The organism is uncultured Roseibium sp. (assembly GCF_947494555.1).
Classification (GTDB): domain Bacteria; phylum Pseudomonadota; class Alphaproteobacteria; order Rhizobiales; family Stappiaceae; genus Roseibium.
Window position 1 is genome coordinate 57,672 of record NZ_CANLVF010000006.1, and the last position, 115,343, is coordinate 173,014.

The window sequence follows — 115,343 nt, forward strand, 5'->3', positions numbered from 1 at the left end:
TTCCGTCGACCTGTCCTTCCTTGACCAGGTCGACGGAGTGGACGAAGCGCTCACCGAACAGCTGAGCGACTTCGGCGGGTTGAAAATCGATGTTCCTGATTTGCCCGATTTGCAGGACGTTGCGTCTCTGAAACTTAGCTCTGACGCGCTTCTCCCCTCCAAAGACGCAGATGCAAAGGCTACGGATGCAATCGGTGAAAGGATCGACGGCTCAAAGGACCGCCTGCGCGAGATTGCGGGCCACATCGTTTCTGACGCTAGCACCGACCCGATCGCTGATATCATCGCGTTTGGGGAAGAGAAGCTCGTACCACCCCTCGATGACGACATTTCAGGCCTTTCGCCCAAGGAGAAAGCCAACCATCAACTCGACAAGGGCCGGCAAGCGCTGGACGCTGCCGAACAGAGGCTGGAAGAGGAGCTCCCGGAAGCGAGACGACTGTCGCCCGAGCCGATATTTCCAATTGAGGATCTTGCGCCCGGCGTTCCGGAAAGACTTGGCGCCTTTGTTGTCGAACAAATTCAAAAAGGCCATGACTTCAAGGGAGCCGACCTTGCAGGTGCGGTTCTGAAGAAAGTCGACTTCGCAGGGCAGGATCTTTCCGGAACGCTCTTTGAAAAGGCTGATCTCACGGGCGCGAATTTCAGCGGCTGCAACCTGACCAATGCTGTTTTCTCAGGCGCGATATTGGACGATGCTGATCTTTCCGGAGCCGACCTGACTTCCGCAAACCTAAGTCACGCATCGCTTGCGCGTACAAAGCTGACCGGCGCGACTCTCGCCGAACTCGATATTCTTGAATCAAGCCTGGAAAACGCCGATGCGTCTGGTGCTTCCCTGCAGAATGTTCAATTCATTACCTGTCAGCTTGACGGCATGAACCTCGGTTCCGCCAATCTTAAAAACGTCACCATCCTGCAGTCATCCGGACCTCGACTTTGCCTGAATGATGCAAAGATCAACGGGTTTATTTCCATTCAAACAAGTCTGACTGCTCTTCAGGCCACACATGCCGATCTGGATCGTTTGATCCTCGCCGATTCTGATTTGTCGGGAGCCAATTTCAATCAGTCCCAGCTGGATAACTCGGCGGTCGTAGGCGCTTCGTCCCTCAAAGGCAGCACGTTTATCAAACTCAGGGCTTTCAATACGTTTTTCAATGGCCTGACGCTTGCCGAGAGTTGCTTTGTCGGATCCGCGTGCACGTCATGTTACTTCCATCAGTGCGACCTGACCTCCTGCGATTTCCGGGTGTCGCTACTGAACACGACACTCTTTGGCGGATCGGACCTCAAGTATTCGGATTTCTTCGGCGCCAGCCTTTACGCGGCTTCGCTGGACAAATGCGATCTCAGGCGCTGCAGCTTCCGCGCTTCAAACCTTTATGCCGCCAACCTGAGGGATGCGCTGATCGCAAGTGCCGATCTGACCGATGCGAATCTGGGCCTGACGCTAATGGGGCAAGCACGCCATGGATGATCTGCTGACCCAGATTCCGATCACCGTTGAGGAAATCCTTGACTACCAGCGGCACGAGCAGCCGATTTTGTCCAGATCTATCGATGCGGCATCCTTTGAAGGACTGGATCTTTCCGGTCTGATGGCAGTCGACTGTCATTTCACCAATTGCGATTTCACCAGAGCTGATCTCAGCGGTACGCAGTTTGCTCAATGCGACTTGCGCAATAGCCGGTTTACCGACGCAAAGCTTGATGGCCTAGTTCTCGCGGCAACCGACCTGAGCAACGCCAACTTCGAAGGCACGACTGTTGTCGGACTGCAGGCAGCGGATAGCAATGTCCGCGATGCAGTCTTCAGGAATGCGGGCCTTGCCGATACGGTCTTTGCCAAGTGCGATCTGACAACCGTTGATTTTTCACGGTGTGTCGCAAGCAGGTTGGGCAGCCTTGAATCTGATATCGGCCATGCATCTTTTAGCGATGCCGAGCTTGAAAACTTCTTTGTGACAAAAGCGGATTTACGCACCGTCGATTTGACCGGCGCGCATGTAAACATAGCGATGTTTTCGGATGCGGATCTGTCGGGCAAGATCCTGTCCGGGCAGACCTGGCAACACTGCACCTTCAACAAGGCCAAGTTCGAAGGTACCGATCTCAGCGAAGCGAAGATAGACGGGTCGGTCTTCAACGACTGTTCATTCCAGGGAGCCAATCTGAAGGCCGTTTCGGCAGAAACCACGTGCTTCACCAAATCGAAGCTCGACGGCGTTGACCTTTCCGGCAGCAATCTCAACATGGCAAACTTTGCCAACGCGTCTTTGGCAGGCGCTAACCTCAGTGGGTCGCAGCTCTTTTCAGCAGTCTTTCTGGAGGCGGATTGCCGCGCGGTTCTTTTTGAGCGCTGCGACATGAAACAGGCTGAAATGTCTCACGCAAACCTCAACGGAGCGAACCTTTCGGCAGCGAGTTTCTTCAACACCAAGATGCACGGCATCAAAAACAAGAAGAGCCTGATGCTGGGAACAACCGGAAATACAATCGACACAGATGGTCAGCGTCTGGTGGCCGAACTTTACCGGCCGAAGATGGAGATGCTCAGTGACTAACAAAGCAACACGCTTCGCGGAGCAGATAGAAGAATGACATAAGGAACCGAACGATGTGTTTTCTGAATTCTCAAGGTCCTTTGCCGGGCATGGATTTCGCCGCGCCGGATGTCTATCTACAGACAACTCCCGTCGGGCCTGTTCCCGTTCCGCTGGTAAGCATAGGCATGCGCGCAAGCGAAATTCCAACAGCTTTCAAGTTTCTCGTTATGTGCATGCCGTCGCACAACATGACCAACAACGCCCCTGTCACCATCAGCGGCCCTGGCCCGGGTGTCGCCTCCGGAATGGTCTGTTCCAGCAGCCGTAACATGAAGGGCTCGACAAAACTGATGGTCGGCCCAATGCCCGCAACACGTTCTCTGCTCGATCCCACGATGCAAAACGGAATGACGCCGAATTCCGTGGGCACAACTCTTGTGCCGTCGCAAATCAAAGTGATCAGCCTGGCCTGAGGGGCCGCTAAGACAGGAAAAAGGATTATGGCTTCAACAGTCGGACGTGTCGGTGCAACCCAGCAGTACCTTTATCTCTATGTTCCCAAAGCCTCGACCGGAAACGCTGCGGAAGACGTGGGAACGGTCTTTCGCCTTGGATCCTATTCCAATTTCGAAGAAACGCTGACAACAGATACCGATCAGGCAGCCGTCTATCCGTCCCAATACATAACCGATTCCGGTGGTGGCACAGCAGCGATCGAGGGCGCAGCGGGAGACAACGGCGAACACGGCATCCTGCTGGCCTGCGACGGCCGCGTTCTGCTGAGATCCAGCGAAAAAACCTACATCAACAGCGAAGGCAATATCCATATCGAGAGCAATTCCGGACAGATCGACATCATTTCCGGAACGAACCAGGATATCGTCCTGAATGCTGGCGCGAGCACCGGTGACATCCACATAACAGCCACAAACGAGTTCAAGGAAGTTACCGAGCAGGCCACCAAGAAACACGGCGGGCGGACTTACGATTACTACACATCGCCCAAGGAAGAGTTCTACGAAACCAACCTGTTCAAGATCGTCTGGGGCCGCGTTGAAAGTCATCATATGGGTGGCAAGCTGACCACATTTTTCGGCGGTGCCATGACGATACAGCTGGCGGTCAAGTTCAGTCTCGACCTCGCTCTGCACCTGGCGATTTCTGTCCTGTCGAAGTTTTACCTCTATGGTCTCAAGTGCGAGCTTGGCCTCATCAAACTCGATCTTGTTGAGTTCAAATTCGAAATCAAAAAAGGCAAGTTCGAGTCCGCCTGGAACAAGATCGAAACAGTTCCCGTCAAGGCAATGATAACCGGCGCCAAAGCCGTCAAGGAAGAAGTTTGCCTTGCGATGCACACCGCAGACATAAAGAAAAAAGGCGTCGAAGTCGGCGATTCATCCGTGGTCGCCAAGAAGCAGGATGTCATGGCGCAACTTGTTTCAACCGTTGAGGTCAAAACCTGAATTCAAATGCCTGGCCCCGTCGCCCGTGACCTCCGAGATTGGAAACAGACATCATGACAATGCAGCAAAACAAACCGTCCAGCGCTCGGGTTTCAGACGAGACGGGCGGTGTGGCGGCCGAGAACGCACTGGCTACCGGTGTTGTAAAGGCCCTGGTGACGGACAGCATCATGCTCGTTGGCACCGAAGATATAGAGCAAATCGAGGCAATCCGCGCCGCCGGGTGCCTTCTTTCGCCTGCGATCGGCGACACCGTGGCGCTCTTCATTGCCGGCGGCAATGCGCATATCCTTTCCGTCCTGGAGCGCTCGGCGGAATACCCTGCCCAGATTTCGGTTCCCGGTGCAGACGATGTCGAAGTCACCGCCGCAAATCTGAAGCTTCACGGCAAGGCGCAGGTCGTTGTGCAGTCGCCCGTCATTGCCATTTCCGCACGCCGGCTGAATACCATCGTTGAGACCGCATCGCAGACAGCGCAGAAGTTCATCTTGAACGCTGCAAGGATGATCGAAAGCGTCAGCGACAAGATGACATCCGCCGGAACGATGACCACGACGGTCCAGACCCGTACAACCAAGGTCAAAGGCGTCGACACCCATGATGCAGGTTCGCTGATCCAAAAGGTAGAGGACGTTGCCTCGCACCGGAGCGACGTCACTTTGATGACTGCAAAGAACGACGTCAGGATTGAAGCAGAAAGGGTCAGCGTCAGCTGACATCACCGCATTCACCCTCTGGATCGAAGTATTTGCCGGATCTAAGTCAATGTTGACAATTGAAGAACGCCTCGAGGCTGCCAGGGGGCACCTTGAGGAACGCCGGCATGAGAACGCGGCGCTGATTTTCGAGGGCATTCTGGACGCGGCACCACACAATCTTGCCGCGACGACCGGCCTCGCGGCGCTCAAAATGGCGGAGGGCGACCTCGATACGGCAGAGCGGTTGCTCACGTCGGCGCTCTCGCGTGGCCAGGTCGAAGCCGATCTTCTGGCTCTTGCGGCAAAGGTGGCCCTGCTGCGAGGCAGCAAGGAAAAGGCTCTCGAATTTGCCAATCAGGCCTTGAGCCTCGACGAACTGCACATCGATGCCAGCCTTTTGCGCATTAACATGCTGCTTCAGGACGGAAAGTTACGCGAGGCAGAACCCGCACTCCACACACTGTGCAGGGCGCATCCGGAAAATCCAAGCGCAGCCGCGATGTCGGTTATGCTCCTCACGGAATTGGGCGACTTCCGGCATGCCCTTGATCTTGCCCAAGACAGTTTGGCGAAAACGTCCAAAAGCGAGGAAATCGAGGCTGCGATGGGCCACTGTCTGTCTAGGCTTGGCGACCATGAAAAGGCGCTTGGCTACCTTGAAAGCGCGCACTTTAAGGATCCGACAAATCCGCTTTATGCGCTGTCTCTTGCGAAATCTTTGCTCGAAACCGGACAGGCCACCGAAGCGCTCAGGGTGGCCAAGCGCGCGACCGTCCGATTTCCGGAGCTTTTGCCCGCCTGGCTGATCTACGTTGAAATCATGATCAGGCGGGGCGAGACAATGACTGGTTTGCGCGAATTCACACCGGTTATCCAGCGTGCCCAGGATCGCCTGGATGCAAGTCTGCACCTGGCGCAGGCCTACAGGATGGCAGGTTACCCTGAAAAATCTCTCGAGGTGCTCAAGCCGATCCTCGCCCAGCTCGCAAAACTTCCGCCGGACAAGGCCCCGAAATTGGCGGCAATCGCGCGGGAGTGTTTCCTTGCGAGCGGACATCCGGAACGTGTCAGCGAAACTTTCGGGCTGGAAGATGAACCTTCTTCCGAAAAAACCGAAGACATCGATCTTGCGTCGGGAGATCTGGTTATCGTCATTCCGCCCGGTCAATCAAATCTTGAGCTGGTTCCTCTCATGCGGTTTCTGCCGCAGGCAGGCATGCGAAGTGAACCGTTGAAGATTGTCGGCCCGTCAACGTCACGGCAGCTGGCGGATGTTTTCGGCTCATTCAATTATCTTTCGGGCGACCTTGCAGCGGAGAACGCGGACACCGATCTGCCGGAAGAAGCGCGTTTCCTGCCCTTGCCGCTTGTTCTGGGACTGCCGGGTGTGGTTGATGCGCAAAACCTGTTTCCCGAGCCCTACGCAAAGGTTCTTCCGGATCGAAAAGTCACCTGGCAGCGTTCGCTCGCCGAAATCGGCGGTCCGCGTGTGGCCATGTGCTGGCACTCGTCGCGGCCAGGCATGCTGCTTCAGGACTTCCGGCACCTGTTTCAGTTTACCGGCTGCAGCCTCGTAAGCTCTGCCTGGGGTTCGGCGCGTGAGCAACTGAAGGACGAAGAGCAGATCATAGACGCGGGCGCCCACTTTAGAGATCTGCACGACCTTACAGCGCTTCTCGATGCGTGTGATCTTGTCATCGGCCCTGACAGCATCCCGATTCATATCGCCGGCAGTCTCGGGAAACCGGGCATTGTCCTGCTAGACCCGGCACACCCCTGGTACTGGCACAACGTTGACGGTCGGTCGACGTGGTATCCGAGCATAAGGGTTCTCAAGACCAAGCGCTTCGGTCACTGGGTCGAAACGCTTCCCGAAGTCGCCGCCGACATCAACCAGGTCATTCAGGAAACTCTGGAGACACAGGGTTCCTGAGCGATTGCATCACTGACGATATGGCTGCTGTCCGGGCGGCGGTCTCCCCGGCGCGGGTCGCCACCGGGGAGGTCCGGATCTCGCCCTAACGCGCCGGGATGATGTTGTGCTCAGGTCCAAACGGGAAGCCGGTGATGTTTTCCGCACCATCCTCGGTCACGATCAGGATGTCATGTTCACGGTAACCGCCCGCGCCCGGAACGCCATCGGGCAGCATGATCATGGGCTCCATGGAAACGACCATGCCAGGCTGCAGCACCGTTTCAACATCCTCACGCAGTTCCACAGACGCTTCGCGGCCATAGTAGTGGCTGAGAACGCCGAAGGAGTGGCCGTAACCGAAACTGCGGTATTTCAGAAGATCATGACTGCGGTAAATGTCATTGAGCTCAATCGCAATGTCGCAACAGCGGGCACCCGGCTTGATCAGTTTCAACCCTTCCCGATGGACATGGCAGTTGATTTCCCAAAGGCGCAGGTGCTCGTCCGAAACGTGTTCGCAGAAGAGCGTGCGTTCAAGCGCCGTGTAGTAGCCGAAGATCATCGGGAAGCAGTTGAGGCTGAGAATATCGCCCGGCTCGACCACCTTGTTGGTGACCGGATTGTGCGCACCATCTGTATTGATGCCCGACTGGAACCATGTCCAGGTGTCCATCAGTTCGACAAACGGAAAGGACTTTGCGATTTCCCGGATCATGGCATTCGTCGACGCGATGGCCACTTCGTGTTCCGTGACACCGGCCGCGACCGCGTCGGCGACAGCCGCACCACCGACATCGCAGATGCGCGCGCCCTCGCGGATCAGAACGTGTTCTTCAGCGCTCTTGATCGTCCGCTGGGTCATGGCATCGGCAGCCACATCAACGAACTCCACACCCGGGAATGCGGCTTCAAGCAACTTCAGCAGATCCAGCGAGACATGGTCGAATTCGATACCGATGCGCTTGACCGAAGGATTGGGCCAGCCGAGCAGCGTCTGGATGGCGTGGAAATAATTGTCCCTGCGCCAGTCCGTATAGATCACCGTATCACCATGTGTCCGGCGCCAGGGCTGTCCACCGTCGATACCGGCAGCAACGGTCGTCGCCTTGTCCTGTGTGACCACCAGTCCGTACTTCCGGCCGAAATAGCAGTACAGAAAGCCGGAGTAATAACAGATATTATGGTAGGAGGTCATAAGACACGCGTCGATGTCACGCGCTGCCATCAATTCGCGCAAGCGGTTCTGCCTCCGGTCCATTTCTTCAGGTGAGAAAGGCGAAAAAGACTTTTCGCCATTGTTCATCTCGTAGATGCGGATCATGTCGTCGCTCATGGGTGCTCTCCTTTCCCGGTGCGATCCTGTTTCCAATCGATTGCCAACTGCGAGCCCTAAACGCAAAACGGGCCGGTTTCCTTTGAAAGAAACCGGCCCGCCAGGCCCAAAACCTCAATTGTCTTGCTACCGGGAGGCTTCAGCCTCCGCCCGGCGACTGGCGTTCCGCCACCGGCACACTCCGTGAGCAGCTGGGCTGAAATCAGCCCGGTGTCAAACCTCTAAGCCTTTCAGAGCGCCGCCGCAAGAATTCAAGAACCGTGAGCAGTGCGATCGAAATGGCGACCATCAGCGACGCCACAGCGAGAATGGTCGGCGAGATCTGTTCGCGCAAGCCGGTAAACATCTGCCAGGGCAACGTTTTCTGCCCTGCGGACCCGAGGAACAGCACGACGACCACTTCGTCGAACGAAGTGATGAAGGCAAACAGAGCGCCGGAGACTACACCCGGGATGATCAGCGGCATCTGAACCTTGAAGAATGTGGTGACCGGGTTGGCTCCGAGACTTGCGGATGCACGAACCAGTGAGCGGTCAAAACCGACCAGCGTTGCGGTCACCGTGATGATCACGAAAGGCGTGCCGAGCGCCGAATGCGCCAGAACCACACCCCAATAGGTGCCCTGCAGACCGATGCGTGAGTAGAAGAAATACATGCCCGCCGCTGAAATGATCAACGGAACGATCATCGGCGAGATCAGGATCGCCATAATCGCAGGTTTATAAGGCACGTGGGATTGGGAAAGGCCGACGGCAGCAATCGTTCCGAAAGTCGTTGCCAGAAGCGTTGCGACCGGTGCGATAAGCACAGAGTTGACGAGCGCCTGCTGCCAGTCCGGGTTGGTGAAGAAGTCGTCGTAATGCTTGAAGGAATAGCCCGCAGGGTCGAGCGACAGCATTTCTTTCGTGAAGGTGAAGAAGTCCTGAGCGTTGAAGCTCAGCGGCAGGATCACCAGGATCGGGAAAATCAGGAAGAAGAAGATCAGTCCGCAGATCACCCGGAACGTGTAGAACCACGTTCTTTGAAGGGGGGACGCATAGGGTGGTAGTGCGCTCATGTCGTCCTCCTATCCGAGCTTCACGTTGTCGATGCCGACGATCTTGTCGTAGACGACGAAGAGAACGAGTACAGCGACCAGAAGCAGGGTTCCCAGCGATGCCGCCAGACCCCAGTTGAGCGACGACGAGATGTGGTAGGCAATCCGGTTGGAAATGAAGATACCGGACGTGCCGCCGACCAGCTCCGGCGTGATGTAGTAACCGATCGACAGGATGAAGACGAGGACGGCACCGGCCCCGATCCCCGGAACCGATTGCGGGAAATAGACTCGCCAGAAAGCGGTCCAGTCATTCGCGCCAAGGCTCTTGGCCGCGCGGACGTAGCTGGGTGATATGGTTTTCATCACCGAATAGAGCGGCAGGATCATGAAGGGCAGGAGAATGTGCGTCATGGCGATGATCGTGCCTGTCTGGTTGTTGATCATCACGAGACGACCCGCATCGTCGATCAGTCTGGTCCAGACCAGGAAGTCGTTGATCACGCCCTGTTGTTGCAAGAGCACCTTCCAGGCGGATGTGCGGACCAACAATGATGTCCAAAACGGCAAAAGGACAAGGATCATCAGAAGGTTCGACGTTCGCAGCGGCAAAGCGGCAAGCAGAAAAGCAATCGGATATCCCAGCAGCAGACACGAGAGCGTAATCACGATTGACAGAAACAGCGTCCGCCCGAACAGGAACATGTAGATCTGCTGGTCATCGGGCTTCATTTCGATGCCGTCCGGACCACGTTTGGCATCAAAGGCGTTCAGGAAATAGCCGTCGGTGTACCGCGGCGAAAACTGTTGCAGAACCTGCCAGGTCGCAACATCGCCCCATTTCTTGTCTGCACCAATGAACTGATCCTTGAACGGCCCGTCCTCGTCCATACGCTTGATGCGGCGGCCGGTCTTGCGGAACAGGCTGGAAATCCCGCTCTGCTCGTAGTTCAGACGGGAACCCAGACGGGTGTGCGTCTTTTGGTCAACGGCAACGACCATGTCGTTATAGAGCGCGGCGAAGACCACTTCGTCCGGCACTTCGCCGGAAGCAGGGTCCCATTTGCTGAGTTCGATAACCGTGTTTGGAAGCGTGTCGGCGACGATGCCATTTTCGACTGAGCGAAACAGCATATCGACAATCGGGGCGACAAAGGTGACCAGCACGAAAATCAACAAAGGCGCGATCAGCAGGAAGGCGCGAAGCTTTTCGCGGCGCAAGGCGCGCCTGAGCGCGGCTTTCAGCGGTTTTCCGTCCTGTGTCGTCAGAACCTGACCGTCGGTGGTATCGCTCATGAAACAGTCTTCCGGGTATCAACAAGGGTGATCCGGGCGGAGAGTTCCGCCCGGACCGAAGCCATGCGGCTTACTGTGCGAGCCAGGCCTGGAACTTGGCGTCGATGTCGTCGCGATAGTCCGCCCACCACTCGTAGTTATAGAGGAAGGTGTTTTTCGCGTTGTTCGGATCGGTCGGCATGTGCGGCGCCATGTCGATACCCAGCGATGCGTGTTGACCGACGAGCGGCGCGGAAGACTTGCGAGCCGGGCCATAGGAGATGTATTTCGCCTGATCGGCCAGACGCTGTGTGTCTGTCGCGTATTTGACGAGTTTCTTTACCTCCGCCAGGCGGTCTTCCGGCAGACCGGTCGGGATGATCCAACCGTCAAGGTCGAAGACCTGCGCGTCCCAGAGCATCTTCACCGGCTGTTTCTGCTCTTCGATCAGAGCAAAGAGACGGCCGTTGTAGGTGGAGCCGATCACGACTTCCTTGTCGGCAAGAAGCTGCGGTGTTTCGGCACCGGCGGACCACCAGACTACGTTGTCCTTGATGGTGTCCAGTTTCTTGAACGCCTGGTCCTGACCTTCTTCGGTCTCCAGCACGTTGTAGACTTCCTCTTTCGGCACACCGTCACACAGGAGAGCCCACTCCATGTTGTTGATCGGGCGCTTTTCCAGGGACCGCTTGCCCGGGAACGTTTCCAGATCGAACACGTCGCAGATCTCGGTCGGCTCCTTGCCGCCCCACTCGTCAATGTCTGAACGATAGCCGAAGGTGGTAGAATATACGATCTGCGGAATGAAGCACTCGGACACCAGTAGATCGCCGAAATCTTCGGAGGCCGGAGTTCCGTCTGGTGCTGCTGCGAGATCAACGTCGGCGTCGATCTCCATTGCAAGACCTTCGTCACAGAGGCGGATTGCGTCGGACGCAACCACATCCACGAGATCCCAGGTCACGTTGCCTGCTTCGTTCATGGCACGCAGCTTGGCAACGGCTTCAGCGGAAGATTCGTCCCAGATCACGGTAATGCCGGGATTTTCGGCCGTGTAAGGATCGGTGTAAGCGTTCTTCTGGGACGACTGATAGGCGCCGCCCCAGGAGACGAGCGTGAGATCAGTGGCAAGTGCCGAGCTACCGGTAAACGCCAGAGCTGTTCCCGCCAGAATTAATGTTTTGAGCTTCATTTGAGCTAGCTCCCTCTTTTAGGATTGAACGGATTTTTTCCGTCGTTGTCACGGGCGGACTGCGGCATCCGCCTCGCGAATTTAGGCAACTGCGTCGAGCGCCTTGCAGTCGTTAAATGCCCATCCGACCTGGACGGTTTCACCGACATGCAGCTTACGCCGCTCTCCCCGGTTGCGAACTTTGACGATAAACTCGTCATTGCCAGCCACGTTCATTCGAACGCGGATATGGTCTCCTAAATAGATCAGTTCCTCGATCCTGCCATTGACCAGATTGTCCATGGAGTCGTTCGTGTCGAACTCGACGCGTTCCGGGCGAAGCGACAAAGTCGTCCTGTCACCCACTGCGGAAACATTGACCTTGTCGGCTTTCAGCTGCGTGCCGTCGTCAAGTTCGACCAGGCATTCCTCGCCGTCGATGCCAACGACCTTGCCGCTCAACTTGTTGTTCTCGCCGATAAACTGCGCCACGAAAGAATTCTGAGGATCTTCGTAGAGATCATCCGGTGTCGAGAGCTGCTGAATGACGCCGTCGTTGAACACGGCAACGCGGTCGGACATTGTGAGCGCTTCGGTCTGGTCGTGGGTCACGTAGACGACCGTCACGCCCAGGTTTTCGTGGATGTGCTTGATTTCATACTGCATCTGCTCGCGCAATTGCTTGTCGAGAGCGCCGAGCGGCTCGTCCATCAGGACGAGTTCCGGGTCGAACACCAGTGCCCGCGCCACGGCAACACGCTGTTGCTGACCGCCGGAGAGCTGAGCAGGGCGGCGATTGCCGAATGCGCCCAGTTCGACCATGTCCAGGGCGCGCTGTACTTTCTCCGCCTGCTCGGCCTTGCTGACATTGCGGACCTGCAAAGGGAATGCGAGATTTTCGGCAACCGACATGTGCGGGAACAGGGCGTAGTTCTGAAACACCATGCCAATCCCGCGCTTGTGCGGCGGAACATTGTTGATCGGGCGATCGTTGAGATAGATCTCGCCGTGCGTTGCAGGCTCGAACCCTGCAAGCATCATCAGGCAGGTTGTCTTGCCGGACCCGGAAGGTCCCAGCATTGTCAGAAATTCACCGGGCGGAATATCGAGGTTGAGGTTCTTTACGACAAGGCTTTCCCCGTCATAGCTCTTTTGAACGCTGTCATACTTAACAGCAGCGCCCCTTATATTCGCCATATTGTCCCCAAATCCGGTTCTATTGTTATTATGGACAGCACAAGCAAATTCCCAGACGGCACGCGCCTCCTGCCGGGTAATTGCCGACACCATCGCGCGTAGCAAAACAAAAAAGATGCATCAATGAAAGGGGCTTGTGAAAAAAAATGGATATTTTTTATTCACGGCCCGACTTAATATTTTGCATTGCAGAAGACTTGAGAAAAATCCACTCAAACAAGTCGATTAAGCGGAAGGAATATCTTCATTCCGGGTCGTGGCCCACGAAAACACAATTCATGATTTTTAGCTTATAGTAAGAAAGTATTACGTGGATGCATTGTCATCCGGTCATCCGCATTTGCGGCATATCTTGACGGATCTTCGGAAGATGCGCCACATGGGATCACACGCTTTGGCAGAACCGACATTTGTGGCGACACTCCAGCCGCGCGTTCCGCGTCTTCAACAATGGGACACACGTTGCCAGAACATGAGAAAAATGACCCTCTTTTCCTGACAACAAAGGAAGTTGCGGATCTCTTGCGCGTCAAGGAACGCAAGGTATATGACCTTGCCGCTGCGGACGAAATTCCACACCGGCGCATCACCGGAAAACTGCTTTTTCCTGCACAGGCGATCCGGTCCTGGATCGACGGCACGGACGCACCGGTCGCGGCGGACAGGCCCAATGTCTTCAGCGGATCCCACGATCCCCTTCTTGACTGGGCAATTCGCGCGTCCGGTTGCGGACTGGCGACGCTTTGCAACGGCAGCCGGGACGGACTGACACAATTTCAGGCAGGGGCCGCGCTGGCGGCGGGCCTGCATCTGCCGGAAGAAAAGGGCTGGAACGTTGCAACAGTCAGTGATGCCGGTCTGACGAATTGCGTATTGATCAACTGGGCGGTTCGCAAACGCGGCCTTTTGCTTTCGGCCGATGCCGCAGCCGCGGTGACAACTGTTTCGGATTTGAAAGGGCGCCGCGTTGCACTTCGCCAGCCGGGCGCGGGCGCCGCATTGCTGTTTGCTAGATTGCTCGATGAGGCTGGGCTTGCAGAAGGCGACCTGGATGCAAGCAAAGAGCACGCGCACACCGAAAGCGATGCCGCTGCAGCCGTTGCCGCGGGAGAAGCGGACGTATCGCTTGGGATTAAGGCCATGGCAAAGCAGTTCAACCTCGCTTTCCTGCCGCTCGTGAGTGAAAGCTATGACATCCTGATCGATCGCAAATCCTATTTCACCGATCCGTTTCAAAGGCTGCTCGACTTTGCTGGAACAACAAGCTTTCGGGAAAAAGCAGACAGTCTTGGTGGCTACGATCTGTCGGCAATCGGATCGGTTCGCTGGGTATCTGCCTGAGCCAAAACAGGACGAAAGACGTGAGTGACATTCGACCACATGAAGTCATGGTCCCGGTGAGCAAACCGGACGATGCGCACCTTTATTTCATCGGCCGCATTCATACGCCCTGGACTGACAGGAAAGACTGTCCGCGCCAGGGAAAACAGGACGGGCCGGAATGCCGGATCGAGGTATTCGAGCCATGGGTTCCCGCCTTGAGTGGCATTGAGAAGTACGACCAGATCGAAGTTCTCTACTGGCTCGACCGCTCCCGCCGGGATCTTGTCGTGCAGAATCCGGGTCACAGCGACAAGACATTTGGAACATTCGCTCTGCGTTCGCCCGTCCGGCCGAACCCGATTGGAACCGTTGGGGCCAAACTTCTCAGGGTGGAAGGATCCAATCTGATTGTCCGCGGGTTGGACTGCCTTGACGGCACACCCCTCCTAGATCTCAAGCCGGACCGCTGCGCGTTCACGCCCAAGGCCGCCCCCAAGGATTGAACCAGAGGACCTTTTTGGCAGCTCCTGCCTTTGCCCTTTCGTCAGCTTGACAAGCCCGCGGCGGAAATGAACATTCCGTCGCAACAACGCTCCTTCCGAGCGGCTTCTGGAGGAAATCATGCAGTCAGGATCACAGACCGGCACGACCGGTATCAACGACGTCGTGTCGATTGAACGGCAGGGTCCCATGGCGCTCGTCATCTTGAACAATCCGCCCGTGAATGCCGCTTCGCACGCTGTACGCTCCGGAATATGGCAGGCCGTTGAAACGCTCGCAAACGATGCGGACGTGCGGGTTATCGTGCTTTATGGCGAGGGACGCACGTTCATAGCCGGGGCAGATATCCGGGAGTTCGGCAAACCGCCGCAGGACCCCTGGCTGCCGGACCTGTGCAATTTCATCGAGGATTGCAAAACGCCGATCGTCTGTGTCCTGCACGGCACGACGCTCGGTGGCGGTTTGGAAGTTGCGCTTGCCAGCCATGTGCGCGTTGCCCTTCCCGGTACCAGGATCGGCCTGCCGGAGGTTACCCTTGGCATCCTGCCGGGTGCCGGTGGCACGCAGCGCGCCCCCCGTCTTGCCGGCATGCGCGCTTCGCTTGACCTCATCACAAGCGGCAAGCCGATATCCGCTGACCAGGCAATCGAAAGAGGGCTTGTCGACCGGATCGAGGAGGGCTCCCCCCGGGACGTTGCGCTGAGGGTTGGCCAGGACGTTCTCAGCGGCCAGCAAGCAACCCGGCGGACATACGATCTCGACGTTGACACCGATCCGACCGCGTTGACGGCAATGCGGGAAAAGCTTGCAAAGACCCAGCCTCTCCTGTTCTCGCCGCACAAGTGTGTCGACGCTGTTGAAGCCAGCCCCCTTGCGCGCGACGAAGGCTTGAAGGAAGAACGCCGTCTTTTCAACGAATGCATGGAGAGCCCGCAGCGCGCGGGTCTTGTTCACGCGTTCTTCGCCGAGCGGGCGGTCGCAAAGATCCCCGAAGCGAGCGCACCACCGCGTGCAATTGCGAAAATCGGCGTCATCGGCGGCGGCACGATGGGTTCGGGCATCGCGACCGCATGCCTGCTCTCCGGTTTTGCCGTAACGATGACGGAGCGGGACCAGGCCGGTCTTGATCGCGGTAAATCGACAATCGGTTCGAATCTCGAGGGAGCCGTCAAGCGTGGCAAACTGAGCGCCGACGCCAGAGACAATATCCAATCCGAAATGCTGTCGACGGCAATGGATCTCGGTGCGCTTTCAGATGCCGACATCATCATCGAAGCCGTGTTCGAAGACATGGGTGTGAAACGGGAAATTTTCGAGACGCTGGACAAGGTCGCAAAACCCGGAGCGGTCCTTGCGTCCAACACGTCCTATCTTGATATCGACCAGATCGCGGCCGTGACTAGCAGGCCGGAAGACGTCGTCGGACTTCATTTCTTTTCGCCTGCTCATATCATGCGGCTCATGGAAATCGTCGTTGCCGGAAAAACAAGGCCCGATGCGGTCGCAACCGGATTTGCCCTCGCGAAAAAGCTCAAGAAGATCGCGGTACGTTCCGGTGTCTGCGACGGCTTTATCGGCAACCGCATCATGACCTTTTACAAGAAGGCTGCCGACTACATGATGATGGACGGTGCCTCACCGGAGGAGATCGACAAGGCTATCACCGGATTCGGCTTTGCCATGGGGCCATATCAGGTTGCCGATCTCGCCGGACTCGACATCAGCTGGGCAGCGAACAAGCGCCGCGCGGCAACGCGTCCGGCAGAAGAGCGCTACATTCCGATTGCCGACGAGATCTGCGAAAAGGGCTGGTTCGGCCGCAAGACCGGGCAAGGGTTTTACATCTACGATGCGGACGGTACGCGCGCGAACCCGGCAGCACTTGCGATCATCGACGCGGAACGCACGAAGGCGGGTGTTTCTCCGCGCGCGTTTTCACCGGACGAAATCGTGAGCAGGTTCGTGACGGCGATGATCCTCGAAGCCACCCGCGTTCTGGAAGAAGGCATCGCACTGCGGCCCGTCGATATCGACGCGGTGTTCCTGTTCGGCTATGGCTTCCCGCGTTTCCGCGGAGGGCCCATGCACACGGCCGACCAGATCGGCGCGGCGGAGCTGGTGCGGCGGATCGAAACCTATGCGCAGGAAGACAGTACCTACTGGCAGGTTCCGGCCTTGCTGCGAAGGCTTGCCGAAAGCGGTGGTGCGTTTGCGGAGATGAATGAAAGCTGAGCTGCCAAGCCCGGTTCTTCTTAGAGCCGGGCTTTGCTTACGTAGCGTTTTGCAGGCATGATGGCCCTCTTCATACATTTTCGAGGTGCATCATGGCCAATTTCCTGCGTTTTCGCAGCGGTGTCGCGCCGCTTATTTTGATCGTTTCCCTCGCTCTGCCGTTTAGCGCGGCAGCGCAAAGCACTTATCTCAACAACAAGAGTACTTACGACCTCGCTTGGCAAATGCTGAGTGCCCAGATAGGCGACAGCGACCTTTTGTGGCTGAGGGTCGAGCCTGACAGTTTCTCGGTCATTGCCGCAACCGGGCAGAACGGGGAAGAGTTCAATCTTTGGTCTGTGCGGCGCAACAGCCGCGATCCGGGTTCCGTAGACGAACTCAGCGGTCCGATGCATATGGCTGATGGCCCGAAATTCATCATTCCACCAAAGCGCTTCAGTCAGGCAGAGCTGCAATTCTCCAAGTTGTGGTCCATTTTGAGCGCCGCACCCGACAACCTGCCGACCAAAAAGCCAGGCACGGTGACAGCGGCGGTAGCGTCACGTGGTCCGGTGCTGGGCCGGGCGGATTGGCCGGTGAAGTGGAACATATCGGTCAGAAGCGAGCGTGAGCACGGTCAGGTCTATGCCTTGGCCGATGGCCAGTTCGACGGCGCCGACATAAGCCACACGGAACGTGGCAGAAAGATGAACCTGCGCACACAGTCAGACTGGCCTTTTGATTTTGCGGAGAGCCGCTTTGCAGGCGTTATCGGTACGGGTGAACATGTTTTTGAGATAAAGGTCCTCACCCACGGCGTCGAAATCGATGCCATATCGCTGACTGACCCGGCAACGGTTCAGGATTATCGCTGGAACGGCGGGAGCTTTCGGCGCGGGATCGGCAGCAAACCGGCATCGATATACACCTTGACAGGCCGCAGCCAGCCTTTTTCCATTACGAAGAGCGGGCTGGCCCGCCTGCCGCAGATCCTCGATGCCGCGCGCGCCGAGGCACCTGCAGGTTGGAACCAAATAGATGGCGTCGAAGCAACCAGACCTCCGCCAGCAGGCAAGGAGTCCGGCGTCCTTTGGGAAATCAAGTTCCAGAACGCGTCCGGTGGACGCGAAAAGGTCGTGGTGCGCGTGCGTCCCGATGCCAGCATCTACTCAGTCTCGCTGCCTGAGAGTCTCCGGGCATTCGACAGCTATCTGTCAATCAAGGGCATGTCGGATGCATTCGTGCAGTTCCAGGCAACGCTTGGTACGGACGCCAAGTTCTTCGAGATGATCTTTCGCGAAGACCGGGCCAGCATCGTATTGCCCGACCCCCAGTCACCCGGCAATGTGGTGGAATATACACTCGGAAGCAGCGGCGTCTCGCGAGGCTTTTCGCGGCCACGGATCATGGAAAACGACGCGGATCTGATCACCTTCACGCAGGCAGCCGGGTTTCATCATCAGCTTGTTACCGATGTTCCGGAAATGCTGATCAAGGCATTCAAGGTGGAGAACGCAGAGGTGTTCCTGATCAAGCTCTGGAACGGCGCGCCGTTTTACAAAGATCCAAACGGCGCCCTGTTCCTGCAGATGCGCGTCGGCGTCCCGCCGCAACACAGTAACAGCGGTCACGCAGTGTTCAGGTTCGACGGCGAATATGTCGACGGGGGCCGCTAGGGCGTTGGTATGTCTGAGGCAGTCTGAACGGCTCTAGCGCGGTCGACACTCTCAGCATGTTTGGGAAGATTGCGCGGCGAATTAGACGTTGCGCTAAAAGCCAGCCAATTGAGGTACCAAGAACGGCCATGTCGGACAACGTGTCGTGACGCCTCATCAAACGACCCGTCCCTTGAGTCACCAGTTTCCCTGGTTGTCATCCCGGTTTGGCGTTTATCGCCAAGACCGGGATCCAGGAAGCCGAAGTCTTTCGGTCCGCCGACGAACATTTGTGGTTGCTGGTTCCCGGGTCTTCGCTGCGCTTCGCCCGGGATGACAATACCGTATGAAAGCGGCGTCCCGGACCTGGTTAGGATTGAATTGTGACCAAATCCTCAAATCCCGGATCCTAGCAGCGCCACGTCCGGGACGTGGCTGGAAACATCTTAGACTTTGTAAGCCGCCTCTAGACCACCTGCCGCGTACTCAGGAACACTCGCGCCAAGCCTCAACCCCAATTCGGGATTGGACGCGTTGCCGTCCAGAGCGCGTTTCTTGACACCCTGAAGGATCGCGCCCATGCGGAAGAAGGCGAAGGCGAGGTAGAAGCCAAACGCCGGAATTCCGGTGAGCCCCATCCGCGCACAATAGGCATCGATGAAGGCCTGGTCTTCCGGAATGCCGAGTGGAGCCCGATCAACTCCAGCAAGCCCGCGTCCTTCTTCACCAGTAGGCCGTTGCCACTGCATGACAAGAGCAGCAAGATCCGCGAAGGGATGACCGATTGTGGAGAGTTCCCAGTCCAGAACGGCCACACAGTCGGGACCGTTTTCCGCGAAAAGCAGATTGTCGATCCGGTAGTCGCCATGCACCAGCGTCCGGCGGCCATCATCTTCGGGCACGTTCCTGTCGAGCCAGTCAATCAGTTCGTCCATGGCCGGGATCTTTTCCGTTTCGCTTGCCCGGTACTGTTTTGTCCACCGGTCGATCTGACGCCTGAAGTAGTTGCCCTGCGGCCCGAAGTCGGAAAGGCCACGTGCTTCAAGATCAATCCTATGGATCGCAGTAAGAACCCGGTTCATGTCGGCGTAGATGCCCGCGCGAAGAGATGTGTCCAGACCCGGAAGTCTCGGATCGTCGAAGTTTCGGCCACGCACCAGCTCCATGACATAGAATGCCGATCCGATGACGTCTTCGTCCTCACACAAAACGTGCATTCGCGCGACAGGTACATCCGAGCCCGCCAGCGCTTTCTGAACCCGGAATTCGCGGTCGACCGCATGCGCGGATTTCAACAGGACCCCTGGAGGTTTTCGACGCAGGACGTAGTCGCCCGAGGCCGAATTCAAGCGGAAGGTCGGGTTGGACTGACCCCGGCTGAACTTTTTCGCCAGGACCGGACCCGCGAAACCTGCAAGCTTCCCCTCCAGCCAGCTGCCGAGACGCTCAAGATCGAGATCAGGAGTACTAACGGTCATGGCCGAGACGACCTCATGTTGGCCAAGGGCCGTAAGAGCCCAGCGCGAAAGGTGTAGTCGAAAACACCAACCTCATCCTGAGGAGCTTGCCGAAGGCGAGCGTCTCGAAGGATGGGTAGCAAACGCAGGAGCAAGCGGTACATCCTTCGAGACAGCGCTTTGCGCTTCCTCAGGATGAGGTTGGTGTGGACGTAGCTAAGGTGTTCCTTCCAACTTTGAAACCCGGGCAAAACGGCCATCATCAGACCTTGTCGTTTGTGTATTTCCTCAGCTCCGTGCGGGCGACCTGGCGCCGGTGCACGGCGTCGGGCCCGTCTGCAAAACGAAGGGTTCTCAAGTGGGTCCACATGGCCGCGAGCGGGAAGTCCTGGCTGATGCCGGCAGCGCCGTGAACCTGCATGGCCTCGTCAACAACCTTCAATGCCGTTAGGGGTGCCACGACCTTGATCTTGCTGATCCAGGACTGCGCGGCGCGCGTTCCCTGCGTGTCCATCATCCAGGCTGCCTTGAGACAGAGCAGGCGCGCCATCTCGATTTCCATGCGCGCGTCGGCGATGATGTCGTAGTTGGCGCCGAGATCCGTCAGCTTCTTGCCGAACGCCTCGCGTTGCATGGCGCGCCTGCACAAGAGTTCCAGAGCCATCTCGGCCTGTCCGATCGCGCGCATGCAATGATGAATGCGGCCAGGACCAAGGCGTCCCTGCGCCACTTCAAAGCCACGCCCTTCACCCAGCACGAGATCTTCCGGCGGGACGCGGACATTGGTGAAACGAATGTGCATATGACCATGCGGGGCATCGTCCGCGCCAAAAACCTGCATGGGGCGCAGGACCTCAATGCCGTCCGCATCGCTTGGGACCAGAAACATTGAGTGACGGCTGTGTTTGTGTGCCGAAGGATCTGTCGCGGCCATGACGATGTAGAGCCTGCAGCGCGGATCACCGGCGCCAGTCGCCCACCATTTCTCGCCGTTGAGGACCCACTCGTCGCCTTCCCGGATCGCTTCAAGGGAGATGTTGGTCGCATCGGAGGAAGCAACTTCCGGCTCACTCATCAGATAGGCGGAGCGGATGGTTCCCTCCAGCAGAGGCTTCAGCCAGCGCTCCTTGTGTTTCCCGGTGCCATAGCGCTCCAGGACTTCCATGTTGCCGGTGTCGGGCGCATTGCAATTGAACACTTCGGCGGCAATCCCGACCTTGCCCATTTCCTCGGCAAGATAGGCGTATTCGACCGTTGTCAGACCGAAGCCACGCTCACTGTCGGTCAGCCAGAAGTTCCAAAGGCCGCGTTCCTTTGCCTTCGCCTTGAGCTCCTCCAGAATGTCCAGCTGGCGCTTAGTATGTTGAAACCGGTCACCCGACGGATGACGTCCAACTTGGTGGTGAAACTCAGCGTCCAAAGGTGCAATCTCGGTTTCGACCATCTGGCGAACCTGCTCGATGAGCGGCTTCACCCGGTCGGTTATGCCCAGATCCATGATGCCTCCTTACAGATTTTCTTTCAGACGCAGACACGCATCCAGGTATTCGCGCTCAAGGCGATCCACCACGGCGGCGGCGGAACCGACCGACTTGATGGCGCCGATGCCCTGACCCGCGCCCCAGATTTCCCGCCACGCTTTCGGCAGCGGGCTGTCGTCCGGCATGACGCTCACTTCCCAGGTCCCGGGCAGATTGTCCGGATCGAGACCGACTCTGGACAGTGAGCCTTTCAGATAGTTGGCGGGATGTCCGGTAAAGAGTGACAACGTCAGAACATCTTCTGCTCCACCCGAAACCATGAGGTCCTTGTAGGCAGGATCGGCATTGGCCTCGTCAGTTGCCACGAACGGAGAGCCGACATAGCCAAGATCGGCACCAAGCACACGCGCCGCAAGCAGCGCCTCACCCGTCGAAATTGCCCCGGCAAGAAGCAGGGGACCGTCGAACCATTCGCGGATCTCACGGACAAGGGCGAAGGGGGATTGCGGCCCGCCATGCCCGCCCGCGCCCGCTGCAACGGCAATCAGCCCGTCTGCGCCCTTCCCAACGGCTTTTTTCGCGTAGGTGTTGTTGATGACGTCGTGGAGCGCGATGCCGCCGCAGGAATGAGCCGCCTCATTAACCTCCACGCGCGCACCCATCGACGTTATCCAGACCGGCACTTTCCAACGGGCGCAGATGTCAACGTCCCGCTCCAACCGCTCGTTGGAGCGATGGACGATCTGGTTGACGGCAAACGGAGCAGCCGGTCGATCTGGGTTGGCCTGATTGTACCGATCGAGTTCCTCCGTGATCGTCTGAAGCCACTTCTCAAGCATCACCGGACCATTCGGCTCGTCGCGCGCGTTAAGTGCCGGAAAACTTCCGATCACTCCGGACTTGCACTGAGCGATCACAAGTTCCGGACAGGACACAATGAAAAGCGGTGCGGCAACTGCCGGCAACCGCAATCCCTGCAGGGCAGATGGAAGCCTTCGCGTTTTCAGCATGCTGTCTGTTTCTCCCCGTCTTTTGAGAGGTAGAACCGGTTGAGCCAGTCTGCCTTCAGGGCCGGGCGCGTTTCGTTCTCAATTTCGACTGTCGCCTTCCAGAGTATGTCCACGTCGCTCGTGGAAACCTCTCTGACATTTGCCAGAACAAATCGTCCCCGCACCCTGCTGCCGACCCGGACCGGAGACAAAAACCTGATCCGATCGAAACCATAGTTGATCCCCATCGTCGAACCTTCGATTTTCGGCTGCGCTTCCAGTCCCATCGCAGAAAGCAGAGAAAGCGTCAGAAAACCATGCGCTATCGTCCCGCCAAAGGGCGTTTTCGCCGCACGGAGCGGATCGACATGAATGAACTGGCGGTCCTGCGTCACATCCGCAAACGCATCTATCCTCGCCTGATCGATCAGAAACCAGGACGAGCAGCCGACTTCCTGGCCGGACATTTGCTTGAGCACATCGATCGAAAGGACACGAGGCGCCTGTGTCACCGTCACGTATACGCCTCCTGGAAGAGGTCAGGACCCGTTTCCACGTTTATCCCGCCGCTGATGGGCAAGATCGCGCCAGTCACGTAGGAACCACCACGGCCACACAGAAACTGAAGCGCTGCCGAGATATCTTCCGGCCGCCCGACCCTGCCAAGCGGAACCTGCGCCCCGACACGGCCCCTGACATCTTCATCGGCGGTCGCAAAAGCGGTCATCTTGCTGATGAACGGACCTGGCGCCAGTGCGTTGACCGTGACTCGCTTTTCAGCCAACTCCTTCGCAAGTATCCGGGTGAGATGGTGCACGGCCGCCTTGGAAGCAGCGTAGCTGTAGGCCCGGTCTCCATGAGGGGTCTCACCCATCACCGAGCCGACATTGACGACCCTTGCCGGATCATCGTCGCTTGCCGCGGCCTCCAACAGAGGCAACAGGGACTGGGTGAGGTGGAACAGTCCCGTCACATTGAGCTGCATGACCCGTTCCCAGGCAAAATAGGGGAAGTCGCCGAGCGTCATGCCCCAGCTTGTCCCTGCGTTGTTCATCAGAATATCAAGCTGCCCGGTGCGAGCGCTGACATCCGCAACCAGCGCATCGATCCCTTCCTCAGACGCAACATCGCCGCCGAAACCTTCTGCACTGCCGGAATATCCGGCCGCATTCAGTTCAGACGCTGCGGACCGGCACGCCTCTTCCTTCCGGCTTGCGATGAACACTCTTGCACCGGCCGCAACGAGGCCTTCGGCCGCCATGCGGCCGATCCCGGTCGCGCCACCTGTCACAAGAGCTGTCTTACCCGAAAGACCGAAGAGCGTGTCCGGTGTCATAGGTCTCCCTCAGCGCGCTGCTTTCTCAGGGTCAGTTTTGACACTTTGCCCGTCGCGGTGAGCGGGAGCTGATCCACGAAGACAATCTCATCCGGCACTTGCCACTTGGCCAGTTTTTCTGCCAACAGAGCGAGCAGATCCTCTTTTTGAGGCTGGGCATCCTCCCTCGGCACGACGATCAGCAAAGGCCTTTCGTCCCATTTGGGATCCGGCACGGCGATCACCGCACAATTGGCAACGCCCGGGTGGGACATGACGATGTTTTCCAGATCAAGCGAACTGATCCATTCGCCACCGGACTTGATCAGATCCTTCGACCGGTCCGTGATCCGCAAAAATCCGTTCGGATCGATGGTGGCAATGTCGCCGGTGCAAAACCAGCCGTCCTCGTCGAACACGGGCGCAGAGGCTTCCGGGTCGTTGAAATAGCCTGACGTGATCGTATTTCCGCGCACATAGAGATGGCCTGCGGACCGGCCATCATGCGGTTGCCGCTCTCCCGCATCGTCGACGATCTTCATGTCGACGCCAAACACGCCGCGGCCCTGCGACTGCTTGCGGTCGATGCGCTGTTCGAGCGGCAAGTCCGACATATCAGGCGGAAGGTTGCACTGCGTGCCGAGCGGGCTCATTTCGGTCATGCCCCAAGCGTGACAGACATTGACGCCCCTGGTCTCGAAAGCTTCGATAAGCGCCCGTGGCGCCGCCGACCCGCCGATCACCACATCGCCGAAACCATCCGGCAAGGCTCCCCTCTGGCTGATCTCGTTCATCAGGCCAAGCCAGACAGTGGGAACGCCCCAGGCAGAGTAGACTTTCTCACGATCCAAAAGTTCGAACAGGCTTTTGCCGTCGAGTGCCGCGCCCGGGAAAATGAGGCTCGCCCCGGAGAGGGGTGCAGCATAGGGCAGACCCCACGCATTTACATGGAAGAGCGGCACCACCGGCAGTATCCGGCCACCTTCCTGCAAGACCTTCGGGATGGTGACGCACAGCGTGAACGCATGAAGAACCGTGGAACGGTGCGAAAAGAGCGTGCCCTTGGGGTTTCCCGTTGTGCCGGATGTGTAACAGAGCCCGGCTGCATCGTTTTCATCGACATCGGGCCAGTCGATTTCGGACGGTTGGCCTTCAAGGATGTCCTCGTAACACAGGACACCCTCCAGAGATGTCTGCGGCATATGCGTCCTGTCGGTCATCACAACGACACGCAAATCTTCGGGCAAATGCGAACGCAGTTTCTCGATGATCGGCACGAAGGTGGTGTCACAGAAAATGATCCGGTCCTGCGCGTGGTTGACGATATAGATCATCTGATCGGCGGATAGTCGCGGATTGATCGTATGACAGACCGCGCCGATGCCGGAAATTGCATAGTAGAGTTCGAAATGCCGGTAACCGTTCCAGGCAAGCGTCGCGATCCTGTCGCCCGGACTGACACCGAGCTTCTTAAGCCCGTGAGCCAGCTGCGCCGTTCGGCGCGCGGTTTCGCGATAGGTCGCCCTGTGGATGTCGCCTTCCGTTCGCACGGAGACGAGCTCGCCTTGCGGATAATTGGCCGCTGCGAAGGTGATGATGTCCGCAATCTTCAGCGGACGGTGCATCATCTGTCCCTTCATCTGTGTCCTCCCAAACACCGTTGCTTATGTGCAATCGCTCAAAGGGTTATGACTCAAACCGTAGCGCGGGTGTGGCATCGTGGGAAGACAGGCATTGCGGAAATCCTTTGACAGCAAGCTTCAGTTGCGCCAAACCCCTGCGCGAGCCGGGCTCCGAACCACAGCAAGCGCAATCAAAGCAAAGTCAAGGACCGATCTCTCTCCATGACCCAGAAACTGGTCATTGCCGTGTGCACGGCGCAGCGTCCGAACATGCTCAAGGCGTGCCTTTATAGCCTCAACAAGCTGATCCGTCCGGTCGGCACCGAGATCCTGGCTGTTGTTGTTGAAAATGATCCTCAGCCGCACTTCCAGGGTGCGGCCGCTGGCGAGTTGACTTCGCAGCTTTCGCTTCCGGTCCATTTTTATCACGAAAAGCGCAAGGGAATTCCCTTCGCGCGCAATTGCGCGCTGGAAGCGGCCCTGGAGCATGACCCGGATTGGGTCGCGCTGATCGACGACGACGAGCGCGCAGAGCCGGACTGGATCGAAAAGCTGCTGAGCGCATGCGCAGAGCACAATGCCGAAGTTGCCAACGGGCCGGTCCGCCGGATTTACGAGAAGCCGGCACCGCACTGGTGGAAGTCACAGCTTCTCAAACCCAGGCCAACCGGCACGGTCATTACGGAAGCGCCGACAAACAACGTGCTTCTCAGCGCGCGTATCATCCGGAACGACGGGCTCGCCCTGCGGTTTGACGAAAGGCTGACATTCGGCAGCGAGGATATCGACTTCTTCCGCCGGACGCATGTGGCGGGCGCGAAGATGATCTGGGTGGACGATGCCTTTGTCGAAGAGGACATTCCGGCATCCCGCGTGACGACCAAGCGCCTGCTCAGCAGGATGCACATGGCGGCCACGTCCGGCGCTTTCAACATTGTTCTGCGCGAGGGCAGAGGCAAGGCGGCGCTTCACTTCATTCCCAAAAGCACGCGGCGTATGCTGTTTGGCCTGCTCGCGACTTTGGTTGGCTTCGTTGTTAAACCGTTCGCCAAAAAACGCGGCGAGAAACTTTTTTACTACGGGCTGATCCGCCTGATGAAAGGTTCCGGAAATCTGCGTGGACTGTTTGGCCGTGCGCACAACTATTATGACGTGATCGATGGCAACTGAGCTCCCTGCATCCGGCAAAAAGATTGCCCATATCCATCTCGGGGTCGATGGCGGTGCGGAAAAATTCTTCCTGCGCCTGTCACGCGCACTCGCCAAACGCGGCGTCGAGCAGATCGCGTTCATCCGCAAAAACCGGCCATGGCGGGACGAACTCGCACAGCATTGCAAGGTCCGGGAGCTGAAATTCAGCCGTTCACACGTCAAGCGGCACTTCGTGCGCTGGGGGATTTCGCGGGAAATAAGAAGCTTTGGTGCGAAGGTCACGTTGGGCTGGATGAGCCCCGCGAGCAAGTGGATGCCGAAACCCGGTCCTGACATGCGTACGTTTTTGCGCCTGGGTGATTTTCCGGACGGCTTTCACACCTATGGCAATGTCCAGAACCTGATCGGCAACACACCGGAGATCATCCGGCAGGCCGTCGAAATGGGATGGCCGGGCGACAAGGCACATATGATCAGCAATTTCGTCGATCCGCTTCCCGACGATCTTATGCCGGTCAACCGTGCGGACTACAGCACGCCTGAAAACGCCACCGTTCTGATTTCCCTCGGCCGGTTTGTCGAGCGCAAGCGTTTCGACCTTCTGATCAAGGCGCTCGCGAAATTGCCAGAAACCGTTCACGCCTGGCTGATTGGAGACGGTGAACTGATGGACGACATGAAACGCCTTGCGGACGAGTTGGGTGTTCAGGACCGCACGCACTTTTTCGGCTGGCAACGCGACCCGTCGGCATTCCTGAAAGCCGCCGACATTCTGGTCTGTCCGGCAGACGATGAGCCGCTCGGAAATGTCGTTCTGGAAGGTTGGAACGCCGGTCTACCGGTTGTTGCGACCGACTCGCCGGGCCCCGGCTGGCTCATCGAGCACGGCAAGACCGGACTTCTGTCACCTTGCGGGGATGCGGACGGACTAGCAGCGTCGGTCGATGCCGTTGGCGTTTCCATGACGGCGCCGTCCGACCTTGCGCAGGAGGGGCACAAGTTCCTGTTGGCGCAGTTCTCGGAAGCCAGCATTCTTGGAAGGTACGAGCAATTGCTTTTTACGGACCGGCAGGAGGACAGCGGCCCGTGAACCGCGCAAAGCCCGGCAGCGGGCCCGGATCAAACTGGTAAAGATGAAAAAAATCTGCATCTTCACATACGCCTATATGCATCCTCACCAGACGATGGTGAATTTTCATATCGAAAACCTGTTTTCGGGATCGGCGGTCGTGTGCGCCGGCAAGGAAACAACGTTCCAGCCTGTCAAGCGAACGGTTTTCGACCGCAGCAGTGTCTCACGGACCCTTTGGGACAAGGTCCTGGAACCCGTCACCGGACTTTCGAACAAACTGAAGGGCCTCCCCCAAAAGAGCCTCATCGGGTCGGAACGTGCGCAGATCGTTGATTTTCTGCGCCGGGAAAGCGTCGATGCCGTGTTGTGTGAATTTGGCTGCATCGGCGCTGAAGTCGTGAGCAGCATCGGGGACATCGGCATTCCCATGTTTACTTATTACCGCGGTTATGACGGCACGATGAGAATCCGCTCTTCGCGGCAGCAGCGCCTGACTGCACGCGCTTTCGAGAAAACAGCGGGTTTGTTTTTCGTATCGAAATTTTTGCAGGACAACCTAGCCAGCTATGGTCTGGTACACCCAAACAGCCATGTCATTCCCAGCGGCGTAAACACCGACAAATTCCAACCCCTGGAAAAGAAAAAACGCAAATTCGTAGCCATCGGCAGGCTGGTCGACAAGAAACGGCCCGACATTACTGTGCGTTCCTTCTGCGAGGAGGCAAAATCCTATCCGGATGCGACTCTTTCCTTGCTTGGCGGCGGACCCTGGCAGGAGCGATGCCAAGAAATTATCCGCGACATGGGCATGGAAGACCGGGTAGAAATTCTGGGTGAACAATCGCACGAAAATGTCCTGAAGCACCTCCAGGAAGCCGAGTTCTTCCTGCAACATTCGGTAACAAGCCCAGAAGGCGATGCAGAAGGTGCACCGACCTCCATACAGGAAGCCCTGGCCTGTGGGTGTGTGGTCCTGTCGACGCGCCACGCCGGCATTCCCGAACTGGTCAGCGAAGGGGAGACGGGTTTTCTGGTCGACGAGCTGGACGAGACGGGGTTCCGCGCTCTCATTCGCGATGCGCTTAGTGGCAAAATCGATGCGGAAAAAATCGGGTGCGCCAGCCGCGAGTTTGCCGTGCGCAATCTCGACAACAGGCTGTTGATCAAGCGGCTGGAAAGTGTTCTAAGCGAAGCCTGACGCAGACGCCGCCTTTCCGAGGCAAGTTCCGCTGTGAGTGGTACCGTCCGTCCACCTCTTGCGATGTCTTAGCTCCGGTGGGCATCAACACAGATGGGATGTCGCAACAAGGCCGGCGATGTTATTGAACAGGACAATTGCCCTCCCCTGAAAAGATACTGAAACAACAACATGTCAGTCCGGTAGAATGTGCAGCTTTCTTTTTTCAACTCTCCAGCCTGAGACAAACGACTTCAACACGATGATGTCGCTCAGGGGGCCGGACAGCACCGTAACGCGTTCATTGAACGGACATTTCTTTTGCCACAATCTGTTGTCGATGCGCGGAGACTTCGTCGCGCAGCCCTATGTGTCCGACGACGAAAAAATCGTCATTATGTTCAATGGAGAAATCTATTCCTGTCCTGACAGCTACGAGAGCGAAGTCAGGTTTCTTCACGACCTTTACACAGAACACGGCGCCGGCTGTTTCTCCCGGCTGGACGGCGAATACGCGATCATTCTCGCAGACTACGAAAAAAACACCATTTTCGTGGCGCGCGACTGCTTTGGCACCAAACCGCTCTATTTCGGTTCCCAGGGAAATGATTTCGGCTTTGCAAGCTACCGGGGAGCTCTCGCCGCGTTCGGATTTTCAAACATCAGGTCCTTGAAGCCAAACCACGTTGTCGAATACGCATTCGACAATAAGCGCATCGTGGAGCGCGAGACATACACGTTCAATATCGCGCAATACAAAACAGACCTTTCGGACTGGTTCGAAGCTTTCGACAAATCTGTTGCAAAGCGCGTGAACCATCTGCGCGGAAAACCCTTTGTCGGTCTTTCAAGCGGGTATGACAGCGGTGCGATCGCCGCGTCCCTGATCCACCAGAACAAGACATTCATCAGCGTGACAATCGAAGGGCGCGAGGACCCTGATGTCGTGCAACAGCGTTTTGCCGCGGTTGAAGCGTCCGGCAATCAGGCGCTCCTGTTGCCGGAAACCGAGCTTGACCTGACTGGCCTGCGATCCTGGCTTCAGGACCGCGTCGAAGATCAACCCTATTTCATTATCAATGACGATGGTGAGCGGACGGAAACGGGCAAGAGCGTGCACACCGACAAGGCGGCGCTGATGCTCGCAGGCGTTTGCACAAAGGCCAAGGCCGCTGGAGCCCTCGTTTATCTGTCCGGCAGCGGCGCTGACGAAATCGTCTCCGACTATGGGTTCGGCGGAAAGAAGTTTTTCGCCCACAGCAATTTCGGCGGCCAGTTCCCACCGAATTTCCTGGGTCAGTTTCCCTGGTCCTCATTCTTCGGCAGCACGCAAGCCGCCTATCTGTCGAAAGAAGAAATGGTTGCGGGATCCTTCGGGATGGAGGCGAGATATCCGTTCCTGGACCGCACGGTGGTACAGGAATTCCTCAACCTTACGTCCGACGTGAAAAACAAGCAGTACAAGTCGGCTATCAGCGAATATCTGAAGCTGAGGGCGTTTTCCGTCAAGGAAGACGTGAAAATCGGGTTCGGCTTCAAAGACAAACCGAAGAAAAAGAAGAAGACCGTGTTCTCGAGAATCCGGAAAAAAATCTTGAACTAACAAAACGATAGTGTTCTGACATCGCTTGATCTGTGAGGCGGCAGAGTGAGCAGGGCGAACATACTTGTGTGTCTACTGCATTAAATGTGATAACGCCGCAAGTTCATGCACGCCTCAAAACACTAGAGCTCAAAACCAATAAGCGATTCACTATGGGCATTCGATCATCTTTGCGGAAGAAGCTTATCAAGCGAAAAATCAAGATTCCGTACTTCTTGATGAACAAACAAGAGAAGTATTTTCATCGGGTTTTTGCAAAAATAAGCTCCCATGATGTCATCATTGATCTTGGCGCGCATCTTGGAAAATTTACCGCCGAGTTTGCCAAGCGGGCTCGCACTGTTTACGCGTTTGAACCCCATCCTGACATATTCGCATCCTTGCAGAAGAACACATGTCGCTTTTCGAATGTGGTCGCCTATCAAAAGGCTATTTCTGACGAGGATGGCGAAGCTACCCTCTATTCGGACCCTTCTCAAACCAGCAGACCGACTGAAGGATCAACACTTTCCAATCAAAAACGCGATGTTTCCTATGAGAACGGATTTTCGGTCGAAACCGTTCAATTGTCGAAATTCATTCAGGATCTACATCTCCAAGTAAAGTTGATCAAAATCGACATTGAGGGAATGGAATACAATGTCATCAATGATTTGCTGAATTCTGGCGCGATCGATCTTGTGGACCTGGTCTACGTAGAGGACCACTGTCAATACGTGGACGGTCTCGAATTGCAAAGAGAGCAAACGTTAGAAGAAATTCGAAAACGAAAGCTTGAACACAAGTTTGACTTCAACTGGCCCTGATAGGCTGAAATATTGCCCACAAAGGACGTTGGAATACGCGAAAACGTTCACGACACCACTCATCACCATTATTGGTATCGATTGCTGCAGCATTTTTCGTTAGGGCTTTGAGCAGTTTACGCCAGCTCCAATTGATTCCCGCGCATTAATTTGTTTATTCAGGTGAACTCAGAATTTGTCGGGCACGTCTTTTTGCTTTCGAAATCGACGCTGAGTTTCCAAGATAAAATTCAGCCTTGGTTTACCAATTCTCAGTCAGTTTCATGCCATTAAGTTGCAGGACGACTCGCGTGCGCGTCCCTTTGCGCGCATTTGCCAGGCGGTAACGGTCCCAGTCAACGTTCAGGAAGAAACCGACATGCAAATTGTGATCCCCATGTCCGGATTTGGAGAGCGGTTTCGCAGGGCCGGCTACAAATTGCCGAAGCCTCTGATCGAGGTCGAAGGCAAACCGATCATCGAACATGTCGTCGACATGTTTCCGGGCGAAGAAGACTTCGTTTTCATCTGCAACAACGAGCATTTGACCAATGCCGACTTCGGCATGGAAGCTCTTCTTCAGCGGATTTGCCCGACAGGACGCGTTGTCGGCATCCCGGCGCACAAACGTGGACCGGTTCATGCCGTTCAACAGGCAATGCACCTGCTCGATCCGTCAGCACCCGTCGTTGTAAACTACTGTGACTTCAGCTGTTTTTGGGATTGGAACCATTTCCGGAAATTCGTCCGTGCAGCAAGTTGCGACGGCGCGATCCCCGCCTACAAGGGTTTTCATCCACATTCGCTCGGCACAACAAACTATGCCTATATGCGCGAGGATGGCGGTTGGGTCAGCGATATTCGCGAGAAACAGCCGTTTACCGACAATCGAATGGATGAATTCGCCTCAAGCGGGACCTACTACTTTGCGTCGGCTGAACTGATGCGCTCGGCGTTTGAGGCAACCGTGTCTCAGGACCTGAACATCAACGGCGAATACTATGTCAGCCTGGCATACCGGCAGCTGTTTGAGGACAATCGTCAGGTTGCCGTTTATCCCCTTCAGCATTTCATGCAATGGGGCACTCCTGAGGACGTTGCAGAATACAACACCTGGTCCAGCGCTTTTCGGGACATGGCCGTTCCTCAGCAAGAAAAGCCGATATCAGCCGGAAGTGTTGTCATTCCGATGGCAGGGCTCGGCTCCAGGTTCGCGCGTGAAGGTTACACGGAGCCGAAGCCGATTATTCCGGTCTCGGCAACACCGATGGTCATTCAGGCGATAAACGACCTGCCCGCGGCAGACCGTACCTGCTTCGTGCTGCGGTCAGATATGCCCGAATTCCACGAGCTTGAATCCGAACTGAACAGAACCTTTCCGTCCGCAACGCTCGCACAGGTTGCCGGTCTGACCGCGGGACAGGCCTGTACAGCCAAGATCGGGCTTGATGCGCTGGAACACGCACATGATTCGCACTCCGGTCCGATTACTTTCGGGGCGTGCGACAACGGTGCGCTGTTCGATGCGGCTGCGCTTCAGGCCTGCCTGGACGAACCGGAGGCCGATCTTCTTGTCTGGGGCGTTCGCGGTTATCCCAACGCGGTTCGGCATCCTGAAATGTACGGCTGGATCGACGTTGAAGGGGAGACAGTCCGCGGCGTTTCGGTGAAGAAGCCGCTGGACAACCCCAAGACCGATCCGATCGTCCTTGGCACATTCACGTTCCGGAACGCGGAGATCTTCAACAACGCTTACGCCCGTCTCCTGAGCCGCGATGGCCGCGTCAACAATGAATTCTATCTCGATTCCATGATCGAAGACGCGCTTGCACTCGGGTATCGCTGCCGCCTGTTCGAGGTCGACAGTTATCTGTGCTGGGGCACGCCCAACGATCTCAAGACGTTCGAATACTGGCAGTCCTGTTTCCACAAATGGTCTTCTCACCCCTACAGGCTTGACCTGGACGGACGAATACCCCGTGACAAGCTCGCAGCGCTCGCAACGCGCTACGCCGCTGACATACCGGCAATGCCGGAAGTCGCGAAGCAGTGCACGCAATCGCTTTCTGTGGATGTCGCACGACCATCAGTGTGTTCAACCGCCCTGCGGCGCCAATGAGGGACGCATGAAGAAGCTGTTTCTGAACGGGCCCAATCTGTTCGCACACGCTGAAAACCGGATGGCTGACGAGGGCAATCTCGAAGAGGCGCGCAGCAACTTTCAGCTGCGCCGCTTCCGAAATCTGGATCGGCTGCTTCGTCACAGATATGACTGGATGAACGCTTATCTGGGGCCGGACAAAAAGGCGATCGAAATCGGGGCCGGGGCCGGGTTCTCAAAATTCTATCTCAAGCACGAGTATCTGGTCACGGATGTTGCCGAAAACGACTGGATCGACGACCTCATCGATGCAACCGATATGCCGCTGGAAGACGGCTCTGTCGATGTCATCATAGCCTCGCACAACATCCATCACTTTGCCTATCCGACCAAGTTTTTCCGCGAATGCGAGCGTGTCTTGAAGCGCGGAGGCGTGGTGCTGATCCAGGAAATCAACACGTCACTGGTGATGCGCCTTCTGCTTCGGGTGATGCGGCACGAGGGCTGGTCCTATGACGTCGACGTTTTCGACGACACCGTTGTAGCAAACGACCCTTCGGATCCCTGGTCAGCCAATTGCGCGATCCCGGAACTTCTTTTCGAGAAGGAAGACAAATTCCATTCAGAGTTCCCGGGACTGAAAATCAGCGTCAACGAGAAGAACGAATGTCTTTTGTTCCCGCTGTCCGGCGGCGTGATCGCCAAGACCCGGGTCCCGGAACTCCCCTCGGGTGTTCTGGAAGCCGTTTCGGCGCTGGACAGCGTTTTGACCAAGCTCGCACCCGATGTGTTCGCACTCGGAAGATCTGTGGTGATCGAAAAGATATGAGAAAGACCCGGACAGAAAAGAGCCTGACGCACATGCGGCCCGCAGCGCACCGCAAGAACCCGAGACGGATTGACGGTGAGATCTCGGCTATGGGCAGTGTGAACGCATGAAGCTTTCGGTTGTCATTCCCTGCTACAATGAGGCCGATAACCTGAGCCTCCTCATTCCAAGATGCAGAACCCTTGCTCAGGAAACCGGAGCCGAGGTCATCCTGGTCGACAATGGCTCCAGTGACCGAACCCCGGACGTGCTTTTGCGCACGCTTGCAAATGATGCGCAGGTCCGCAGTGTGCGCGTAGAGGTTAATCAAGGCTATGGGCACGGCATACTGGCAGGCCTCGCTGCAGCCAGGGGCGACGTCCTGTCCTGGACGCATGCGGACATGCAGACGGATCCGTTGGATATTGCACGGGGCTTGCAACTGTTTCAGGGCGCTGAGGATCACGAGGCCCTGTTCGTCAAGGGCAAACGCTACGGGCGGCCGCTGTCGGACACGTTTTTTACAATTGGCATGTCGGTTTTCGAGACGCTGCTTCTGCGCACGCCCCTGTCGGACATCAACGCGCAACCGACCATGTTTTCCCGCAGGTTTTACGAAAGCTGGCAGCAAGCACCGCACGATTTTTCACTCGACCTTTATGCATACTACCAGGCCAGGCAAGCCGGACTTAGCGTCGAGCGCTTTCCGGTCAGGTTCGGAGAAAGAGCTTTCGGTGTTTCGCACTGGAATATCGACTGGAGCTCCAAACGCAAGTTCATACAAAGAACCGTCGATTACAGCCGCCAGCTCAAGCGCCGAATTTCAGAAGCATCCTGAGGTTGCCTGATGCAGATTATCCAACACAGACGCAACACCATCGAGGGCCTGGCAGAGACCCCTTGCGAATACGGTATTGAGGTCGATATCCGCAGCCAGGGCGCGCGCCTTGTCATCCACCACGATCCGTTCGAAGCCGGCCTGGACTTTGAAACATGGCTCGATCACTACAGCCACAAGACGTTGATTTTGAACGTCAAGGAAGAGGGATTGGAAGAACGCCTGATCGCTTCCATGGCATCACGCGGTATCGACGACTTCTTCTTTCTCGATCAATCGTTCCCCTTCCTGATCAAATGGTCAAAGCTGGGAGAGCATCGCTGTGCGGTTCGTGTTTCGGAATTTGAAAGTATCGAAACCGCGCTCAGCCTGGCCGGACAGGTCGACTGGATCTGGGTGGACTGTTTCTCGCGCTTTCCATTAACGGAAGACCAGGCAGCTCAACTCGGCTCTGCCGGTTTCAGGCTCTGCATTGTATCCCCGGAGCTTCAGGGACGGGATGCCTTGCAGGAAATTCCGGAGATGAAGTCGCTGCTTGCTCAAAGAAACATCGAGGCGGACGCCGTCTGCACAAAGCGGCCGGATCTCTGGCTGTCCCGGACCGATCATCAATGAACGGTCTGTGGCGCCATCCACTTTTCGGCCTCGGCCTTCTGATCAGGCTGGTGCTGATTTTTGGCGTCGCTCCGATTGCTGTTTCGGAATGGTACGGGCCGTTTCTTGAGGCCAGCGTCTCCCGACCCATCCTTGACCCCTGGTCGCTCTGGGTGAGTCTGGACGGGAGCCTCCTTGCGTTTCCTTACGGCTATGCGATGTGGCTGACTTTCCTGCCATTGACCACCTTGTTCAGCCTGTTGAACCTGCCGGTTCAATATGCCTATGAACTCACGCTGCTGTCGGTCGATTTTTTGCTGCTGCTTGTCCTGCAAAGGCTGCTTCCCGGCCAAAAGCACATTCTGCTTGTCGGATACTGGCTTTCGCCAATTGTTATCCTTGCGAGCTACGGCCTCGGGCTGAACGATATCGTGCCGGTTCTCTTCCTGACAATTGCGGTCTACTTCCTAAGGCAGACACGGCTTCCCCTGTCAGGTTTTTTCTGCGTCTGTGCTGTCTCCGCGAAACTGAGCATGTTGATCGCCATGCCTTTCTTCGCAGTTTATCTGATCAACAACAAATCGCTGCGCACGCGATTGCCCGGCTTTTCCGCCGGCCTTCTGACCGGTCTTCTCATATTCGGATTTCCCTTCGCCTTTTCCCAAAGCGCGTTGCTCATGCTGTTCGGCAATCCGGAGATGGGGAAAGTTCTCCAGCTCTCGATCAGCTTCGCGCAGGCCAATACCGTTTATGTGGTGCCGCTTCTTTACCTGTTGATGCTGTATCTTGCGTGGAATGTCCGCCGTCAGAACTTCGATCTCTTTCTGGCGACCACAGGCATATCGTTTCTGATGATCGTGTTGTTGACACCTGCCTCGCCGGGCTGGTTCGTCTGGTGCCTGCCGTTTCTCATTCTGCTCCAAAGCGGTCTGGCGTCCGCGGTTCTGGGACTGGCCTTTTCCTGGCTGTATGCGTTCACGACGCTTCTGGTGACCCCCTTTCACTTTTCCGCATCAAATACCTTCGAACTCGCTGATTTCCTGCCGCTGAGTCAGGTCGAAATCTCTCAGGTAACGTCTCTTCTCCTGACAGCAATGCTCGCCGTCGGTCTGGTGCTTTCGTTGCGCACCTGGAGATATTCCGTCCGGCAGAATGACTTTTTCCGTCGAAGCAGAACGCCGTTCGTCATCGGTCTTGCTGGTGATTCCGGTGCCGGAAAAGACACATTCGCCGACAGTCTGACCGGCCTCTTCGGAGATCATTCCGTCGTGAAACTATCCGGTGACGACTACCACCTCTGGGACCGGCACAAACCCATGTGGCAAGTCATGACCCACCTCAATCCGATGGCCAATGACCTGGAAGCCTACAGCAACAATCTGCTCGCGCTTATCGACGGAAAATCAATTCAGTCGCGGCACTACAACCATGGTACCGGCAAGATGAGCCGCCCGCTCAAAGTGAAGAGCAACGACTTCATCATTGCGAGCGGGTTGCATTCCCTTTCCCTGCCGATCATCCGGGACAACTGCAATCTCAGGATCTATCTCGATATCGATGAAAGCCTCAGACGGCATTTCAAACTCAAAAGAGACGTCAAGGACCGGGGGCACAGCATCGAGACCGTCCTCGCTTCACTTGAGAAGAGAGAGCATGACGCGGAACAGTTCATCCGCAAACAGGCCGACCACGCCGACCTGATTCTGTCTCTTCAGCCTGTCCATGCGTTGACACTGGAGGATCTGGATCGCGAGGGACCCGTCAAACTGAAACTTGTCGCCACGACCAAACAAGGGTTCAACGAACTCTCCATACACCGGGTTCTTGTGGGCGTGTGCGGATTGCATGTCGATATCAACATCGCTAAAGATCAGGCGGAAGCCGAAATCACTATCGAAGGCGAACCCGGCTCGGAAGATATCGAGATGGCAGCGAAGATCCTCTGTCCGAATGTCATCGAATTTCTCGACATCGAACCCGACTGGCAGGAGGGTGTCACCGGCGTCATGCAACTGGTCGCGCTTTCGCACATCAACCAAGTCCTAGTGAAGAGAACTGTCTAGTGAAAGTCGTCAATCCAGACAGGTTTAAGCGTTTGCCGAACGCGATTCTTTTTGACACAGACAACACTCTTTATGCCTATGACCCGGCACATGAGGCCGCTCTTTCGACGGTGCGCGAGAAAGTCACGAAGACGTTTTCGATCGAGTCTTCAGATTTCGATCGCGCCTACAGCAACGCAAGAGAGCAGGTCAAGGCTCGATTGAAAGGTACGGCGTCCTCACACAGCAGGCTGCTCTACATGCAGCGCATGCTTGAGATCATGGGCCTCGGATCACAGATCCTGCGCGCGCTCGATTTCGAACAAACATATTGGAGGACGTTTTTAGGGAACGCCGTCCTCTTTGACGGCGTGAAGGAGCTGTTGGACGAGCTCAGGCTCATGAGCATTCCGACGGCAATCGTCACGGACCTGACAGCTCAGATCCAATTCAGGAAAATCGTTTATTTCGGCCTGGAAAACGTGTTCGACTACATCGTCACAAGCGAAGAGGCGGGCTTTGACAAGCCAAATGCGGCACCCTTCACGCTTGCGCTGGAAAAGATGAGACCTGACGGCGACTGTATCTGGATGATCGGCGACAATCCCGTAAACGACATTCGCGGTGCACGCGAAAAAATCAATGCCGTCACATTGCAGAAACTCCATTCAGGCGTTGAAAAAGGCCAGGGCGAGACCGCGCCCGATGCCTATTTCGACACCTTTTCGGATTTGAGAAAACTGATCCTGGGGCTTGCCGACACGTGACACCGGACCGCGACGAGGCACTCGCAAGGGATATCAGGTCTTATTGCGCTGAAATCGGACAGGACCAGTTGCTGGTACAGGGTCCGGGAGGCAATGTCTCCTGGAAAGAAGGCAGTACGCTTTGGGTCAAGGCGTCCGGCACCTGGCTGGCGCATGCGGACGACACTGAGATCTTCATTCCGGTCGACCTGCAGGACCTGCAGCAGAGCATCGAAAGACAGGATTTTTCGGCAAAGGCCTCGATTCTTGCTCAAACCGAACAAAGACCTTCAATCGAAACGATGCTGCACGCACTCATGCCGCATCGGATCGTAGTTCATCTGCATGCCATTGATGTCCTGGTGCAACTTGTCCTGAGAGACGCCAATGACCGTTTGGCGCGGCAATTGGAAGAACGTAAAGACTGGGTTTTTGTCGACTACAACAAGCCCGGGGCTGAACTTGCCGCTGCCGTCGACGAGGCGCTGCGCGCAAATCCTGGTGCAAACATCGTCTTTTTGAAGAATCACGGCATCGTTCTGGGTGGTGAGAACATCGATGGCATCCGTGGTCTGCTTGCCCGGACCCTCGACGAGTTGCAGACTTTCGCACCATGCAATACCGAGGCTGCTCCATCTGCTGTGCCCGAGCATGATCTTGCGAAACTTGGCTATGCACCCAGCAGAGACCCTTGCATCCACGCCCTCTCCTGCGATCCTGTGCAGATCGCAAGACTAAACGAAAATTGGGCGCTTTATCCGGACCATGTCGTTTTTCTCGGCGCAGAGCCGTCTATCTGGTCGCCCGAGCTAAAGCTGAGCCTGCAAGATCAACCGGGGAGCGAACGATCACCCTACATTTTTGTTCCTGGCATCGGAACTTACGAGTTCGAGCACGCAACCCCTGCACAAAAGGAGCAGATGCGCTGCTACAGCGATGTCGTCAACCGACTTCCAACTCACCTTCAGACAGACACCCTCTCAATTTCCGATATCGCTGACCTTCTGGATTGGGATGCCGAAAAATTCAGGCAGGGCAATAATTGAAAAACTCCCGGTAAATCAGCGAACTGAAACCAATCAAACTCGCCGCCCCGCATGAGGTAGCCGGATCGGTTTTCTAAAGGCGAGGCCCGTGTTCGATTGCCTTGGCAAAGTATTCCAGGAACTCGGCATCGCTTCGGGTCGCGAACAGACTGTCGACAACGTCGGGCCGAGGCCGCTGGTTAAACTGCATTTCGTCCGCCGATCGCACCAGGTCAGCTGCATCCGCAGTCACTAGTTTGCTCATCAGGCCCTCATAACCCGTTTCTACAATCTGAGGCCGGCGCCCGAAGGCGACGCTTTCATAGAGTGCTGTCGAGAAGCCACCGATGATGGTACCCGCCGAGGCAATCGTTTCGTAAAGGTCCGTGCTTGGCGGCAGTATGCGCACTCCGGCCTGCTCAAGTGCCCGGGCCGTCTCGTCCTGCATCCCTTCCTCGACGGGATGGTTTTTCCAGAGCAATTCGAACGCTCCGTCAGTCCTCTGCGCGGTGGCCAGTGTCAGTCCCGCGAGCGCAGCCCGGCAATTTGGCTGAGAAATCGTCATAATCCGGCGCTCAGCATCCGGTGCTTCCGGATAGAGGGAAACACGGTCACGAAGGTACTGAAATCCTACTGTTGGCATGCGTTCAGATGGTAAAGGCAGCCGGCTGCCCTCCGTCCAGAACTTTCCGAAACAAAAGAAGAAATCCGGAAAGGTTTCAAAACTTTGGTCAGCGGGAAAATCATAGTTCAGCTTTCCGACAGTCGGAGACCCGTGCTGAAGTTCAATGCTCGGAATTCCAATTTGCCGCGCCGCCGAAACAAGGGCCTTGAGATGCGGACTGTTGACGAGAACGACAGCACGGGGTGCAAGCTGCTGAAGGAGTTCGGTATACGTAGGCAACCAGCGGAACCAGCGATCGATCTCCGTACGCACAATGGTCGTGAGGTCGACTTCAAAACCCGCCTCGTGCAAACCATCGCCCAATGCTTTCAACTTTGCGTTTCCTGCGGTGCTGAACTCATCGAATCCCTCAAAGCGCCGGGCTTTGCGGCGAAGCCCGTCAATATAGCGCAAGTCACTTGAGACTTCCGGTTTCTGGTGAGGGACCCAGTCCATTTCAATGAACCGGACATCGTAGTCCTTGCGGAGGATAGTGGCGACAGGATCCGCATAGAGATCGATCCAACGTCCGTTTTCAAGTTTGCGCCTCGGATGACCGAACAGGACAACGTCGCAACGACCGCCCCGCAGCGGATTTCGCTTCGTCGCCAGTGTCAGCCGTTTTCGAAACCGCTCGACACGGCGCTTTATCGATGAATGATTGTCCTGCTGCGTTTGCGTAGAGGAGATCGTCTCACTTGAGACGGCTTGTCTCCTTGCCGCCTGTTCTGGTGGATTGCCGTCTGCCGGCAGTGTTCGTTTCGCCGCCAAAGCCACGGAATAGCGGGCCAACTCCCAAACCGGAGCGCCGCTTTCGCGCCATTCGAACAGGTCCAGGTCCTTTTCCAGACGCTTTACGTGATCAGCAATATTCATTCAGCGTAATGTCTCTGCCGGGCAGCCTCTCATTGTCCCGTTACTTTGTTTGGCATGTGCAAGTGAACGCGGTTATGACCGTAATTATCACGGCAAGTGAACGACCGCCATGCCGCCTGCGCAGGCACACTCCTAGGACTTTGGGGTGACGTTTCTACTTGAAAACCAACCGCGAAATTTCCCCGGCACATCAAGCTCCTCCATGCCGTATGCCGGTCCGCCGAGCGAAGCGAAAATAACGTTCACGTCCAGCGATGCGGAGGCGACTGAGGATTCAAGGGTTTTTGCGCGATGATCAGATGAGGTGCTGGTTTTTTCGTGTCGACAGAGGTGTCAGTAGCTGGAAACAACCATTGAAACTTACGCTTCTTCTTCGGCTTTTCGTATTTGGTCCAGTCTATCTTTTCAAACGTTTGTATCGAAAATCCCGAATGATGCAACGCAGTCAGGTATTCGCAACGTCTATAGAAACAATCGGAGCGCTCATCGTTTCGGATTTCGCCATAGCCCGGAATTTCTTCAGTAGCGCTGTATTTCTTCTGAAATACGGAATTGTCTACTAAATCGTCCGAAACCGGCTCCTGGCTGATCAGCACGCCGCCCGGTTTCAGGTTTTCAAAAATTCCATCAAGAGCGGCGCGAAGATTTAAGGCATGATGCAGCGATCCCATGCAAAATGCGTAATCGAAAGGGGCCGTTTCGAATTGTTTGGAGAAGTCGCCCAAAGACGGCCGGACTTTGTCTGCATCGACCCCAGACATCTCAATCATGTTCGGGATCAGTTTCTCAACGGCATTTTGCGTGATCTCGACGGCAACAGCAAAATCGATCTGACGATTCTGTGCGAGCCACACGGACAGATAACCACTCCCGCAACCGTAATCGACGACACGCCCGGAAATCTGGCGTCCGATAATTTTTTCGGAGTCGGGAAGAAGGTTCAGGCGAACGTTAGCAAGCTGCTGCTTCATGTATTTGGTATCTTCAGAGCGGCTTTGATGCAGCATCTCGTGAACACCAATTTCACCAGCCTTTATCACGTATCTTCCTTCCATATGAGCGCGCGAGCATGGAACATCGCAGCTCGTCGTCACCCAATATTCCAGCCGTTGCAGAATGACCCGCCGCAGAAGGCGTGCCTATCAGGTTCCGAACCTTTTGCGAAGTTTGCTGAAGAAGCCCTTTTTTTTGGGAACACGCCGCTCGCTCTGGGCCCGGCTGCGCTCTCCCTCCGTGTCAATCCGCAACAGCTTCCGCACGCGACCGGGTTCCAGATTACCAGCCCTGTGCGGTGCGTCGGTATCGAAGATCGCCAGCGACCCCGCAGGACCGGTCAAAGCGACCTCCTCACCAAAATCGGAAAGAACATTCTCGCCGGGTGTAATTTCGCTCGAATTCAGCATTTCCAGGCGTTTTTCGCGAAATTCTTGCGTACGACCAGGCACGATCCAGGTCGGACCGTCTTCTTCGGTCACGTCGGTCAGCAGGATCGCGTATTTCAAAAACTGATGACGATCGAAATGCATGACATATGGCAGCGCGGTGACAACCTCATCCGGCCGACCGATCGAACGCACGAAAAACAGCTTGGAAGGGTAGTCCACCACATCGTCGTAGTAACGCGTCGAGATGTCCTTGAAGCCGCGATTGGCGACCACGTCGCGTATCACCGGAAATTTGCCCTCATCGACATCCGAAAAGAGCGCCCTTTTGGCAATGCTGTAGCCGGCATCCGCATGCACATCGACATTCTCTACGGTGTTTTCCATCAGGTAGTCGAATTCATCACGCATGGCTTCAGTGGTCGCCTTGTCCAAAAAATTCGGAACAATACAGCCACCTGCAGCTTTCACCACGTCAAGTATCTCATCGGGTGAAGCCGTCGACGATAGTCTCACTTCCTGTGCGCCCATGGTCGCATCCTTCCAATGTGTCACAAAGGATCAGTAACCAGACCGGATTAATCGCAGGACCGGACGAAGGCAAGCAGTTAAACCTGAAGGGCTGCTTTTCTTGATCCAGTGCAGGCTCAGTCGTTTTCTGCTCTGAGGATGCCTTCCGCGACAAAGAAATCGCTGCGATTGTCTATGTCCACTGAGTTCTCGGCTGACATGACAAATGGCGTTGCATAATCGTAGAGCGTGGTCAGTGATCCCGACCTAAGGTCCTCGATGGCACGGATATAGATCGCGCCGTTCGGATGATAGGCGGGTTTTTGGTCCTGACTTCTGGTATTGCCTGTTTTCATGGGTGAGCCTTCGAAGACAGGCTCCCATCCGGCTTCATCGCTCACGGTAAACGCAAACGATATTGGAAATCCGTAGGCCATGGCGGAAAACACTGGTTTTTGCGTCGCCTGTCTTTCAGCGAAAGCCTGGTCGATGTGGGCCGAAGTGCGCAGCGGCACAGTTGGCAGGGCAAGCAGAAAATCCCCGTCGCGTGCACCAAAAATTTTGTCTACTGACTGGTGAAGGTAGTCAAAGATTTTGACCTGATCCCCAGCCTCGTCGTTGCTGCGGAGATCGAACGACAGCGGTGTCTCAATACCGAGAGCGTCAAAGTGTTTCGATGCGATGTCCCGATATTCCTGGCTGTCGGTCGAAAAGATCACTTCTGTTACGCATTCCGCCAACGCACAGGCTTCCAGGGTCCACAGAACCAGAGGCTTTCCCATCAACGGGTGTATGTTCTTTCCGGGAAACCTCTTGGATCCGGAGCGCGCCGGGACAAAAGCTGTCACGCCGGTCATCACGTTTCTCCCGTCATCCACGGAGCCCGCGCAAGCGCCGCTTCAATCCGCTTATATACGGCAGAGACCTCTGCAAACCTCTCGTCCAGCAGATGTTTCAAGGGCATCCGGTCCCTCCGTGACATGAAGCCGGCGGCTTCGAGCAATGCCTTGTTGCAACGGTGCCACCCGTATTTTGCACAAAGTTCATCAAAAAACGGGCTTTCAAGCTCTTCAAGGATAAAGCGAACCGTCCGCTCATCGCCACCTTCAAGCGCCGCCCAGAAATTCTCGCCAATGCGCGCATCGATGATTGAAATACCATTCAGATATGCGCGCGCGCCCAGAGGGTGGTAGGGCAAGAAACTGGACTTTCGACCCGCAAGCACCACACGAATTCTTGGCTCCAACTCTAAAGTCGCCTTAACAACATCGGGTTCTTTGGCATCCTCTTTCAAAGCCACCACTTCAGGGATGCGCGCCAAGGACTGCAGCAATGATATCGGCCAGTTCATCTGCTTCCCGTCTTGCCCGGACAGGAAAGGCATTTCGTGAACCAGAACACCCAGCCCCGATTCCCGTCCGACCGTCGCAAAGTGCTCCAGAACCTGATCGTCCTCGAAGTACTTTTCGCGGCAAATCACGGATATCAAATCGGCGCCGGCTTCTCGCGCCGCCCGGGCGCATTCAACACTGTGTTTCGTGGAACAGTGGATGGGATCACCGACTATGACGGTGGACTCGGGGTCCATCTTTTTCACGGTTTGTGCGCAAAAGCGGTTGAGTTCGAAAATCTCATCCATTGTCATTTGCGAGTAGCGCGAGTTGTACGCCATCGCATAGAATCTTCGGGCACCTTGAGCGTGTAGCGTGCGCAAATAGGCTTCGATACTGTCATAATCGACGTTTTCGTTCGCGTCGAAAGGCGTAAAAATAGTGTAGACGCAGCCCACAAGTTGGTCGCGCGCACGTTCAGCAACGTCTTTGTCAAACATTGTGCTCTCCCCTAATCCAGCGTTTCTTGTCTTCTTCGATCATCCTAGAGGCAAGCATTTCCACACTTGTCGTCGGGCGCCATCCAACGGCCTCTTCCAGCCGCGAACAATCACCTCGCAGCGCCGGCGTCGGATTGCTTCGAAAATATTTTGGCGAAACCACCGCCAGTTCCAATCCGGACTCGGTATCCACGCAGCGTTCCGCCAGGCCTTCACCCTCAAAGTGCGGATCAAAGCCGGCAGCCCGTGCCGCGCACTCGACAAACGTGCGCACGCTTGTGAGCTTGCCTGTGGACACGATAAAGTCTTCCGGCGGGTCATGGCGAATGATTGCGCGCATCGCCCCGACAAACTCTTCGGCGTCACCCCAGTCCCGCTCCGCAGACAGGTCTCCAAGAGCCATGGGCGGGCCACCTTCGATGGCAAGGCGCGCAAGATTTACAGTTATTTTGCGGGTAACAAACGAGCGGTCTTTCCATGGGCTTTCATGGTTAAACAGAATGCCGCTGGCAACGTGTAGTCCCTGGGTTTCACGATAAATTCGACCGAGGTGCAACACACTCAACTTTGCAAGACCATAAGGATTGCGAGGAGCGGGCAGACTTGTTTCTGACACCGGAGCCCCGGCGACTGACTGGCCGATCGCTTCTGAACTGGAAGCAAGGAAAACCCGGGCTTCCGGCGCGGCGACTCCAACGGCAACCAAAACGTTCAGCGTCCCGATGGTGTTCGCTTCCATCGTGACATTCGGATGGCGCAAGCTGTCTGCAACGTAGCTGTGACCGGCAAGATGGTAAACCTCGTGAGGCCTTGAGATCTTCATCGCTTCAATAAGCGAGTGCATGTCGTTGAGGTCCAACTCAACCAACTGGATGGAATCCTCCAGCGACATTTCCTTCAAGCGCCACAAACGCGCCGCACCACCTCGCCGGAAACCGCCGAATACCTCAACGCCTTCCTTGACAAGCTCGCGTACCATGAGGGCGCCGTCCTGCCCGGTTGCGCCAATGACAAGCGCTCGCGTTGCCACGGTTCAAAGTTCCGTCAAGCGACGAATCGCTTCGCGAAAGCCGGCACCTCTGTCGAGATGACCTTGCCAAACCTCAATCACCTTAAGTCCCGGCAGTGCGAGTGCATCGCGGATAATGTCGTTGTTTCCGGGGTCTCCGTCGCCGAATTGCATGCCCTCACCATCCGTTCCAAGTGCGTCCGCCAGATGTACATGTCTCACTTGCGGGAGGAGCATATCGACAATTTCCGCCAAGTCGAAGCCGAACATGTTGCGACCAAGTAGCAAATGGCAAACATCAAGACAGACGGGCATGTCACGCTTCACAAGATGTTTGGCATCAACAACGTTATTCATCGCCTTCAGCGCAACCGAGCCGCCAAAGTACCACGCAATCGGAGGCAACCACTGCGGAGCAATCAATGCCCCGCGTTCAGAATAAGATCGGACAAGTTCGGCGTGACTGTCGTAGAATTTTTCAAGGCCGCCTTCGCTGTCCACTGGTACGGCTGAAAAACTTCCGACGATCGGCGTCTCAACGCCGGTCCTGTCACTCAGTGCGAGTGCAAAATCGACTGTCTTATCGAGAACTGACTTGCTCGCTTCACGCTGGCAGATATCCTTTGCAAAAGGATCCATGAGTTGCATGGAGTTTACGTAATCGGGAAGATGAACGCTGTAACTGCAATTGGGATCGGCGTTTCCCGCATCGGGAGTTGAAAGCACTTCCTTATAGGAAAGATGAAACTCGTAAGCTCCTATTGGAAACTGCCGGGCCATCAATCCCAGATCGTGCAGACGCACCGGAAGTGCAAGTTTCAGATCTTTTGCCCGGTCCAGATGCCAGTCTTCCAGTGGCGCCGCCGCGTCGAAATCACTGGGGCAAAGCGCATCGCCTTCTACAACGTCCACCCGTAGTGGACGCCCCAGATACGCGGCGATCTGGTTCCTGTCGAAACCGGTGTTTGGAGCTCGGTAAACCAAATCACGCGTGTCGAGCGTTTCTCCAGCACTGAGTGGCTTTGCGGCGTAGAAACAGCGCCCCAGATTCTGCCTGTTCATGAGCTCGCCCTGATTGGCAGCCCGCGGCCCGTCACCAGCAACAATCAGCGGCAATGCATCGGCGAAAGACCTGATTTTCTGAAATTCATCCGGTGTTGAACTGCTGGAGTGATCAAGGCCCGGCCCGCTGCGGTCGAACGTCAGGTGCCGTTCAATCGTTGTCGCACCCTGTTGCAGTGCCAGAAGGCAGACTTCCCAGTGATCGTCATGGCTGGAATAGCCGACCGGACGCCCCCACCGCTGACGGAGATGGGCAATCTGACCAAGCCGGGCGTTTTCCAGCGACGTCGGATAGTTTGAAATGCAATGCAAAGGTGTCCAGTCAAATTCCGACAGTGCGGAAAACGCCGCCTCGATGTCAGGTTCCGCATGTGCACCTGTTGAGAGATAGAGCGGTTTGCTGAGGCCACCTAAGAACGCCACGAGCGCAGCATTGGTAAGTTCCGCGCTCGGAACCTTGAAAAAATCAAACTGTTCGAGCGAAGCGCCAAAATCGTCCGCATCGGCGTGGTCAAAAAAACTGATCCCTGCGTCCAGCCCCAGAGCCTGCGCTTGCGACGATAATTCCAAAAGACTTTCCGGCGGAAGGAAAGTTTTCCTGATCTCATCGATGAGTATTTCATCACCAATCTCGGTGGGCTCACCGTAATATGCCCGATCGAGGTTCCTGTATTGGAACTTTACCGCCGAGGCGCCGGATCGCGCAGCGGCACTGATCATTTCTTTTGCTTTGGCAAGGTCGCCATCATGATTGATGCCGATTTCCGCAATGAGATACATTTACTTCCAACAATCCTTGAGCCGACCGGGAAAAATTCAAGACTATCTACTCAAACAGACGCCGGTCTGCAAACCAGGCAAATTGCAGCCTAAGCCTTTCTGCCGGCGCGCAACGCATTCCGCTTTATGGATGTCATCGATAAGCGCTTCTTGTCTTGCCCGATGAGGCTCAACCCCCTTGCGCAGCCTGCGCTTTAAACCAGTTCCCTTTTGAAAGCGCAACCCAAAAACTGCCTGTATCCCCGCGGACCAAACCCGAATCCGGAAAGGTTTTTTGGTGCAATCGGACAAGTTGCCGGGAAGCCGAATTTGGCGATTGACCAGACTGTCAGGCGGCCTTTTCCTTTTTGTTCTGGAACTGCAACTCGCAGAGCCTGCGGTAGATGCCATCGTGATCGAACAGCTCATCATGCGTGCCGCTTTCCACGACCTGGCCGTCGTCCATGACGTGAATCATGTCGGCGTGCCTAACGGTGCTCAAACGGTGAGCGATCACCAGTGTGGTTTTGCCCTTGGTGAGCCGCTCAACGGCGCTTTGGATTTTGGCCTCAGATTCCGAATCCAGCGCAGATGTCGCTTCGTCGAGCAGCAGGATCGGGGCGTTGCGGAGCATGGCGCGCGCGATGGCAATCCGCTGGCGCTGCCCGCCCGAAAGCTTGTTCCCGCCCTGCCCGGTGCTCGAGTCGTAACCCTTGGGCATACGCATGATAAAGTCATGGGCATTGGCGGCCTTTGCCGCGGCTTCGATTTCTTCCTGCGTCGCTCCCGGCTTGCCGATAGCGATGTTGTCGCGGACACTGAGTTCAAAGAGAAACGGGTCTTGTCCCACATAGGCAATCGATTGCCGCACTGAATCGAGATTGCGTGACGGCAACGTCTGGTCATCTATCAGAACGTCTCCACTGTCGGGGTCGTAAAACCTTTCGATCAAAGCAAATACGGTCGATTTGCCAGCGCCGGATGCGCCCACAAGTGCAGTCATCTTGCCGGACCCTGCAGCAAAGCTGGTACCCTTCAGCGCCGGCGCTCCCTCGTAGGAAAAGACTACGTCCCGAAATTCGATCTTCCCGCCCGTGACACTCAGATCAGGGGCGTTCTCAATCTCTTTCATGCCCGGCACGCGATCGACCAGCTCATACATCATGCGAAGACCGACCATGTTTTTACCGAGGTTCACGTTCAAACGCGCCAGACGCTTGGCCGGGTCGTATGCCAGAAGCAGGGCCGTGATGAACGAAAACAGTGCGCCCGGGTCCTGGCCGAGCTCAATAACCGAGAACCCTCCGTAGAACATGACGCCTGCAATCGCGAAGCCCCCTAATGTATCCATCAAAGGAGCCGTTCTGGCGGACAGGGAAGCAATCTTGTTCGACTGCCCCTGAACTTCGAGAATGCCCACTTCCATCCTTTGCATCATGAAAGATTCTAGGCTGAACGCCTTCACAGTGCGTATCCCGAGGACTGTGTCCTTTTGGGCGGCTCCGATTTTGACGCTCGAGACAACCTTCCGCTTGACGTATTGCTTCGTTCGTTTCACCAGAAAAGTCACGCCAAGGACCGCTGGCGGCATAATAAGCAGGGCAAAAATGCTCAGAAACGGGTTTTGAAGCAACATGACGAAAACCAGCCCGATAAGCGTCAGCAAATCGCGGCCAAGCGAAACAATGATCAGGTCAAGTGTCGTTTTCGCCGCCCCGACACCCTGTCCGATCCTAACTCCGATTTCCGAGATCGTGTTCTGGTCGAAGAAGGTCTGATCCTGGCGGACCATGTGAGCGAACATGCGCCTTCTCAGATCCGAAACGATTTCGTTGCCGACCCTGGACAGAACAACAAGTTGGCCGTAGGTCGACGCACCCTTCAGGACGAAAATAATCAGCACGGCGGTCGCAATGACATACACCATCGCCGCGTCCTTGTTGACGAATACCTCATTGACCACGTCGCGCATGATCCAGGCACTGGCCGCCGTTGTCGCCGCGATAATACCCATGAAAACGAATGCCAGTGCGTATTTAGGCAGGTATTTCCTGAAATTCTCGCTTAACAGCCGCTTGACCAGCTGAACTGTTCCATCAGGGTCTTTAAATGTTTTCGAAGCGAATGGATTTCGCACGAAGCGGTTCCTTTCTAAGGCCATCGGCCAACGGCAAGCTCGTTGAGGCCTGCATTGCAGACTTCTCCTCCATCGGCAGACAAATACTCAATTTTGCTGCGTTTCTGCAAGTGGCCACTATTGTACCCCGGACAGGACCAGCTACACATGCGTTTCTTGCGATGACACAGGCGTCGAAAGCAAAGATCAAACAATAGCAAACGGCGCATATTTCGATTTGAGCCCCGCGAACGGAATGTCCTGTGCCGACCGACCTGGTTGTTTGCCAGCTACAGCATGCCAAAATCAATCAGGGCAAACTTCCTACTACACCTATGGTGCTGAGTCACATATACCGATCTGCAGTGAAACGCACAGCGCGGCTTTGCCGCGACCGAGGCCATTTTGGAAAAGAAGAGCTATTTCAGCTACGACCGTCACGAAAGCGAGTGGCAAAAGGTCATAGACGACCCTGCGAGAAACGCAGTGGGCGAGACATGGCAATCCAACGATACTCTGGATGCCTGGCGGCACGATCGCATGCGTGAGCCCATGAAAACGATCGTTGCGGCCGATCCCGGCGCAAGTTGGTTGACGGTCGGAGATGGAAGATACGGATCAGACGCACGATTTCTGGCTGCCTGTGGCGCGACGAACGTGCATGCCAGCGACATTTCGGACAAATTGTTGAAAATCGCCGCAGAAAAGAAACTGATTGAGGCTTATTCAGAGCAAAATGCAGAACGGCTGACCTTCGAAGACGACAGTTTCGACTACGTCTATTGCAAGGAATCTTTTCATCATTTTCCCCGCCCCTACATCGCTCTGGATCAGATGTTCCGTGTTGCACGAAAAGGCGTCATCCTGACCGAGCCAAGGGACCTTAGTATCGATCAACCCGCCTATGAGAAACGCAAGTGGAAGATTTCTCGCTTGTTCCGAAAGAAGAAGAAACCCGTCTACAAATCAAAAAATCATACGTTTGAACCCGTTGGGAACTATGTCTACAGCTTGTCTGAGCGCGAGGTCGAAAAGTTCGCGCTCGGCATACATAGAAACTTGGTCGCGTTCATCGGATGCAATGACGCTTACAGGGAAGGGATCGAGTTCGTTAAGCTGAACAGCAACGACGAGAAAGACCTTGCTGCCATTAACGAGGTCAAAAGTGCAATAAAAGCCATGGATGAAGCCTGTGAGGCCGGCAAAAAACGGACAAAGTTGCTCACAGCAATGATTTTCAAGGATGCTCCCTCTTCCGCCCTGACCGACGCCATGAAGCGCGCAGGCTGGGACGTCCGCGAACTTCCGCTGAACCCCTATCTCTAGTGCAAGAAATTCCTGCAGACCTGAAATCTCAGTTCAATTTCCCGAACAGCCTACCGAGTATTTTTTTCTTTATTTTTTCTATCTTGCCCGGGCCTCGCTTCTTGAGCCTGTAAAACCCTTGCAAGGCTTCGAATGCTTCCGGGTCTTCCGCCAGAACATCCGGATACTCAATATTCAATTCCTGATTCAGTTTTCTCGCCTTGTTGCGAATTTCATCGACGTTGCAATGCTCGCCGCTTCCGTCAAAACCAATATTTTGCACGTAAGAAACGTTTGGGTTCAGACACAATCCGTCCTGTTTGAAGATCGTCGCATACCAGAAAATTGCCCAAGTGTTCATTCTGCCATCGGCATTGGCCAGAACCTGGAACCAGAATTTTTCACCGATTTCCAGATCAAATCGGTTGATCATGTCCGGCGTGAATTCACTCAGGAGCTTTTCAGGGTCCTTTTCGAAATGCTGCCATCTGTCGCGCCAGGTCGCCCACCCCCAGCAATTCATCAATCGTGAAAAATGGGTTTTCGTGAAGGCCTTGCTTCGCGTTGGTTCATTGTAGCCGCAGACATGCCAGACCTTTTTCTCGTCTTGGAAGTGCGAAAGACTGCCGTTCATGTAGTTCAGAAAGGCCGGGCTGGTGACGATGTCGTCTTCAAGGACAACTATCCTGTCGTGCTCCTCAAGAACCTTGGTTATTCCTTGGACAATACTCCCTGCCAAACCGATATTGGCCTCCTGCCGGACAATGGTGACCGACTTGAAGCCCTCTACCGCATCGGCGGTTGCGCAAATTTCCTGGATTGACGCGATATCTTTATCGGTTCGGGGACCGTCCACAAACACGAACAGATCCGTATCGCCCACAAGATGGTTTTTCGCGATTGCGTCGAGTGTCTTGCGAGTATGATCCGGCCGATTGAAAGCAAAAAGCGCGACGGGTGCCAGTTCCTTATTCTTCATCTGATGGCCTTCCTGCGCGTCTGTCACTGATGCTAAACCCGACACTCATGAAACATCTCGAATAAACCAGTCTTCAAACTGTACTTCTCATCTGTTCATTTATGTTCTGGATATAGGTGCTGTTTCTTTTCGTAAACGAGGCCAGCCATTCTCGTTTCTGGTCACTGTCCACCGATCGCTCTGATGACAGGTACTCCGCCAATTGCATGGCAGCTTTTTCAGGATAAGCATCCAAATGCAGAACGACGCCTTCCGGTATTTCATCCGAGAAGCTTGTGGAGTTCACGGCAACCGCTGTCGTGGAAGCAAAGCGAATGTTCTTGATAAGCGCCCCTTCGATCGACGCCGACCAGAAGGACGGCGAAAGGACGACTTTGCAGGACGAGACTGCGTCTCTAAGCCCGCTCGTCCAACTCATCTGAACAAAGGAACAGTTTTCAGGTGCATCATCGACATCCGCAGGACACTTGAACGGAAACAAGAATGAAAGCTGCGGCGCATGGCGTGCAACCGAAAGCGCCCAGCGGCTTCCTTTTGCAAGAACGTCGTTCCCGTGAAAGACGATATCCCACTGGGTATCGCCCGGCTTCGGCTCTTCGATGCCCTTTGTGCCTGCAATCAGGGACTCTTCAATGTCCGCTGTCCAAAGACCCACGACAGGCACAGGCATTCCAAATTGCTGTTCGGCGAGCTTCGCCTGCCGTTCATTTTGCGCCAGAAATTGAACCTTCCCGGCGCGCGCGAGTGAATACAGCTTGCGAACAAACACAGTGGCGCTTGATGTCTGCCGGGGAAATGGCGAACACCCGTACATCTTGGCGGCATGCTGGTCGGGGTCGCCCAGGCATCTCAGACATGCCGCGTGTTCCATTGGCTGGTGGTTGTAGCTGCGGACGCAGAAGAAGCTCGACTCCAACAGGTAGATCCAGCAGTTCCCGCGCAGGAATTTAATGATCTTCAACGTCGCGGAAAACCCAAGGTCCTGCGGGTGCAGCAAGAGCACCGGCGTCTTTGACCTTCTCAGAAACCAGAGGCGGACAAAAAACAGGAGCCAACGCGGTGCGCCTTTCAGCCACAAGAACAGTTCGCGAAAGACAGATCGGTCATCCCTCTTATCCAGCCTGGGACCCGGCTCGATGTACGGCAGTCCTTGCGCCACCAGGTAAGCCACCAGCTGACCGGTTCCGGACTTTCCCGCCGGGATCCCGCTGACGACTGCAAAATCACCTGAGACATTCGGCGCGGCACCGCTCAACGGATATCCCTCCAGACCTTCCAGGGGGCATCACCGCTTTGCCATAGGTTTTCCAGATACTGCTTTTCGCGCAAGGTATCCATCGGTTGCCAGAACCCCTCGTGAACGAAGGCCGACATCTGGCCATCGTGCGAAATGCCCTTCATCGGAGCCTGTTCCCAAGGAGTGTCCTCGATATCAGGAGCCTGAAGATATGCTTCGATCTTCGGTGAAAGCACAAAAAAACCACCGTTGATCCAGCCGCTTTCCCCTCTGGGTTTCTCCACGAAGCCACTCACTTTTGTGTCTTCTATTTCAACCGCGCCGAAACGGCCGGGCAGCCTCACTGCAGTAACCGTTGCGAGGCGGCCTTCCTTGCGATGAAAAGCGATGCTCTCGGTGATGTCGATATCGGACAGACCATCGCCATAGGTCATGCAGAAATCGCTGTCACCCACATAAGGCAGTATCTTCTTGATCCGGCCGGCCGTCTGTGTGTTCAGCCCCGTCTCGATAAGCGTGATTTTCCAGGGTTCGGACCTGTTTTCGAGCAGCTCCACACCGCCGTTTTTCAGGTCTATCGTGACGTTTGATACATGCATCAAGTAGTTGGCAAAAAACTCCTTGATCATGTAACCCTTGTATCCGAGGCATATGATGAACTCGTTGATCCCGTGCGCGGAATACATCTTCATGATGTGCCAGAGGATCGGTTTGCCACCGATTTCGACCATTGGCTTTGGCCGGGTGACCGTTTCTTCGGCCAGCCTTGTTCCGAGCCCCCCCGCCAGAATTACCGCTTTCATTTAATCGGTTCCATTTGTTCCATTGAGCTTAGAGCGGTCTCATATTCATTGATCTGGGCCAGCGTCAATGCTGTCAGGTCTTCGCCATCATTGAAGCCCCTATACCATTCAACCGTTCTTTGCAGTGCGGTCCGGGTGTCCCACACCGGACGCCATCCCAACCCGAAAAGCGCCTTCGAATTATCCAGTGCAAGTATCCTGGCTTCTTTCTTCTCTGTGTCAGCGTGCCCCGTAGTGCCCCAATCGGCACTCCCACCCCAACACGCTTTCAAGACATTCGCGATTTTCCTGACTTCCCAGATGCCCTCGACATTCGGACCAAAATTCCAGCCTTCGCCGAATTGTTTCGGGTCTTCGGCGAGCCGTTCGGCAAGGAGCATATACCCGCTCAGCGGCTCCAGAACGTGTTGCCAAGGCCTGATCGCATGCGGGTTCCTTATGATCGCGGTCTCGTTTTTCATGAAAGAGCCGACAATATCCGGAACCAGTCTGTCGATTGCCCAGTCGCCGCCGCCGATCACGTTGCCGGCTCTGGCAGTTGCCAATCCCGTCCGGTTTTGCGCAAAGAAGGAATGCCGGTAGGACGCGGTAAGAATTTCCGCCGCCCCCTTGCTGGCTGAATACGGGTCCTTGCCGCCGATAGCCTCGTTCTCACGATAGCCCCAGACCCATTCCTTGTTGTCGTAACACTTGTCGCTGGTTATGACGACAATCGCTTCAAGCCCAGTGACCGTCCGGAGCGCATCGAGCAAGTATGCGGTTCCCATGACGTTTGTTTCGAACGTTTCGAGCGGGCTGTCATAGGACAATCGCACCAGCGGCTGTGCGGCGAGATGGAAGACGATTTGAGGGCTGCAACACTCAATCGCGTCCCGGACCAGCGCCGGATCCCGCAAATCCACCCTGAAGTCGTTTTCCAGACCGTTGCCCGCGTCAGTGCAGACATAAAGATGCCGTTCGCTTTCCGGGTCGAGTGCAACGCCGCTTACATTCGCGCCAAGCCGTTTCAGCCAGTGGAGCAGCCAACTGCCCTTGAACCCCGTGTGACCGGTGACCAGAACGCGCTTGCCCTGCCAAAATTCTTTTTTGAGCATAATATCTTTCTGACGCTAGATGTCCCCGGTTATCCGGCTGTGTCATCCCATTCCCGCAGCAATTCTTCAACACCTTCCGCGATTTTTATCTTTGGCTCCCACCCACTGAGTTTTGGTCCGACAAACGGCACCATAAGCTGATTGCTGCGATAGGGGCGCGCTCCCCAATTGACGTTCATCGCCCGACCAGAAACCGTTTCGACAACGCGTGCCAGCTCTCTCACCGTTATGACTTCATCGCCGCAAACATACTGATTGGGGTTGGATGACCCGGTACCATCGCTCAAGTTCTCGAGCGCCAAAATAACCGCGGCAACCGCATCCCGAACATGGAGTGGCACCATCTTCTGCAGGCCCGGGGTCGCATCCATCGAGTTGCCGGTTCTGGCAGCCGAAATCAGCTCCGGAAGAAGCTTCGGCCTGGTGTCGCCAGGGCCATACAAGTCGTACAAAACAAGAGTTATCGCATTCAAATCATGCCAGTCAGCATAATAGCTCAGCATCTCGGAAAACGCTTGCTTGGTAGCCGCGTAGAGCGAATTGGGCTTCACATCACCGTTTTCACCAAACTGCGAAAAGGTGCCCATGTTGACAAAACCGGTCACGCCCGCCAGCCGTGAAGCCTCAAGGATCTTGCCGCCGAAAAGCAAATTGGCGTTCAGAATGTCCATTGCGTTTCCGGCAGTTTCATCAGCCGGATAAATTGTCGCCACATGGATGACGCGCGATATCTTCTGGCGTTTGAAATCATCTGCGAGCTTCTGGACGTCACCGTCATCCCGAAGGATCTGAAAGTTCGCATATGCCTCCGGCGGTCGTCCCGCCCGAACCAGGGCGAAGGCGGGAATGTCTCGCTTCTGGAGTTCACGCATTATGTGCCTTCCCAAGAACCCGCTCGCCCCTGTTACCAGAACAGCACTCATTCATAATCCCCTTCAGCGGTACATTGGTGCAAAGACATCTAATTCGAAGGACTGACAGTCAACAAAACAAGACCCGTTGCCATCCCTAGATCTATGCTCAGACCATTTTGAACTATCCCAGTTGCAAACCAACCTTGACAGCACAATCGATAGAAAGTGGTTTTCTGGCCGATACGCATCGCAACGATATCTCACCTTGTGCGGCAAATAATCAAAACGCACTGCTTCACCTTCATCTGAAAGGTATTTTCGTAAAAAATAGCCTATTGCTTTCTGTAGAAGAGAAAGTTTGCACGTCCGTCGGACCAAACGACTTTGTAGCCTCGTTTCTTTAGAAGAGTGCTTACCTCAGTGGCCCTGCCATAAGCCACTTTTGAGGGGAAATTCAATTCATCAATTTCCAGAAGTATCTGTTTTGGATAGAAGTCCTTGGACAGCATGTGCCTGATGACTTCAATCTCCGCCCCTTCGATATCCAGCTTGACAAGCTTAACCTGAGACAGATCGACACCCATTTCGTCGAGCATCGAAATCATATCGATTGCCGGCACATCAATGTAGTCCGTCTCTTTGCTGTACTCATTTTGAAAATTACTGATTGAATGCGAGACGTTTTTCTTGTCCTTCGGCTCATAAAACCGAACGGATGTGACTGCGTTCCAAAGAGCCTTTTTCACAAGTATCAGTTTGGACGTGTCGATTTCCGACAGTTCATACGCAGCAGGGTCTTGCTGCCCTGTACTGTTGAAAGACTGGCTGCTTGGCAAACCAAATCTGTCGCTAATCTGTTCGAAGTGAACGACGGCTCGAGGTGTCGGATCAACGATGATTACCTTCGCGCCGTAGCGATTTGCAAAAGCAACATCAAAAGAAGCGTCTTCGCCCAGTCCCGCAGATATGATCACGGAGCCTTTGAGGTCGTCGTCGTCAACGAAGGTCCAACCGCCATACTCGGTACCTAACGCGATGAGCGGATGATCACTCGATGAAAAGCGAAATTGCAAAGAATGTTTCTTGCCGCGAAGCACCTTGATTTGATGTTTAGCTCTTTTGACCAGATCAGAGATCGGTCTTTTTTTGTTTTTTGACTTCGCAGGTTTCAACATTCACCCCATTTCTCGCAAATCTTCACGCGCAATCTTGGCATCGCGCTGCCAACCTGTCTTCGTTTGACATTCAAATTACAAGGTGGTGTTCACCGTACCAGGCCCTGGAATGCGCACCGTGACATGATGCAAACAGTTTTCCAATATTCCTGTATAGTTGGATCGTCCACGACCCTTGTTGTTTTTGAGATAACAACGAGCTTATCGGACCACCTCGGGTTGGCGACGATTGGAGCTCGCAGCGTTATACTTGCGCATCTGCTCCGATCAGAAAGTTGTTCCCTAGACTGGCCAGATATTTCTCCCGCGCCGCACGGCGATTGTGGTGACTTTCCCCTCGCGACATGGCTGCTTCACAGATTGCCTCCGCAAAACCGCTGTCCGAAGAGGCTGCAAGCGCGTTGCCACTGTTCAAAAGGTTCTGCATCGAGATCCCCTCCGAATGAATGACAAACTTTTCTGCTGCGACCGCGTCCTGGATGATCCCCGATCCCTGCAGGCCATAGACAGCAGTGTCGTATGGAAGCAAGATCGCATCGGTTGAAAGAAAACGGTCCGTAAACTCACTCGGGTCCAGGCGGTCAGAGAGTTTTAGAATACGAAGTATGCCCTCGTCGGCTTTGTATTTGTCTGCAAAGGCGTAGACACCACCATCAACGTAGTTTTCTTCAGCGCCTTGAAGCAGTATCTCGATTGGCCTTTCCTGTGGCGCTGTTTTCAACCGGTCTTCGATGCAGGACACAATGGCGCCGATCCGTTCGTAACCTTTTCCGGGCCGTGGAGCGCCAAAAAGCCCAATTCTGAAAGCGTCGGATATTGGCCTTTCCGGCTGTATCGGTGGGTCCGCGGGGTCGAAACTGCACGGGAGATAAAAGCCGCCCTTAACGTCCAGCCCATATTGCGCATTCAGATATGCGGCCATCTCCTCGGTTTCGCAGGAAAGCACCAGATTGTTCGCAGCTGCCAAGGTCTTTGACAGAACCTTCAAACGTTCTTTCCGGCGGAAACCCTTGTGCTCACCCAGTTCGGGATCGAGGAAGCGAAGAAGAAGGCGCGGCGTTTGGCCTTGCTTGTTTTCAACAAACCAGCATGTGGATTCGAGCGACTCCAGATCTGCCGAGGGGACAATAACCAGATCGTCCGAGCTCATCTGCAACGCATCGCAGGTCTTGGCCAGGACATGCCCGTAAGATGATCCGGGCAGAGACAGGATCTGTCCCGCTACCAGCGCCCGCAAGGCTGCATCTATTTTCTGCCTGGCGGATCCGTGCCTGGTCCGCCAGTACAGTTTCGACAAGTCCCTGGAGCGTTTTGACGTTCTCGCGGTCGCTTCGCCCAGGAATCCGTTGTAATCCTCCCCGGTGATCAAATGAAGATCAAATCCGGGTAGCATATTGCGCAACGCACCGATCTGGGTGTGCTGGTGCCCGCGATTGCGGACGAGTTTCTGCTCGACGATAACCAGCTTTCGTTGAGGGCTATCCTGAAAAGACATGCCGCTTCAGCGTCCGGAACCAAAGGCCTGAGAATAGGTATCCGAGATGCCCTCGCGCAGCGCGCGCGCGGCGTTCCAACCGAGTGAATTCAACAAAGATGTATCAGCCAGTTTACGAGGTGTCCCGTCCGGTTTGCTTGCGTCAAATTTCAACGTTCCGTCAAAGCCGACAATCTCGCAAACGAGTTCCGCGAGAACCCTGATGCTGATTTCCTCGCCCGATCCGATGTTGACCGGTTTCGCCCCCGAATAGGTCCTGGCCAGATGCACGACCGCATCGGCGAGGTCATCGACATGCAAAAACTCTCTCAACGGAGTGCCACTGCCCCAAACTTCCAGCGTGTCGTGACCTGCCACCTTGGCTTCATGCGCTTTTCGCAAAAGAGCCGGCAGCACGTGGCTGGACTCAAGGTCATAGTTGTCCCCCGGACCGTAGAGGTTCGTGGGTTGGACTGAAATGAAATTGCTTCCATATTGCGCGCGATAGGCCTGACACAGCTTCACACCTGCGATTTTTGCGATCGCATACCACTCGTTTGTCGGCTCGAGCGGTCCTGTCAGGAGACTGTCCTCGCTTATCGGCTGAGGCGCCATCTTGGGATAGATACAGGTCGATCCCAAAAAGACGAGTTTTTTGACTAAAGTCTGATGAGCCGCATGAATGACATTCGCTTCAATCATGAGATTGTCATAAAGAAACTCTGCCGGATGGGAACTGTTGGCCTGTATGCCGCCGACCTTCGCAGCGGCCAAGAACACGACGTCAGGCCGACTGGCGTTCATCCAGGCTTCAACTTCACCCTGTTGCTTCAAGTCAACCGCCTGCCTGTCGACCGTAAGGATGTTGCATGCTTCGCTCTGCAAACGGCGGCAGAGCGCGCTTCCAACCATTCCATTGTGACCGGCAACGAAAACCCGTTTTGCCGTCAGGTCGAATCCGGACCGGCCTGTGAGGTCGCTTGAAGGTGTTCCTTGCATGAAAGCCTCAGTTCAAGCGTCCGTCCGAGAGGAATTCTTGGCATTGTCCAGCTCGGCCGGAACAGTTTCCAAATCGGATCGCACCATTTGTGCCACCATGTCCTTGAAGGACGTTTCAGGCACCCAGCCCAAGGTGTCGCGAGCTTTGCGGGCGTCACCGATCAGGAGATCAACTTCAGTCGGCCGGAAGTAACGCGGATCGACCGAGACGATCACGTTACCCGTCTCTTTATCAATCCCCTGTTCGTTCACACCTTCACCTTCCCAACGAAGGGCAATTCCGACCTCGCCAAAGGCCAATTCAACAAACTCACGAACCGAGTGCTTTTCGCCGGTTGCCAGCACAAAATCATCCGCGACATCGTTTTGAACGATGCGCCACATCCCCTCGACATAATCCTTTGCATGGCCCCAGTCGCGCTCTGCGTCGAGGTTTCCGAGGTAAAGCCGGTCCTGCAAACCAAGCTTGATCGCAGCAACCGCGCGAGTAATTTTTCGGGTGACGAAGGTCTCTCCGCGGATAGGGCTTTCGTGATTGAACAAGATGCCGTTGCTGGCGTGAATTCCGTAGGCTTCTCGGTAGTTTACGACAATCCAGTAGGCATATAGCTTGGCTGCCGCATAAGGACTGCGCGGGTAAAACGGCGTCTTTTCCGATTGCGGCACTTCCTGCACCTTGCCGTAAAGCTCGGAGGTGGACGCCTGGTAAAATCGCGTTTTGTCCGTGAGGTTCAGGAGACGGATCGCCTCAAGCAGGCGCAGCGTTCCCAGGGCATCCGCGTTGCCCGTATACTCGGGCGTTTCGAAGGACACCTGCACGTGGCTTTGGGCGGCCAGATTGTAGACTTCGTCAGGCTGAACTTCCTGCATAATGCGGATCAGGTTGGTTGAATCCGTCATATCCCCGTAGTGCAGGTGCAGCTTTACATTCTTCTCGTGCGGGTCCTGGTAGAAATGATCGATCCGCGCGGTGTTGAACGATGAGGATCTGCGTTTGATCCCATGAACCGTGTATCCCTTGCCAAGCAGAAGTTCCGCGAGATAGGCGCCGTCCTGCCCTGTGATACCGGTGATAAGTGCTGTTTTTGTCATCTGTCCCGTATGTATTGTGCGCGGATACCCGTTGATTGCTGACTGCCAATCTTTGAGGAATATCTGTGCCGTCGGCGCTGAACCAATTCTCACATTGAATTCAACGCGTAACCGGCTTGACGACGTGTCGGTGGATCGGAGCGTTATAGTCGCTCCAACTTCAAAAAAAAAGCGGAAAACGCCAGTTTTCGCTGGCATCGCGGCCGTATCGCACAAATCGGGATTGCCAGTACTCCGGATGTGTTCGTGAACGCTTGTTTGCCGAACAATCACTGGATTTCTGGTATCCCCGTTGGCATAAGGCTTTAGTTGCGTTCGCCAGGTGGAGAGGCACAAGCCGGTTCTTTGCCGGCCCGAACAAAAATGAACAAGATCCCGATTGACGTCACGCTTGTGTCCGGCGCGCGAACCGGTCTTCTGCAAAAAACGCTTGAGAGTTTCTCCGAGCGGCTATTCCGGCATTTCACGCTGGAAACACTTTTCGTGAATATCGATCCATTTGAAGGCGGACGTGCAGAGGTCGAAGAATGCGAGCGCATCTGCAAAAATTTCTTTCCTGAGGTTGTGGCCCACAAACCGGAAACGCCGCACTTCACCAAGGCCGTGAAATGGTTGTGGCAACAGCCCTACGCCGAGTGGAGTTTTCATCTCGAAGACGACTGGGTTTTGGCGCGGGATGTCACCTATGAGGACTTCGCAAATGCGCTAAAGCGGCGTGTGACTCAGATCTCTCTCATGACCAAAGAGAAAAACTGGGGGTACCGCTCCCCGTATCACTATGAACCGAGCCGCTTCAAAGTTCTCGGGCACGACCTCGGAAAAGGTCTCAACAAGAAGAGACCGATTTTCACGACCAGTCCAAGCTTCGTAAAGCGGGAATTTGCGCACGAATGTGCGTCTCTGATGCGCGACGAGCTCGACCCTGAAAAGCAGCTGAACGTACTGAATCCGCCACTCAATCAATACACCGCACGCTATCGCAACCACTTCATCGGAAAGCGCCGAGAATATGTGGCAGCAGACATCGGCAGAGAGCACAGGGAAGAAGTGGGCTTGAAAAAGACGGTCGTCGAAGGAAACAGCGTCTGGACAGAGAAAGGCGAGTGAGCCGCGACTCTACGCCGCGGTTGTGAAAATCGTGCCTTTTTGCGCCGCCGTATCGAAGTCGAAGCCGAACAGTTCAAGGTCGGACGCGTACCAATCGGCGACCGCCTGTATGGCGCTTTTTGAATAGAAATCCTTGTAAGATGCACTCGCATTGCGAGACACATTCTTGGATTCGAGCCTGTCGGCAACGTCGAAATAGCGCGAGACCTCCTCGCTCAGGTTTTCCTGACGCAAGATCTCGACCGCAACCCGGCCCGTTTCGTCAACGACGTAATCCGACTGCGGATACCAGCCGAGCGATGCCCTGTGCCAAAAATAGTCCTGTTTGCCGACATCGTGACGTGTTTCCAGGAACGCTTCAAAACCGCTCGTGGAAAGCTCGGTTTTCGGCAGTTTCCCACCACCGGTTTGAAGGTAGAACTTGTACCGTGAAAACGTGCGGGCCCAGGGATTGCGGATCACTGCAAATGCGATGGTCCCGCCGCGCACGGACTTGTCGATATCGCGCAAGCGTGCGTGCTCGTATCCTGGATGAAGTTTCCTGGATGTCATGAAGTTCTGAAGCTCGTCCGCATACTTCTTGCTGACCAGGCGCCTGCGATGCGCGATGATGATCCGGTCCTTCAAGGCAGGCGCTTCGCGAAGCGCCATCCCGCCGTTTTTGGGGATGTGCACAAGAAGGTGTTTTTTAGCGGCAAGACCAAGACGTGCGGGCGCAAATTTCAGGAAGTTCTTGAGCTGGTACTCGTCCATGATTTCTTCTGGATCGTTGCGTCCACTGCGGGACGAGCGGCGTTCTACCGCCGCATGTCAATTTGGTGGTGCCTTATCCCAATCTTCCAGTCCTGTCCATTCATCGGCTCGCCATCCAGGTTGAACTGGACAGGTTTTGCGGTCTGAATGACGATCTCGCGCGCTTTTCTCTGGACAAGGCCGTTCTTCATGCCGTCGACGCCACTGTCCAGGAGTGTCGAAAGCAGGTCCGTAACTTTCCCGGACTTCGGAAACGGCACAATGGTCAGGTCGAGAAATCCATCATCGAGCTTGGCACGGGGGCAAAGACGGATCCCGCCTCCGGCGCGCCGTCCATTGCCGACGGCAAGTGCAAGAAAGGCACCTTCCCAGCAAAATCCTTCCGATTCGATCCTGCCTTCGCATGCAGCCAGTTCCGAAAACCGGTGCAGACCGGTGAACAAATAGGCCGCCCCGCCAAGGACACGCTTCAGGTTCGGGTCCGTTTGAGAGGTCACCTGGGTTCCAAATCCACCCGTTGCCATATTGACGAAACAGCAACCGTTGACCTCACCGACATCCATCGGTTTGGCACTGGCACGCGCTATAAAACGCAGGCAGCCCGGAATGTCGGCAGGATCCAGACGTATGTGACGGGCAAAGTCATTCGCGGTTCCCAGCGGCAGCACCGCAAATGAAAAGGGTGGCTTCTCCCCGTCGCCCAGTTCTTGCAGCACCGAATCCACAACTTCATGGATCGTTCCGTCACCGCCGGCGCTCACCAGTGTGTCGATCTCGTCTGCCGCCTGATCCCTCAATGCTTCCTTTGCAAGCCGCTCCGTATCTCCGGCCTCATAGGTTACACGAACCGAAACCGTATGGCCCATCGCCCTGACCGCGCTCACCGCCGTGCGCACGTCGTTCCGTGCAGCCGACTTTCCGTTCAAGATCAAGCGCAGGTGTTGCTTGTCATTCCGTCTCATGTATTCGTCGCATTCAATTGTTCTGGCAGTCTGTCCCGGCAGTTACTCCGGCAGCATGGTTTCCCTGTCGACCCGCGCGGTTCTTGCCTCTTCCATGAGCCACTGCCGAAACGCGGCAACGACCGGACGCATCGTCCGCCCCTCCGGATAGACAAAGTAATAGGCGGTCTGCTGGTCAAGTGACAGATCAAACAGACGGACAAGACGACCTGACGCCAATTCGGCCTCAATAAAGAAACGCGGAATAAGCGCTGCTCCCGCGTGGTGGATAGCAGCCTCCGATATCATCACAAATTGTTCGAAACGTGCTCCCTGAAAGGCGCTATCCGTTTCCACGCTGGCAAGATCGAACCACTGCCGCCATGCCAGTGGTCTCGTTGCCAGTTGGAGCCGGGGCACACGTATTAGATCCTGCGGTGTTCGAATTTCATGCCTGTCCCGGAAGACACGCGATGCGACAGGGATTACTTCCTCGGCAAAGAGCCTTTCTGTGATCGCACCTGCCCAGACCGGATCACCGTGGTGAATTGCTCCGTCAAACGGTTGTTCATCAAAATCGAAGGGCTGAAGGCGCACACTCAAATTCAGCCCGGCCTGCGGATACCGGCGCCCGAAATCCGCCAGCCGCGGGGCAAGCCAGCGTGTTCCAAATGTCGGTAACACAGCCAGGTTCAGAACATCGGCGCTGCCGGCATACGACATCACCTGGCGGGTTGCCGCGGTCATCTGCTCCAACGCTCCGCGGATGTCGTGAAGATAGAGACGGCCGGCATCCGTCAGCACAATGCGTTGCCTTACGCGTCTGAAGAGCTCAACGCCAAGCCGGTCTTCCAAGTGACGTACCTGTTTCGAGATAGCCCCTTGAGTGAGGTGCAGCTCTTCCGCAGCCCGAGTGAAACTCAAGTGCCTTGCCGCGCACTCAAACGCAATCAGGGTGTCCGCCGCGGGGATAAAGGCTCGCTTCATCAATTTCTCTTACTTCATTCCAATTGGTTATGAACTTTGAACCAGCTTTCGCTTTTCTGCAAATAAAAAGCCGGTCACACTCTCCAAATCAGAATGATCTCCGGTCAAATCGATTGCGCAATGCGCAATTTGGAGGTCAACAGATTTGCCAGCCTCGCAACAGGAGCAGCGCCATGAATGCACCCGTACAGATCAAGTCCTCCCCGTCCGGTGGCGGCACATTCGACTGGCAGGACCCATTTCACCTGCGCGACCAGTTGAAAGAGGACGAACAGCTCATCCAGGATACGGCGCGTGCCTTTGCACAGGAAAAGCTGTTGCCGCGCATCATCGATGCGTACCGGGAAGAGACAACGGATCGTGGCATTTTCAATGAAATGGGCGCCCTTGGATTGCTCGGTGTCACTCTTCCGGAAGACTACGGCTGCGCCGGTGCCTCGTATGTTTCCTACGGTGTGGTCGCGCGCGAAATCGAACGGGTCGATTCCGGTTACCGGTCGATGATGAGCGTGCAATCTTCTCTCGTCATGTATCCAATTTATGCATACGGCTCTGAAGAACAACGCCGGAAATACCTGCCCAAACTGGCCACGGGAGAGTATGTCGGCTGTTTCGGGCTGACCGAGCCTGACGCCGGTTCCGACCCCGCCGGAATGCGGACCCGCGCCGACAAGATCGACGGCGGATACCGGCTGACCGGCAGCAAAATGTGGATTTCAAACTCCCCGATTGCTGACGTTTTTGTCGTCTGGGCGAAGTCGGAAGCCCATGACGGTGCGATCCGGGGTTTTGTGCTCGACAAAGGCATGAAGGGTCTCTCGGCACCCAAGGTCGGTGGTAAGCTGTCGCTGCGCGCGTCGATCACCGGTGAGATCGTCATGGACGGCGTCGAAGTCGGCGAAGAAGCTCTGCTGCCCAATGTCTCCGGACTGAAGGGGCCGTTTGGATGTCTCAACCGGGCAAGATACGGCATTGCATGGGGTTCCATGGGTGCGGCGGAAGACTGCTGGACCCGTGCGCGCCAATATGGCCTTGACCGTGTGCAGTTTGGCCGCCCGCTGGCGCAAACCCAGCTGTTCCAGAAGAAACTCGCCGACATGCAGACCGAAATTTCACTGGGCCTGCAGGCTGCCTTGCGTGTCGGACAGCTTTTCGACGCCGGGAAAGCTTCTCCGGAAATGATCTCCATCATCAAGCGGAACAACTGCGGCAAGGCGCTGGAGATCGCGCGACAGGCACGGGATATGCACGGAGGCAATGGTATTCAGGAAGAATATCACGTCATGCGGCACAGCCAGAACCTTGAGACCGTAAACACTTATGAGGGCACGCACGACATTCACGCGCTGATCCTCGGCCGCGCGCAAACCGGTCTTCAGGCCTTTTTCTAAAAACGATCGTGAAAACGTGTGCGAGCAGCGCTCGCACACCGTCGGCAACTGCCCAATTCCAATCTTCGGGTGGCTTTCAGCCCGTTCACAGCAGTGGGGAGAAGCTTGCCGGCGATCAATCGGCCTGATCGCAGGGATAACGCCGACAGCCGCACCCGAACGAACGGGTCACTTCATTCGGCGACCAGCAGCGGGACCGGCCTATCCGGGTTCTGGGGATCATCGCCGGGCGCTGCATTTTGCGTCAGGGTCATTGGATCGACCGGAATGATCTCCTCTTGATCCGATGATGCCTGTGTCGGGTTTTCTTCAGATAGCGATACATTTTCTTCCGCCGGTTCAACCTCACCATCCTGAGCAGGCGTCTCGTCTGCATCGGTGTGTTCGACGGCATCCGGCGAGACCGGGTCACCGGTCTCGGTCCTGACAGCCTCAGTTCGTTCCTGCGTACCAACCCAAGCTATAATTCTTGAAAAACTGTCCGCGAGAACGGCCTGCAAGCGCGAAACACGGGTCCGGTCGGGCTCGAAGGGCGGGGACTCGTGACGAAGGTAGGATCGCTGCGCCAGAAGCAGCGTCAGGCAATGGATACCCTGTTCGGGCCTGCCGTAGGTCCGAACGATGTATCCGCCAGTCGTTTGCTCATCAACGCCAACGGTAAAGCCCTCCAAACCGCTGAACGACCCGACGAACAGGTTTCGCAGGTCAGCGTCGCAGGCAGTTCCGCCGGCGCTTCCGATGTTGACGACAGGCAATCCCTTGTCCGTCACGCCCTTGATCTGAGAACGCATCGACTGACAGTCCAGCAAAACAATGTTGCGATGCCTGCGCATCAACCTGTCGACCTGCTTGCGCAACTCCATATGAAACGGCGAATGAAACAGGAGAACCCTTTGTTCCAATTCAGTCGGGCCGGGTTCTTCGCCTTCCTGGTAGATTTTCTTGCCGTCCAGTGTCGTTTCCGGACAGAGGTCGGCGTTATCGACAGCGGCACCCGGTTGCGACGCAGGATCGACATCCGGATCGATGACGTAACGCGAAACGGAAGAACGCAGGACGGTCAGATCGAGGTCAGCGTGAAACCCGAACACACGCTCCAGCCGCCATGCCAGGTCTGCCTGAAGGCGGCCTGTCGCGTTGAACCGGCCTGACACCGCATTGGGCACATCGGTGCCGCTGTGCGGCAGGCACAGGATGATCGGGCTCTGTCCTTCATCAACCAAAATCATGTTGCAACGCCTAACCGACGAGACGGGACCTGCGCTAGAGTGAAGAATTTACTTTGCGGAAACAAGACATTTTCTTTGCAGCAGCAAGACATCCGCTTTCACGGTAAACGGCAGCGGATGCCGCAGCTGCCTGTGATTCCTAGGCTTATTACAGTCTGCCGGGCTTTCCAAGGCGCAACGGAATCAACTGATCGGGATCGAAGACCCAATCCGGATGTTCGCGTGCGCACAAAGCGCGGACGCGCGCGGGTGTTGCCCGTTCCCTTGACGCGCACACCAATGCAGGCAATTTTCTGTGTATTGCTTCCAACCTGCGGGCGCACTTGATCGCCCGGTCCAGTCTGATAACCGACCGCAAAAGGAAACCGGATGTCACTTCGCCACGGCAAAGAATTCCTGATGATTCCAGGACCGACCAACGTGCCCGACGAGGTTCTTAGAGCGATGCATCGCCCGGCGGTTGACATCTATGAAGGCCCACTGCTTGAGACGACGGATTTTTGCCTGACGAGCCTCAAGCGGCTGTTCCGGACAGAGGGCAAAACCTACATCTACACCGCCAACGGCCATGGCGCCTGGGATGCGGCCCTATGCAACACCTTGAAGCGGGGCGACAAAGTCCTCGTTCTGGAGTCCGGCCGTTTCGCGCTCGGTTGGGGGGAAGCTGCCGAGATTGCCGGGATAGAAGCGGAGATTCTCGAAGGTTCCTGGGACAAGAGCGTCGACCCGGCACGCCTGGAAGAACGCTTGCGCCAGGACACCGCACACGATATTGCAGCCGTTCTTGTGGTTCAGGTCGATACGGCTTCCGGGGTCTGGAATGACATTCTCGCCTTGCGGAAAGCCATCGACGCAGCCGGGCATCCCGCACTCTTCATGGTCGATACGATCGCATCACTTGGGTGCATGCCCTTTGAAATGGATGCATGGGGTGTCGATGTCGCCCTCACCGGATCACAGAAGGGCCTCATGTGTCCCCCCGGTCTTTCCTTTGTTGCGGCAAGCCCCAAAGCGGACAAAGCACACGAAACCGCGACCTTAAGAACCAATTACACAGACTGGACCTTCCGGCAGGGTCCCGAGCATTACCAGAAATACTGCGGCACGCCGCCGGAGCATCTGCTTTATGCCTTCCAGAGAGCGCTGGAGCTTTTGTTTGAAGAAGGGCTGGAACAGGCCTGGCACCGCCACGCACTTCTCGGCGAGGCCACCCGCCGCGCCGTATCAAAATGGTCGCAAGGAGGCGCTGTCGATTTTAATATCAGCGAGCCTCATGCACGATCAAACAGCGTAACTGTAGTGCGTCTGGAAAGCACACATGCATCGGACCTTCGCGAATTTACCAAGACCGTCTGCGGTGTAACGATCGGCGGTACGATCGGCGATATTTCCGGAAAAGGCATCCGCATTGCGCATATGGGGCACGTAAACGCGGTTATGCTGCTTGGAACACTTGGCGCGATTGAGCTCGGCTTCGATAAACTGTCCATTCCCCACGGCAAAGGCGGCGTTCGGGCGGCTATCGACTATCTCGCCGAGACGCTGTAACGGCGTTGCCGGAAGTCCCTGGTTTTGGCCGCAGCTTGGCATCAGCATTCTTTGCAGAAAATACACCACGACCCTTAAGCGTCTGAGGTACTAGAGCTTTTCTTCCAGACGACCGCAAATCGTTTTCAGCACCTGGATGCGTGCGTGCCTTTTGTTTTCCGATGAAACCAGCGTCCAGGGGGCATAGTGCGTCGACGTTCTGTCGACCATGTCCCCCGCGGCAATGGCATACTGGTCCCATTTCAGCCGGTTGCGCCAATCTTCATCTGTGATCTTGTGCTGCTTGTAGGCTGTGTCTTCCCGGGCCTTGAAGCGGCGGAGCTGCTCTTCCTCAGAAATGGCCAGCCAGAATTTGCAGACAATATATCCGAAATCGGTCAACTCCTGTTCGAATTCATTGATTTCGTTATACGCCCGCAGCCAGTCATTATGTCCCGCGAAACCCTCGACGCGTTCGACGAGGACACGCTCATACCAGGACCGGTCAAAAATCGCGAAATGCCCCTTGCGCGGAACCCGGCGCCAGAACCGCCAGAGATAGGGGCGCGCCTTTTCCTCGTCTGTCGGTGCCGAGATCGGATGCACCTTGTAGATCCGCGGATCGAGCGGGCGGATGACCCGCCGGATCGCGCCGCCCTTGCCGGCCGCGTCATTTCCCTGAAACACGAGAACAACGCCGGTCTTTGACATTGATTTGCGATCGGAAAGCTCCGAGAGCGTATCCTGATATTTGCGCCGGAGTTTTTCGTATTCTTCCTTTTCCAGCTTCTCGGTCAGATCGATGGTGTCGACGGCCGTCTCCCGTTCCAATCCACCTACCACAGGCGGTGCGGCGACGGATTGAGGTTCGCTATCTTCCAGTTTCAAGCTCATCGACCTTGCCACTGTCTGCGCGAGAGCGGCATCGCGGTATTCAGGATCCTGCGAGGGGATAACGAACCAGGGGGCATATCCCTTGCTTGTTTCCAGAACTATTTTTTCGCCCGCTTCACTCGCCCTCTTGTGGTGTTTGAGGGCGGCCCAGTCGGCCAGGACATGGCGGGCTGCGTTTTTCTTCTCGATTTTTTTCAGCCGTTCCTCCTGCACATCTTTGGGCAGAAGGAACCAGAACTTGAGTATCAGCACGTCCTCGTTGGAGAGCATTTCCTCAAACTTGCGGATCCGGACAAGCGCTTTTTCAAACGCGTCCTCGTCGATTTTCTTATAGATCCAGTCCCGCAAGACGGACTGGTACCAGCTACCGAATACAATCGCCGTTTCCCCCTTGGCAGGCAGATCGCGCCAATAGCGCCACAGAGGCGGGCGCAGCCGGGCTTCGTCCGTCGGTTCGCCATAGGCGTTGCAGACCAGATGACGCGCGTCCATCCATCCGTAAAGACGTGCCACAGCTTCGCCCTTGCCGGCTCCATCCAGTCCGTCGACAAGGATCAGTGTGGAATAGGGTTTGTGCTCAATGACCGGCAGCTGTGCCGTAAGCAGGGATTCCCGCAGCTCGGGCTCCATCTTCTTGAAGATCTTTTTTGTCATTTTTTGCGGCAAACGGGCGGATTCAAACATCAACGGCTCCTGAAAAGGCGTGCTGAGTGCATCTTGTCGCAGCCGGCGTCAAAATTCTATCGTTGATATCAATCCTGCGCCGAAACGATTTTTCGCTATTGGTTGCAGGGTTCAGCGCTTATATGAAACGCTAATCGAATCAACCGGGCCGGATTTTACTCCCGGACCTGGCTCAATCGATACGTTTGGCCGTACCCGAGCCTTTTGAAATGTTGCATTACAGTCAGACTGACGGACATCCGTGACCGAACTTCTTGACCACGTACTGACCTTTATTGCCGAAAACCCGGGGCTGGCCGGCCTTATTTGCTTTCTGGCCGCCATGGGCGAAGCACTTTTCATTATCGGCCTGTTCGTCCCCACGACCGTCGTTCTGGTCGGCGCGGGAACACTTGTCGGGCTGGGCAAGCTGGACCCGGTTCCGCTCTTCATCTGGACAACGCTTGGCGCGACGGCAGGAGATGCGATTTCCTACTGGATCGGCTATCGGTTCAAAGACAAGATCAAAAGCATGTGGCCGCTCAACAAGTACAGCCACATGATTGAAAGCGGCGAGAAATTCTTCCAGCGCCATGGCGGGAAGAGCGTGTTCTTCGGCCGGTTCGTTCCGGGCGTAAAGTCCGTCGTGCCTGGAATCGCCGGTATGGCAGGCATGAACTTCACGCGTTTTTCCATCGTCAATGTCACGTCGGCCTTTGCCTGGACGATCGCCCATATGGGCCCTGGTATCATCGCAGGCTCCGCCCTCAGCGCCATCGGTCAGATCAGCGGCCGGCTTGCCTTTGTTCTCGGCGCACTTTTGCTCATCATTTTCCTCATCGTGATGCTGGGACGGTGGCTCATCCTGATCATTCTGCCGCTTTTTCCAAATGCTCACGCCGCGATCATTTCATGGGTTGCCAAACATCCGGACCGGGTGTCGCAATGGATCGCGCGCAATTTCGATCCCAAGCACCCGCGATCGGCAGGCATGCTTGCCTCGGCACTATTGCTTCTGATCACCATGCCCGCCTTCTTCTGGGTTGTCGGGCAGGTTGCCCCCGGCGAACCGATGGTGCGCGCCGATCTGTCGATCCTGAACTTCTTCGACAGTCTGCGCACACCTGTCGGCGACAAGATCATGGTGTTCTTTACGACACTCGGCGACGGGGTCGTGGTAACGGCTGTTACGCTCGCGGTTGCGGTCTATCTTTTCGTGCGGAAAGCCTGGCGCCGGGGCATCGGGTTCATCATTGCCATGGCGGGGACGGCCATGTTCGTGCCCCTGTTCAAATTGCTCCTGCACCGCTCACGTCCGATCGAACTCTATGCGGGAGCGGATGCCTACAGCTTTCCAAGCGGCCACGCGACATTGACCGCCGTCCTGTTCGGTATTTGTGCTGTCCTGATCGCGCATGACCTGAACCGGTGGCTGAAGGCCACAGTCTTTACCGTGATTGCGACGCTGGTGATCACGATCGGGTTTTCCAGGGTCTATCTGGGCGCTCACTGGATGTCTGACGTCCTCGCCGGGCTGCTTTTCGGAACCGCGATGGTCTCAGCCTTCGCCTTCGTTTTCGGACCGATCCATAACGAGAAGATCGGACGGTCGACACTTGCCGGACTCGTCTTTGCAACATTGGTGGTCTTCGGTGGATGGCACATCCATGCAAGCTTCGACCATGCGCTTCTGACATATCAGCCGAGAAGCGATACGGAGGTTCTGACCGCGTCGGGCTGGCGTGAAAGCGAGTGGCAATCTCTTCCCGCCAGAAGGATCGAGCTGAACGGCGACCAGGAAGAACCCCTCGTGATCCAGTTTGCCGGTTCACTTTCGAGCTTCGCAACAACCGCAGAAAAAGACGGATGGCTGCGTCCGCCGAAGTGGTCCCTGACGACAGCCGGCGGCTTCGTTGAAGGCGAGACACCACCCGATTCCCTTCCAATCCTGCCGCGCAGCCAGAACGGCAGGCAGCCGGACCTCGTCCTGATACACAAGGATCCGGACGAAGAACGCGGCGGCCGCTGGGTTCTGCGCCTGTGGCCAAGCAGGTACCAGATTCTGGAGGGCGGCGTCCTGCAACCGCTCTATCTCGGCAGTGTGGTCCACGAAGATATTCTGCGCCCCATGGGCGAGTTTTCCGGCCCAAGAACGGATCGCTACACGCCACCCGCTTCAGAGAACCCGGCTTTGCTTATCCCGGGTGCCCAGCAGAAAACACGCCCCGATGGAATCGGAGTGGTTCTAAGCTTCGGCAAAGAAAGAGCTGATCCGGCAGACAAATCTGCAGCCGGCGCGCAAGGTCAATGACCGGGGTTCTCGATCCAGGCCCCTGACGCGTGTCAGCGAGCCCTATTCTCAAAGGCAACAATCCAGACGCAGACAAAATGTAGCAGGCCGTGAAAGCGGGTTGTGGGTTGCGACTTTTTCATAATATTCATATATTCGAAAATAATATAAACATGAGGCTCATGATGACCGATTTCACACCCCTTCAAAGCCTGACTGGCGGCATGCTGATCGGATTGGCAGCAGTCGCCCTGATGATGATGCACGGACGCATTGCCGGGATCAGCGGTATCGTGAACGGCCTCTTGACCCTGCAGTTGAACAAGGACTGGGCCTGGCGCGCCGCATTCCTTGCCGGAATGATCCTTAGTCCCTTGATCCTGCTGGTCGCGACCGGACGGCTGCCGGACATTCAGATACCCGTAGCGGCACCACTTCTTGCCGTCGGCGGATTTCTCATAGGCATAGGCGTGACCCTAGGGTCCGGCTGCACAAGCGGTCACGGTGTCTGCGGCATGTCACGCCTTTCAAAACGCTCGATCGCAGCAACACTCACGTTCATGGTCACCGCAGTGATCACCGTTTTTGTTATCCGGCACACACTGGGAGGCTGATTTGGCACGCATTCTCTCCGCCTTTGTCATCGGCCTGATCTTCGGCACCGGCATCCTGGTGTCCGGAATGGGAAATCCGGCAAAAGTTCTCAACTTCTTTGATCTTGCAGGAACATGGGATCCCAGCCTTGCCTTCGTAATGGGTGGCGCACTGCTCGTCACGGCAATCGGCTATCGTGTGGTCCTCACAAAACCCGAACCTGTCCTTGAAGGATCTTTTTTGCTGCCGGCGAGGCGCGACCTGGATTTGAAGCTCATTGGCGGTTCCGCGGTTTTCGGCATCGGCTGGGGCATGGCCGGATTTTGCCCGGGCGGCCTCGTGCCCGTGCTCGGCCTTGGAATGGCTGAACCCGCGCTGACGGCAGTTTCCATCGTGGCAGGCATGCTGGCGGCCAGGTGGACGTCCCGGATAGCCCTCAAAAAACAACCGGCCGGTGCCTGACCAACTTCAGCAACCGGCTCACCCATGGAGGAATATGATGTTGCGCTCGAACTACCCGGTCGACATGACGGTTGTCCCCGAGGTGAAGGCTTTCTTCGATCCGGCGACGAATACCATCAGCTATGTGGTCAAGGACCCGGCATCGAAGGCCTGCGCCGTCGTCGACAGCGTCATGGATATCGACTATGCCGCCGGGCGGATCACCTATGACCATGCGGACGAGATCATCGCCTATATCCAGGACAATGGTCTGGACCTGGAATGGCTGATCGAGACCCATGTCCATGCTGACCACCTGTCCGGTGCGCCCTACATCCAGCAAAAGCTCGGCGGCAAGCTGGGCATCGGTGACAAGATCACCGTGGTGCAGGAAACCTTCGGCAAGGTGTTCAACGAAGGCACGGAGTTCCAGCGCGACGGCAGCCAGTTCGACCGCCTGTTCCAGGACGGCGATACCTACACGATCGGCGGGATGACGGCCTTTGCCATGTCGACCCCGGGCCACACGCCGGCCTGCATGGTGCATGTGATGGGCAACGCCGCCTTTGCGGGCGATACGCTGTTCATGCCGGACGGGGGCTCTGCGCGGGCGGACTTTCCGGGTGGCGATGCAGCCATGCTTTACGATTCGATCCAGAAGGTCCTGGCGCTGCCGGACGACATGCGGCTTTACATGTGCCACGACTACGGCCCGAACGGGCGCGACATCCAGTGGGAGACCACGGTCGGGGACGAGAAAGAGCACAACATCCATGTCGGCGGGGGCAAGTCGAAGGAGGATTTCGTCAAGTTCCGTACGGAACGCGATGCGCAGCTGGCCATGCCGAAGCTGATCATCCCGTCACTTCAGGTAAACATGCGCGCCGGCAAGCTGCCACCGGCCGATGACAGCGGAAAAACCTTCCTGAAGGTCCCGGTGAACGGGATTTAGAGATTTTCGCAAAACCAGGGAGGACACAATGCCAACACACAAAATCGATGAGCAACTTTCCGTTTCGCCTCAGATAAAACCGGAAGATCTCGCAGACATAGCGCAGTCGGGCTTCCGGTCCATTATCTGCAACCGGCCGGATGGTGAAGGCGCGGACCAGCCTACTTTCGAAGAGATAGAAACTGCTGCCGGCAAATTCGGCATCGAAACGCACTATCTGCCCATCGTTGCCGGGAAGGTTCGGGACGAAGATGCGGCTGAGTTCGGCGATCTTCTGAAAAGATTGCCAAAACCCGTGTTTGCCTATTGCCGGACAGGAACGCGATCGGCAACGCTCTGGTCGCTTTCACAGGCCGGGTCGCTTTCCGTTGCCGATATTCTGGCGCGAACAAAGACTGCCGGATACGACATGGCAGGGGTCGTCCGTCGCATCGTCAACGGCGGCCGAACGCCGACTGAGACAGCTGAAGACGCACGTTTCGATGTTGTCATCGTCGGAGGCGGTGCCGCCGGCATATCCGTTGCGTCCAGTCTCCTCTCCCGCAAGCCAGATCTAGAGATCGCAATCATCGATCCTGCCGACGTCCACTACTACCAGCCCGGCTGGACGATGGTTGGGGGCGGTGTTTTCGACGCCGCCCATACCGCCAAGACGATGGGTTCGCTCATCCCCAAGGGTGTTCACTGGATCAAGTCAGCCGTTGCAGCCTTTGAACCGAAGGACGACGCCGTTGTTCTGGATGGATGCAGGGTCGTGAAATATGGCCGTCTTGTCGTGTGTCCAGGTCTGAAACTTGACTGGCATGGCGTCGAAGGGCTTGTCGACACGCTTGGCAAAAACGGCGTGACGTCGAATTACCGCTATGACCTTGCGCCCTACACCTGGCAACTGGTTCGGGAAACACAAACAGGCCGCGCGGTCTTCACGCAGCCACCGATGCCGATCAAATGTGCCGGTGCGCCTCAAAAGGCCATGTACCTGTCAGCCGATCATTGGCGAAAAACGGCAAAGCTCGGCAATATCGATATCCAGTTCATGAATGCGGGTGGTGTCCTGTTCGGCGTGAAGGACTACGTTCCCGCCCTTATGGGCTATGTGAAACGCTACGGCATTGCCTTGAATTTCTTTCACAATCTGGTTTCGATCGACGGACCTGCAAAGCGCGCGACATTCGAGGTGCGCGAAGCGGACAAGGAGCCGCGTCAGGTCAATATCGAATTCGACATGATCCACGTGACCCCGCCGCAGTGCGCGCCGGATTTCATCCGCGTATCGCCGCTTGCCGACGCGGGCGGCTGGGTCGATGTCGACCAGACGACACTCCGCCACAAGACACACGAAAACATTTGGGCCCTTGGCGACGTCATGAACGCTCCCAACGCAAAGACGGCGGCGGCGGCCCGCAAACAGGCTCCCGTCGTTGCCGAAAATCTGATTTCGGATATCAAGGGCCACAGTGCCACAGCCCAGTATGACGGATATGGATCCTGCCCGCTCACAGTCGAGCGCGGCAAGATCGTCCTGGCTGAATTCGGCTACGGCGGCACGCTGTTGCCGAGCTTTCCGCGTTGGCTGGTGGACGGGACCAGACCAACGCGGACGGCATGGCTTTTAAAGGAACGGGTCCTGCCACCGGTCTACTGGCGTGCGATGTTGCGCGGCAAAGAGTGGATGGCGAAGCCGGAAAAAGTGTCTGCGGCGTAAAACGCAAGAGAACGTGTGTATGAGATTGATCCGTCGCTATCTGCCCATTCTTGACTGGGGCCGCGAGTATGACAGGGCGACAGCGACGGGTGATCTCGTTGCGGCGGTCATCGTGACCATCATGCTGATACCGCAATCGCTTGCCTATGCGCTGCTCGCAGGTTTGCCCGCCGAAGTCGGCCTCTATGCGTCCATACTCCCGCTGGTCGCCTACACCATCTTCGGCACGAGCCGTGCCCTTGCCGTCGGACCGGTCGCGGTTGTCTCACTGATGACGGCATCCGCTGTCGGCGAACTCGCCGCGCAGGGCACACCGGAATATCTGGGGGCTGCAATCGTTCTGGCGTTTCTGTCCGGTATCACCCTGCTGGTCATGGGCTTCTTGCGTCTCGGATTTCTTGCCAACCTGCTCAGTCATCCGGTGATTTCAGGTTTCATCACCGCGTCCGGATTGCTGATTGCCGCCAGTCAGCTGAAGCACATCCTCGGCATACCGGCCAATGGCCACACGCTTGTTGAGATCCTGCAGTCGATCTTGCAGCATGCGCATGAAATCAACTGGCTCACCTTTGCAATCGGGGCAGGCGCCACGGCTTTTCTGTTCTGGGCACGAAAGGGTCTCAAGAAGCTTTTGCTGCGACTTGGAACAGGAGCGTTTCTTGCCGACATTCTCGCGAAAGCCGGGCCAGTCGCCGCTGTCGCTGTCACGACTCTCGCTGCAACCCTCTTTGACCTGGCGGACAGAGGCGTGCGCCTTGTTGGTGACATTCCGCAGGGCCTGCCAATTCCGCAACTGCCTACCTTTGACAGCGAACTCTGGCTGGCTCTGGCGGGTCCTGCATTGCTGATTTCGGTCATAGGCTTCGTGGAGTCTGTTTCAATCGCGCAGACACTTGCGGCGAAAAAGCGCCAACGGATCGACCCGGATCAGGAACTTATAGGACTGGGCGCTTCAAACATCGCCTCCGCAGTCTCAGGCGGTTATCCTGTTACCGGAGGATTTGCGCGCTCGGTCGTCAATTTCGATGCGGGAGCCGCAACACCGGCCGCCGGGGCCTTTACCGCTGTCGGCATTGCACTTGCGGCACTTTTCCTGACCCCTCTTCTCTCCAATCTTCCTCAGGCGACACTAGCCGCAACCATTATTGTCGCGGTCCTGTCACTCGTCGATCTTGCCGCGATCAAGCGCACATTCATCTATTCAAAAGCTGACTTTTCGGCGATGGCCGTCACAATTCTTGTAACACTTCTCGTCGGCGTTGAGACCGGTGTCGTCACCGGCGTCGCCCTATCGCTGGCGCTTCATCTTTACCGCAGCAGCAGGCCCCATATGGCAATCGTCGGCGTTGTTCCTGGCACGGAACATTTCCGCAATGTCGACCGGCACAAGGTGGTGACGGGCAACAGCGTCCTGACGCTCAGGGTCGATGAGAGCCTGTTCTTTGCCAATGCCAGATTTCTGGAGGACAGGATCTACCAGCTGGCGGCGGAAAGGCCTGATCTCAAACACATCGTGCTCATGTGCCCGGCGGTCAACGCAATAGACGCAAGCGCCCTTGAAAGCCTGGAAACCATCAATCACCGGCTTTCGGAAGCAGGCGTTCTGTTCCACCTTTCCGAAGTCAAAGGGCCGGTCATGGACCGGCTGAAACGCTCAGATTTCCTGCAGGAACTTTCAGGTCAGGTGTTCCTGAGCCAGTACGACGCGCTTTCAACGCTCGATCCGCTGACATCTCATATCGCGGACGGAGCTGGAAAAAACGATCCCACAAGAACACCCGCCTGGGCCGGACCGGTGATTTAAGACCAAGCCGTGGAAAAGCTATTGCCCGTCTTCCGCCTTCAGAACCGGTGTAATCATTTCACAGAAGCGAAAATGGACCGGGGGCCGCTCGCCCTCCTGAACCAACAGACCGCGATTACCGCGCGGCTGAACCGTGACGAGTTCGATCGATTCCGCGCCATTGTTCAACAGGCAATTGATGGCCGCACGCTGCGTGTCCAGCCGCCCAAGTTCAGCGCCGTATACTTGGCAGATTCGGTCCGGCATTTCCCAAAGTCCGCGATAGATCGCGAGCGTGCTTCCCGGTTCGCTCTGGTCGATACGCGAAGCCGGGCAGTCGTTCAAATCCCGCACCCAGATGCCTTGTGCAAAATCGGCAAAACGCAAATCCAGTGCCCGTCCCTTTAATAGCGGTGCGGATTTCGGCACCTGTACTTTCAGGTCACCCTTGGCGGCATTAGCGGGATTGACCGGCAAGACGACGATTGCGGTCACCACAATTGCCCGCCAAAGAAAATCGAAACGCATAACCCCTCCTGGTTTCTTGGCCTTCACCATAGCCGCGCTGCACAAATCTAGAAACCGGCAATTTTTCCCAAGCGACAACCAGGATAATCGGAGCTCTTGCAAAAAGCGAACAAAAATGGAACAAAATAAGCATGATGGAAAACCCGCAGCAGACAAAGGGACGGATTCGGCTGGATGATCCGCTGGTCGACGGACGGCAGTCGGAGACCGCTTTGAAGGTCTGGCGGGGAACTGCTCGGCTCATGCGGCAGCTTGACTTTGCGTGTCTCGCCGAAGTTACGCTTGCTTCATCGCGCCGGGCCGATCTGCTTGCGCTCGGTCCTAAACACGAGCTCTGGATCGTCGAAGTCAAATCCTCGATTGCAGATTTTCGCGCCGATACGAAATGGCCCGAGTACAGGCAACATTGCGACCGGCTTTTCTTTGCAACACACGCGGACGTCCCGCTGGATATCTTCCCCGAAGAGGCAGGTCTCATCGTTTCAGACGGCTTCGGCGCCGAGATTCTGCGCGAAGCGCCGGAACACAAACTTGCAGCCGCGACGCGAAAGTCCGTGACCCACCGGTTCGCGCGTCACGCGGCCAACCGCTTGCACGATATTTCCGATCCCGACGGAAAGCGGTTCCCGGAAGGTCTTTGATCGCAGAGCGCCATAGGCGATCCATTTGCTTTGCGATGCGTAGACTGTCCCATTACCACCGACAAGTGAGCGTGCCGCATCCGTGTCTCCTACCGTACAAGTTGTCTGGTTCAAGAAAGACCTGCGCATTCAAGATCATGCGCCTTTGAAGCGTGCCAGCCTGCGCGGACCTGTCTTGCCGCTCTACGTGGTTGAGCCGGATTTCTGGCGGCAGCCCGACTCGTCGGAGCGTCACTATCTGTTTTTAAAAGAATGCCTTGCTGATCTGCAGCAGGAATTGGCAGCGCAGGGGCAACCGCTGCTCATTCGGACCGGCGAAATCGTTGATGTGCTCGAGCATCTTTCAAAGGACGTTGTGATTGCAGGTCTCTGGTCTCACGAAGAAACCGGCAACAACTGGACCTATGGGCGTGACAAGAAAGTTGCTGACTGGTGCAGATTGGAAGGCATTCCCTGGACAGAGTGCCGCCAGACCGGCGTCTTGCGGCGCTTGAAAAACCGGGATGGCTGGGCGGCGAAGTGGGACAGCTTCATGGCCGAACGACCGGTCGACCCGGCCCGGCTGAAGCCAGTTCATGGGCTCGAACCCGGAAATCTGCCGGACGCCAGCTCAATCGGACTTGCTGCAGATCCCTGCCCTCAGCGGCAAAGCGGAGGACGCGCGGCGGGCCTTGAAACCCTGCAGAGTTTCCTCTTCGACCGCGGCAAGCCCTATCGAGCGGCGATGGCAACCCCGGTTCGCGCTTTTACGGCCTGCTCAAGACTGTCTCCGCATCTCACCTTTGGAACGCTTTCCCTGCGAGAAGTCGCACAAGCCACCTGGGCGCGGCAGAAAGACCTGAAGCAAAGTGATTTCAAGGGCCGCAGTACCTGGCAGGGCGCAATGCGCTCTTTTTCAGGACGGCTGCACTGGCACTGCCATTTCATGCAGAAGCTTGAGGATGAACCGCGTTTGGAGTTTGAAAACCTTCATCGTGCCTATGACGGGCTTCGTCCCAGGGAATCCGATCGGTCACGGTTGGCAGCCTGGCAAGCAGGCGAAACGGGCCTTCCATTTGTGGATGCCTGCATGCGATGCCTTGCTGCGACCGGCTGGATGAATTTTCGCATGCGCGCCATGCTGATCGCTGTCTCCAGTTATCATTTGTGGCTCGACTGGCGTGCGCCCGGTGAACATCTCGCGCGCCTTTTCACAGACTATGAGCCCGGCATTCACTGGCCGCAGGTGCAGATGCAGTCCGGCACCACCGGGATCAACACGATTCGGATCTATAATCCTGTCAAACAGGGACTGGATCAGGATCCGGACGGGGACTTCGTCCGGCGGTGGGTGCCGGAACTCCAACAGATCGACACGGCCCACATACATGAGCCCTGGAAAGCAGAAAATGCAGGCAGCGTCCTTGGAAAGATCTATCCGTTCCCGATTGTCGATCACGTTAGCGCGGCACGCGACGCACGGGAAAAGGTCTGGGGCGTGCGCAAAGGCCAGGCGTTCAGAGGAAGAGCGGCCGATATTCAAAGCAGGCATGGCAGCCGCAAGAGCGGCATTCCCATGCGGGGCCAGGAGCGTTCCCGGGGGCAGGGGCGCAGGAAAACTTCGCCGGACCAGGCCGATCTTTTTGGCGAAACCTTATGAAAATGCGCAGAAAAGGCGATTTGCCGCAAAAGATCTGCGCTGCATGCGGCCGTCCTTTCGCGTGGCGGAAAAAGTGGGAGCGGGTCTGGGAAGAGGTTCGGTTCTGTTCGGACAGGTGCCGACGGCAACGCGCAAAGCAAAAGCCACCCGCTGCGAGAATGGCGGGCCCGGCATCCATTTCACGAGGTCATTGCAGGACTTGATCCTGCAATCCATTCCGATCCGGTGCCGCCAATGCAGGCGCGTTGGAGACACAACAGCTTGGATGCAATGGTCCGGCCCACTGCTGTCCGGTTTAACCCGAAATAGGTCTAGTGAGGTGATCACCAGCCAATGATCTTGTCATTCCGGCTAAAGCGCAGCGGAGGGCCGGAACCCAGTAGCCACCAGCTTTTCTTTCTATTTTAACTCCGGCCACAAACGGTACTGGTTCCCGGTCTTGCCGCTTTCGCGGCAAACCGGGACGACAATTCCAGGAGATAATCCGGTATCCCGACTTGGAAACGAACGGAATTATGCCGCCTACTCAACGGCATATGTTGGAAAGTGACTTCTAAACCGGACAGCAGTGGGTCGAGCCAAGGCATGACCAATGCGGTGTTGCTTTCAAATGCTCACAGTGTCGTCCCGGTTCCCCGTTTTCGCGGCAAACCGGGCGACACACGTGTCGTTAGACAAACAGGTTCGCAAGGCTCTCCAGGTATTCCTGCCGACCCGACTTCGGCTGCGGCTCCAGGTCTGCGGCGTGAACGCGATCGGCGAGGGCTTCGAGTGAAGACCCGCCCTTGAGGATTTCTGCGTTTTCAGGCTTTTGCCAATCTGCATAGCGGTCATCGACAAAGCCTTTCAGCCGCCCGTCCTCAATCATGGCCGCCGCAGCTTTCAGACCACGCGCGATCGCATCCGCCGACCCGACATGGCCCTGGATCAGATCAACCGGGTCCAGCGACTGGCGGCGCAGCTTGGCGTCGAAGTTGGTGCCGCCTGTTGCGAAGCCGCCATCCATCAGGATCTCGTAGTATGCGAGCGCCAGTTCAGGCACGTTCATGCCGAAATGGTCGGTGTCCCAGCCGCACTGGTAGTCATTCCGGTTCATGTCCACGGACCCGAGAATGCCGAAAGAGCGGGCCATATGAAGTTCGTGTTCAAAGGAATGGCCGGCCAGGATCGCATGACCCTGTTCAATGTTCATCTTGACTTCGTTTTCAAGGCCATAGGCCTGCAGGAAGCCGTAGACGGTCGCCACGTCGTAGTCGTACTGGTGCTTGCTTGGTTCCTGGGGCTTAGGCTCGATCAGAATCGTCCCGGTAAAGCCGATCTTGTGCTTGTACTCAACCACCATGTTGAGGAACCGGCCAAGCTGGTCGAGCTCCTGCTTGGCGTTGGTGTTCAGAAGCGTTTCGTAGCCCTCCCGGCCACCCCAGAGCACGTAGTTGGAACCCTTCAGGCGATAGGTGACATCCATCGCGTTTTTGACCTGGGCAGCCGCATAGGCAAAGACATCCGGGTCCGGATTGGTCGCGGCACCCGACATGAAGCGGCGGTTGGAGAACATGTTGGCCGTTCCCCACAGAAGCCCGATGCCGGTATCGGCCATCTTTTTCTCGAAGATGTCGGCGATCGCGTTCACATTGGCATTGCTCTCGGCCAGTGTGCTGCCTTCCGGTGCGATGTCACGGTCATGGAAGGTAAAGAACGGCATTCCGAGGATCTGGAACATCTCGAAGGCCACGTCCGCCTTGAGCTTCGCCTGCTCCATTGGGTCGCCACCGGCCGCCATCCAGGGCCGCAGGAAGGTTTCGCCGCCAAACGGGTCTCCACCCGGCCAGCAGAAGCTGTGCCAGTAGCAAACGGCAAGCCGAAGGTGATCCTCCATCCGCTTGCCCAGAACGACTTCGTCCTTGTTGTAATGGCGATAGGTCAGCGGATCGCGGCTGTCAGGTCCGGAATATTCAATCGGCTGCAGATCGCCAAAAAACCCAGTGCTCATGTTTTGCTCCTCAGAAGCCGGCCTGTTTGAATGCCGGATACAGTTTGCGCCAGCGGCCATAGGCCTCGGCATAGTGTTCGGTAAGAGACGGAACCGGTTCAATGCTGGTTTTCAGAGCCGGTTTTCCAAAAACGCCATCGGTCGATCCGAGCGCGGCGGCCTGACCCAGCCTCGCGGCTCCCAGCGAAGCGCCGAAATCTCCGTCGACCGGGACGTCCACGGTAACGTTCAGCAAGCTGGCGATGATTTCGAGCCAGGCCTCGGACCGCGATCCACCCCCGACGGCAAGGACGCGGTCGATCTTCGTTCCGGCAACGCTCAATGCTTCCAGGCAGTCTTTCAGCGCGAAGGCAACGCCGTCGACTACGGCGTGGGTCAAGGCGTTGTCATCCGTTTCGTGCGAAATGCCTGCAAAACCGGCGCGGATGGCAACATCATTATGAGGCGTGCGCTCGCCGCCTAGATAGGGAAGGAAGGAAACCGCCGAGGGTCCTGAGACCCGCCCCAGCGCTTGCGTCAATTCTCCTGGTGTTTTTTTCAGGATCCCGGCGAGCCAGTTAAGGCTGTCGGTAGCCGACAGGATCACACCCATCTGATGCCAGGTTTCAGGCACCGCATGACAGAACGCATGCACGGCGCCGTCCACATTGGGCGAGAAACGATCGTTTGTGACGAAGAGAACGCCGGAGGTTCCGAGCGACACGAAGGCCGACCCCGGATCGACCGCACCGACGCCGCACGCCGATGCGGCATTGTCACCGCCGCCACCGGCGACCACGGGCGGGGCCGAAAAGCCCCAGCGTGAACAAAGGTCCGGCGTGAGCGTTCCCGACGCTTCCGATCCCTCAACGAGCCGGGGCATTTGAGCACGCGTCAATCCGGTTGCCGCGAGGAGCTCCTCGCTCCAGTCTCTTCGTGCCACATCCAGCCAGAGCGTGCCCGCGCTGTCGGACATGTCGCCGGCATATTCGCCGGTCAGCTTGAAACGCACGTAGTCCTTGGGCAGAAGCACCATTGCCGTTTTTGAAAAAATCTCCGGCTCGTTCTCGCGCACCCATTGAAGTTTCGGAGCCGTGAAGCCCGGCATCACCAGGTTACCGCCAAGGCTATGGAACTTCGGCTCCGCCTTTGTCAGCTCTTCGCACTGTTTTCCCGAGCGGCCATCGTTCCACAAGATGCAGGGGCGCAAAGGTTGTCCGCTGCTGTCGAGCAGCGTCGCGCCGTGCATATGCCCGGATAGTCCGATCCCTTTCACCGCGGCGAGTTCCGCCGGCGCCTTCGTCTTCAAGGCATCCAGCACAATCTCGCAGGCGCGCCACCAGCTGTCGGGATCCTGCTCCGACCAGCCGGGATGCGGACGCTCGACGGTGAGGTCCGACGTTGCCGATGCGATCAGGGACTGATCTTCGCCGAGCAGAATGGCTTTGACAGAACTCGTTCCGATGTCGAGACCGATATACATGAGGTGCGTTCCTCAGACTGCATCAAAAAGAAGGCCGAGCCCCGAGGACGGGATCCGGCGGGAAATTCGCCTATGCGTCATGAGCCGCCAAATTCCGCGGCGGCCAAATTGGGCCTGCGGGCCGGCTCCGAATTGCCGGACGCCCGCAGGCTCAACCGGTTTAGCCGACGGCTTCGTCTTCCACAAGCGCGCCCGGGCCGGGTGTGGCGCCGGGAGGACACTTGCCGAGAATGATCATGCCCAGCACGTCATCATCCGTAACGTCGGTCGTCTTAGCCGTGCCGACCAGCTGGCCGTTTTTCATAACCGCCAGGCGGTCGCACAGCTGAAAAACGTCATGGATGTCGTGGCTGATCAGGAAGATACCGAGGCCCTGTTTCTTCAGTTCCTGGATCAGTTCCGCCACCATCTGGGTTTCGTGAACCCCGAGTGCGGCGGTCGGCTCGTCCATGATCAGGATCTTGGCGTTGAAATAAACCGCGCGCGCGATGGCGACCGACTGGCGCTGACCACCCGACAAGGCCTTGACCGGCGCATGGAACTTTTTGAAGTTCGGGTTGAGCTTGCCCATGATCTTGCGGGTTTCCGCCTCCATGGCGTCGTCGTCGACGAAGCCGAAGGCGGTTGTCAGTTCGCGCCCGAGAAACAGGTTTGATGCCGCATCGAGATTGTCCGCCAGAGCGAGCGTCTGGTAAATCGTCTCGATGTTGTAGGAGCGAGCATCGCGAGGCGAGTGAATATGCGCCTCGTCCCCATTGATCAGGATCTGTCCGCTGTCAGCCTTGTAGGCACCGGAAAGAATCTTGATCAGCGTCGACTTGCCGGCACCATTGTGGCCAAGCAATCCAACAACTTCACCCGGATAGAGATCCACCGTAACGTGGTCGACTGCGTGCACCCCGCCGAAGGAGATGCACATGTCTTTCAATTCTACGAGAGGTGCTGACATGTCTTACTCTCCCGTGCGCTTGCGATAGATGATGTCGACCAGGACAGCCAGAACCAGCACGACGCCGACAACGATGTTCTGAAGCGGTGCATCCACACCGACCATAGCCATGCCGGACTGGAGCGACTGCATGATCAACGCGCCGAGAATTGCGCCATAGATCGTACCCACACCGCCTGAAAGAGCGGTCCCGCCGATCACGGCAGCCGCGATAACCCGTAACTCGTCCAGTGTCCCGATATCGTTGGTCGAAAATCCGAGACGCGCCGAGGCGACCGCTGCGGCAAGGGCACACAATCCACCCATGATCGCGAAGATTTTCACTGTGAGAAAACGGGTGTTGATGCCTGAAAGTTCGGCAGCGTCCGGATTGCCACCAGTTGCGAATATGTAGCGACCGAGACGCGTGCGCCGCGCGGTAACGGTCATGGCGACAGCTACGAGAATGAGAAGCACCACCGAATACGGAATGCCATATCCAACCTGCAAGCCTTCCGGCATGGTCTCGCCAGCCGCCTCAAACATCCGTTTCAGACGGGCGGCGGGGATATGGTAGGCGTTCAAAACGGCGACAAAGCCGAGGATTGCGAATGTGGTGATAGCGCCCAGTGTCAGCTCGGCCCAGACCGGCTTCACCGGAAAGCCGTGGGACGCGCGCCGGCGGCGCGAGGCAACCTGGAGCCATAGAACCAGTCCGACAGCAAGCAGGCCGAAGATCCAGGAGGCGCTTTCGCCCATGGTTCCGCCAATGCCACCAAGCATGGTGAAAGTCTCGTTCAGCGGTCCGATGGTCTGGCCGGACGTGATGAACCAGGCCACGTTTCTCCAGACCAGCAAACCGCCGAGCGTCACGATGAAAGCCGGAATGCCGAGATAACCGATCATCCAGCCCTGAAAAGCACCGATCAGGACACCGACGATGACACCCGCAATCAATGCCAGGACCCAGATTGCAGGATGGCCGAGGCCCAGAACTTCGGGGTGCGCGAGAATGTCCGTCTGAACGACCGCCATCACAGCCGCAACTGTCGCCAGCAGCGAACCGACAGACAGGTCAATGTGACGGGTCACGATGACGAAAACCATTCCCGTTGCCATTATGGCGACCGAAACCGTCTGGATCGTGAGATTGAAGATGTTGCGCGGCGTCAGAAACCGTCCATCGGTGAATACGTTGAACACCAGGCATAGGACAACAAATGCCCCGATCATACCCAAGAGACGTGTGTCGAGCTGTAACGCGGCAAACATGTTTCGAGCCGCCGGGCGGTCTGAGCCGGGCAGAGCGGTTTCGGACATCGAGGTAACTCCTGCTTGGAGACCATTACGCTTTTGCATCGGGTGGTCTGCCCGGGGCGCCGCTTATGCGCCCGTTATATACGGCCCCGATCTTACGACCGGGGCCGTGTTTTCGGCAAGCCGATTAGTTACAGGGAGCCGGACCGCCGGAAACACCCTGGCAAAGATCGTCCTTGGAGATCCAGCCGGCATCGACCACGGCGCTCAGATTGTCCTTGGTGATCGGAAGCGGAGCCAAGAACTTGGCAGTCAGTTCCGTACCGCCCGGTGACGTCCAGCTTGCGGAGCCGTCGACATCAGACATCTCGGAACCACCTGCAAGTGCGACGGCGATTTCGCCGGCAGCCTTGCCGAGTTCACGTGCGTCCTTCCAGACCGACACGGTCTGGGTGCCCTTGGCAACGCGGTTCAAGGCAGCATGATCGCCGTCCTGTCCGGAAACCGGAATGCCGTCCATGCCCTGTGCGGTGAGTGCAGCAACGACGCCGCCCGCGGTGCCGTCGTTCGACGCGACAACAGCATCAACCTTGTTGTCGTTCGCCGTCAGGATCTGTTCCATGTTGCGCTGTGCGTTCGCAGGCAGCCAGCCGTCGGTATAGGCTTCGCCGACGATCTTGATATCGCCGGAGTCGAGCGCGCCCTGAATGACTTCCTGCTGACCACCGCGGAGGAAGTCCGCGTTCGGGTCGGTCGGAGAGCCTTTAATCATGACGTAGTTGCCCTTTGGCTGAGCAGCGAGAACCGCTGCCGCCTGCATGCGGCCGACTTCGACGTTGTCGAACGTCAGGTAGAACGCACGCGGATCGTCGATCAGGCGGTCGTATCCGACAACCGGAATGCCTTCGTCTGCGGCAGCCTGGACAGCCGGGCCGATTGCCTGTGCGTCCTGCGCCAGGATGATCAGCGCAGTTGCGCCCTGCGCAATCAGCGCCTCAACGTCGGAAAGCTGCTTCGCGGACGAGCTTTGTGCATCAGCGGAAATGTATTTCGCGCCGGCAGCGTCCAGTGCGCCCTTGATGGCTGCTTCATCTGTCTTCCAGCGCTCTTCCTGGAAGTTTGACCAGCTGACGCCAACAACAATGTCTTCTGCACTGGCAGCTGTAATAGCAGTTGCGGACAGCAGAGCTCCCGCCAGCAAAGTGGTGATTTTACGCATTGCGATGTTTCCTCCAGTTGGCACGGCTACCAAGTGAGCCCCGCCGAAAATGCGTTATATTCGCCGGCACCTTGTTGCGGTGCCGCATAAAGGACAGCCTTGTTGTTATTTTTTTTGGTGCCCGAAAAAAAGTTGCAGGAAAGCGCAGCTCCTGTCAACATGGTTTTGCAAAACTCTGGTCACGAAGGCTATAAATTGTCATCGGAACGGAGAAAAACCGGGAGAAACCCGGGACAGAGGAAACACCTTGGGAAGAGCTGAGCGAGCATGACACGCAAGGCGGACCGGGATCAGATCCGGCGGCAAAACAGAAGTATCGTACTCCAGGCACTGCGCAGGAGCGGTCCCATGGCGCGGATCGATCTTGGCCAAATCACGCGGCTCAGTCCTGCGACGGTTACGGCCATAACCTCCGATTTGCTGGATCAGGGACTGATCCTGAGCCTGGAAAGCGAGGAACCGAAAACGCACCAGGCGCGGGGCAGGCCACGAACGCTTCTGAAGCTTGCGCCGGGTGCCGTCTACATCATTTGTGCGCGGCTGTCGGTCAACAATATCGACCTTTCGCTGGTCAATTTCGCGGGCGAAGTCGTGCGGGACAAGCGAACCAAGTTCGACAGTGCCAAGGCAGATGCCAGCAGCTTTCCCGGCGCCTTGACCAGCGCAATCCGAGCCTTTCTGGAGGAAGCCGGGGTCGACCCGTCACACGTCTGCGAGATCGGCGTTGCGGCTCAAGGTGTTGTCGAAACAGAAACAGGCCAGGTGGCCTGGAGCCCAGCCTTTTCCGGGCGCAAGATCCCGATTGTGGCCCCGCTCCAGGACGCCTTTGCTGCGGAGTGCTACATCTCCAACGATACCAACATGATCACCGAAGCGCTGCACTGGTCCGACCCCAGCCGGTACAGCGGAACCTTTGCCGTGATCATGCTCGACTACGGTGTCGGGATGGGCCTTTATCTGAACAATCAGCTCTTTTCCGGCGCCAGCGGAACGGCCGCGGAGTTCGGGCATGCGAATCATATCCCCGGGGGTGCGCTCTGTCGGTGCGGAAAACGCGGCTGTCTGGAAGCGTATTTGTCCGACTATGCCCTTGTCAGGGCCGCAAGCCATCTGCCGGAAGACACGGACCCAGTCACCATAAAGGCGGGCGTCAGTGGCCTTGCACAGCTGCTGGAACGTGCCGGATCCGGCGACGCGGACGCACTCGACACATTCCAGGAAGCCGGACGTGTCCTGGGTTACGGAATTGCGCGGGTGATCGCCATGATCGATCCAAAGCGAATCGTCCTCACGGGCGCTGCGGTACGCGCCTTCTCCTTCATGGAACAGAGCATGTGGGAAGGCCTGGAAGAGGCGCTGGTTGCGGACCTTCGGAACAATTTTTCCCTGGATGTGATGCCCTGGAACGAGGACTTCATCCGCAGCGGGCTGATCGCGCAATCCATGGAACGTCTCGACAAGGACTTTCTCGGAGCCGCCTCACAACGTAGCCGCCGGATCGGGCGTGCGGACAGCGAGGAGTTATCTGCGTGACCGATTTTTCGCGACTGGGCGTCCTGATGACCTGCGCCGGGTTGGCCTTTCCCACGCCCTTGTCTGCCGACCCGGATCTACCGCCCTGGAGCGAGCGGGCGATCCAGGAGGATATCGACATTGAAGCGCTGGCAGCGTCGGGGCAGGATCCAATTCCCGTTCTCCAGCCACTCGGCGAGCACTTGTTTTCCGCCAAGTTCACAAGTCTCGACGGCGCGGGCCGGCCTGACGCAACTGGAGCCATTGTTCCGACAAAAGTCCGCCGGAAGTCGCATCTCACTTTCCAGCGCCTTGCCGGACCGGATGCAAACGCGTGTGCGTCCTGCCACAACGAACCCGTTGTCGGGGGCGCCGGTTCGTTCACCGCAAATGTGTTTGTATCCGAAGGCTTCGAAAGTGCGGATTTCGATACGATCGACCCGCAGTTCTCAAACGAGCGCAATACCAATGCGCTCCAGGGAGCAGGGTTGATCGAATTGCTTGCCCGCGAGATGACGACCGATTTGCGCACAGCAAGACAGTCGCTTCTCAAAAAGGCGCGCACCAGCGGACAGCCGGAGAAGACGGAACTTGAAACCAAGGGCGTAACATTCGGGAGCCTGACAGCCTTCCCGGACGGTACGCTCGATGTTTCCGGGCTGGACGGCGTCGACGACGACCTGACCATCCGCCCCTTCAGCCAAAAAGGTGTCTTTGCCTCGCTCCGCCAGTTCACGGTCAATGCCATGAATGCCCACCACGGAATTCAGCCGAGCGAACGTTTCGGCCCGAAGTGGACCGGCACGAGAGATTTCGACGCCGACGGCATCGCTGACGAGATGTCGACAGGCCAGATTTCCGCACTGGTGGCCTGGCAGGCGACACTGCCGGCACCGACACGCATGCAGGATTTGCCCGACGTCTGGGAAACCGCCAGCGCCGAGGGCGAACAGGTTTTCGGGACAATCGGATGCAGTTCCTGCCATATTCCATCCTTGCCGCTGGACTCGCTCGTCTTTCACGATCCTGGCCCGTTCGATACGGCCGGAACCCTGCGCCCGAGCGACTTGGACACACCGTTGGCGCTCGATCTTGCGACGCTGAAGTGGGTGCAGGCCCTGCCGAAGGACGCGCAGGGCCGCGTGCTGGTGCCGCTTTACGGCGACCTCAAGCGCCACGAAATCGCAGATACGCAAAACGAGACCTATGGCAATGAACTCCTTGCTCAGAGATTTGTTGCCAGGGATGTCTTCATTACCGCCGAGCTCTGGGGGATCGGCAGCACGGCGCCTTATGGTCATCGCGGCGACCTGACGACATTGAACGAGGCGATCCTCGCGCACGGTGGTGCGGCAACAGAAAGCCGCAAGGCCTATTCGGGCCTTGCGGAAGAAGAACGGCAATCCGTTATCGCATTCTTGCGCAGCCTGGAGATCGCCCAATGACGCGCACTGTTTCGTCCGTGAGCGCTTTGCTGGCCTGCACTCTTGCCGCGTCCGTGCTGCCCGCAACGGCATCGGAACGGGAAATGTCCCTGGCGCCGGTTCCAGGTTTTGTCGAAGAAGCGCAGGCTGCAGGGCTCGCGCATGTTTATGACGGCGCCTGGGAGTATTTTGTCGGCGGCGGTGTCGCGATTTTCGACTGCGACGGCGACCGCCGCCCGGATCTCTTCCTGGCTGGTGGCAAGAACCCGTCACAGCTGTTCAAGAATGTTAGCCCGACCGGGGGTGAACTGGCATTTTCAGGTGTCGAGAGCGGACTTGCGCAGAAGCAATCCGAGAAGGTGCTGGGCGCTTACCCGATCGACTTCGACAATGACGACATTCTCGACCTTGTCCTGTTGCGTCTTGGCGAGAACCTGCTCCTGAAGGGCCAGGGAGACTGCACGTTCGAAGTCGCGAACCGTGCGCTGGCGTTTGACGGTGGCCGCGCTTGGACAACGGCCTTTTCAGCCACATACGAGCCGGGCAGCGAGTATCCGACACTTGCCTTCGGTAACTATGTCGACCGGTCGCAGCCGGGAGCACCCTGGGGAACCTGTCACGACAATTCCCTGTTTCGGCCGGAGAAATCTGAAGGTGGCACGGTCGCCTATCCGGAGCCCATCCGTCTTTCGCCCGGATACTGCGCCCTTTCAATTCTGTTCACGGACTGGAACCGTTCCGGCGAGCCGTCGCTGCGGGTTTCCAACGACCGCCACTATTACAGGGGCGGACAGGAGCAGCTCTGGGCCGTTCCCCCGAACCGGCCACCGCGTCCGTACCGCAAGACCGACGGCTGGCAGCACCTGAAGATCTGGGGCATGGGCATTGCCTCCGTTGATCTCGACGTGGACGGCTTTCCCGAATACGCGCTGACGAGCATGGGCGATACCAAACTCCAGAAACTTGATGTGGAATCGGACGAGACGGTTCCGGTCTATCAGGATATTGCTTTCGATCTCGGACTGACCGCTCACCGCCCCTATGCCGGAGAGGACCTGAAGCCCTCCACCGGCTGGCACTCGGAGTTTCAGGACGTCAACAATGACGGACTGTGGGACCTCTTCATTGCCAAGGGCAACGTTGAGGCGATGCCTGATTTTGCTGCTTTCGATCCGGACAACCTGCTGATCGGACAGTGGGACGGAGGCTTTCGGGAAGCCGGTGACCTTTCCGGGATTGGGCTTGACCGGCGGGGCCGCGGAGCCGGGCTTGCGGACTTCAACTCAGACGGGCTACTCGATCTCGTGGTCGTCAATCGCGCCGCTCCTGTCAGTTTGTTTCGCAATGTCGGACAAGGAAATGCCGCTGCGCCCCAACCTCTCGGAAACTGGCTTGCCGTCGACATTCGCCAGCCGGGCAGCGCCAACTCAAGAGCGATCGGTGCCAAAATCAGCGTGAAAACCGGAAACCATACGATCGTGAAGGACATCCAGATCGGCGCCGGCCATGCGTCCGGGCAACTGACATTTGCGCATTTCGGTCTTGGCGTTGCCGAACGGGCGAATGTTCGAATCAAATGGCCGGATGGCGACTGGAGCCACGCCTACCGGGTCTTTGCCAACAGCCATGTCATCATTGAACGCGGCTCGGAAAAAGCGCGCCTCTGGTATCCTGAGTAGGTTTGCGAACTTGGCGTAGAGGGCAATTGGCCGGCCATTTTCATGTCGGCAACCGGAAAATGGCCTGGTTTGAAACAAAGTAAAATTTTCTGGGCATAACTTTTAACAAGCTCGCCGCGTGCCCTTCCCTGCGGCGCTTCTGCCACAATCCAAGGTATAGTCTACAGACTGATAAGGTCGGTTTTCCGCATTCGGGGTGTTGGGCAATTGTTCCGAACTGCGGGCTAGAGTAGCCGAAGGTGGGCAGTAAAATGTTTGTTGGGTTTTTGATCGGAGCCATATTTTATGGCGCCATGACGCTTGTTTTCCTAATCCTTTCGTCCGCGGAGCTTCTGGAAAACTGCATGAGCACGCCGTCGCGGCTCGCCCGGGTATTCGTCATATCCATATTCTGGCCCATGAGCCTCGTTCTGCTTTCCCTGATTTTTGCATTTACGCGTTACGGCAGGTTGCTTCATCGCCTCGGCGAGAGACCGGTCTTCCGCTTGTCGCATGGCGCTTCATAAAGCGACCCGCAATTCCGCGATTCAACCTCTAAACGGTCCGATTTGCGCTATCGGAGCGCAAGTGCGGGTGATGCCGAAATTTTAATCACGCCACTTTTTTGTCATAAGTCTTTGCGAATTCAGCATTTTATTTGCTGAATTTTTTTCTCAAGTTTTTAATCGTTCTAAAAATATTTGACTAACTGTTCAAATTTTTGCCCAATAGCATCATAAGCTTCCTCAAAAAAATGAAGGAGGCCACCCAGAGACATGATCGCCAACCTTCCGGAGATCTCCATGACCCAGACCAAAGCCGGCCCGGACATCGCCGCCGGACGCCTGCCTGAGGATGCATATTCTGAGAACTTCAGTGACCTGCATCCGCTGCTGGAACAGCATGAAGCACAAGTCGAGGCAGACCGTTGCTACTTCTGCTACGACGCACCGTGCATGCAGGCTTGCCCGACAAGCATCGACATCCCTCAATTTATCCGCCAGATCTCGACCGGAAACCCCGACGGATCGGCAAAGACGATCTTCGAGCAGAATATTCTGGGCGGCATGTGCGCGCGCGTCTGCCCGACCGAAACCTTGTGCGAAGAGGTTTGCGTTCGGGAAGTTGCAGAAGGCAAGCCAGTCAAAATCGGTCAGCTGCAGCGGTATGCCACCGACCATTATATGAGCGGGCACGACGAGACACCCTTTTCCAGGGCCGCTGCCAGCGGCAAAAAAGTTGCCGTTGTCGGAGCCGGTCCTGCAGGCCTCTCCTGTGCCCACCGGCTGGCTGTTCACGGGCATGAGGTCACGCTGTTCGACGCCCGCGACAAGGCCGGCGGACTGAATGAATTCGGTATTGCTTCCTATAAATCCGTCGAAAATTTCGCGCAGCGCGAAGTGGACTTTGTGCTGTCGATCGGCGGCATTGAGCTCAAGACCGGTATGCGCCTTGGAGACAACATTGATCTTGCAGAGCTGCGCGCGACGTTTGACGCAGTTTTCCTCAGCATCGGCCTTGGCGGCGTGAACGCGCTCAACAAGGAAAACGAAAGCCACAACGGCGTTCTCAACGCAGTCGACTATATTTCCGACATTCGCCAGGCGGACGAACTTTCGCAGTTGCCTGTCGGGCGCAACATAGTCGTCATCGGCGGCGGCATGACCGCTGTCGACATCGCGGTACAGAAAAAGCTGCTTGGTGCCGACGATGTTACAATCGTCTACCGGCGCGAACAGGACCGCATGAACGCTTCGAAATTCGAACAGGAACTCGCACAGACGACCGGTGTCAAAATCCTGACGAACGCGCAACCGCATGCCCTGGTCACCGAAAACGGGCATATCAGCTCCATCGAGTTGGAACGGACAGTGTCATTGGCGGATGGTACCCTGAACGGCACCGGCGAGATTCTGTCGCTGCCCGCCGATATGGTGTTCAAGGCCGTTGGGCAGACGCTGGTGCGTGATGATCTTGACGCCACCATCGCCCTTGAGAAGGGGCGGATCGTCGTCGACGCGGATCGCAAGACCAGTCTCGACGACGTGTGGGCAGGAGGCGACTGCGTCCTGGGCGGCGAAGACCTGACTGTCACCGCGGTGGAAGACGGCAAAATCGCAGCAGAAAGCATCAACGCCGCCCTGAACGCCTGATCGGCGTCCGGCGTTTCGGATCTAGGGGAGAGTCATCATGGCTGACCTGCGTACAAATTTTATCGGCATCAAATCGACCAATCCGTTCTGGCTGGCGTCGGCACCGCCAACAGACAAGGAATACAATGTCGTTCGCGCCTTCAAGGCAGGCTGGGGCGGCGTTGTCTGGAAAACGCTCGGCGAAGACCCGGCGATCGTCAATGTCAATGGACCGCGATATGGCGCAATCCACGGCAAGGACCGTCAGCTTATCGGTCTCAACAACATTGAACTGATCACGGACCGACCGCTCGAGGTAAATCTTCAGGAGATCAAGAAGGTCAAACGCGACTGGCCTGACCGTGCGCTTGTTGTCTCGCTCATGGTTCCGTGTGAGGAGGCAAACTGGATCAACATCCTGAAACGCGTTGAGGATACTGAAGCGGACGGCGTCGAACTCAATTTCGGCTGCCCGCACGGTATGAGTGAACGCGGCATGGGTTCGGCCGTGGGCCAGGTGCCCGAATATATCGAGATGGTCACCCGCTGGGTGAAACAGCATTCACGCATGCCCTGCATCGTGAAACTCACCCCGAACATCACCGACGTTCGCAAGCCGGCAGAGGCAGCAAAGGCCGGCGGCGCCGATGCCGTCTCGCTGATCAACACCATAAATTCCATCATGGGTGTCGATCTCGACGAAATGTCCCCTTCGCCTTCCGTCGATGGCAAAGGTGCGCATGGCGGATATTGCGGACCGGCGGTGAAACCAATCGCGCTCAACATGGTTGCGGAAATCGCGCGCGACCCCGCAACGCACGGATTGCCGATCTCCGGTATCGGCGGCATCACGACCTGGCGCGACGCAGCTGAGTTCATGGCGCTCGGTGCAGGATCGGTCCAGGTCTGTACTGCTGCGATGACCTACGGGTTCAAGGTGGTGGAGGATATGATCGACGGTCTGAGCGACTGGATGGACCAGAAGGGCTATACTTCGGTTGACCAGTTCGTCGGCAACGCTGTTCCGAATGTTTCCGACTGGCAGTATCTCAACCTCAACTACATCGCGAAGGCCAAGATCGACCAGGATCTTTGCATCAAGTGTGGCCGTTGCCACATTGCCTGCGAAGACACCTCACACCAGGCTATAACAAGCATGGTGAACGGCGAACGCCGCTTCGAGGTGATCGACGAGGAATGCGTCGGCTGTAATCTTTGCGTCAATGTGTGTCCGGTCGAGAACTGCATTACGATGGAGCCGATGGCGGCCGGCAGTATCGACCCGCGCACCAAGCAGGTCGTTGAAAAGGGCTACGCCAACTGGACGACGCATCCGAACAATCCGATGGCTGCCAAGGACGCAGCGGAATAACATTGGGCTGCATTTCACGAACGCGCAGGCAAGTCCCGAATTTGCCTGCGCTTTTTCGTTTCAACGCATTGATGTCTGCGACGTCGCCCTCTAGCCTACCCGGAAGTAAAATTCAGGTGGGCGCGTATGCAAGATTCCCGGCTTCTGTTAGCGACCTCGATCGGCCTCTGCGCCGTTATCGGTTTTTGGGGTGTCATCGACCCGGCAAGTTTGCAAGCGATCGCAAAGGAAATCGTCGACCAGTATTTCTTCAGCCGCGGCTGGTTCGTCATGTTGTCCGTGACGCTCATGCTGCTCTTCTGTCTCGGGCTGACTGTCACGAAATACGGTGACATTCGACTTGGGGCGGACACAGACAGGCCAGAATATTCGACACCCACATGGATCGCGATGCTCTTCGCCGCGGGCATGGGTGTCGGTCTCTTGTTCTGGGCGGTCGCCGAGCCGCTCACACATTTCTACTTCGCAAAGGACTTTCTGCCGACACCGCTTGCGGCCGAACAAGCCCTGCTTGCCGCAAACTTCAACTGGGGCATTCACGCCTGGGCCATCTATGGCACGACAGCGCTGACAATTGCCTATTTCAGCTTCCGGCGCGGGACTCCCATGCTGGTCAGCGCGCCGGTGAAGAACCTCTTTCCCGGCGAAAGCTGGGCGACTGCCGTCGGCTGGTTTTCAGACTTCATGGCAATTGCGGCGATCGCCATCGGGGTCGGCGGCTCAGTTGCAATGGGGGTGTTTCAGGTCGCCGACGGGGTCACGGTGCTCTTTGGCGGCGACGTGACGCCGTCCTGGCTGGTCGCTGCCGTTTTCTTCCTCATGATTGCGGCCTATATCCCGCCTCTTCTTGTTGACCTCGGTAGCGGGATGGCCCGCCTGTCCAACATAGCCATGGCGCTTGCGATCGCGCTTGTTGCCTATACGGTCATTCTCGGGCCTTCCGAGTTCCTGCTGAACTCCATCATCGGCGGCATCGGGAACTACGTGGCGGAAGTTCTCCCGCGGGGGCTGCAGACTTTCACGTTTTACGGGGACGAAACCAGTAAGTGGTTCCAGGACTGGACGCTCACCTACATGGTCTGGTGGATTGCCTGGGGACCGTTTGTCGGGGTTTTTGTTGCCCGTATTTCCAAGGGCCGGACGATCCGGGAGTTCGTTCTGGGCGTCTTGATCGGCCCAACCCTTTTCTCAACCATCTGGTTCGGTGCCTTTGGCGGCGTCGGTCTTTACGAATCTCTGGATGGCCAGGGCGAACTGCTTGCGATGACGCAGACCAATGTCGAGCGCATGACCTTCGCGCTTCTGGACCGGTTGCCGCTTGCCACATTGACCACGCTTGTAACGATCGCCGCAGCGTTCCTTTTCATCGTCACGAGCGTCGTCAGTGCCGCCTTCGTGCTCGGCATGTTCTCGACCGGTGGCAATCCCGACCCGAGCGCAAAGGTGCGGGTCATCTGGGGCGGCCTCCTCGGCGTGTTGGGCGCCGCCATGATCCTGTCGGGCTCCATGAACGCTGTCAAAACACTGATCGCGCTCGGAGCCCTGCCATTCGTTTTCATCACCGTTCTCCTGATGACGTGCCTGATCCGAGCGTTGTTGCAGGACAGTCAGGAGAATAGGCAATGACGCGTCTGAAGCACTTTGCATCTGCTATGGTTTTGATTGTGAGCATCATTGCGCCTGCCCCTGCGCAAGCGTGCAGGCTCATAAGCAGCGAAACCCAGACCTTTCTTAACTATTTGCCGATAACTGCGGTCAATGAGGAGGTTATTGCGCTTGTCTCCATTGAGGAGAGATCCGTCTCTTACGACAAGCCGTTTTTGAAGGTAAAAGTCGTAAAGTCGATAGCAGGCGTATCGACCGGACAACTTCTCAATGTTGCCTGGGAGCGTCATTCCTGTTCACGCGACCGCGATGTTACAACGGGAAAAATGTACTTTATTGCTGGCTCAATCGATCGGAACAACCTGTTTCGCGGTGAATGGAAGAACATCCCTCTGTTCGCCATATATGCGCGTGGCCAGCCCTCTAAAGTGCCATGACCCAGCAAACCAGCGTATCAGTTCAAACGAGGAGAGGAGCGCCATGCTGATCGGTGATCCGGTAGACACTTTCCTGAACCTTGGCACCTTCGCTTTCATCGGAGCGATGATCTGGATCCTGATGCGAAAGCCGCCTGCCTAAAGCATCTAGTGAAAAGTTGGATCGCCTGCCGCTTCCTGAAATCGTAGATTTCAACGCGATAGGTGATAAGCTTTGTTTCAAGGTTTTCCCGAAACGCCATAGGTCAGCCGGTTCAAATCCCAACTGTCAGATCAGGCCTAGTGAGCATCAGCCAGATGATCGCAAGGACCGCAAAAAAGGCCGGAAACCCACACGCGAACCATACCCTATAGAGCCTGTGATATTCGGCCGGCAACGGCGCACCGTCGGCGGCAGCGGCTTGCGCGAGCCGGCGCATCCTGATCTGGATCCAGACAACCGGCAGCCAGAAGGCGCCAACAAACACATAAAGACACAAGGAAATCAGAACCCAGCCTTCCAGGAGCGACCAGCCGATTTCGCGGGTCAGAAGATAGCCGGTGACGGGCTGAAAAATTGCTGCGGTTGCCGTGAATACGGTATCGGCCACAACGACAATTCCGGCAACATGGGCGATCAGGACCGGGTCCTGGGACCGGTTGGACATGACCATGAAAAACGCAATGCCAGCGCCGGTCCCTAAAAGCACACAAGCGCCGCTTACATGGGCAAAGCGCAGCAGATCGTACCACATCACCTTTCCTCCAGGACGAGTGCGACAAGAAGGGCGAGTGCCATTCCCGGAAGAACTTTCACAAAAACACCAAGCGGATCGAGCCAGAGGTGCGGCGTCAGTATCGTGCCGGCGGCCAGATAGACTGCGGAAAGGGCAATCATGCCAAGGCACGCCAGACGCGTCCATCGCCGGAACAAGACAGCAAGTCCAAGGCCGAGGTCAAGGATAGAGCCGGATACCACCGCTGCGGCCGCAATCGACACCGAGACGCCTTGATCGGTAAGCACCGCCGTCGCTTTGCTGAAAGACACCAGTCCGAACATGCCGGACAAAAGCCAAAACAGCGACAGACAGCCGATCGCAAGGGGGAGCGCCAGATACAAACGTGAAAACATGCGCTCCTGCGCTGTCGCGGGCATTTCGTCCAGTGTCTCGCGTAGCGATTTCAGCGGCGCGCCGTCCAGGCTCTTCCAGGTGTCCGGATCACCGGTGATACCGGCTTCGAGCGATCGCAACGCATTCGTTCTCAGCGGTGAACGCCAACCCAGCCACCCGAGCGCATCGGCGCAGCGCCCCAGCAGCTTAAGCGACCACGCAGGCACTTTGACCCGAAACCGCCAGGCAGGAAATCCCAGCCAGGCGCGCAGCTTTTCGGTCAACTCGGAAAACGTCTGAGACCCTGTTTCGGTGAGGTCCGCGACGAAGCGGGTCCCAAGGCGGCCTTCTGCCGCTTCCGCGACTGCGCCCGCAAGATCGCCGACATGTATCGTCTGAACCTTCGCTTCCGGCATGATCATGCCCTGAACGGCGGGAAAAGCGGCGGCCGCCCGCAACAGAGCCGTGCCTCCATAGGCCTGGGACCCGAGAACAAGCACGGGACGCAACACAATCCACTCGATATCGGACGACATGATGATTGCGTCGCCCCTGGCTTTGGTTCGGAAGAAATCGGTCAGTGCATCTTCCGTCACCCCGGCCGCGGAAATCTGAATGAGTTTTGTCCGGGTTCCGGCCAGTGCATCACAAATGTTGCTCACAGCCGTTTCGTGGATGGCTTTCAGATTATCGCGCGCACCGTCCTGAAGCGTGCCGGAAGCATTCACCACTACGTCTGCGTCCGCCAGAAGCTGTTTCCAGTCGCCAATCGAGGTTTGCGCGATATTGCGGATCGACCACTCGATATCGGGGAATTCCGCATTAGCGAGCTTGGAGGAACGTCCAACGCCGCAGACCGAAAAACCTTTCTTTTCCAGCGCCCTGACACAGGCAGAGCCTATGAACCCATACGCTCCGAGAACAACGGCTTTTTTATTCATGCTCTCTGCCTTGCTGGATGACGCCCAGTTGTGTTTAAGCTGCTTCATCTGTTCAGTAAAATGAAAAAGGCCGCCTCTAAAGGCGGCCTTCGCAACTACTCAAGCAGGCAACGACCCATCACATCTTGTCGGTGACGGCCGTCGATGTCGCGCCTTCAGGTGCCTTTGTGATAACCGGGTCGGAACCGCCTGCGAGCAAGGACTTAACCGTGCGGTCGTAGGCAGACATGTCGAGTTTGCCATCAGAGCCGTCGACCAGCTTGACGATCTCGCCAACCATGCGAACCTGATGCTTTTCGGTCTGGGCGCCGGTAGCATCATTTTCCAGAACGATTTCCGCTGCTTCTTCAGGGTTTTCCGCTGCATAAGCCCAACCCTTCATGGAAGCACGTACGAACCGCGCCAGCTTGTCGACCATCGCCGGATCGTCCAGGCTTTCTTCCAGCACGTAGAGACCGTCTTCCAGCGTCGCAACACCCTGGTCTTCATACTTGAAAACCACAAGTTCCTCCTCCGGAATGCCGGCATCGATCACCTGCCAGTATTCGTTGTAGGTCATCGTTGAGATACAGTCCGCCTGTTTCTGCAGGATCGGATCCACGTTGAAGCCCTGCTTCAGAACAGTGACACCCGCATCACCGCCTTCTGTCGGAATTCCGAGCTGGCTCATCCAGGACAGGAACGGATATTCATTGCCGAAGAACCACACGCCGAGCGTTTTGCCTTTGAAGTCGTCCGGCGAGGTAATGCCGGTGTCCTTGCGGCAGGTCAGCATCATGCCCGACTTCTTGAACGGCTGCGCGATATTCACAAGCGGCACGCCCTTTTCGCGCGAGGCCAGCGCAGACGGCATCCAGTCGATGATCACATCAGCACCACCGCCGGCGATCACCTGAGGCGGTGCAATGTCCGGACCGCCCGGCTTGATGGTGACGTCGAGGTCTTCTTCTTCATAGAAGCCCTTGTCCTTGGCAACGTAATAGCCGGCAAACTGGCCCTGCGTGACCCATTTCAATTGCAATGTCAGTTCATCTGCTGCCTGTGCGGCCCCGGACATCAGGCCCATGCCAAGTGCTGATACAAGCGCGAGACTTTTTATTGTCTTCATTGCCATTCCCCTACTGGTTATGGACCCGGCACACGGGGCTGGGTCCTTCTCTGGAATATCAAACCTTTACACAGCGATGAACCGGGCTTTCACAACCGCGCTGATCACCTGCTGCAATCCGGTCGTACGTGAATGAACGGGCGTTTTGCCTTCTGAACATCCGGCACTGACCAAATGGTCAAGAAAATCTAGAAAGGTGCTGCCTTGCCGGTCAAGGTTATTTTTTCATCAGGCCCCGATTCCGGGCAATTTTACACGTATGAAACGATACGCGTGACGATTCCCGGCCCTCGGGAACACATCGCTCAAAGCCAGACACCGGTACGCGGCGCATGTTCCGTCAGGACGTCGCTGCCGTCTCCAGGACGCCGGGTGCGGCATGCAGCAGCTCAACGATCCGGTTCAACAGGTCCTTTCGCTCGTTGCTGCCGTCAGCCGAATAGTTGAGGTTTTTGAACAAAGAGGTCTGTTCGGTGAAGAACTTGCGCACTGCGTCCTTGTCCCCAAACGCAAAGTCGGTCTTGGCAATCTTGTAGACCAGATCGAATGTCTCCTGCTGGCGCGCCAGCGGCGCGGACACGTCAACATCATCAAACGCATCCTGCTGCAGATAGACCATATCGAGAAACAGTGCCTTCTGCTGAAGCACGAAGTCCTCGGTCGAGACCCCTTCTTCGCCCGTTACCTGCATCATGCGTGTGATCTCATCCCCTTTTCTCAGAAGTTCGATCATCTCCTCGACGCGCGGCACCCAGTCAGGACCGATATTGTTCTCATACCAGTCGCCAAGCTGGCTGTGGTAGCGCGACCAAGACAACAGCGGATCGACCGCGGGATAAAACCGCTTGTAGGCCCGCTCCGAAGAAAGCCCGAGGAACGTCTTGACGGTCCCGAGCGTGGACTGCGTTACCGGCTCTTCGAAATTGCCGCCGGCCGGAGACACCGTGCCGATCATGGTAAGACTTCCGGTCTCGCCGCCCGCCGTCCTCAGAACACCGGCACGCTCGTAAACGCCCTTGATGGCTGAGTCGAGATAGGCGGGAAATGCTTCTTCGCCCGGAATTTCCTCAAGACGGCCGGAGGTTTCGCGCATCGCCTGCGCCCAGCGAGACGTGCTGTCGGCGATCAGCAAAACATCATAGCCCATCTGGCGGTAGTACTCGCCCAGCGTGATGCCTGTGTAGATCGAGGCTTCGCGGGCGGCGACCGGCATCGAGGACGTATTGCAGATGATCACCGTCCGGTCCATCAGCGTTCCGTCTCCCGAAGGGTCCGGCTGATGCGGAAATTCCGTGATGGTTTCCACGACTTCGCCGGCCCGTTCTCCACATGCAACGACAATCACGATGTTCACCGCGGAAAATCGCGAGATCAGGGATTGCAGGACCGTCTTTCCGGCACCGAACGGTCCCGGGATACAGCCCATTCCTCCACGGGCAATGGGAAAGAACGTGTCAATCAGGCGCAGCGTGGTTATCAGGGGTTCGCTGGGATAAAGCCGCTCACTTTGCCCGGCCTTGACGAGCCCTTCGGGAAGGGCGCGCCGTACAGGCCAATGCTGAACCATCGTCAGATCGCGGGTTTCACCGCGATCGTTCTTCAGTGTGATCACGACTTCGCTGATGGTGAAGGTGCCTTCCCGAACCCTTTCGACGGACCAGCTTCCCGTCATAGAGAACGGCGCCATCACCTTGTGTTCGAAACGGCCTTCCGGCACCGTGCCGAGCGTGTCTCCCGCTTTGACGGGATCACCTGCCTTGACCTTCGGCTCAAACGCCCATTTGCGAGTTTCATCCAGGACATTGGTCAATACACCCCGGGGCAGAAAGAATCCGTGCTCAGCGGCAATTTCGGCGAGCGGGTTCTGAAGGCCGTCGAATACGGTGCTGAGCAGGCCCGGTCCGAGGGCAACGGACAGCATTTCACCGCTCTGGATAACCTTGTCGCCCACGCGGACACCGGCCGTGCTTTCAAAAACCTGCGCCTCGGCCGACTTGCCCCGCACGCGCAGGACCTCGGCCTTCAGATATTCCCGGGGTTTGCCCTCGCGCTCGGGTCCGTGCGGAATGATGTACACCACTTCGTTCTTGATGAGCGGCGCGTTTTCCAATGGCGAAAGCGTCACAAGATCATCCTGGACGGCGATGATTTCGGCAGTCGGTTCCGGAAGCTGAACATGGCTTGTCATGAAGAGGCTCCCTCGAGCGGTGGTGACGTGGTTGAGAGAAAGTCTGTTTGAACCTGCGCCTCGGTGGCATTCGAACCCTCAAGCGCTGCCGCAACCAAAGCTTCAAGACGGTTGCGCGCATCGGTTTCGTCGTAGCGCGACCAGCGTTCGACAATCACCCAGCGCAAGACATAGATGGCAACGGCTTCGAAATCGAATTCGTGCAAGGCGCCGTAGTGGTCGAGTTGACGGAACACCTGGGTCAGCGTCAGCCGTTCCATGGCAATATGGTCACCTGCCTGCATCAGGCGATGCGCCTCTGCGATCCACGGCATGAAATGCCCGAGCCCGAAGGCCGGATCGCTCCAGTTCGCCTTGACCTGTGCGCACCAGCGGCCATAACCCCACAGCGCGATGTCTCCAGCGGCTTCCTGGCCGTCCCTCCGCCTGCGCAGGGCTGCGATCAGGGTTCTGGTCTCCATTCGCGTGCCGACCAGGTGCTGCAGATCCGGATACTCCTTCAAGTCGTCAATGACTTGTTTTGCGCGCCGAACAACCTCCAAGTCCTGATCATATTTCGCAACACCGGCCCATGCAGTGATTTCGACCAGCTCCCGCAGAAATTTCCTGTGATCCGCTTCCAGCATCGACAAGCGCTGCCTTAGCCGGAATTCGGATATCGGAACCTCTTTGCGGGTAAACAATTCGCCCAGATGCGGAAGGCTGGTGACGAGCGCGATATATTGGTGCGGTGCAGACATGGCTACCGGAGAACCCCTTCCATCACCGCGCGCAAACGCGGCTGAAGGTGGCGTTTCAGCAAGCTTGCGATTGCCTCTTCGGTGAGATCGATGGAAACATTCCGCTCGGTGAGCTTGACCTTGATGCCGTCAAATCCGGGGGCGGTGGAAAATGTGACACCGTCGCGCAACGCCTCGCCTGCAAGCGCGATGACGAAGTGAGTGAGTGTTCCCGGTTCGACCGCCTCTGGTGACTGCTTCAACTCCTCGAACGTCACGACCTTTTCCGGCAGAATGATCTCCATCGGCTCCGTGTCACTGACAGATGCGTTGTCCTTGGCGTTGCCAGCCATCGCAAGAATGAGCTTTTGCAGATATTGCTGATCGCCGAGCGTCGTCCCCACAAGCCGGCCCGCTTCCTGCTGGATCCGGTCGCCGAGTTCATTTCTGAGGCTCAGAACCAGATCCCGTGCGGCAACCTTCAATCCGTCTTCGGTCGCCGCCTTCTCCTTTGCCGCTTCTGCCCGTGCTTCGCTGAGAAGGGCATCCGCTTTCTTCTGCGCATCATTCACAATGTCCTCGGCCTTAGCCTTGGCCTTGGCAAGGATTTCCTCGCCCTCGGTTTGGCCGGCAGACACGCCTTCCGATTTCAAACGTTCGATCAGAGCCTGGACACCAGCCCCGGCCGCGTTTTCAAGATCGTTCGTCTCTTTGTCCCTGGACATGACCGCCTCCTAACTCGGGATCGAACCGGCCAGCACCAGCGCGAAGACAAGAGCGAAGACGGAAAACCCCTCGAGCACTGCCGCAGGGGCGAGAGAGATCCCGAAAATCTCGGGCTTCGCCTTGGAGGCGTGGATCGCCGAAGCGAGCACCTCGCCCTGACGGATCCCGGTGACAAGCATCGTGAACCCGGACAAAACACCTATGCCGAAAAGTGCCGCACCATTTGCTGCATCCACACTTGATTGCTGCAACGAGAACATGATCACGATGCCGTAGATCACCTGAGATGAGGGCATGAGTGAAACACCGATGAAACGGCCGTAACCGCCGTCACTGTCCAACATGGCGCCGATCGCGGCACTGCCGCCAAGCGCGCACCCCCAGGCACTGCCGATCGCCCCAAGGGCAACCGGCGCATAAAGCCCGAACCAGCCGAGAGCCACAACGAATTCGTTCACAGGCGTGTCTCCTCTTTCTTGAACGGACGGAAAGGCTTGCCTTCGTCCTTCAAACCCCAATTAAAAAATTCAATGACATTCAGACGCAATCCATGAACACAGCCGGCAATCAGACCGAGCCCGATGTTGATCGCATGGCCGATCGCAAGCACGAGGATTGCTATCAGAATGCCGATGCCGGGAACCGCCTGATTAAGCTGTCCGGACAGCGAGTTGATTGTCTCCGCCAGCGAGGCGGCGGCAAGACCCAGGGCAAACAGGCGCATGTAGCTCAAAACATCGGAGAAGATGTTGACGATCCTCGCAAGTGCCGCCAGACCGTCGAAAACGCGCAGTCCGCCGGATGACACGGAATCGACCATCCGGTCGCTGCCGAAAAAGCCCACAAGGAGCAGGCCCACGACCACTGACACCGGCCCGATCGTCGCAAAGAGCGTTGCCTGACCCAAAAAGGTCGCGAGACCGCCGAGAGCGACAAGGCTCCAGCCAAGCGGCTGAAACCGGGCGCTTGGTGTTTTGGCGTTAATCGCACGCATGGTATTTGCCAGAACGATATGAACAACGCCGATTGTCAGCGTGATCTTCATCATGACGTCGACATCTTTCAGATCGAGGATCTTGAGATGCGCCAGAAAGCTGCCCTGCGGCGGGGCGATCCCAAAATAACTGCCCGTGGCAATTCCGAATGCCGTGGTCGAGATCATCAGCCAGGCCGACATGCGCAACATGCGCGTCCCGAGTTCGGAACCGCCAAATCGCTTGCGGAAGAGGAACAGGACGAGCAACAGCAAAAGCCCGTAACCGGCATCGGTCATGATCATGCCGAAAAAGATGATGAACGACACATAGACGATCGCCGACGGGTCCCAGTCCCGGTAACCCGGCGTCTGGTAGAACGCGACCAGGTCTTCGCCGCCTTCCATGGAATGCGTGTTCTGAAGAAGTGTCGGCGGTTTGTCCTTGTCCGAGACCTGGTCGAACAAAACCGCTAGTCCGAGCGCACCGGCAAGGTCCTCAATCTCGGACACCTGGTCCTTGCGTGCCCAGGCCTGCAACACGAAGACCCGTTCTCTGTCGGCCGTTTCAAGGCCGGCCCGATGCCGGGCAGAGCGGTCACGTGCCGCGGCAAGGTTCTGCGCCAGAACATAGCGCCACTTCGTCAGAGACTGACGCTCCAGCTCAAGGTCTTCAAGTTCAATCGCAGCCTGTTCGTAACGATGGTGGAGTTGCGAAAGCGACAGCGTCCCCACATGAACGCGCGGCACCGGCATGGCATCGGACGGTGGTTCTTCAGGCGACAGCAAAACCACATAGGCCCGGTATTTGTCACGGTGCACGATTTCCATGATCTTGCCTGCAGGATCGATCAGGTCGATTTTTCCATTCGGCACAACATAAAACCACAACCTGTTGTCGCCGATTTCCGCGAGGTCGGAAAAGCTGAATTCGCCCCAGGGCTCGACATCCCGTATCCGGCGTTCGAGCTGAGCAAGCCGGTCCTGACAGGCCTTCAGCGCCTTACGGTTCTGAAGGGCCTGCGGCACGATGGTTTCCAGATCGAAGTCATCTGAAACAGTCACAGGCCGCCGCTGCACCGGGCCCTCCACGAGCCAGCGCAAAGCCTCCACAGCTTCTCGCCCGAGCCCTTCCGGCACCGCCTCCAGTTCCTTTTGCGCAGAACTGAGCGGGATCAGATGGAGAGACCCAAATGTCTGTGCGGCCTCCAACACCTTGTCCTTGTCATCCAGGATGCCGATCAGATTGACCTTGACGAGAGGAACAATGGTCATAAGTCGGCCATCCTTTCCCCAGCTGCACGCGCCGCCGTCTTTCGCTTGGAAATCTTTGCCCGCACCACCGCGTCACGCTCGGCATCGGCAAGTGCCATGCGGATCTTCTTGATGTTCCGCACCGCCCTTGGGATGAGCACTTTCTCGAACAAATTGACCCGCCGCGAGATGACGGCCTCGGCCTCGACGAGCTTTGCAATCCGTTCGCGGGCGACGTCGCGTTCCAGGTTGAGGCGAAGCAGATCCCGCATCCCTTCTACGTAGGGGTCGACCCAGTGCGGACGGGCGAGCAGCGAATAGCTTTCCGTTTCAACTTCAATATCTCCCAGAACAGGCAAGATCGTTCCAGAGAGGTTCTGTTCGCCCCTGACCGCCTCCTTCAGTCTCACCAAACCTTCAAGCGGGACATGTGTGTTGGCGATCATTGGCAACTTGGCCGCAAGATCCCTGAAACGCTGCTCATAGTCCCGATCCAGGCGCGCGAGTGTTTCTTTCGCCTTTGCCCGTTCCGCCATGATTTGAAGCCGCTTCAGCTCAAGCGACGGCAAGAAGCGTTTGTACTCGGCAAGCTGTGTGCTTTCCCTTGCAAGCGACGACTTGTTGAGCGCCAGTTTTGCCATCAGGCGGCAGCCTCCTCGTCACCATCCGGCGCTTGTTTCTTGAGTTTTGGAAAGTACTTGTCGATCAATCCCTGTTTCATCAAAAGCTGCTCGGGCTCGAAACATTCGGCCAGCGTCTGCCAACAAAGGTCCAAAGCGTCCTCAAGCGGCCTGGTTACCTCGATATCCATGAAACGCTCGCGGAACAGCTCACCGAATTTCAGGAGCTGGCGATCATGATCGGAAAGTTCAAACGCCATCGACTGCTTCTGTTCGGCGTCGCGCGCACCGGAATAGAAACGGATCATGGTATTCATGATCTGATTGTGATCTTCCCGGGTGACCTTGCCGATCACATGCTGTTTGAGCCGCGACAACGAGCCGAAGGGATCGATGACCCCGCTATGAAGGTAGAACTGACCTTCGGTTATGTAACCGGTATTGTCCGGCACGGGATGGGTGACATCATTTCCGGGCATGGTCGTGACGGTCAGAATGGTGACCGACCCCGAGCCCTTGAAATCACAGGCTTTTTCATACCTTCGCGCAAGCTGCGAATAGAGATCTCCCGGATACCCGCGGTTTGCCGGAACCCGCTCCATCGCAATGGAAACTTCTTTCATGGCGTCCGCGAATGCCGTCATGTCCGTGAGCAGAACCAGGACGCGCTTGCCTTCCTCAACCGCGAATTTCTCTGCGACGGCAAGCGCCATGTCGGGCACTTGCAATCGCTCGACGACGGGATCCGATGCCTGGTTGATGAACATGACCGTTCGCGGAAAAACGCCTGCATCTTCGAACTGCTTCCGGAAGAACGCGTAGTCGTCGAATATCAGGCCGAGGCCCCCAAACACCACGATGTCCGCATCTGCCTGAATGCCGATACGCGCCAGAAATGGGTTATAAGGCTCGCCGGAAACCGAGAATATCGGGATTTTCTGGCTCTCCACCAGGCAATTGAAGATGTCGATCATCGGCACGTCGGTGCGGATCATCCGCGATGCCAGAACCCGTTTCATCGGGTTGGCCGACGGTCCACCGATCGGAACGGTGGGATCGCTCGACAGATCCGGTCCCTGATCGATCGGATGTCCGGCGCCGTCAAAAACCCGCCCCAGGATATTGTCTGAATAAGTTACCTTTGCCGGTTCGCCCAGAAAACGCACAGCGGCATTGTTTGCAAGTCCCTTGGTACCGGAGTTGACCTGGAGGGAGACCATGTCCTTGTCAATATTGATGACTTGCGCGAGCGAAGTGCCGCCGTCTCCGGCTTCGACAACCGCCAGATCTCCGAGGCAGGGACGGCCTTCAGACTCAGATTTCGACGCAGAGACCTGGATCCGAATGATGTCACCGACAATATCGACAATGCGGGTATGGGAGACGAGCATATTTGCCCCCTTGGGAATGAAACTTGGCCTGTTTCCAATCGACCGGACGGACACGGCAAAACGCGCGCCTGACGTATCCGACACTATCTTAAGCGGGTTTTTCGACCCGATACAACCAGTGCATGAGGCGCCAGTGGCCGCCCGCTTCAACCTGATCGAAGTTAATGGACGAATGATAACGCGCGTATGACTTGGATCATTGCCGCGGCAACCATTTCGCCATCAGAGCGGCGTTTAATCTTAATGGCCGGTCTTCACCGTCATCAAGTGTACCTGGGCATGACTTGATTTGCAGCTTACAGAGCTGACCCAGTCTAGCTCCTGTTCGAATAGAGGGATGCTTTTGAGCTCCCGGGGTGTGCGTGAATGTTTCAGGAGAGTCTATGCGTCTAGGATGAAAGCGAATTTTGCTCATCCACATGCGCAATCGAACACGGTAAAAAGTATCTGTAATCAGTTTGAAAGAGCAAAACAGCTGCAAAAAATACAACCCAGCTTACAATTATTGGTTATATCTTCCCATACGTAAATTTTTACATTGAACAATGCACTCATTAACCACAATCCATCATTTAACTGGGCATTTTGTACAATTTTCTATTTATTTTTTGCTGCGTTGATGTTTTGTTAACTTAACAATTCAAATTCCAAACAATTTTATGCAATAACTGGGACACTTTCTTGGTTTTTGCTATTGGTGCGTGTGGAGGGCAATTTGACGGACCATGTGACTGATCACTCTCTTGAACTCACGCCACCGCCAAATTCAGCTGATCGTACTGCATCCAGCACCCGTCAAGACAAGACCCGACCCGCTTCCGGCTCGCCAGAAGCGCCGAAGCCGGTGGTGCGAAGCGACCTTGGGACCATCCTGCTTCATTGGACACTGGTGATTGCAATCGTCACCAGCCTGGTTACCGGCCTTCGGTTGTCCGCGGATGCAGAAAATTCGTGGTTCGCCAAGCTTTTCGAGCCAATCCTGCCACAGGGCGAAATCTGGACCTGGCACTATCTGTCCGCAGTTTTCGTTCTGGCCCTGATTTTCGCTTATGCAGCCTATATGTCCGCCGCCCGGTTGAAGCGGCGTGTCTCCTCGAAAAAAATTGTGGTCCTGTCACTGCCGGCGAGCAACAAGCTGCGTATCGCTGCAGTCAATGTCATTGCCTATTGGATCCTGTTCGCTGCGGTCCTTGTTCTGACCGCAACCGGTGTTCTGCTCTATCTCGGGCATGGCGGCCTCTGGGTGACGGTGCATTATGTGTCAGCGCTCACCGTTCTGGGCTACATCGTTGCGCACGTTGTTCTGCACTACTTCTACGGCGGGCTTGCGCAATTGCTCCGCCTGTTCCGGCCCCAGCCGCTTCGTCAATTCCCGGGGATGGGAAAGTACCCGCTCGCAAAGTCGGCCGCACTCGGGGCCGTTGTCATCGCGGGTGCGCTCCTGCTTGATTTCGGCACGCGTGACGATCTTGTCGTGTCTCAGGCCTCTGCGCTTCCAAAACTGGACGGCGTTCTTGACGACGCCGCCTGGCAGGATGCACGTCCCGTCTTTGTGCGGACCAATCAGGGGTCCGGTTTGAGCGGCACGGGAGAGTCGACCGTGGAGGTCCGTGCAGCGCAGATCGGCGACAAGATCGCATTCGCATTCCGTTGGGACGACAGCAACCGCTCCTTGAAGCGCCATCCGCTCGTGAAATCCGAAGACGGCTGGCGGATGCTCAACAACCGGGCCGATATTTCGGACGAAACCGCCTACTACGAGGACAAGTTTTCTGTCGCATTTTCCAAAACGGATGCGTTTGGCGGCGGTGACTCGACCCACATGGGTCCGAAACCACTGGGTGACAAACCACCTTCGCTTCACGGACGCGGCCTGCATTACACGACGGATGGCAGTCTGATTGACGTCTGGCAGTGGAAGGCCGCCCGCGGCGGCATGCTTGGCAAGGTGGACGACATGTGGTTCGGCACGCCCTTGGAGCCGAGCGAAGCCCAGGCTGCCGGAACCAAGCGTTACAGTGCCGGATACGGCGCCGACGAAGGCAAGTCCTTCTATGTCTATAACTATAAGAAGCAGTCAGGATCGGATTACGGCGGAACGGTCGACGTCCTCCGTCTTCCCGCGGACCATGTCAAAACGGCATCCCTGATGGGAAACGTTGACATGTCCATTGAAGCAACCGACGACGAAGGCTCGCAATGGTGGATGTTCGATGATGAGAGCGTTCCCTATTCCGCGGAAAAAGACAGCGAGATCCCGGTCGGAACTGTCATTCCTGGCGTCCTGATTACCGGCGAATATCTTGGCAGCCGAGCCGACCTGAACGGCGGCGCGAAATGGGAGGACGGTTACTGGACGCTTGAAGTGGTTCGGGACATGAACACCGGGAACCATCAAGATCTGCCGATGGAGGACGGCCTCTTTGTGTGGGTGTCCGTCTTCGATCACAACCAGACCCGCCACACACGGCATTCGCGTCCCGTTCGCCTGACACTCAACTGACAATGCAACGCACCATCACGGACAAAAACCATGTCGAAGAGCACCTGCACGGTTACGATCAACGGTAAGAAAATCAAGGCAAATGTTGGCGATACCCTCATCGATGCGGGGCTTGGCGGAAGACTGGTCTTGCCGCATGACTGCTGTTCAGGACAGTGCGAAACCTGCAGAGTTCGTGTGCTGAACGGAAAGGTCGATGCGCTCGGCACAGACGAAAAGAGTACCGTGCTCGGCTGCCTCGCGGTGCTCGAGGGTGACGCGGAAATCTCCTACGACCCTGTTCCGCTCGTGAAAACCCTGAAAGGCACGGTGGACGGCATCCGGAAGATCAAAGACGATTATCTGGAAGTCCGCATCCGGACCACAAAGCCTGTAACATGGCTGCCGGGACAATACCTTCGCGCCACGTTCAACGGATATCCGGCAAGGGACTACAGCCCCACGACACCTCTTAATCTCGATGCAGAGCAAAACGTGATCGTCTTTCACATCAAGGTCTATCCGAACAGCATCGTGTCTTCCAAACTCGGATCCGAAATCGGTGTCGGTCACCCTGTGAAACTACGCGGCCCCTTCGGAAACGGGTTTTTGCGCAGACAGAGCGAACCCATCGTCCTGACGTCGACCGGTACCGGTTTTGCTCCCATCTGGTCAATCGCGGTCGCAGCCATCCTGGGTCAGCCTGATCGGCCGATCAGGCTCGTTGTCGGCTCAAGAACACGGGACGGTCTCTACATGCGCGATGCCGTGCGCTGGCTTCAGAATCGCGGCGTACCGATCACGTTGACGGCAAGCGACGGCGACGACGATACGGTCCTGACTGCACGCCCCTGTGAACTCCTTGGCGAGCTGACACCAGATCACGTCATCTATTCGGCCGGAGCACCTTCCCATGTGGAAGCGACGCGGGAGGTTGCGCGCCAGGCCGGCGCGACGTTCTACGCGGATCCGTTCTATGTGGCTGAAGAGACTTCGGGATTGAAGAGCCTCGCCACCAGCCTCATTCGCAAGGCAAAAACGCCTTTCGTGACTGCCGCAGCGCGGTAAGTACCGAGTGCCGGTTTTCGCAGAGGCTGGTTATTGCGCAGCTGCCGTCAGCGGGGGCTGGCATTCAAAGAGAAGTTCATCCAATTGAGACACCGGCATGGGATGCCCGAGGAAGTATCCCTGCGCGTCGGTACACCCGATATCTTTGAGCATCTCCAGCAGAAGCTCGGTTTCGACACCCTCGGCAGTGGTAGTCATATCGAGGTTTTTCGCAAGATCGATCACGGCCTTGACGATCGAAACGGATTCGTCCGAATAGGCCATCGACCGGACGAATGACTGATCGATCTTGATTTTGTCGAACGGGAATCTGCGCAAATAACTCAGCGATGAGTATCCGGTTCCAAAGTCGTCCATCGAAATCTTGACCCCCAGCGTTTTGGCCTGGTGCAAGGCATCAAGGATCTCTTCAGACTCTATGAGCAGGACGCTTTCCGTGACCTCCAGTTCAAGGCGGTCCGCCCTGAAGTCCGATTTGGAAAGTGCGCTTATGAGAACCGGGCCAAAGCCATGACCGCGCAACTGGCGGGGCGAAAGGTTGACGGCAACGCGTAAATGATCCGGCCATTCAGAAGCCCTGCGGCAGGCTTCGTTCAGGACCCATTCTCCGAGCGGAACGATCAGGCCGGTGTCTTCTGCAAGCGGAATGAATTCCATGGGAGGAACCATGCCACGCTTGGGGTGGTTCCAGCGTACGAGCGCTTCAAACCCGGTAATTGCGTTGCTGGCGAGCGAATATTGCGGCTGGAAATAGAGCTCCAGTTCGTCGTTCGCGATCGCGTGGCGCAGATCCGTAATCAATTCACGGCGCTCATTGACCGCAGTTCCCATGTCAGACTCGAAGAACCGATGCGTGTTGCGTCCGTCTTCCTTGGCCTGATAAAGCGCAAGATCGGCCTGTTTGAAGAGGTCATCGCCGGCAACATCCGCCCCGTGCGAAAGCGTGATACCGACACTCACCCCGATGACGATTTCATGGTCTGCAATCTGGAACGGTTTGGACAGTTCCCAAATGACCGATTGTGCCAGTTCGTCCACCGCATAAACGCTCACCGGAAGGTCCGTCAGGATCGCGAACTCGTCGCCGCCAAGACGCACGACCAGTTCTCTTTCACTGATCAGGTCCTTCAACCGCTCGGCGACCTGGCGCAGCAGCTCGTCACCAATTGGATGGCCAAGGGAATCGTTGACCGTTTTGAATTCATCAAGATCCAGGCACAAGATACCGAATTCGCCGCCCTGGGACTTCTGCCGTTTCAGCAACGCTTCCAACTGATCCCGGAATTCTATCCGGTTGGGCAACTGGGTCAGCATGTCGTGCCGCGCGAGGAATGCCAACCGGTCGCGCGCTTCCTGCCGTTCGGTGATGTCCTCGGAGATCGCAACCCAGCCGCCATCGCAAAGCGGCTGACGGGTCGTCAGCACGATCCTGCCTGAACGGATCCTGACCATTTCCGTGCTTTGTTGACCGCCTTTTGTCCGTGCGAATGGCACGCTCATCTCCTTGGCGGCCGTTACTTCGGTTTCCACCAGTTCGACATCGAGCACGTCCGCAATGTCCGCTGAGGACATGCCGGGGCGTATGGTCTCGTCGCTGAGTTCGAACAACTCGGCGTACCGCTGGTTCGAAACGATGAGCTTTCCCCTCGAATCGAACATGCAAAGCCCGTGGGACATATTGTTCAAAGCGGCGTCAAACAGAACATTCTGCTCACGCAGCTTCGCTTCCTGGGACCTCAGGATAGTGTTCTTTTCGTGCACCCTTACCCGAAGGGCGTCGCGTTCCTTGACCGATCTTTGCAGCGACACGACGGATCTGGCGATGTCGCCTACCTCATCGAGACGTTCAGTGCCGGCTACTCGGTTTTCGAAATCGCCGGCCGCGATGCCCGACAATACCCTCGTGATCTTGGTCAGCGGCCGCGTGATCTGCCGTGAGAGAAGAAATGCAACGCTGGCAAATGCGGCGAGAGCAAGCAATCCGAACAAAAACAGCCGCTTCAGCAGTTTGGACTCTTCTTCCGTACCAATCCGGGTAAGCTCGCTCTGCGTTTCGGTAAGTTGCTCGATTGGCAAGAGGGCGCATATCGACAAGGGAGCGATCGGCATGCCGCATTTGATCACGTGGCTTCCGCTGGCCGTGATATAGGGAGCCCCGTCAGAAGCCTGGGTATCTTCGATCGATCCGTCGAAACTTGCTCTGGAAATGATCTCATTGTCGTGAACAATCACCAGCCCGAATGAGTTGATATCGGCGAGATCAGTCAGCATCGGTTCGTATTCCCGCAACCAGCGCTGCGCCATCAATCCGCCGACCACATAACCGAAATCGTCGAAGACAGGAACGAACATGACCTGCGAAACGGCGTTCACGTTCTTGCCCGGGACGAATACCCGGGACTCTTCCTCAGGCAGGATCCCGTTAAAGATCAGAGGCTTATCGGGCATACTGTCGCGCAAGGAACGCGCAACATCTTCATAAAAGCCGAGTTTCGGGAGTTCGGAACCAAGAGCAACGATGTCGGTGTCATAGGATGAAGACCCGACGATGCGGCCCCTGTCGTCGAGAACGACAATCCCGTCGATATCGTCCAACGCAGCAAAAGGTCCGAGCAACTCGGACATGGCGACGTTGTTTCGAGACTCGATGGCCTTTGCGATATTCGGGTCTGCGGCAATTGCACTAACCCGTCTGACACGATCTTCGAAAAGAAACTCGAGCCGCTTGCCTGCCAGCTTTACATCTGCCCGCAACGTCTCAAGCACTCTGGATTGCGATAGCTGAAGCAACTCGCTTTGCTGCCGCGCCATGCTGTCTTCCAACTGATACGCGACCAGTCCGATCAAGCCAGCAAAGGCACATAGCGCTGTGAAAACAGCGCCATATGTATAATGCCAGAGAAGGGATGAGTGACGTATCATTTGGTCAGTGCACTATTTTTCTACCGGAACGCCGCCAAAATTCTCGATCAGTTCACTTGCGCCATCCGACCGGCTGAAGTCGATAAAGGCTTCCATCGGGCCATCCATCGTCCCCTCCTTGTAGATGAGTGCCAAAGTGACCGCGCTTGGATAGCCTGCGTCTGTCGGGTGATTTCCGTCGACTTTGAGCACAGACAATCCATCTTCGAGAGGTTTCGAATAGGGACCGAACGCAATCGCGCCCTTTACGTCCTTGGCCGTGTTGATAGCTTCTTGGGTCGTGACAGCCGTTTTCGAACGGGGGGAAAACTTCAACTGTTTCCAGCCCGGCATGGAGGAACGCAAAACCTGGAGAGTGCTGTCGGCATCTTCGCGCCGAACAAGTTTCACACGCATGTCAGCGCCACCAAGATCGGACCAGTTGCTGATCTCACCGGTGAACAG

Annotated in this window: 96 protein-coding genes (2 of these 96 cut by a window edge); 45 read left to right on the forward strand and 51 right to left on the reverse strand. The window is 56.6% G+C overall.

Annotation, left to right across the window (positions count from 1 at the left end; all coding sequences use genetic code 11):
- The 6 genes in view from Q0915_RS25285 to Q0915_RS25310 are tightly spaced (at most 53 nt apart) and all read left to right on the forward strand, a layout consistent with a single transcriptional unit that may run on beyond the window.
- Positions 1 to 1,480: the final stretch of a DUF2169 domain-containing protein gene (locus tag Q0915_RS25285; RefSeq protein WP_299483507.1), read on the forward strand. 1,751 nt of this gene lie to the left of the window's left edge; only the last 1,480 of its 3,231 coding nucleotides appear in the window; its start codon lies beyond the left edge, outside the window; the stop codon is at positions 1,478 to 1,480.
- The gene (locus Q0915_RS25290) at positions 1,473 to 2,567 is read left to right on the forward strand and encodes a pentapeptide repeat-containing protein (RefSeq protein ID WP_299483509.1); all 1,095 of its coding nucleotides are present in this window, start codon (positions 1,473 to 1,475) and stop codon (positions 2,565 to 2,567) included. Before Q0915_RS25285 ends, Q0915_RS25290 begins: the two co-directional genes overlap by 8 nt.
- Before the next feature lie 53 nt (positions 2,568 to 2,620).
- On the forward strand, positions 2,621 to 3,022 hold the full coding sequence (locus Q0915_RS25295; RefSeq protein WP_299483511.1) for a PAAR-like domain-containing protein: 402 nt from the start codon (positions 2,621 to 2,623) through the stop codon (positions 3,020 to 3,022).
- A 27-nt stretch (positions 3,023 to 3,049) separates the two neighbouring features.
- A complete protein-coding gene (locus tag Q0915_RS25300) occupies positions 3,050 to 4,012 on the forward strand; it encodes a hypothetical protein (protein ID WP_299483512.1) in 963 nt (320 codons plus the stop codon).
- 53 nt (positions 4,013 to 4,065) lie between these two features.
- Positions 4,066 to 4,728, forward strand: coding sequence for a DUF3540 domain-containing protein (locus Q0915_RS25305; protein ID WP_299483513.1), 663 nt, complete (start codon positions 4,066 to 4,068; stop codon positions 4,726 to 4,728).
- A gap of 49 nt (positions 4,729 to 4,777) precedes the next feature.
- Positions 4,778 to 6,643, forward strand: coding sequence for a tetratricopeptide repeat protein (locus Q0915_RS25310; protein WP_299483514.1), 1,866 nt, complete (start codon positions 4,778 to 4,780; stop codon positions 6,641 to 6,643).
- Between the two features lie 85 nt (positions 6,644 to 6,728).
- Here the strand turns inward: Q0915_RS25310 and Q0915_RS25315 are convergent, their stop codons facing one another.
- From Q0915_RS25315 to Q0915_RS25335, 5 genes are all read right to left on the reverse strand, one after another.
- Complete coding sequence (locus tag Q0915_RS25315; protein ID WP_299483515.1) at positions 6,729 to 7,958, reverse strand: aminopeptidase P family protein; 1,230 nt, start codon at positions 7,956 to 7,958, stop codon at positions 6,729 to 6,731.
- Positions 7,959 to 8,160: 202 nt separating this feature from the next.
- Positions 8,161 to 9,015 (reverse strand): ABC transporter permease, encoded by an 855-nt coding sequence (locus Q0915_RS25320; RefSeq protein WP_299483516.1) that lies wholly within the window; start codon positions 9,013 to 9,015, stop codon positions 8,161 to 8,163.
- 9 nt (positions 9,016 to 9,024) lie between these two features.
- Entirely contained in the window at positions 9,025 to 10,290 is a 1,266-nt protein-coding gene (locus tag Q0915_RS25325) for an ABC transporter permease (protein ID WP_299483517.1), read from the reverse strand.
- Positions 10,291 to 10,360: 70 nt separating this feature from the next.
- A complete protein-coding gene (locus Q0915_RS25330) occupies positions 10,361 to 11,461 on the reverse strand; it encodes an extracellular solute-binding protein (protein ID WP_299483518.1) in 1,101 nt (366 codons plus the stop codon).
- A gap of 81 nt (positions 11,462 to 11,542) precedes the next feature.
- Positions 11,543 to 12,637, reverse strand: coding sequence for an ABC transporter ATP-binding protein (locus Q0915_RS25335; RefSeq protein WP_299483519.1), 1,095 nt, complete (start codon positions 12,635 to 12,637; stop codon positions 11,543 to 11,545).
- 462 nt (positions 12,638 to 13,099) lie between these two features.
- On the opposite strand from Q0915_RS25335, the gene Q0915_RS25340 reads away from it, so the two are divergent.
- The 4 genes from Q0915_RS25340 (at position 13,100) to Q0915_RS25355 (ending at position 18,348) form a co-directional block, all read left to right on the forward strand.
- The gene (locus tag Q0915_RS25340; RefSeq protein ID WP_299483520.1) at positions 13,100 to 13,978 is read left to right on the forward strand and encodes a helix-turn-helix transcriptional regulator; all 879 of its coding nucleotides are present in this window, start codon (positions 13,100 to 13,102) and stop codon (positions 13,976 to 13,978) included.
- Positions 13,979 to 14,025: 47 nt separating this feature from the next.
- Positions 14,026 to 14,463 (forward strand): tRNA (N6-threonylcarbamoyladenosine(37)-N6)-methyltransferase TrmO, encoded by a 438-nt coding sequence (gene tsaA, locus Q0915_RS25345; protein ID WP_299483839.1) that lies wholly within the window; start codon positions 14,026 to 14,028, stop codon positions 14,461 to 14,463.
- A gap of 118 nt (positions 14,464 to 14,581) precedes the next feature.
- On the forward strand, positions 14,582 to 16,693 hold the full coding sequence (locus Q0915_RS25350) for a 3-hydroxyacyl-CoA dehydrogenase NAD-binding domain-containing protein (protein ID WP_299483521.1): 2,112 nt from the start codon (positions 14,582 to 14,584) through the stop codon (positions 16,691 to 16,693).
- Between the two features lie 92 nt (positions 16,694 to 16,785).
- A complete protein-coding gene (locus tag Q0915_RS25355; protein WP_299483522.1) occupies positions 16,786 to 18,348 on the forward strand; it encodes a hypothetical protein in 1,563 nt (520 codons plus the stop codon).
- A 425-nt stretch (positions 18,349 to 18,773) separates the two neighbouring features.
- On the opposite strand, the gene Q0915_RS25360 is transcribed toward Q0915_RS25355, so the two are convergent.
- The 6 genes from Q0915_RS25360 to Q0915_RS25385 all read right to left on the reverse strand — a co-directional run bounded on the left by Q0915_RS25360 (position 18,774) and on the right by Q0915_RS25385 (position 25,209).
- The gene (locus Q0915_RS25360) at positions 18,774 to 19,805 is read right to left on the reverse strand and encodes a phosphotransferase family protein (protein WP_299483523.1); all 1,032 of its coding nucleotides are present in this window, start codon (positions 19,803 to 19,805) and stop codon (positions 18,774 to 18,776) included.
- 241 nt (positions 19,806 to 20,046) lie between these two features.
- Positions 20,047 to 21,282 (reverse strand): acyl-CoA dehydrogenase family protein, encoded by a 1,236-nt coding sequence (locus Q0915_RS25365; protein WP_299483524.1) that lies wholly within the window; start codon positions 21,280 to 21,282, stop codon positions 20,047 to 20,049.
- Positions 21,283 to 21,291: 9 nt separating this feature from the next.
- A complete protein-coding gene (locus tag Q0915_RS25370; protein WP_299483525.1) occupies positions 21,292 to 22,275 on the reverse strand; it encodes a nitronate monooxygenase family protein in 984 nt (327 codons plus the stop codon).
- Positions 22,269 to 22,721, reverse strand: a complete 453-nt coding sequence (locus tag Q0915_RS25375) for a MaoC family dehydratase (RefSeq protein ID WP_299483840.1) — start codon at positions 22,719 to 22,721, stop codon at positions 22,269 to 22,271. The genes Q0915_RS25370 and Q0915_RS25375 overlap by 7 nt, the downstream gene beginning before the upstream one ends.
- Before the next feature lie 47 nt (positions 22,722 to 22,768).
- A complete protein-coding gene (locus Q0915_RS25380; protein ID WP_299483526.1) occupies positions 22,769 to 23,590 on the reverse strand; it encodes an SDR family NAD(P)-dependent oxidoreductase in 822 nt (273 codons plus the stop codon).
- Positions 23,587 to 25,209: a long-chain fatty acid--CoA ligase gene (locus Q0915_RS25385; protein ID WP_299483527.1), complete on the reverse strand. Its 1,623-nt coding sequence runs from the start codon at positions 25,207 to 25,209 to the stop codon at positions 23,587 to 23,589. The genes Q0915_RS25380 and Q0915_RS25385 overlap by 4 nt, the downstream gene beginning before the upstream one ends.
- A gap of 204 nt (positions 25,210 to 25,413) precedes the next feature.
- Between Q0915_RS25385 and Q0915_RS25390 the strand changes: the two genes are divergently transcribed.
- The 12 genes from Q0915_RS25390 to Q0915_RS25445 all read left to right on the forward strand — a co-directional run bounded on the left by Q0915_RS25390 (position 25,414) and on the right by Q0915_RS25445 (position 39,155).
- The gene (locus tag Q0915_RS25390) at positions 25,414 to 26,361 is read left to right on the forward strand and encodes a glycosyltransferase family 2 protein (RefSeq protein WP_299483528.1); all 948 of its coding nucleotides are present in this window, start codon (positions 25,414 to 25,416) and stop codon (positions 26,359 to 26,361) included.
- Positions 26,351 to 27,433 carry a glycosyltransferase gene (locus Q0915_RS25395; RefSeq protein WP_299483529.1) on the forward strand — a complete coding sequence of 361 codons (1,083 nt, stop codon included), beginning with the start codon at positions 26,351 to 26,353 and terminating at the stop codon, positions 27,431 to 27,433. The genes Q0915_RS25390 and Q0915_RS25395 overlap by 11 nt, the downstream gene beginning before the upstream one ends.
- A 43-nt stretch (positions 27,434 to 27,476) precedes the next feature.
- The gene (locus tag Q0915_RS25400; RefSeq protein WP_299483530.1) at positions 27,477 to 28,613 is read left to right on the forward strand and encodes a glycosyltransferase; all 1,137 of its coding nucleotides are present in this window, start codon (positions 27,477 to 27,479) and stop codon (positions 28,611 to 28,613) included.
- Between the two features lie 187 nt (positions 28,614 to 28,800).
- The gene (locus Q0915_RS25405) at positions 28,801 to 30,195 is read left to right on the forward strand and encodes an asparagine synthase-related protein (RefSeq protein WP_299483531.1); all 1,395 of its coding nucleotides are present in this window, start codon (positions 28,801 to 28,803) and stop codon (positions 30,193 to 30,195) included.
- A gap of 68 nt (positions 30,196 to 30,263) precedes the next feature.
- On the forward strand, positions 30,264 to 31,001 hold the full coding sequence (locus Q0915_RS25410; RefSeq protein ID WP_299483532.1) for an FkbM family methyltransferase: 738 nt from the start codon (positions 30,264 to 30,266) through the stop codon (positions 30,999 to 31,001).
- Positions 31,002 to 31,359: 358 nt separating this feature from the next.
- The gene (locus tag Q0915_RS25415) at positions 31,360 to 33,099 is read left to right on the forward strand and encodes an NTP transferase domain-containing protein (protein WP_299483533.1); all 1,740 of its coding nucleotides are present in this window, start codon (positions 31,360 to 31,362) and stop codon (positions 33,097 to 33,099) included.
- Between the two features lie 7 nt (positions 33,100 to 33,106).
- Entirely contained in the window at positions 33,107 to 33,910 is an 804-nt protein-coding gene (locus Q0915_RS25420; RefSeq protein ID WP_299483534.1) for a class I SAM-dependent methyltransferase, read from the forward strand.
- A 106-nt stretch (positions 33,911 to 34,016) separates the two neighbouring features.
- Complete coding sequence (locus Q0915_RS25425; protein WP_299483535.1) at positions 34,017 to 34,727, forward strand: glycosyltransferase family 2 protein; 711 nt, start codon at positions 34,017 to 34,019, stop codon at positions 34,725 to 34,727.
- 9 nt (positions 34,728 to 34,736) lie between these two features.
- On the forward strand, positions 34,737 to 35,342 hold the full coding sequence (locus Q0915_RS25430) for a phosphatidylinositol-specific phospholipase C/glycerophosphodiester phosphodiesterase family protein (protein WP_299483536.1): 606 nt from the start codon (positions 34,737 to 34,739) through the stop codon (positions 35,340 to 35,342).
- Positions 35,339 to 37,384: a hypothetical protein gene (locus tag Q0915_RS25435; protein ID WP_299483537.1), complete on the forward strand. Its 2,046-nt coding sequence runs from the start codon at positions 35,339 to 35,341 to the stop codon at positions 37,382 to 37,384. The genes Q0915_RS25430 and Q0915_RS25435 overlap by 4 nt, the downstream gene beginning before the upstream one ends.
- A complete protein-coding gene (locus tag Q0915_RS25440; RefSeq protein ID WP_299483538.1) occupies positions 37,384 to 38,130 on the forward strand; it encodes an HAD family hydrolase in 747 nt (248 codons plus the stop codon). The genes Q0915_RS25435 and Q0915_RS25440 overlap by 1 nt, the downstream gene beginning before the upstream one ends.
- Positions 38,127 to 39,155, forward strand: coding sequence for a class II aldolase/adducin family protein (locus Q0915_RS25445; protein WP_299483539.1), 1,029 nt, complete (start codon positions 38,127 to 38,129; stop codon positions 39,153 to 39,155). Before Q0915_RS25440 ends, Q0915_RS25445 begins: the two co-directional genes overlap by 4 nt.
- Positions 39,156 to 39,228: 73 nt before the next feature.
- Here the strand turns inward: Q0915_RS25445 and Q0915_RS25450 are convergent, their stop codons facing one another.
- From Q0915_RS25450 to Q0915_RS25485, 8 genes are all read right to left on the reverse strand, one after another.
- Positions 39,229 to 40,674: a hypothetical protein gene (locus Q0915_RS25450; protein ID WP_299483540.1), complete on the reverse strand. Its 1,446-nt coding sequence runs from the start codon at positions 40,672 to 40,674 to the stop codon at positions 39,229 to 39,231.
- A gap of 242 nt (positions 40,675 to 40,916) precedes the next feature.
- On the reverse strand, positions 40,917 to 41,714 hold the full coding sequence (locus Q0915_RS25455; RefSeq protein ID WP_299483541.1) for a class I SAM-dependent methyltransferase: 798 nt from the start codon (positions 41,712 to 41,714) through the stop codon (positions 40,917 to 40,919).
- Between the two features lie 102 nt (positions 41,715 to 41,816).
- Entirely contained in the window at positions 41,817 to 42,587 is a 771-nt protein-coding gene (locus tag Q0915_RS25460) for a phytanoyl-CoA dioxygenase family protein (protein ID WP_299483542.1), read from the reverse strand.
- 116 nt (positions 42,588 to 42,703) lie between these two features.
- Positions 42,704 to 43,423 (reverse strand): acylneuraminate cytidylyltransferase family protein, encoded by a 720-nt coding sequence (locus Q0915_RS25465; protein ID WP_299483543.1) that lies wholly within the window; start codon positions 43,421 to 43,423, stop codon positions 42,704 to 42,706.
- Positions 43,423 to 44,397 (reverse strand): dihydrodipicolinate synthase family protein, encoded by a 975-nt coding sequence (locus Q0915_RS25470; protein WP_299483544.1) that lies wholly within the window; start codon positions 44,395 to 44,397, stop codon positions 43,423 to 43,425. The genes Q0915_RS25465 and Q0915_RS25470 overlap by 1 nt, the downstream gene beginning before the upstream one ends.
- Positions 44,390 to 45,427, reverse strand: coding sequence for a GDP-mannose 4,6-dehydratase (locus Q0915_RS25475; RefSeq protein WP_299483545.1), 1,038 nt, complete (start codon positions 45,425 to 45,427; stop codon positions 44,390 to 44,392). Before Q0915_RS25475 ends, Q0915_RS25470 begins: the two co-directional genes overlap by 8 nt.
- Before the next feature lie 3 nt (positions 45,428 to 45,430).
- On the reverse strand, positions 45,431 to 47,248 hold the full coding sequence (locus Q0915_RS25480) for an N-acetylneuraminate synthase family protein (RefSeq protein WP_299483546.1): 1,818 nt from the start codon (positions 47,246 to 47,248) through the stop codon (positions 45,431 to 45,433).
- Between the two features lie 328 nt (positions 47,249 to 47,576).
- On the reverse strand, positions 47,577 to 49,364 hold the full coding sequence (locus Q0915_RS25485; RefSeq protein ID WP_299483547.1) for an ABC transporter ATP-binding protein: 1,788 nt from the start codon (positions 49,362 to 49,364) through the stop codon (positions 47,577 to 47,579).
- Between the two features lie 384 nt (positions 49,365 to 49,748).
- On the opposite strand from Q0915_RS25485, the gene Q0915_RS25490 reads away from it, so the two are divergent.
- Complete coding sequence (locus tag Q0915_RS25490) at positions 49,749 to 50,669, forward strand: class I SAM-dependent methyltransferase (RefSeq protein ID WP_299483548.1); 921 nt, start codon at positions 49,749 to 49,751, stop codon at positions 50,667 to 50,669.
- Between the two features lie 28 nt (positions 50,670 to 50,697).
- On the opposite strand, the gene Q0915_RS25495 is transcribed toward Q0915_RS25490, so the two are convergent.
- The 9 genes from Q0915_RS25495 to gmd all read right to left on the reverse strand — a co-directional run bounded on the left by Q0915_RS25495 (position 50,698) and on the right by gmd (position 60,355).
- Positions 50,698 to 51,627, reverse strand: a complete 930-nt coding sequence (locus Q0915_RS25495; protein WP_299483549.1) for a glycosyltransferase — start codon at positions 51,625 to 51,627, stop codon at positions 50,698 to 50,700.
- A gap of 73 nt (positions 51,628 to 51,700) precedes the next feature.
- Positions 51,701 to 52,882, reverse strand: coding sequence for a hypothetical protein (locus Q0915_RS25500; protein WP_299483550.1), 1,182 nt, complete (start codon positions 52,880 to 52,882; stop codon positions 51,701 to 51,703).
- Entirely contained in the window at positions 52,879 to 53,667 is a 789-nt protein-coding gene (gene rfbF / locus Q0915_RS25505; protein WP_299483551.1) for a glucose-1-phosphate cytidylyltransferase, read from the reverse strand. Before rfbF ends, Q0915_RS25500 begins: the two co-directional genes overlap by 4 nt.
- Positions 53,664 to 54,761: a CDP-glucose 4,6-dehydratase gene (gene rfbG / locus Q0915_RS25510; protein ID WP_299483552.1), complete on the reverse strand. Its 1,098-nt coding sequence runs from the start codon at positions 54,759 to 54,761 to the stop codon at positions 53,664 to 53,666. Before rfbG ends, rfbF begins: the two co-directional genes overlap by 4 nt.
- Before the next feature lie 29 nt (positions 54,762 to 54,790).
- Positions 54,791 to 55,684, reverse strand: a complete 894-nt coding sequence (locus tag Q0915_RS25515) for an NAD(P)-dependent oxidoreductase (protein ID WP_299483553.1) — start codon at positions 55,682 to 55,684, stop codon at positions 54,791 to 54,793.
- Positions 55,685 to 55,947: 263 nt separating this feature from the next.
- The gene (locus tag Q0915_RS25520; protein ID WP_299483554.1) at positions 55,948 to 56,790 is read right to left on the reverse strand and encodes an FkbM family methyltransferase; all 843 of its coding nucleotides are present in this window, start codon (positions 56,788 to 56,790) and stop codon (positions 55,948 to 55,950) included.
- A 244-nt stretch (positions 56,791 to 57,034) separates the two neighbouring features.
- Positions 57,035 to 58,285 (reverse strand): hypothetical protein, encoded by a 1,251-nt coding sequence (locus Q0915_RS25525; protein ID WP_299483555.1) that lies wholly within the window; start codon positions 58,283 to 58,285, stop codon positions 57,035 to 57,037.
- A gap of 6 nt (positions 58,286 to 58,291) precedes the next feature.
- Positions 58,292 to 59,263 (reverse strand): GDP-L-fucose synthase, encoded by a 972-nt coding sequence (locus Q0915_RS25530; RefSeq protein WP_299483556.1) that lies wholly within the window; start codon positions 59,261 to 59,263, stop codon positions 58,292 to 58,294.
- Positions 59,264 to 59,275: 12 nt separating this feature from the next.
- Positions 59,276 to 60,355, reverse strand: a complete 1,080-nt coding sequence (gene gmd, locus Q0915_RS25535; protein ID WP_299483557.1) for a GDP-mannose 4,6-dehydratase — start codon at positions 60,353 to 60,355, stop codon at positions 59,276 to 59,278.
- A 363-nt stretch (positions 60,356 to 60,718) separates the two neighbouring features.
- On the opposite strand from gmd, the gene Q0915_RS25540 reads away from it, so the two are divergent.
- The gene (locus Q0915_RS25540; RefSeq protein WP_299483558.1) at positions 60,719 to 61,462 is read left to right on the forward strand and encodes a hypothetical protein; all 744 of its coding nucleotides are present in this window, start codon (positions 60,719 to 60,721) and stop codon (positions 61,460 to 61,462) included.
- A 9-nt stretch (positions 61,463 to 61,471) separates the two neighbouring features.
- On the opposite strand, the gene Q0915_RS25545 is transcribed toward Q0915_RS25540, so the two are convergent.
- The 3 genes from Q0915_RS25545 to Q0915_RS25555 are packed head-to-tail and all read right to left on the reverse strand — an operon-like array spanning position 61,472 to position 64,143.
- On the reverse strand, positions 61,472 to 62,215 hold the full coding sequence (locus Q0915_RS25545; protein ID WP_299483559.1) for a sulfotransferase family 2 domain-containing protein: 744 nt from the start codon (positions 62,213 to 62,215) through the stop codon (positions 61,472 to 61,474).
- A gap of 44 nt (positions 62,216 to 62,259) precedes the next feature.
- Positions 62,260 to 63,177, reverse strand: a complete 918-nt coding sequence (gene yegS / locus Q0915_RS25550; protein WP_299483560.1) for a lipid kinase YegS — start codon at positions 63,175 to 63,177, stop codon at positions 62,260 to 62,262.
- Positions 63,178 to 63,219: 42 nt separating this feature from the next.
- A complete protein-coding gene (locus Q0915_RS25555) occupies positions 63,220 to 64,143 on the reverse strand; it encodes a LysR substrate-binding domain-containing protein (RefSeq protein WP_299483561.1) in 924 nt (307 codons plus the stop codon).
- Between the two features lie 173 nt (positions 64,144 to 64,316).
- On the opposite strand from Q0915_RS25555, the gene Q0915_RS25560 reads away from it, so the two are divergent.
- Positions 64,317 to 65,534 carry an acyl-CoA dehydrogenase gene (locus Q0915_RS25560; protein WP_299483562.1) on the forward strand — a complete coding sequence of 406 codons (1,218 nt, stop codon included), beginning with the start codon at positions 64,317 to 64,319 and terminating at the stop codon, positions 65,532 to 65,534.
- A 173-nt stretch (positions 65,535 to 65,707) separates the two neighbouring features.
- Here the strand turns inward: Q0915_RS25560 and Q0915_RS25565 are convergent, their stop codons facing one another.
- Positions 65,708 to 66,763, reverse strand: a complete 1,056-nt coding sequence (locus Q0915_RS25565) for an N-formylglutamate amidohydrolase (protein WP_299483563.1) — start codon at positions 66,761 to 66,763, stop codon at positions 65,708 to 65,710.
- A gap of 369 nt (positions 66,764 to 67,132) precedes the next feature.
- Between Q0915_RS25565 and Q0915_RS25570 the strand changes: the two genes are divergently transcribed.
- Complete coding sequence (locus Q0915_RS25570; RefSeq protein WP_299483564.1) at positions 67,133 to 68,311, forward strand: aminotransferase class V-fold PLP-dependent enzyme; 1,179 nt, start codon at positions 67,133 to 67,135, stop codon at positions 68,309 to 68,311.
- A gap of 90 nt (positions 68,312 to 68,401) precedes the next feature.
- On the opposite strand, the gene pap is transcribed toward Q0915_RS25570, so the two are convergent.
- On the reverse strand, positions 68,402 to 69,868 hold the full coding sequence (gene pap, locus Q0915_RS25575) for a polyphosphate:AMP phosphotransferase (RefSeq protein WP_299483565.1): 1,467 nt from the start codon (positions 69,866 to 69,868) through the stop codon (positions 68,402 to 68,404).
- 241 nt (positions 69,869 to 70,109) lie between these two features.
- Between pap and Q0915_RS25580 the strand changes: the two genes are divergently transcribed.
- The 6 genes from Q0915_RS25580 (at position 70,110) to sulP (ending at position 77,633) form a co-directional block, all read left to right on the forward strand.
- Positions 70,110 to 72,158, forward strand: a complete 2,049-nt coding sequence (locus Q0915_RS25580) for a bifunctional DedA family/phosphatase PAP2 family protein (protein ID WP_299483566.1) — start codon at positions 70,110 to 70,112, stop codon at positions 72,156 to 72,158.
- Between the two features lie 164 nt (positions 72,159 to 72,322).
- Complete coding sequence (locus tag Q0915_RS25585; RefSeq protein ID WP_299483567.1) at positions 72,323 to 72,751, forward strand: YeeE/YedE family protein; 429 nt, start codon at positions 72,323 to 72,325, stop codon at positions 72,749 to 72,751.
- A 1-nt stretch (position 72,752) separates the two neighbouring features.
- Positions 72,753 to 73,193 (forward strand): DUF6691 family protein, encoded by a 441-nt coding sequence (locus Q0915_RS25590; protein ID WP_299483568.1) that lies wholly within the window; start codon positions 72,753 to 72,755, stop codon positions 73,191 to 73,193.
- 37 nt (positions 73,194 to 73,230) lie between these two features.
- Positions 73,231 to 74,124 (forward strand): MBL fold metallo-hydrolase, encoded by an 894-nt coding sequence (locus tag Q0915_RS25595; RefSeq protein WP_299483569.1) that lies wholly within the window; start codon positions 73,231 to 73,233, stop codon positions 74,122 to 74,124.
- A 28-nt stretch (positions 74,125 to 74,152) separates the two neighbouring features.
- The gene (locus Q0915_RS25600; RefSeq protein WP_299483570.1) at positions 74,153 to 75,829 is read left to right on the forward strand and encodes a bifunctional protein tyrosine phosphatase family protein/NAD(P)/FAD-dependent oxidoreductase; all 1,677 of its coding nucleotides are present in this window, start codon (positions 74,153 to 74,155) and stop codon (positions 75,827 to 75,829) included.
- A 19-nt stretch (positions 75,830 to 75,848) separates the two neighbouring features.
- Positions 75,849 to 77,633 (forward strand): sulfate permease, encoded by a 1,785-nt coding sequence (sulP, locus tag Q0915_RS25605; RefSeq protein ID WP_299483571.1) that lies wholly within the window; start codon positions 75,849 to 75,851, stop codon positions 77,631 to 77,633.
- An 18-nt stretch (positions 77,634 to 77,651) separates the two neighbouring features.
- Here the strand turns inward: sulP and Q0915_RS25610 are convergent, their stop codons facing one another.
- Positions 77,652 to 78,140 carry a hypothetical protein gene (locus Q0915_RS25610; protein ID WP_299483572.1) on the reverse strand — a complete coding sequence of 163 codons (489 nt, stop codon included), beginning with the start codon at positions 78,138 to 78,140 and terminating at the stop codon, positions 77,652 to 77,654.
- A 134-nt stretch (positions 78,141 to 78,274) separates the two neighbouring features.
- Here Q0915_RS25610 and Q0915_RS25615 point away from each other — a divergent pair, with 134 nt between their 5' ends.
- From Q0915_RS25615 to Q0915_RS25625, 3 genes are all read left to right on the forward strand, one after another.
- Positions 78,275 to 78,781: an MmcB family DNA repair protein gene (locus tag Q0915_RS25615; RefSeq protein WP_299483841.1), complete on the forward strand. Its 507-nt coding sequence runs from the start codon at positions 78,275 to 78,277 to the stop codon at positions 78,779 to 78,781.
- Positions 78,782 to 78,863: 82 nt separating this feature from the next.
- Complete coding sequence (locus Q0915_RS25620) at positions 78,864 to 80,420, forward strand: deoxyribodipyrimidine photo-lyase (RefSeq protein WP_299483573.1); 1,557 nt, start codon at positions 78,864 to 78,866, stop codon at positions 80,418 to 80,420.
- 2 nt (positions 80,421 to 80,422) lie between these two features.
- Complete coding sequence (locus tag Q0915_RS25625) at positions 80,423 to 80,623, forward strand: DUF2256 domain-containing protein (RefSeq protein WP_299483842.1); 201 nt, start codon at positions 80,423 to 80,425, stop codon at positions 80,621 to 80,623.
- Between the two features lie 467 nt (positions 80,624 to 81,090).
- On the opposite strand, the gene xylA is transcribed toward Q0915_RS25625, so the two are convergent.
- From xylA to xylF, 5 genes are all read right to left on the reverse strand, one after another.
- Positions 81,091 to 82,410 (reverse strand): xylose isomerase, encoded by a 1,320-nt coding sequence (xylA, locus tag Q0915_RS25630; RefSeq protein ID WP_299483574.1) that lies wholly within the window; start codon positions 82,408 to 82,410, stop codon positions 81,091 to 81,093.
- A 10-nt stretch (positions 82,411 to 82,420) separates the two neighbouring features.
- The gene (gene xylB / locus Q0915_RS25635; protein ID WP_299483575.1) at positions 82,421 to 83,872 is read right to left on the reverse strand and encodes a xylulokinase; all 1,452 of its coding nucleotides are present in this window, start codon (positions 83,870 to 83,872) and stop codon (positions 82,421 to 82,423) included.
- Positions 83,873 to 84,032: 160 nt separating this feature from the next.
- Positions 84,033 to 84,821 carry an ATP-binding cassette domain-containing protein gene (locus Q0915_RS25640; protein ID WP_299483576.1) on the reverse strand — a complete coding sequence of 263 codons (789 nt, stop codon included), beginning with the start codon at positions 84,819 to 84,821 and terminating at the stop codon, positions 84,033 to 84,035.
- Positions 84,822 to 84,824: 3 nt separating this feature from the next.
- On the reverse strand, positions 84,825 to 86,120 hold the full coding sequence (locus Q0915_RS25645; RefSeq protein WP_299483577.1) for a sugar ABC transporter permease: 1,296 nt from the start codon (positions 86,118 to 86,120) through the stop codon (positions 84,825 to 84,827).
- Positions 86,121 to 86,244: 124 nt separating this feature from the next.
- Positions 86,245 to 87,276, reverse strand: coding sequence for a D-xylose ABC transporter substrate-binding protein (gene xylF, locus Q0915_RS25650; RefSeq protein WP_299483578.1), 1,032 nt, complete (start codon positions 87,274 to 87,276; stop codon positions 86,245 to 86,247).
- 267 nt (positions 87,277 to 87,543) lie between these two features.
- Here xylF and Q0915_RS25655 point away from each other — a divergent pair, with 267 nt between their 5' ends.
- The 8 genes from Q0915_RS25655 to Q0915_RS25690 all read left to right on the forward strand — a co-directional run bounded on the left by Q0915_RS25655 (position 87,544) and on the right by Q0915_RS25690 (position 97,416).
- Positions 87,544 to 88,809 carry an ROK family transcriptional regulator gene (locus Q0915_RS25655; protein ID WP_299483579.1) on the forward strand — a complete coding sequence of 422 codons (1,266 nt, stop codon included), beginning with the start codon at positions 87,544 to 87,546 and terminating at the stop codon, positions 88,807 to 88,809.
- Positions 88,806 to 90,233, forward strand: a complete 1,428-nt coding sequence (locus tag Q0915_RS25660) for a di-heme oxidoredictase family protein (protein ID WP_299483580.1) — start codon at positions 88,806 to 88,808, stop codon at positions 90,231 to 90,233. Before Q0915_RS25655 ends, Q0915_RS25660 begins: the two co-directional genes overlap by 4 nt.
- The gene (locus Q0915_RS25665) at positions 90,230 to 91,891 is read left to right on the forward strand and encodes a CRTAC1 family protein (RefSeq protein ID WP_299483581.1); all 1,662 of its coding nucleotides are present in this window, start codon (positions 90,230 to 90,232) and stop codon (positions 91,889 to 91,891) included. The genes Q0915_RS25660 and Q0915_RS25665 overlap by 4 nt, the downstream gene beginning before the upstream one ends.
- 251 nt (positions 91,892 to 92,142) lie before the next feature.
- A complete protein-coding gene (locus Q0915_RS25670; protein ID WP_299544471.1) occupies positions 92,143 to 92,397 on the forward strand; it encodes a hypothetical protein in 255 nt (84 codons plus the stop codon).
- A gap of 276 nt (positions 92,398 to 92,673) precedes the next feature.
- Entirely contained in the window at positions 92,674 to 94,023 is a 1,350-nt protein-coding gene (locus Q0915_RS25675; RefSeq protein ID WP_299483583.1) for an NAD(P)-dependent oxidoreductase, read from the forward strand.
- A gap of 37 nt (positions 94,024 to 94,060) precedes the next feature.
- Positions 94,061 to 95,374, forward strand: a complete 1,314-nt coding sequence (gene preA / locus Q0915_RS25680) for an NAD-dependent dihydropyrimidine dehydrogenase subunit PreA (RefSeq protein ID WP_299483584.1) — start codon at positions 94,061 to 94,063, stop codon at positions 95,372 to 95,374.
- A 126-nt stretch (positions 95,375 to 95,500) separates the two neighbouring features.
- On the forward strand, positions 95,501 to 97,000 hold the full coding sequence (locus Q0915_RS25685; RefSeq protein ID WP_299483585.1) for a BCCT family transporter: 1,500 nt from the start codon (positions 95,501 to 95,503) through the stop codon (positions 96,998 to 97,000).
- Complete coding sequence (locus tag Q0915_RS25690) at positions 96,997 to 97,416, forward strand: hypothetical protein (RefSeq protein WP_299483586.1); 420 nt, start codon at positions 96,997 to 96,999, stop codon at positions 97,414 to 97,416. Before Q0915_RS25685 ends, Q0915_RS25690 begins: the two co-directional genes overlap by 4 nt.
- Positions 97,417 to 97,670: 254 nt before the next feature.
- On the opposite strand, the gene Q0915_RS25695 is transcribed toward Q0915_RS25690, so the two are convergent.
- The 10 genes from Q0915_RS25695 to Q0915_RS25740 all read right to left on the reverse strand — a co-directional run bounded on the left by Q0915_RS25695 (position 97,671) and on the right by Q0915_RS25740 (position 108,427).
- Positions 97,671 to 98,150 (reverse strand): DUF2269 domain-containing protein, encoded by a 480-nt coding sequence (locus Q0915_RS25695; protein WP_299483587.1) that lies wholly within the window; start codon positions 98,148 to 98,150, stop codon positions 97,671 to 97,673.
- Complete coding sequence (locus Q0915_RS25700) at positions 98,150 to 99,448, reverse strand: SDR family oxidoreductase (protein ID WP_299483588.1); 1,299 nt, start codon at positions 99,446 to 99,448, stop codon at positions 98,150 to 98,152. Before Q0915_RS25700 ends, Q0915_RS25695 begins: the two co-directional genes overlap by 1 nt.
- Positions 99,449 to 99,566: 118 nt before the next feature.
- The gene (locus tag Q0915_RS25705; protein WP_299483589.1) at positions 99,567 to 100,556 is read right to left on the reverse strand and encodes an ABC transporter substrate-binding protein; all 990 of its coding nucleotides are present in this window, start codon (positions 100,554 to 100,556) and stop codon (positions 99,567 to 99,569) included.
- 340 nt (positions 100,557 to 100,896) lie between these two features.
- On the reverse strand, positions 100,897 to 102,744 hold the full coding sequence (locus Q0915_RS25710) for a V-type ATP synthase subunit A (RefSeq protein ID WP_299483590.1): 1,848 nt from the start codon (positions 102,742 to 102,744) through the stop codon (positions 100,897 to 100,899).
- Positions 102,741 to 103,484, reverse strand: coding sequence for a hypothetical protein (locus Q0915_RS25715; RefSeq protein ID WP_299483591.1), 744 nt, complete (start codon positions 103,482 to 103,484; stop codon positions 102,741 to 102,743). The genes Q0915_RS25710 and Q0915_RS25715 overlap by 4 nt, the downstream gene beginning before the upstream one ends.
- A gap of 2 nt (positions 103,485 to 103,486) precedes the next feature.
- Positions 103,487 to 104,188, reverse strand: a complete 702-nt coding sequence (locus Q0915_RS25720; RefSeq protein ID WP_299483592.1) for a hypothetical protein — start codon at positions 104,186 to 104,188, stop codon at positions 103,487 to 103,489.
- 9 nt (positions 104,189 to 104,197) lie between these two features.
- Entirely contained in the window at positions 104,198 to 104,647 is a 450-nt protein-coding gene (locus tag Q0915_RS25725; RefSeq protein WP_299483593.1) for an ATP synthase subunit C, read from the reverse strand.
- Positions 104,644 to 106,437 carry a V-type ATP synthase subunit I gene (locus Q0915_RS25730; protein ID WP_299483594.1) on the reverse strand — a complete coding sequence of 598 codons (1,794 nt, stop codon included), beginning with the start codon at positions 106,435 to 106,437 and terminating at the stop codon, positions 104,644 to 104,646. The genes Q0915_RS25725 and Q0915_RS25730 overlap by 4 nt, the downstream gene beginning before the upstream one ends.
- Positions 106,434 to 107,057: a V-type ATP synthase subunit D gene (locus Q0915_RS25735; RefSeq protein ID WP_299483595.1), complete on the reverse strand. Its 624-nt coding sequence runs from the start codon at positions 107,055 to 107,057 to the stop codon at positions 106,434 to 106,436. The genes Q0915_RS25730 and Q0915_RS25735 overlap by 4 nt, the downstream gene beginning before the upstream one ends.
- Positions 107,057 to 108,427, reverse strand: coding sequence for a V-type ATP synthase subunit B (locus tag Q0915_RS25740; RefSeq protein ID WP_299483596.1), 1,371 nt, complete (start codon positions 108,425 to 108,427; stop codon positions 107,057 to 107,059). The genes Q0915_RS25735 and Q0915_RS25740 overlap by 1 nt, the downstream gene beginning before the upstream one ends.
- A 715-nt stretch (positions 108,428 to 109,142) precedes the next feature.
- On the opposite strand from Q0915_RS25740, the gene Q0915_RS25745 reads away from it, so the two are divergent.
- A complete protein-coding gene (locus Q0915_RS25745; RefSeq protein ID WP_299483597.1) occupies positions 109,143 to 110,930 on the forward strand; it encodes an ethylbenzene dehydrogenase-related protein in 1,788 nt (595 codons plus the stop codon).
- A 30-nt stretch (positions 110,931 to 110,960) separates the two neighbouring features.
- Complete coding sequence (locus Q0915_RS25750; RefSeq protein WP_299483598.1) at positions 110,961 to 111,977, forward strand: 2Fe-2S iron-sulfur cluster-binding protein; 1,017 nt, start codon at positions 110,961 to 110,963, stop codon at positions 111,975 to 111,977.
- A 30-nt stretch (positions 111,978 to 112,007) separates the two neighbouring features.
- Here the strand turns inward: Q0915_RS25750 and Q0915_RS25755 are convergent, their stop codons facing one another.
- Positions 112,008 to 114,899, reverse strand: coding sequence for an EAL domain-containing protein (locus Q0915_RS25755; RefSeq protein WP_299483599.1), 2,892 nt, complete (start codon positions 114,897 to 114,899; stop codon positions 112,008 to 112,010).
- Positions 114,900 to 114,911: 12 nt separating this feature from the next.
- On the reverse strand, positions 114,912 to 115,343 hold the 3' portion of the coding sequence (locus Q0915_RS25760) for a substrate-binding domain-containing protein (RefSeq protein ID WP_299483600.1). It continues 372 nt past the right edge of the window; 432 of the gene's 804 nt are visible here — the last part of the coding sequence; the start codon falls outside the window, past its right edge; the stop codon is at positions 114,912 to 114,914.

Coding starts and splice junctions, on each gene's coding strand:
- yegS (WP_299483560.1), bottom strand. CDS start 63,177: ATGAGACGGAATGACAAGCAACACCTGCGCTTGATCTTGAACGGAAAG.
- tsaA (WP_299483839.1), top strand. CDS start 14,026: ATGGTCCCGGTGAGCAAACCGGACGATGCGCACCTTTATTTCATCGGC.
- Q0915_RS25335 (WP_299483519.1), bottom strand. CDS start 12,637: ATGGCGAATATAAGGGGCGCTGCTGTTAAGTATGACAGCGTTCAAAAG.
- xylA (WP_299483574.1), bottom strand. CDS start 82,410: ATGAGCACTGGGTTTTTTGGCGATCTGCAGCCGATTGAATATTCCGGA.
- Q0915_RS25705 (WP_299483589.1), bottom strand. CDS start 100,556: ATGAAGACAATAAAAAGTCTCGCGCTTGTATCAGCACTTGGCATGGGC.
- xylB (WP_299483575.1), bottom strand. CDS start 83,872: ATGTATATCGGTCTCGACATCGGAACGAGTTCTGTCAAAGCCATTCTG.
- Q0915_RS25350 (WP_299483521.1), top strand. CDS start 14,582: ATGCAGTCAGGATCACAGACCGGCACGACCGGTATCAACGACGTCGTG.
- Q0915_RS25615 (WP_299483841.1), top strand. CDS start 78,275: ATGGAAAACCCGCAGCAGACAAAGGGACGGATTCGGCTGGATGATCCG.
- sulP (WP_299483571.1), top strand. CDS start 75,849: ATGAGATTGATCCGTCGCTATCTGCCCATTCTTGACTGGGGCCGCGAG.
- Q0915_RS25305 (WP_299483513.1), top strand. CDS start 4,066: ATGACAATGCAGCAAAACAAACCGTCCAGCGCTCGGGTTTCAGACGAG.
- Q0915_RS25465 (WP_299483543.1), bottom strand. CDS start 43,423: ATGACCGGCGTGACAGCTTTTGTCCCGGCGCGCTCCGGATCCAAGAGG.
- Q0915_RS25645 (WP_299483577.1), bottom strand. CDS start 86,120: ATGTCCGAAACCGCTCTGCCCGGCTCAGACCGCCCGGCGGCTCGAAAC.
- Q0915_RS25430 (WP_299483536.1), top strand. CDS start 34,737: ATGCAGATTATCCAACACAGACGCAACACCATCGAGGGCCTGGCAGAG.
- Q0915_RS25585 (WP_299483567.1), top strand. CDS start 72,323: ATGACCGATTTCACACCCCTTCAAAGCCTGACTGGCGGCATGCTGATC.
- Q0915_RS25715 (WP_299483591.1), bottom strand. CDS start 103,484: ATGTCTGCACCGCACCAATATATCGCGCTCGTCACCAGCCTTCCGCAT.
- Q0915_RS25675 (WP_299483583.1), top strand. CDS start 92,674: ATGACCCAGACCAAAGCCGGCCCGGACATCGCCGCCGGACGCCTGCCT.
- Q0915_RS25300 (WP_299483512.1), top strand. CDS start 3,050: ATGGCTTCAACAGTCGGACGTGTCGGTGCAACCCAGCAGTACCTTTAT.
- Q0915_RS25640 (WP_299483576.1), bottom strand. CDS start 84,821: ATGTCAGCACCTCTCGTAGAATTGAAAGACATGTGCATCTCCTTCGGC.
- Q0915_RS25710 (WP_299483590.1), bottom strand. CDS start 102,744: ATGACAAGCCATGTTCAGCTTCCGGAACCGACTGCCGAAATCATCGCC.
- Q0915_RS25420 (WP_299483534.1), top strand. CDS start 33,107: ATGAAGAAGCTGTTTCTGAACGGGCCCAATCTGTTCGCACACGCTGAA.
- Q0915_RS25695 (WP_299483587.1), bottom strand. CDS start 98,150: ATGTGGTACGATCTGCTGCGCTTTGCCCATGTAAGCGGCGCTTGTGTG.
- Q0915_RS25665 (WP_299483581.1), top strand. CDS start 90,230: ATGACGCGCACTGTTTCGTCCGTGAGCGCTTTGCTGGCCTGCACTCTT.
- Q0915_RS25565 (WP_299483563.1), bottom strand. CDS start 66,763: ATGATTTTGGTTGATGAAGGACAGAGCCCGATCATCCTGTGCCTGCCG.
- Q0915_RS25610 (WP_299483572.1), bottom strand. CDS start 78,140: ATGCGTTTCGATTTTCTTTGGCGGGCAATTGTGGTGACCGCAATCGTC.
- rfbG (WP_299483552.1), bottom strand. CDS start 54,761: ATGCTCAAAAAAGAATTTTGGCAGGGCAAGCGCGTTCTGGTCACCGGT.
- Q0915_RS25325 (WP_299483517.1), bottom strand. CDS start 10,290: ATGAGCGATACCACCGACGGTCAGGTTCTGACGACACAGGACGGAAAA.
- Q0915_RS25295 (WP_299483511.1), top strand. CDS start 2,621: ATGTGTTTTCTGAATTCTCAAGGTCCTTTGCCGGGCATGGATTTCGCC.
- Q0915_RS25735 (WP_299483595.1), bottom strand. CDS start 107,057: ATGGCAAAACTGGCGCTCAACAAGTCGTCGCTTGCAAGGGAAAGCACA.
- Q0915_RS25360 (WP_299483523.1), bottom strand. CDS start 19,805: ATGACCGTTAGTACTCCTGATCTCGATCTTGAGCGTCTCGGCAGCTGG.
- Q0915_RS25355 (WP_299483522.1), top strand. CDS start 16,786: ATGGCCAATTTCCTGCGTTTTCGCAGCGGTGTCGCGCCGCTTATTTTG.
- rfbF (WP_299483551.1), bottom strand. CDS start 53,667: ATGAAAGCGGTAATTCTGGCGGGGGGGCTCGGAACAAGGCTGGCCGAA.
- Q0915_RS25330 (WP_299483518.1), bottom strand. CDS start 11,461: ATGAAGCTCAAAACATTAATTCTGGCGGGAACAGCTCTGGCGTTTACC.
- Q0915_RS25380 (WP_299483526.1), bottom strand. CDS start 23,590: ATGACACCGGACACGCTCTTCGGTCTTTCGGGTAAGACAGCTCTTGTG.
- Q0915_RS25290 (WP_299483509.1), top strand. CDS start 1,473: ATGGATGATCTGCTGACCCAGATTCCGATCACCGTTGAGGAAATCCTT.
- Q0915_RS25460 (WP_299483542.1), bottom strand. CDS start 42,587: ATGGGCGCACAGGAAGTGAGACTATCGTCGACGGCTTCACCCGATGAG.
- Q0915_RS25425 (WP_299483535.1), top strand. CDS start 34,017: ATGAAGCTTTCGGTTGTCATTCCCTGCTACAATGAGGCCGATAACCTG.
- Q0915_RS25370 (WP_299483525.1), bottom strand. CDS start 22,275: ATGCTGAAAACGCGAAGGCTTCCATCTGCCCTGCAGGGATTGCGGTTG.
- Q0915_RS25515 (WP_299483553.1), bottom strand. CDS start 55,684: ATGAGTGCTGTTCTGGTAACAGGGGCGAGCGGGTTCTTGGGAAGGCAC.
- Q0915_RS25530 (WP_299483556.1), bottom strand. CDS start 59,263: ATGCAAGGAACACCTTCAAGCGACCTCACAGGCCGGTCCGGATTCGAC.
- Q0915_RS25655 (WP_299483579.1), top strand. CDS start 87,544: ATGACACGCAAGGCGGACCGGGATCAGATCCGGCGGCAAAACAGAAGT.
- Q0915_RS25625 (WP_299483842.1), top strand. CDS start 80,423: ATGCGCAGAAAAGGCGATTTGCCGCAAAAGATCTGCGCTGCATGCGGC.
- preA (WP_299483584.1), top strand. CDS start 94,061: ATGGCTGACCTGCGTACAAATTTTATCGGCATCAAATCGACCAATCCG.
- Q0915_RS25400 (WP_299483530.1), top strand. CDS start 27,477: ATGAAAAAAATCTGCATCTTCACATACGCCTATATGCATCCTCACCAG.
- Q0915_RS25690 (WP_299483586.1), top strand. CDS start 96,997: ATGACGCGTCTGAAGCACTTTGCATCTGCTATGGTTTTGATTGTGAGC.
- pap (WP_299483565.1), bottom strand. CDS start 69,868: ATGTTTGAATCCGCCCGTTTGCCGCAAAAAATGACAAAAAAGATCTTC.
- Q0915_RS25390 (WP_299483528.1), top strand. CDS start 25,414: ATGACCCAGAAACTGGTCATTGCCGTGTGCACGGCGCAGCGTCCGAAC.
- Q0915_RS25375 (WP_299483840.1), bottom strand. CDS start 22,721: ATGTCCGGCCAGGAAGTCGGCTGCTCGTCCTGGTTTCTGATCGATCAG.
- Q0915_RS25570 (WP_299483564.1), top strand. CDS start 67,133: ATGTCACTTCGCCACGGCAAAGAATTCCTGATGATTCCAGGACCGACC.
- Q0915_RS25435 (WP_299483537.1), top strand. CDS start 35,339: ATGAACGGTCTGTGGCGCCATCCACTTTTCGGCCTCGGCCTTCTGATC.
- Q0915_RS25320 (WP_299483516.1), bottom strand. CDS start 9,015: ATGAGCGCACTACCACCCTATGCGTCCCCCCTTCAAAGAACGTGGTTC.
- Q0915_RS25730 (WP_299483594.1), bottom strand. CDS start 106,437: ATGACCATTGTTCCTCTCGTCAAGGTCAATCTGATCGGCATCCTGGAT.
- Q0915_RS25310 (WP_299483514.1), top strand. CDS start 4,778: ATGTTGACAATTGAAGAACGCCTCGAGGCTGCCAGGGGGCACCTTGAG.
- gmd (WP_299483557.1), bottom strand. CDS start 60,355: ATGACAAAAACAGCACTTATCACCGGTATCACAGGGCAGGACGGCGCC.
- Q0915_RS25415 (WP_299483533.1), top strand. CDS start 31,360: ATGCAAATTGTGATCCCCATGTCCGGATTTGGAGAGCGGTTTCGCAGG.
- Q0915_RS25700 (WP_299483588.1), bottom strand. CDS start 99,448: ATGAATAAAAAAGCCGTTGTTCTCGGAGCGTATGGGTTCATAGGCTCT.
- Q0915_RS25560 (WP_299483562.1), top strand. CDS start 64,317: ATGAATGCACCCGTACAGATCAAGTCCTCCCCGTCCGGTGGCGGCACA.
- Q0915_RS25480 (WP_299483546.1), bottom strand. CDS start 47,248: ATGTATCTCATTGCGGAAATCGGCATCAATCATGATGGCGACCTTGCC.
- Q0915_RS25685 (WP_299483585.1), top strand. CDS start 95,501: ATGCAAGATTCCCGGCTTCTGTTAGCGACCTCGATCGGCCTCTGCGCC.
- Q0915_RS25755 (WP_299483599.1), bottom strand. CDS start 114,899: ATGATACGTCACTCATCCCTTCTCTGGCATTATACATATGGCGCTGTT.
- xylF (WP_299483578.1), bottom strand. CDS start 87,276: ATGCGTAAAATCACCACTTTGCTGGCGGGAGCTCTGCTGTCCGCAACT.
- Q0915_RS25740 (WP_299483596.1), bottom strand. CDS start 108,427: ATGCTCGTCTCCCATACCCGCATTGTCGATATTGTCGGTGACATCATT.
- Q0915_RS25720 (WP_299483592.1), bottom strand. CDS start 104,188: ATGTCCAGGGACAAAGAGACGAACGATCTTGAAAACGCGGCCGGGGCT.
- Q0915_RS25600 (WP_299483570.1), top strand. CDS start 74,153: ATGCCAACACACAAAATCGATGAGCAACTTTCCGTTTCGCCTCAGATA.
- Q0915_RS25545 (WP_299483559.1), bottom strand. CDS start 62,215: ATGGACGAGTACCAGCTCAAGAACTTCCTGAAATTTGCGCCCGCACGT.
- Q0915_RS25750 (WP_299483598.1), top strand. CDS start 110,961: ATGTCGAAGAGCACCTGCACGGTTACGATCAACGGTAAGAAAATCAAG.
- Q0915_RS25670 (WP_299544471.1), top strand. CDS start 92,143: ATGTTTGTTGGGTTTTTGATCGGAGCCATATTTTATGGCGCCATGACG.
- Q0915_RS25495 (WP_299483549.1), bottom strand. CDS start 51,627: ATGAAGAATAAGGAACTGGCACCCGTCGCGCTTTTTGCTTTCAATCGG.
- Q0915_RS25385 (WP_299483527.1), bottom strand. CDS start 25,209: ATGAAGGGACAGATGATGCACCGTCCGCTGAAGATTGCGGACATCATC.
- Q0915_RS25525 (WP_299483555.1), bottom strand. CDS start 58,285: ATGTCTTTTCAGGATAGCCCTCAACGAAAGCTGGTTATCGTCGAGCAG.
- Q0915_RS25520 (WP_299483554.1), bottom strand. CDS start 56,790: ATGTTGAAACCTGCGAAGTCAAAAAACAAAAAAAGACCGATCTCTGAT.
- Q0915_RS25405 (WP_299483531.1), top strand. CDS start 28,801: ATGTGCAGCTTTCTTTTTTCAACTCTCCAGCCTGAGACAAACGACTTC.
- Q0915_RS25395 (WP_299483529.1), top strand. CDS start 26,351: ATGGCAACTGAGCTCCCTGCATCCGGCAAAAAGATTGCCCATATCCAT.
- Q0915_RS25450 (WP_299483540.1), bottom strand. CDS start 40,674: ATGAATATTGCTGATCACGTAAAGCGTCTGGAAAAGGACCTGGACCTG.
- Q0915_RS25470 (WP_299483544.1), bottom strand. CDS start 44,397: ATGTTTGACAAAGACGTTGCTGAACGTGCGCGCGACCAACTTGTGGGC.
- Q0915_RS25365 (WP_299483524.1), bottom strand. CDS start 21,282: ATGGATCTGGGCATAACCGACCGGGTGAAGCCGCTCATCGAGCAGGTT.
- Q0915_RS25555 (WP_299483561.1), bottom strand. CDS start 64,143: ATGAAGCGAGCCTTTATCCCCGCGGCGGACACCCTGATTGCGTTTGAG.
- Q0915_RS25315 (WP_299483515.1), bottom strand. CDS start 7,958: ATGAGCGACGACATGATCCGCATCTACGAGATGAACAATGGCGAAAAG.
- Q0915_RS25595 (WP_299483569.1), top strand. CDS start 73,231: ATGTTGCGCTCGAACTACCCGGTCGACATGACGGTTGTCCCCGAGGTG.
- Q0915_RS25540 (WP_299483558.1), top strand. CDS start 60,719: ATGAACAAGATCCCGATTGACGTCACGCTTGTGTCCGGCGCGCGAACC.